We start from the raw sequence: 115,343 nt of genomic DNA on the forward strand, positions 1-115,343 counted from the left end.
GCACCTCCTGACCATGATTGATACCTGTAAACCATGTCCCCGGTCTCAAACGTAAAGGATGTACCCGGTCTTTACCCCGCCCAGCCCTCTCCCGGAGGGAGAGGGAGCCGACCGAGTTGTCTGACGTGATTCATCGACCTGAAAGTTCGAGTCGATTATGGATTCGGTACAGCACGTTCAGGTCGGCGTAATTTTCGAGCATCCCACGATCGGCTCCCTCTCCCTCCGGGAGAGGGCTGGGGTGAGGGCATGGCCTCACCGCGTATGAGCCTGCTCCACCAACCACCCCATCAACTCCTGCAATTTCGCCGACGGCTCCGACGCCGGCGCGACGATGTAATAGCCCAGTCCCGTCTTCACCTTCAGATCGAACGGCATCACCAGTCGCCCGGCGTTCAAGTCGTCGCCGATCAGTGACCAGTCGCCGATCGCCACACCCGTCCCATGGGACGCCATCGACATCGCCTGATCCAGCGTCTCGAAATGCTGACCGCTGGCGATATTGCTCAGGTGCAGTTCGGCGGCGTTGAGCCAGAGTGTCCAGTCGTCATCGGTGTGGGTCGGATGCAGCAGCAAGTGGTGTTGCAGATCCGCCGGTGAGTAGAGGGCTGGTCCACTGTTGAGCAGCGTTGGCGAACAGACTGGCGTCAGTTGTTCATCGAACAGATGCAGGGTTGCGGGTGAGTCGTTTGGCGCGGTGCCGTAGATAACCGCCGCGTCGAACTGCTCGCGATGAAAATCCACCCCGTGCTGCAACGAGGCCGTGAGCTTCACCGGCACGTCCGGACGCTCGCGCTGCCATTGCAGCAGGCGCGGCAACAACCAGCGCATCACGCAGCTCGGCGCCTTGAGTTGCAGGGTTTCGCGTTTGGCGCCGATCTGCTCCACCGAATCGCCGATCAGGCTGAACACCTGCTGCACCCGTGGCAGCCATTCGCGACCTTCGGCCGTCAGCTCCAGGCCCCGGGCCAGGCGAATGAACAGCTCATAACCCAGATGTTCCTCCAGCCCGGCGATCTGCCGGCTCACCGCACCCTGGGTGATGTGCAACTGCTCGGCGGCCCGGGTGAAGTTGCAGCACTGCGCGGTGATCAGAAACGTGTGCAGGGCGGGCAGGGGAGGCAGTCGTTTCATGTGGATCCAAGGTATGACGTGAGGACATGGCTAGTATGAGCTTTTATCGATTGTTGCGGCTACGGGTCGCCCGTTTCAATGAGGCCAATCACCGGTTCCTTTAAAGCCCGGTGCCTCAACGAACAAGAAGGGCAAAGACATGGCGACGTGTGGCGAAGTACTGGTCAAGTTACTCGAAGATTATGGGGTCGAGCAGGTGTTCGGCATTCCCGGTGTGCATACCGTGGAGCTGTATCGCGGGCTGGCCCGTTCGAGCATCAACCACGTCACCCCGCGCCACGAGCAGGGCGCCGGCTTCATGGCCGACGGCTACGCCCGCACCAGTGGCAAACCAGGTGTGTGCTTCATCATCACAGGTCCAGGCATGACCAACATCACCACCGCCATGGGCCAGGCTTACGCCGATTCGATCCCGATGCTGGTGATCTCCAGCGTGCAGTCGCGCAGTCAACTGGGCGGCGGACGCGGCAAGCTGCATGAACTGCCGAACCAGAGCGCACTGGTCGGCGGCGTGGCGGCGTTCTCCCACACGCTGATGTCGGCGTCCGAATTGCCGGGCGTGCTGGCCCGTGCTTTCGCGCTGTTCCAGGCCGGGCGTCCGCGTCCGGTGCACATTGAGATTCCACTGGACGTGCTGGTCGAAGAAGCCGACGAACTGCTGACCAGCGTGCCGGTCAACATCGACCGCGCCGGTGCTGCGCCGGCCGCCGTGAGCCGCATGACTGAACTGCTGGCCGGCGCCCAGCGTCCGCTGATCCTCGCCGGTGGCGGCGCCATCGATGCCGCTGCCGAACTCACCGAACTGGCCGAACTGCTCGACGCACCGGTGGCCCTTACCATCAACGCCAAAGGTATGTTGCCGTCCAGCCATCCGCTGTTGATCGGTTCGACCCAGAGCCTGGTGGCGACCCGTGCTTTGGTGGCCGATGCCGACGTGGTCCTGGCGATTGGCACCGAACTGGCGGAAACCGACTACGACGTGACCTTCGCCGGCGGTTTCGAAATCCCCGGCAAGTTGCTGCGCGTCGATATCGATCCGGACCAGACCGTGCGCAATTACCCGCCGCACGTGGCGCTGGTGGCCGACTCGCGCAACGCTGCACAAGCGCTGCTCAGTGCGCTGTCGCACAAACCGCTGGCCGAGCGCCGCAACGATTGGGGCCAGGTACGCGCCGCGCGTCTGCGTGAAGACCTGGCCGCGACCTGGGACGCGCCGACTCTGGCCCAGACCCGTTTCCTCGAAACCGTGCTGCACGAATTGCCGAACGCGGTGTTCGTCGGCGACTCCACGCAACCGGTGTACACCGGCAACCTCACCTTCAACCCGGAGCGCCCGCGCCGCTGGTTCAACTCGTCCACCGGTTACGGCACTCTCGGTTACGCCTTGCCGGCGGCGATTGGCGCATGGCTCGGCGGTAACCTCGAACACGGCGCGCGTCCGCCGGTGGTGTGCCTGATCGGCGATGGCGGTCTGCAATTCACCCTGCCGGAACTGGCCAGCGCCGTGGAAGCGCGCACGCCGGTGATCATCCTGCTGTGGAATAACCAGGGTTACGAAGAGATCAAGAAATACATGGTCAACCGTGCCATCGAGCCGGTGGGCGTGGACATCTATACCCCGGACTTCATCGGGGTGGCCAAGGCCCTGGGTTGCGCGGCCGAGGCGATCAGCTCCGCCGAACACCTGCGCAGTGCATTGCGCGCCGCCACCGATCGTCAGGGCCCGACCCTGATCGAGATCGACCAGACCCAATGGATGAAGGCGGTGGCCCAATGATGAATTTCCCGACCACACTCGACGGCCTGTACATCAACGGCCAATGGTCCGCCGGGCGCGAACACCTGCGCGTGATCAACCCGGCCACCGAAGCGCTGCTGACCACGGTCAACGGCGGTGACGAACGCGCCGTCAATCAAGCGGTAACGGCGGCGACCGACGCCTTCAAGGGCTGGTCGAAAACCACCGGTGCCGAGCGCGGCGCGATCCTGCGCAACATCGCCAATGGCGTGCGCAACGGCCGCGAACATCTGATGAAGTTGCAGTCGAGCAACAACGGCAAACCGCAGTTCGAAGCGGGCATCGATGTCGATGACGTGATCGCCACCTTCGAGTACTACGCCGAACTCGCCGAAGGCCTCGATGCGAAACAGGACAGCAACGTGCCGCTGCCCAGCGACGACTTCAGCGCACGTCTGCGCCGCGAGCCGTGCGGTGTCGTCGGGCTGATCGTGCCGTGGAATTTCCCGATGGTCACCACCGCGTGGAAACTCGCCCCGGCCCTGGCCGCCGGTTGCTGCGTGGTGCTCAAGCCGTCTGAAGTCACGCCGCTGCCGGAACTGGAGCTGGCGACCATCATCGCCGAATCCGGTTTGCCCAAAGGCGTGTTCAACCTGGTGTGCGGCACCGGTCTGGCAGTCGGCGCGCCGCTGTCGGCGGACCCGCGCATCGCCAAGATTTCCTTCACCGGCAGCAACGCCGTCGGTGTGCAGGTGATGCAGCGCGCCGCTGAAACCGTGAAGGGCGTGAGCCTGGAACTGGGCGGCAAATCCTCGCTGCTGATTCTTGAGGATGCCGACCTGGAACTGGCGGTGGAGCTAGCCTGCGGTGGCGGTTTCTTCAACGCCGGGCAGATGTGCTCGGCCACCAGCCGGGTGCTGGTCGCCGATGAACTGGCCGACGAATTCCTGATTCGTCTGAAGGCCCGCGCGGAAAAAATCCGTGTCGCCGATCCGTTCGATCCTGACGTCGAGATGGGCGCACTGGTCAATCAGGCGCAATACCAGCGAGTGCTCGGTCATATTGACCGTGGCCTCAGCGCCGGGGCCAAGCTGATCTGTGGCGGCAATCGTCCCGCCGATCTGCCGCGCGGCTATTTCTTGCAGCCGACAATCTTCACCGAAGTGCCCCTCGACAGTGCGCTGTGGTGCGAAGAGATTTTCGGCCCGGTGATCTGCGTGCGCAGTTTCGCTACGGAAGCCGAGGCGATTGCCTTGGCCAACGACAGCCAGTTCGGTCTGGTGGCCAGCGTGGTCACGCGCAATGCCGAGACCGCGGATCGGGTCGCCAACGCCTTGCAGGCGGGGCTGGTGTGGCTCAACGCGCCGCAGGTGATCTTCCCGCAGACCGCGTGGGGCGGCTACAAACAGAGCAGCCTCGGCCGCGAATTGGGGCCGTGGGGCCTGGCGGCATTTCAGGAAATCAAGCACGTGATCCGCGCGCTCTGAATGCCCGAAAAAGGTCAGCGCATGCCTCGCAACGAGGCATGCGCCGGCGTCATGGCTCCAATGAGTTTTTATCGATAGTCAGGTGTTTTGCACGACCTCAGGATGAACCCGCAGACCACGCTCAAGCCCTTTGAAACCGGGCGCTTGAGCAATCTCGGTCAAGCAGATGCAAGGGTTGCGATCAATCTCATACTTACAAGAATAATGGGAGTCCCAAATGGGCGAGCACGATCTGAACAGGCGTCAATTCATCAAAACCGTCGGCGTGGCTTCGGTGGCTGCGGCGGCCATGAGCATGCCCTTCATCCGGGCCAGTGCCAGCGACACCCGCTTCGCCGGCAAGACCCTGCGCCTGTTGACCTGGTCCGATGACACGGGCCTGGCCGCGCTGCGCAATATCGCCGCAACGTTCGAAGCCAAGACTGGCGCCAAAGTGATTGCCGACCGCACCGGCAGCACCTCGGAAATGGTCGCCAAACTCAAGGCCGGCGGTGACCGTCCGCAGTACGACATCATCACTCTGGCTGGCGTTGGCGCCGAAGGTCTGGCCGCTGCCGGGCTGCTGGAAAAACCCGATCTCAACCGCATTCCCAATCTGGTCGACGTCCCGGAAAAATACCGCACCGGCGCCAACGGTCACGGCATCGGTTACCTTTTGTGGTGCAACAGTCTGGTCTACAGCACCCGCACCCAGAGCACCGCGCCGGACAGCTACGCCGCGCTGTGGGACGGCGATCTGGCGCCGAACATTTTCCTGCCGCCGCCGAACTGGACCGAGGCCATGGACCTGATCATCATCGCCGCCAAACTGGCCGGTGGTGACGAGCACAACATCGAGCCAGGGTTCAAGAAACTCGCCGAGCTGAAAGACCGCGTGGTGACCCTTGGCGAAAACCCCAACCAGATTGCCGAGCTGTTTCGCACCGGTTCCCTGGATATGGGCGGCCTCTACGCCCCGGCGTTTTTCCCCAAGCAGATCCGCGACCCGAACTATGGCCTCGGTGCCACGTTCGGCATGAAGGAAGGTTTCTACACCGACCTGATGCTTTCGGTGATGCCGAAGAACCGTCCGGGCGACACCGACCTGGCCTACGCCTTCATCGACCACTCCCTCGACCCGCTGGTGCAGGGCAAGATGGCCGAAGACATCTTCAACGGCCCGGTCAACGCCAAGGCGATCATCTCCGCCGACGCGCGCAAGAGCCCGTTCATCCTCACGCCGGAGCAGATCGCGGAGAAGGCGATCATGCACGACAACGCCTTCCTGGCGACCGTGCATGACCAGTGGATTCGTCGCTACACGGAAATCTTTTCTTCCTGATCGAGTGACGTACTCAGGCTCTCAAGCACCGAAAGTTCTTGTGGGAGCGAGCCTGCTCGCGATAGCAATCTGTCAGCCGACGTTGTTGGTGAATGTCAGTCCGCATCGCGAGCAGGCTCGCTCCCACAGAGGGCCAGGTGAGCTTGAAGCCGTTGTTTTTCCATTGACGAGATCATTGCTATGGAACATCAATCCCTGACCCAACCGGTCGGCACGGGTGACGTGCGCCCGGCGCGCGGTGTTTCGCCGACGGCGCGGGCGTGGTTTTTCCTCACGCCGTCGATGCTGTTTCTCGGCGTGCTGATTGCCGCCAGCCTGCTGGTGCTGCGCATGAGCGTCGGCACCAAGGGCGCGGAGTGGTCGGGCTTCAGCCTGGCCAGTTACGCGCAGTTGCTCGAACCCTACTACCTCAAATCTTTGCTGCTGACCTTGCGTCTGGCGCTGATCAGCGCGGTGATCGCGGTGGTGCTGGCGATCCCGGTGGCGTACACCATGTCGCGTCTGACCTCGCCGTTCGTGCGGCGGATCTTTCTGGCGGCGGTGCTGTTGCCGCTGCTGGTCAACCTATTGCTGCAAAGCTACGGCTGGCTGGTGATCCTCGGCCCCGGCGGCATGCTCAACCAGACCTTGATGGGCCTCGGTCTGATCAAGCGCCCGATCATGTTGCTGTACAACCAGAACGGCGTGTTGATGGGCCTGGTGCAGACCGCGTTTCCGCTGGCCGTGCTGCCGATTGCCAGCGCCATGCGCGGCGTCGCCCGCAGCTACGAAGAGGCTGCCGCGACGCTGGGCGCCAGTCGTTTTCAGGTGTTCCGTCAGGTGGTGCTGCCGATGAGCCTGCCGGGGATCATCACCGGCGCGACCCTGGTGTTCGCCTACAACGCCAGCAGCTTCGTGGTGCCGCTGTTGCTCGGCGGTCGGCGAGTGCCAATGCTCGCGGTGATGGTGCATGACCAGATCGCCCCGCTGATGAACTGGCCTGCCGCGTCCGCCGCCGGGGTGGTGCTGATCGTCACCACGCTCGCCATCATGACCTTGTCCGAATACATCACCGGCCGCCGTCGCCGTCTGCTGGAGGCTTCGCAATGAGTGCCCTGTTCAAGAAGCGTCAGTCGCTGTTGCCGGGCGACACCGGCAAGTTTGCCGGCATCCTCTCCGGGATCATTCTGCTGCTGGCCGTGTTGCCGATCCTGACCATGATCGTGATGTCGTTCAGCGGTGCGTCGAACCTCGACTTCCCGCCGAGCAGCTACAGCCTGCAGTGGTACAAGGCGGCGTGGCACACCTTCGTCTCGCCCGATGCCAGCGATGTTTTGAGCCTCGGCCAGGCCATGGGCACCAGTTTGCTGGTGGCGTGCCTGACGATGATTTTCGCCACGCTGATCGCGGTGCCGGCGGCCTACGCGCTGACCCGTTGCGAGTTCCGTGGCAAGGGTGTGGCGCTGCAACTGATGTCGCTTCCGCTGGTGTTCCCGATGGTGGTGCTGGGGTTGGCCTTGCTGCTGGTATTCGACAGCCTGCCGTTCCACATGACCACCTCGCGACTGGTGATTGCCCACGTGATTCTGGCGCTGCCGTTCGTGGTGAAGAACTGCACGGCGGCCATGCTCTCCATCGGCAGCGAAGTCGAAGAAGCCGCGCAGATGCTTGGCGCGTCGCCATTGAGGGCCATCGTCGATGTGGTGGTGCCGTTGATGAAGTCGGGGATTCTGGCGGGGATGCTGCTGGCGTTCATCGTCTCGTTCAACGAATTCACCGTGACCTATTTCCTCTACACCATCGACGTCATGACCGTGCCGATCTGGATGTACAGCCGCACCGTGTCATCGCTCGACCCTACCGTGTTCTCGTTTGCCGTGCTGATCGTGCTGATCGACTTCGTCCTGATCTGGGCGCTGGAGAAGCTGGTCGGTGAGGGCGGCGTTTCCTTTTGATTTCTTGAGGTGATTTTATGTCTGGTCTGATTCTGGAAAACGTCGAGAAACACTACGGCTCGGCCTGCGCGGTAAAAGACGTCAACCTGCATTTGCCCGAGGGCAAACTGGTGTGCTTCCTCGGTCCGTCGGGTTGCGGCAAGACCACGTTGCTGCGGATGATCGCCGGGCTGGAAACCCTCACCGGCGGCGAGATCCGCCTGGACGGCGAGGACATCGGCCACACCCCGGCGCACCTGCGCAACTTCGGCATGGTGTTTCAGTCGCTGGCGCTGTTCCCGCACATGACCGTGGGCGAAAACATCGCCTATCCGCTGAAACTGCGCGGCGTCAGCAAGGCCGATCAACAGGCACGGGTGGTGGAGTTGCTGGAACTGATCCAGCTGCAACCGATGATCGATCGCCCGGTGGCCAAGCTCTCCGGCGGCCAGCGTCAGCGAGTGGCGATTGCCCGGGCGATTGCCTCGCACCCGAAAATCCTGTTGCTCGACGAACCGCTGTCGGCGTTGGATGCCAAGTTGCGCGAGTCGATGCAGGTGGAAATCCGCCAGCTGCAACAACGCCTGAACATCACCACGATCATGGTCACTCACGATCAACGCGAGGCCATGACCATGGCCGATATCGTGGTGGTGCTGGGCGAGCATCGGGTGCAGCAGGTGGGTACGCCGATTGAAATCTACCGGCATCCGGCCAACGAATTCGTCGCGGACTTTATCGGCTCGGGGAATATTTTCCCGGCCACCGCGCTGGGCGATGGCAAGGTCGTGCTGCCGGGTGGCGATGCCCTGCAAGTGCCAATCTGCAGCAGCATCGTGGTCGGGCAGAAAGTGAAAATGCTGATCCGCCCCGAAGACCTGCAACTGTCGGCGCCGCAGGCCACGGCGGGCAATCGCCTGCTGGGCAAGGTGACGTTCGTGCGGGATATTGGCGCGACCATCGAGACTACGGTGGAATGTTCCGGGGTGACCTTCACGGCGCTGAGTACGCCGTGTCAGGGGATTGGGTTGGGGATCGGGCATCCGGTGTCGGTGACGTTGCCCAGTGAGGCGTGTCGGGTGCTCGGCGCTTGATTACGCTTCTGCTCGAAATCGCTCCCTCACCCCAGCCCTCTCCCGGAGGGAGAGGGAGCCGACCGAGTTGTCTGGCGCTATCCATCGACCTGAGAGAACGAGTCGATTATGGATTCAAAACCAGTCGGTCAACTTGATTCTGGATTCCAAGCCAATCGTTGAACTTGATTCTGGATTCAAAGCCGATCGTTCAAGTCGGTGAACCTCGTCAAGATCCCCCAATCGGTTCCCTCTCCCTCCGGGCGGTCCGACGTTTCGGGAGGGCTAGGGTGAGGGGGAGCTTTTGAATTCACACCGAAAGCCGCAACCGCGCCAGATCCCTCAACGGCGGCGCCCCAAACAGCCGGCTGTACTCGCGACTGAACTGCGAAGGGCTTTCATACCCCACCCGATACCCGGCCGCCGACGCTTCCAGCCCCTCAGCCAGCATCAAACGCCGCGCCTCTTGCAGGCGCAGCTGCTTCTGATACTGCAACGGACTCATCGCCGTCATCGCCTTGAAGCGGTGATGCAAGGTCGAGACGCTGAGGTTCACTTCCTTCGCCAGGTCATCAATGCGCAGCGGCTGTTCGAAGTTGCCGTTGAGCCATTTGATCGCCTGGCTGATGCGGTGGCTCTGGCTGTTGGCGATAGCGATTTCGTACAGCCGATGCCCCTGCGGGCTGCGCAGCAGGCGATAGAGAATTTCCCGGCGGATCAGCGGCGCGAGCATGGCGATGTCTTTAGGTGCGTCGAGCAGGCGGGCCAGACGCAGCACCGCATCGAGCATGGCGCTGTCGATTTTCTCCACATACAGACCACGCCCGGTCGGCCGGGTCGGTACGCCCATCGGACCGGCGTCGGCGATCAGCGCGGTGATTTCCGCAGGATCAATGTCCAGGCGCACGGCGAGGATCGGCTCCTCCGGCGAGACATTCACCACCCGTCCACTCAACGGCATCGAGACCGACACCACCAGATAATTGAGCGGGTCGTAATTGAAGAACTCATCCGCCAGCCGTACCTCTTTGCGCCCCTGGGCCATGATGCACAGCGCCGGTTGCGCAAGCACCGGGGCGAAGTCATGGGACTGGGTGTGGCGCGACATGAACAGCGAACCGACGGCAGTGGCATAACTGCCATCTTCGGACGTGTTGCGGCGGATGATCGCCGCCAGTTCCGCGCGCTGCTTTTCCATGTCGGCATCGGGTGGCGCTTGAAAACGATCGAATGACGTCACGTGCGGCATCCTCGGCAAAGTCGGTGGAGTGGAGCAGAGCATAAGTTTGTGCAAGCCAGGGCGGTAGACACATCCTGCGAAATGCTTGCCTGATCCTGCATTGGGTTGTTGGCCCATCCAGCCATAGCAGGACGCAGGTGGTCAGAGTTGCCCGAAATCGGTGTGACAGGACGGTGACAGGAATTTACGACTTGTTACAGGTCTGCAAGACAGTCTCGCAGGATTGTGCAACGCGACGGCAGGAATCGACTAACGGCGAACGGGGAGCGGCCCTTAACCTTGAATCCTGTCGCAGCCCGTCCCCGGCTGCCACGCGACTCCCTGGGAGGGTTGAACATGTCCAAGCAGATTCCCGTCAGTCATATGGCCTTCGTTCGAGCGCGTGCCGGACGTTCGGCGGAACTCGGCATGCGCCTGAGCGCCCTGATCGAACCGTCCCGCGCCGCCCCCGGCTGCCTGAGCTTTGCCTTGCAGCATTCGCAGTGTGATCCCGAGTTGTGGCTGGTCTCCGGTTTCTGGAGCAACCAGCAGTCGATGACCGCGTACTTCAGCAGCCCGTCGATGGAAGTCTTTGCCGAGCTGGTGCAGGACCTGGTGGTCAACAGCCTGGATTTCCACACGTTCAAGGAAGTCTCGGCCGCACAGGCCGTAGGGCAATGCACTGCGCCGGTACACAAACTTGCCGGTTGAATGTTTAATGTCCGGCTTATCCGACTGAGCCAGGACCTGCGATATGGCACGTAAAGAGTTCGAACACTTCGAAGCGGTTTCCGCTGTAGTCCCCGTCGAGTTGGGCGGCAACAAGGGTTATCACGCGGCGATCGCCGTCAAGGCCCTGGTCGACGGCGGCGCGCCGCGCTTTCACAAACTGCTGAGCGATCAGGTTTTCCCCGGCGCCATCGCGGCCGATGAAGCCGCGATCAATGAGCTGGACAAGCTCAAGGGCGTCACCGACGACGCCGAGCTGATCTGGTAAACGCTTACTTCGTCGCCCCCGGGCGCCACATCTTGAACAACGCCTCCGGCCCCAGCTGGAAGTAGTCCGCCGGCCCGCCGCCCCGCAGTATCGGTTCGGCGGCGGCGGTGTCGTAGATCCCGTCCTTCAACAGCCACTTGGCGATATGCACGGCGACCACTTCGCCGAGCACCAGCCAGCTCGGCACGGTCTCGCCGTCGGCGCGCTGCAGCTGAATGATCTGGGTGACCTTGCATTCGAAGGACACCGGGCTTTCGCCTACGCGCGGCACGGCAATCACCTTCGACGCCACCGGTGTCAGCCCCGCCAGTTCGAACTCATTGACCTGCGGCCCGACCATCGCGCAGCTCTGGTTCATCTGCTCGGCCAGCGGGCGGGTGGCGAGGTTCCAGACGAATTCGCCGGTCTGTTCGATGTTGTTCAGGCTGTCTTTGCGACCGACGCTGGAGAACCCGATGATCGGCGGAATGTAGTTGAACGCGTTGAAAAAGCTGTAGGGCGCCAGGTTCAGCCGACCCTCGGCATCCTGCGAAGAAATCCAGCCGATGGGACGCGGGCCGACGATGGCGTTGAACGGGTCGTGGGGCAGGCCGTGGCCGTTGGCCGGTTCGTAGAAATGGATGTCATCGGGCATGGCGGGTGGTCCTGGAAACGGCTGTCAGAGAGCGGCCATAGTGCAAGGACGGGCGGCTGATTTCCAGCCCTCCAGACATGACTAAGCCCGGCCGAAGCCGGGCTGTGGTGTGTGTATTTGATGATCAGCTGATGGCTGCGGCAGTGCCGGTTTTATCGAAACCGTCGGCAGCGATGGCGTTGGCAGTACCGGTTTTATCGAAACCGTCTGCGGCGATAGCGTTGGCAGTGCCGGTCTTGTCGAAACCATCCGCAGCAACGGCTTTGCCGACGTTGGTCTTGTCGAAGCCGTCAGCAGCGTAGGTGCCGGTGTGGCTGGTTTCGATGGCGGCGCTGGCGCCGGAAATGAAGTCGGCGGATTTGGTTTTGTCCGAGCCATCGGCGGCGAAGGTGTTGGCGGCCAGTACGGACAGGGTCAGGGCGAGGATCAGTTTGGTTTTCATGGTCGTTGTCTCCGGGTTCGTTGGCGATGTGTTTCGCATGGGGTTCATGCTACGCCAACTAAATTGATTAAAAAGCGCAAAATAATGCTAAAAATAATCGATTAAATTGATATTAAGGGCGACGCATTCAATTCGCTTTCGTCGTCGCAGCGAGCGTCGCGCAGTTAATCGATCAGGTAGGTGCAGGATGCGGCGGGGGCATTAACCGGTGATTAATCGCCGCTTTTCGTTTGTGTGACAGATTTTTCATGGATTCCCGACCGGTTTTTCACCCGCGCAACGCCAGTCTGCCCACGGCCATAAAGCCAAAAACCGGCCGTCACACACTGGAGCGTTGCCTGCGATGAACAAACTGCCTCAAATCACCCTGGCCTTCTGGGTCATGAAAATCTGCGCGACGACCCTGGGGGAAACCGCGGGGGATTTGCTGTCGATGACCCTCAATGTCGGTTACGCCATCAGCTCGCTGATCCTGATCAGCGTGTTTGTCCTGACGCTGATCGCGCAACTGATGTCCAAGACCTACAAACCGCTGCTGTACTGGATCGTGATCCTGTCGACCAGCACCGCCGGCACCACCATGTCGGACTTCATGGACCGTACGCTGGAACTGGGTTACGCCACAGGTTCCATGATCCTGATCGCGATCCTGCTGGCGATTTTCGCGGCGTGGCGCCTGAGTGGCGACTCGCTCAACGTCACCAAGGTGCAGAGCTTTCGCGGCGAGATGTTCTACTGGATGGCGATTCTGTTCTCCAACACCCTGGGCACCGCGCTCGGCGATTACCTGGCGGACGACTCGGGTCTGGGCTTTGCCGGTGGCGCGCTGTTGATCGGCTCGGCGATTGGCGTAGTCGTGCTGCTCAAGTACTTCACGAAGATTTCGACGGTGGCGCTGTTCTGGGTGGCGTTCGTGCTGACCCGGCCCTTCGGCGCGACCTTGGGCGACCTGATGACCAAGTCCCATGAGAAGGGTGGGCTGGACTTTGGCACCATCGGTTCGTCGGCGGTGCTGGGGGGGATTCTGCTGGTGATGATTGTCGGCGCGTCTTTTGCGCAGAAACGTTATGGAAAACCGGCGATTGCCGAGTCAGCATGAGACCGAGGTGACTCCAATCGCGAGCAGGCTCGCTCCCACATTGGATCTGTTGGAGCGAGCTTGCTCGCGATGGGGCCAGAACAGCCACCGTTGCGGTGGCTGCAGAAACCCGATCAGTCAGTGACGATGCGCGAGTGTTTCTGGGTGTCTTTCATGGTGATGTACACCAGCAGGGACACCGCGATGCACGCAGTCACGTACCAGTAGTAACCGGTTTCCATGCCGATGCTCTTGAACCACAGCGCGATGTATTCGGCGGTGCCGCCGAAGATCGACACGGTCAGCGCGTACGGCAGGCCGACGCCCAGGGCGCGGATTTCGGTCGGGAACAGCTCGGCTTTCACCACAGCGTTGATCGAGGTGTAGCCGCTGACGATGATCAGCGCCGCCATGATCAGGAAGAACGCGCCCCACCAGGTCTGGATGGTGTGCAGGGTCATCAGGATCGGCACGGTGAAGATCGTCCCGAGCACGCCGAAGGCGATCAGGATCGGGCGACGACCGATTTTATCGGACAGGCCGCCGATGATCGGTTGCAGGCACATGAACAGGAACAGCGTGGCCGCCGAAATGGTGGTGGAGTCGGAGATGCTCATGCCGACGGTATTCACCAGGTATTTCTGCATGTAGGTGGTGTAGGTGTAGAACGCCAGCGTACCGCCCATGGTCAGGCCGACCACGGTGAGCAGTTCCTTCGGATGACGCAGCAAGGTGCGCATGGCGCTTTCCCTGGACTTTTCCTTCTTGGTGAACGACTCGGTTTCTTCCATGCCGCGACGCAGGTACAGCGCGACGATTGCACACAGCGCGCCGATGGCGAACGGAATACGCCAGCCCCACGCGTACAGCTCTTCGGTGGTCAGGAACTGTTGCAGCACGATCAGCACGCCCAGCGCGATGAGCTGGCCGGAAATCAGGGTCACGTACTGGAAGCTGGAGAAGAAGCCGCGACGATCCCTGGTCGCCATCTCCGACAGGTAGGTCGCCGAGGTGCCGTATTCGCCACCGACCGACAGGCCTTGCAGCAGACGGGCGAACACCAGCAGGATCGGCGCGCCGACACCGATGGTTTCATAACCCGGGCTCAGGGCGATGATCAGCGAGCCGAAGCACATCAGGTAAACCGAGGCCATCAGGGCTTTTTTGCGTCCGACCTTGTCGGCGTACAGGCCCATCAGCCAGCCACCGATCGGGCGCATCAGGAAGCCCACGGCGAAGATCGCGGCGGTGTTGAGCAGTTGGGCGGTGGTGTCGCCTTTGGGGAAGAAGGCTTTGGCGAAGTACAGCGAGAAGGCGGCATAGACGTACCAGTCGTACCACTCGACCATGTTGCCGACGGAACCGCTGAAGATCGACTTGATGCGACTGGCGGTGGTTCGTTCTTTGGCCGGCACGGCAGCCGACCCAAGGGGCAGGGTGTTGGAGTTATCCATTGAAGGATCCTTCATTTAATTGTTGTTGTGGAGCGCGTTGAAACGCAGCCTGCGAGGGCTAAAGCAGGAGCTGTGCCAACGGGGAGAGGGCCGGTTTAGAGGGGGGAGGTGGATTTTTTGAGCGGAAATCCGCTCATTGTCGGTGGCGATTGAGCAGAAAGTTGCCGAGATTGCTGGCTTCGGCAACTCCTCGCATGATGAACATGGCTCAGTTGAAACCGCGTTGAGTCCGGGCGTGAAGATTCCTCAAGTTTGAAATGGTTGCGTTTGTCGCATCCGCCACGCTTTGGTAAGTATCCCCCGGTGCGTTCCCGAAGAATTTGCTGAGCATTCGATAGGTATGAATCGAGTCGCGGTTGGCGGTATCGAACGCCGTGTTCACTTCAGCCAATCCTCTTTCCAATACATCAATCAAAGCGGGTATGTACTGATTAAGCAGTTCGATTTTCTCTTGCAGCGCAGGAGTCATTCCGTCCTTGGCTCTTTCGATCTCGTACATGATTTCGACGGCGCCGACCAGGGTGGTCATAACGGCACCGATCTCCCCGGATAGCGGAGACTCATGGGCCTTCATTGCAATGGATATGAGCGGAGACGAGACTTCCTTGGTTGCCTTGAGCACGTTGAGTTCGGTGGGAGCCATGACGCCCTCAAACGTTTTCTTGTATTTCATGTGAGCGTAGCCTGACAGCGAGACGGTTTTGTATTCGCCTTTGCGCACAATGCTTTCCGGATTCAGTTTTCTGGATTTGAGTATGACTGACGTCGATAGGCCCTGCTGTTCCGCAACATAGTCGAATGCCAGACCGGTCGTCGTCTTGGCTAACATCCCAAGAACGATGGCGAACGCGGTACCGACGGGGCCCGCGACCGCGCCCAATGCACCTGCCACTGCGCCTACGCCGATCCCGACCACGTAACTGGTCACTTGTTTTACGACGAAGGTGCCGGTGCGCTTGACGGCGTTACCGGTCAGCGCATTTTGCGACTGGAGATTGTCGAGTTGTGATTCAACGGCGCGGATCCGCAGGTCGGTGACCTCGAGAATTTTCATATGCCGGACAACCGCGTGTGAAAGCGCCTTGTTGGCTGAGAGGGCCTGTTGAGCCGCAGCGCTTTGCGCTTTCCTTGCATCGCGTTCTTGCGGCGTTTCGTGGAACAGGGAACGTCCCTGTCCATCGTTATCGATAAAACGGATGGGATTGTTGCCTGTGAATCCGTAAAGATTCGGCCCGTCGACCACCCCCGCCGGATCGCTGCTTATCCAGCGTTGCAGCCAAGGCGCGTAGTACCGCGCGCCATAGTAATACAGGCCGCTTTCATCCATTTCCTTGCCTGAATAGCGAACGAACTTGTAGGCCAGTTCGATTACCGAGCGTGCGGCCATCCATGCCGTTTCGCCAAACGAGTAAAAGCCTTCGTTGCTGATCAATTGCGCCAGGTGATCGAGCTCCATCAGGCACGAACCCAGGTGATCATCCAGCGTGAAGCGCAATTGATCCGGATCGACACCGGCGGGTGCGCGCGCGACCCAGTGCAGGCACCGTACAGTGCCGATACCGATGTTCAGGGTGATGACATTGAGTTCTTCGCCATTGTCTTTGCACCGGACTTCCAGCCCCGGCAGGTAGTAAACATCGTGGTAGTGGCTGTTCGAGGCCGAGTAGGTCGCGTGGCGTTTGTAAACTCGCGAACCCTGACTGTAGCGATAGAACTCAGTGTCGTCGGGAGCCGAATCGCGATGTACCAGAGTGACGCACTCCAGTTGGTCGAAGGAATCCCATTGAAGGGGATTACCAGGTTGCAGGGCCAAGAGATTGCCATGACGGTCGAAGAGCGTGCCAAAATCGGGGGCAGGGTCGCCGCAGGCCCGGCGTACTCCCCGGTTGCTGCCGGGATCGATGGACATTTCGCGGGTATGGTTGTGGCCATCACGCACATGCCGGATCCGGTACAGATTGTCACCGGAGTCATAGGAATAGGTTTGAATGTAGTTACGCCGGTCTTTGGGATCGGTGGGGTGCGGTCGCCCCGGGTTGTCTTGAGGCGCCGCGTCATCGTAACCGCTGGCGCTGCGCAGTCTGTTCAGAGAGTCGTACTTGAATTCGCGCTGACCATCGACTCGTTGATTGGCGAAGTAATGTGGCGTGAACACATGATCGAGAATCCGGGTGATGTTACCCACCCGGTCATATTCATATCCGAAATCCTGCAGTGGCGGCAGCGCATTCACCCGAGCCGATTGACGCAGCAGACGCAGGCTGGCCGGATCATAAAACCAGCGTCGAGTCACGCCGTTGCCCGCCAATTGTTCAATGATGTGCCCGGCCGCGTCATATTTCGCATCCTGCAGGACTGCCTGCCAGCGAGTCTGTCCTTTGATCTGCAGCTGTACGTGATTGATCTGTCCAGCGATGTCGTAATTGAACAGTTGGCAGTGTCCGCCGCCGTCGGTCTGCTCCAGCACGCTGCCGTCTGGACTGTGGAGACGGCTGCTGGTGAACACCTTGCCATCAAAGTAAGTGCGGGTTTCGCGCAGTGATGTACCCAGCGTCGAGTAACTGTCGAAAATCAAATGCCCTGACGAATCCTTCCGTTGGATCAACTGGCCACGCAGGTTGAAACCTGTGTCGGCCGATGCGTCTGCGTAGACGCAGGTCTCAATATCGGGTTGGGTGTTATGCGCCACGGCCACCAGGCGAAGTTGATCGTCATAGGTACTTTGCCAGTGACTGCCGCGCTCGTCCCACTGCTGCAAGGGTTCACCCCCCGGACCTGGCAGACTCAGTCGCCAACCGGCGTCCACACTGTCGACTTTCAACGGCTCTGCGGCCAGATTGAGAACACTTGAGATATTGGCAAGGGCAAGACGCGGGTCACGCTGCTGCACCCTCTGGCCGGCCGCGTTATGTTGCTGTCGCGTGATCAGGGGCGTTACAGATTCATCGGCAACCGTACGCAGGTACGCGACCTGACGAATCACAAGGCCACGGCTGTCGTGGACAGACAGCGAGGGTGTGCACCAATGGGGGGAAGTATTCATGCCCTTGTGCCTCTCCCGCACGGCAGGACGTAGAGGCCTCAGTTTAGGCGTTACGCAGTACCGCGTAACCTGACAGATCTGACAGTGGAGCGCCCTTTAGACTTTGTGTTTCATTACGGCACAAACATCTCGCGGGTCAGCCCATGGCGCTGCATCTTTTCATTGAAGGTGCGACGCGGCAGTTGCAGTTCTTCCAGTACGGCTTTCACATCCCCCTTGTGCCGGGTCATTGCAGCCCGCAGGCACTGCGCTTCAAATGCCTCTTGCTGCGCCGCCAGCGATTGGCCGGGATCTATGCCCTGCACCGGTTCATCCAGCCCCAACACCTGCCGTTCGGCCACGTTCGCCAACTCGCGAACATTACCCGGCCAGTCATGGCTGAGCAGGTGGCTCAACTGCGCACCACTGAGCGGCGGGAACGTCCGGCCCAAACGCTGGGCGGCGCTCTGGGCGAAGGATTCGAACAACAGCGGGATGTCTTCACGACGATCACGCAATGGCGGCAGGCGCAATTCGGCGACGTTCAGGCGATACGCCAGATCCTCGCGAAAACGCCCGGCCCGCGCTTCGTCCAGCAAATCGGGTTTGGTCGCGGCGACGATCCGCAAGTCCACGCGAATGCTCTGGTTTGACCCCAGCCGTTCCAGTTTCTGTTCCTGCAACACCCGCAGCAGTTTCACCTGCTGGGCCAGCGGCATGCTTTCGATTTCATCAAGAAACAGCGTGCCGCCATCGGCGTATTCCAGCTTGCCGATGCGCTTGCCGGACGCCCCGGTGAACGCGCCGCTCTCGTGCCCGAACAACTCGGCTTCGAACAGTTGCTCGGGGATCGCCGCGCAGTTCAGGGCCACAAACGGCTTGTCGGCACGCGGGCCGAAGTCGTGCAGGCAGCGGGCAACCAGTTCCTTGCCGCTGCCGGTTTCGCCACGGATCAGCACATTGACCGGCAGCGTCGCCAGATCGAGTACCTGTCGGCGCAAGGTCTGCAAACCACGGGACACGCCGAGCAGCGTCGCGTCGAGTTTGGCGCGGTTGTCGGCCTGCTCGTGCAGGGCGCGGTTTTCCAGCACCAGCCGGCGCTTGTCCAGCGCCCGGCGCAGGCTGCCGAGCAGGGTCTCGGGGCTGAAGGGTTTTTCCAGAAAATCGTAAGCGCCGTCGCGCATGGCTTCGACCGCCATCGGCACATCGCCGTGGCCAGTCAGCAGAATCACCGGCAAATCGGGATCCCGGCGCTGCACTTCGGCCAGCAGTTCAAGACCGCTGAGGCCCGGCATGCGCACATCGCTGAGGATCACCCCGGCAAAGTGCCTGGGCAGCGCCGCCAGGCATTCCTCGGCACGGCTGAACAGCTGCACCTCGAACCCGGACAGGCTCAGCCATTGTTCGACGGCATTGCGAATGCTGCTTTCGTCATCGACCACCATCACCGCGTTGAGCATCAGATGTGCGCCTCCAGATCGATCGGCAGGGTCAGGCTGAACACCGCGCCGTTGTCGCCATTCTCGGCGCACAGGCGCCCGCCGGATTCATGGACGATGGCGAACGATACTGCCAGCCCCAGACCCAGCCCGTCACCCACAGGTTTAGTGGTGAAGAACGGATCGAACACCTGACCCAGATGTTCTTCGGCGATGCCGCCGCCATTGTCGATAACGCTAAGGCGCCACAGTTGCTCGTCGGTTTCCAGGCGGATTTCCAGACGCTTGCAGGGCTTGCCCTGCATGGCATCGAGGGCATTGCGCAACAGGTTGATCAGCACCTGCTCCAGACGGATCGCATCGCCGCGCACCCAGGCCGGACGGGTCAGGTGCAGCACCAGACTGACCTGTTCATCACGCAGGCGCGCATCGAGCAATTGCAGGGCCTGATCGACCACCGTCGCCAGGTCCAGCCGTTCGCGCAAGCCGCTGGGGCTCTTGCGGGCGAAGGTTTTCAGGTGGCCGGTGAGGGCGGCCATGCGTGTGAGCATTTCATCCACCGGTTTGAGCGCCTTGTAGGCGTCATCGACCCGACCGTGATCGAGCAGCAGTCTCAGCGTTGCAAGCTGCATGCGCTGGGCGGTCAGCGGCTGATTGATTTCGTGGGCCAGCGCGGCGGACATCTGTCCCAGTGCCGCGAGTTTGGCCGACTGCACCAGACCGTCCTGCGCCGTGCGCAAATCCCGGGTGCGTTCCTCGACCAGTTGCTCAAGCTCTTCGCGGCTACGCTGGCGCATCTTCGCCAGACGCCAGCGCTGGTTGAGGAACAGCAACAGGAACACCAGCGCCAGCCATACCCCGGCAGCGGCGAGCCCGGCATTGCGCTGATCTTCAAAGGACAATTGCGGGCGGCGCAGCAGATGCAGGGTCCAGCCTTCGGCGGTCAGCGGCAGCGATTCCCACAGGTAATCCGCCGTGCCTTGCGGGCCTTCGACGCGGCGCAGATCACTGTTGTCATCGAAGCTGCGCAGCGCCAGATGCGTCAGTGGCACCAGCGACTGTTTGTCGTATTGGCGGGTGGCCTTGATCTCGCGGTAATCGGCCGGGCTCAGCGGGTGCAGCAGGCGATAGCGCCAGCCGGGCTGGTTGGCGATGAAGATGATCCCGCGCGCATCGCTGACCAGCAGGGTGTCACTGCCCTGGCTCCATTCGCGTTCGAGTTCGGGGAATTCGAGCTTGACCACCATCGCCCCGAGGAACTCGTCGTTATCGCCGAGCACCGCGCTGGACAGGAAGTAACCAGGAATGCCGCTGGTCACGCCGACCGCGTAGAAACGCCCGGTGCCCTGGGTGCGGGTCTGGCTGAAATAGGGGCGAAAGCCATAGTTGTGACCGACGTAACTGCTGGGCAGGCGCCAGTTGCTGGCGGCCACCGCGAGGCCGGTGCGGTCGAGCAGTTCAAGGGTCGAGGACTGTGCGGCGCCGTTGATCTTTTCCAGCTTCAGATTGAGTGCCGTTTGCTGTTCGGCGCTCACGGGACCGGCCAGCGCCGCACGCAGCTGCGGGTCCAGCGCCAGCACGGCGGGCAGGGCGCGGTAGCGGTCGATCAGGGTGTGCAGCGAGTTGGCATACAGCGCCAGTTGCTGATTGGCCCGGGCCGCGTCTTCTTCCAGCGCCTGGCGCTCGGCGTGGCGGATCGCAAGCGTTGCAGCAAGGGCGGCACCGGCGATGATCAGCAGGGTGTACAACGACAGACGCAAGGTACGGGAAGTCGGCAGCATGCTGAGAAAACTGAGGGTGAAATGGGGTTGGCACCATACCACGAGGCGTCGTTCCACTGTGTCCTACACCGCGGTAATCCTCGCGGATCTGGAGTGCAGCACCGCCCGCAGATCCTTGAGTTCACCAATGCGTTTTTCAGTCTTCTGTCTGATGCGCTCCAGCGAGCGTCCCAGCAACTGTGTTTCTCCTGCCAGAGTTGCTCGTTCGATCAATCGTTGTGAGCCAACCTGCAGCAAATCCATCAGTCCAGTGATGTCTGAATCCAGAGCATCTTCTTGTTCTTGCGTAAGGTTTTGGCCAATGGCTTTGACCTCTTTAAGAATATCTTGTGTCCCTGGAATCGCCTTTATGCCCGGCCCTACATACGGGACCTTGCCCCCCAAGGCCCACCCAATGTCCTTTCCGGGTCTCGATATCCGGTGCCCCGTTCTGTTCAACGGTCAACGGGCGCAAATGATTGTCGTAGGTCGTGAGCCAGTGATTGCCCCGTGCATTCCAGCGCTGAAGTTCCTCTCCCGATTGACCCGGCAGTACCACGCTCATGCCGGCATCGACACTCTTGACCTTGAGTGGCTGGCCACTCAACGCAAAAACGGTCACCTGACTGGCAATGGACAGGCGCGGATCCTGCTTCTCGAGCAGATGCCCGGCTGTGTCGTGGCGCAGGCGGGTGATGAGTGTTTCCACAGGGGCATCGGCGATAGCGCGCAGATAAGCAACCTGGCGAACGGGCAAGCCTCTGCTGTCAGTCGCTATCACCGAAGGGGTGTGTCGATGGGCTTGGGTGTCCTTCATCGCCACTTGCCCATAGGTTTACCCTTGCGTGCCCGGTCTGATCACCTGCCGGTTGTTATTTGTTCTGCTGTTTGTGTGCAGTTTGCCTTCCATAGGTCCTGAGCATTTGTTTTCTGTCATCGATAACGTACAAGGCTCTTTCAGTGAGTGCGTGCAGATTCTCGCGTCGGACAGACCTGGCTTTTTGAGTGCCGACTCTCCCTTGTGCCAGGTCGAGTACAAAATCGAGATCCGAGTTGTAGAACTCGTTGACCCCAAGCTCGCTGAAGGCTGTCTGGCCGGCGTTGGATACGCCGAGAATGTTTTCACGCAATGCGTCGAGCGCATTCAGCTCGGCTTCGATTTCCTGTGAAAACATGCCTTCTTCGGCCCTGCTCCCCTGTTCTGCCACTTTACCAAGCTCTATAAGTTCTCCTAATCCGTAGAGTTGTGATCCCCCGGTGGCGGAGATGGCATTGACCGAGGCTTCGATGGCGTCCTTTGGCTCAAAGGATCTGATGTCCATGAACGCATCGAGGGGACCACTTTCTAATCCTCTCGCCTGGTTCGAGATTGCATCAGCGGATATATCGGTTTTGCGGGGTATCAAAGGGTTGGAAACGTCCTGGAAGGCTGAAAAAGCCAAATCGACCACTTTAGCGGAGTGTTCAGCAGTGAAGTTGCCAATGGTCAGCCCCTTGACTTCACTCACCATTGACGAAAAAGGATCTCCTCCTGCTAATTTTTCCACTGCACTAAAAAGATCGTTTGTGGAGAACCAACTGGCAACGACTTTGGCGACTTGTACGAGAAATTTTGCAACTATGACGGTACGCAACCGTCTCCGACTCGAAAGGTTGTCAATCTGTCGTTCGAGGATATCCATTTCACTGTTGGCAACACTCAGGAATTTCATCGAGTAGGCAGCTTGAGCTTTCAGCTCTGCCCGCGTCCTGGTCTGTCCGCCAGTGTCGACGTACGTCATCGGGTTGTTCCCGACAAACGCATACCGGTTCAGCCCGTCCTCATCACCCACCGGGTCAGAGCTGGCCCAGCGTCCCAGCCAAGGCGCGTAATACCGCGCTCCATAATAATAAAGCCCGCTGCAATCCATCTCCTTGCCCGAGTAGCGGATGAACTTGTAATCCGCCTCCACGAGTTTGTCTGCGACCATCCACGCGGTTCCGCCCAATGCAAAATAGCCTTCCTGGTTGATTAGCCGCGCCTGTTGATCGAGCTTGGTCACGCTTGAACCCAGATGATCCGTCAGGGAATAACGCATCTGATCCGCATCGATGCCGGGCGGTTTGCCAGCGACCCAATGCAGGCAGGTCACTTCGCCGACGCCCGTGCTTACAGAAATCCGGTGCAGTTCTTCACCCGAACTCTTGCTTCGGATTTCCAGATTGTCCACATAGTGCACCTCCTCGACATGGCTGACCTTGCGGGTGTGGGTCTCGTATCGTTTGTAGACCCTGGTGCCCTGGCTGTATTGATACATTTCCTGGTCAGGCGGACCGCTGGCATGTTTCGCCAGGGTCAGTGACGCCAGTTGATTGCGGCTGTTCCACTGCATGGGCTGACCCCGCTGCAGGGCGAGCAGATTGCCGGCGGGGTCGAACCATTCGGGAAAGATCGGTTCCGGATCGCCCGTTTTCCAGCGCACACCGCGGTTGCTGTCCGGGTCGATGAACATCTCGAAGGTATGGGTACTGCCGTCGCGGACATGGGTGAGCAGGGTGAGGTTTTTGCCTTTGTCGTATTCGAAGGTCTCGACATAGTTGCGCCGGTCCCGTGGGTCGGTTGGCTGAGGCCGGCCCGGGTTGTCCCTGGGCGGGGCGTCGCTGTACCCGGTGGCGCGGATCAGCTGATAAGTCGTGTCATAGTCAAACGTGCGCTGGCCGTCGACCCGCTGGTTGCGGAAAAACGTCGGTGTATAGGTGTGGTCAACAATGCGGGTGGTGTTGCCCACCCGGTCGTATTCATACCCGAAATCCTGAATCGCCGGCTCTGAAGCCTTTTGCGCGTACTGTCGCAGCAGGCGTCCGTCGGCGTCCCGGTAACACCAGCGGTTGGTCACGTCGTTGCCGAGCCGTTGTCTGGTGATCTGGCCGGCGGCGTTGTAATCCGCACCTTTCAAAACCGGCTTGAAAGCTTGTCCGTTGAGTTGCAGTTGTACCTGGACGAGTTGCCCGTCGATGCCGTAGGTCGACTGTTGTAGGTGCCCGCCGGCGTCAGTGGTTTGCAACAGTGCGCCGACGGCGCTGAAGACCCGACGGCTGGTGCAGGTTTTGCCGTCCTTGAAGGTGCGGGTTTCTTCCAGCGTCTGCCCGTGCATGCCGAAGCTGTCGAGGTCGAGCGTGCCCGATGGATCGCTCAGTGCCGTCATTTGCCCGCGCAGATTGAGCGTCGGGTCGGCCGATGCGTCGAGGTAGCGAAAGGTTTCAAAGTTCGCTGCACCGTTTTCTGTGACGGCCAGCAGACGCAGTAGTGGGTCGTAGGTCATTTCCCGGTGATTGTCGTTGGCATCCCAATGGTGCAGAAGTTGACCGCCGGGACCTGGCAGCACAGTGTCGTTGCCAGCGTCGACGTTATGAGTTTTGACCGCCATGCCGTCCAGCCTGTGAACCATGGTGCTATTGGGCGTGGGTAGACGCGGATCGCGCAGCGCAACCAGTCGGCCGGCAACGTCATAGTGCTGTCGGGCAATGAGCGCCTGCACATCCTCGCCGGCAACCCTGCGCAGGTAGTCGACCTGTCTGATGGCCTCGCCGCGCGGGCCGATGACGGCCAGCGATGGCGTGTGCCAATGCACACTGGCGTTCATGGCTTGACCTTCTTCGCCGGTGTGTCGTCGGTGTCGTTGAAGTCATAGCTGAGCTTGAACCATGGGTGCAGGATATCGAACGCCAGATGGCCGAGGGCATTGATGGTCTTGATCGGCCGCCCCAGTGCGTCGTAGAACATCCGGTCGTGGTAGCCGTGCTCACGCATCGCGCTGTCATTGATGTAGCGATGGGTGTTGAGGAAATAGGGGCGGTAAACGCGGATGGTTTCGCCTTTGTGGTTGTATTCCACGCGCCCGCTGACTCGCCAGCGCGGATCTGCCGGTGCCGTGCGCGGCTGGCCACGATCCAGCGCAAGGTTGTTTTCGGCCGTGGCCACATAGGCATCGCCCGGCGGGACGAGTTGTTTGCTTTGCAATTCGCGGCCGAAGCCGTCGATGTAAGCGATGACCATCTGAATCAATTGCAGCGGGTCGGTGTGGTAGCGGTCGGCAACCAGATTGAGACTGTGCACCGGTTGCCGCTTGGCCGTGCGGATGATCTCGAACAGTGTCTGTTCGCTGGCTGTGCACTTTTCCCGCTGGTTCAGCCAGCGCAGGGCCGAGGCGCGAATATGGCCGTCGGGCAGGATCAGCCCTTTGGCGATCCATTCGTTTCTTTTGAGCGGCAGCGTTCCGGGCGGTAGCAATGGCATCCAGCTGTGCAGTTCCGTACGCACCACACTGGCGGCGGATGCCAGCACTTCTTTTGGATGGGCGAGGGCGTACTCGGCGCTCAGATCTGTCTGCTCGGGGTACTCCGCCAATGGTTGGAAGCCAGCCGGTTTGCCTTCTTCCGTACCATGAAAACTGTGCGCCATGGGCTGGCCGCCTGGCTCGTAAAGCACTTCATGGATGTTGTCGTTGGCGTCCGTGATGCTCAGGGGCTGGAGCGTGTGAAGGTCATGACTGATTGTCGTCGTGCAGCCATCCGGCAGGGTAATGGCAATGGTCAGCAGGTGGTTTTCGTCCCGGGTGATGTGCGTCACGCCATGGCTGGCGGTCTGTTGCACATCGGTGACGTGGTAAAAACCGTTGGCGCCGGTGTAGGTGAAAAATCCGCTGTCGGCTGACCACAGGTTTTCCAGGTCGTCCTCTACCGGGTCATCGGGGAAAAACACATTCATGGGCCTGTATCCGATCGTCTGCAATTCTGTGCGAATGGCAAATGGCGGCGGGATGTTGTCGTATGCCGACAATGCCTTCTTGTCGAATACGGCCTGTTCCGTCGGCCCGGCCAGCGGCGGGAAATGGAGCTTGCCGCCGGCCTCCAGATACGTTTGCTGCGAGAGCGAAGTCAGTTCACGGGCGGCTGTCCACTGGGCGCTGTCCATATGTCGCGTGAAGCTTTCAAAACTGATGTCCTCGGGGCGCAGTCCGCTCGGCAGCGTACCCTTGGGCAGCTTCAGCGCGTTGCTGCGCTGACGCCAGGGCAAGCCGAGCAGGCGATGGCCGTCTTCAGTCAAATGCTTGAACCCGGCACGGCTTTCCGTCAGATAGAAACACTGCTGTTGCTCATCGTGGCTATCCATCCAGGCTTGCCGTTGATCCTCCTGGTCGAAGGGCGGTTCGTCGGTCTCGGTGCGGCGACGCGCGCAGGCGACAGTGAAACCGTGAGTCAACAGGCCGTACTCGTCCCACTCTATATTGACCACATGCTGGCAGAGCGGGTCGTCCATGACGCGCTCGTATTGATGGCTACGGGTTTCCTGTTCAAGCACCAGCAGGCTCGAAGGTTTGTCCAGGACTTGCCGGACCCGATAGCGATGTTCGGTCAGGGAAAACAACCGCGTGGGCTCGGGGTCGTCAGCCTGGGACACTTCGCTGCGCAGTAGTCGGCCGCTGAGGGCATAGGCAACTTCATTTTCGTCGACCGGGTAGGGCTTGCGGGTCACCTCAGTGCCTTCGACGGCGTCGAAACGCGAATACACGGTGGCACCCAAGGGAGTGGCTTGCGGATCCAGCTCACAGATGTTCCTGAGGGGCAGATCGATGTATTGGCCGGTATGAAACCACTGCGTCACGCGCATCGGCGCCGTGTGGCCGCTCTCGGCCTTGCCCGGTTCCAGTTCGCTGTCGATCTGACAGACCCGGCCGAAGCCGCGAAATTCACGTTCCCTACCGTCGTAGTAACCCTCGAAATACTCGAATTGCTGACTCAGCTGATTGCCGGTGATTTCGTCCAGTTGTTGCAAGCAGCGGAGCACCGTCTGCGGAAACGGCAACCGGCACACCGGACGTCTGCGCGCCATCAACTCCAGGCGTTTCTCGTCCAGCCAGAATTGCGCACTGCTGCGATGTTGCAGCGTAGCGCTGTAGCCCATGTTGTTGTTGCAACCGGTGAGCAGGTATGGCCTTGCATTGACGAAGTGATACACCCAGTGCTGCGGTTTCATGTGCGGCTTGGTAAACAGCAGGCTGGCGCAGCCAATGCCTTGCAGATCGGCGAAGGTCACCTGGCAGAGGTTGTCGTAGCGCACGCCCCTGGGCCACTGGACGACTTCCGGGACTTGCGCAAAGGCGTTGCCACCGTAATTCCAGTAGATCTCGAAGTGATCGGAACAGAGCTTGATCAACGCGGGCGCGCCGGAACCGTCGAGATCGGCGAAACGAATGTGATCGGCATTGAAGTGCTTGTATTCGAAAGGCAGAGCGCTGATCTCGACACCCTTGCCGAATCTGCCATGACCCAGATTGGCCCACGCTTCGATCTTGTCATGGCGAACCCTGCACAGTCCCGAGCGGTCGCTGGCGTGCAGGTTGGCGAACATCACCAGTTCGGTGAGGGCTGGGCCGAACAGCGGCAAGCAATCCGGGGTCGGGGTATGCGGTACATCCTTGCCGGGCGCGAATCCTTTTTCCCGCACATTGGCGTACACCCGTACGCTGTTCGGGCCGATCAGCGCAATGTCGTCCAGACCGGCGCCGCTCAAGTCGCCCATCTGGGCCAGTTGATGGAAATATTCCACGGGGAACTGGCTGAACGGTTTGAACAATGACCAGCTGCCATCCGGGTCGAGCGCGTAATACCCACTGCCACCGGGCTGGGCAACGATCCAGTCCAGACGGCCGTCACCGGTGAGATCGGTAAGAATCTGCACCACCTGTTTGCTGCTGTCGGCATTCGGGATCAGCGGCAGCAGGGTCCAGGGGCCGTAGACGATTTCGTCTGTGCCGGGCATGCCGCGCAAGGGGTCGCGGTAGTACCAGCCACCGTCGTACCGGCAGAGAAAACCGGGCAGGCCTTCGCCGTAAAGATCGACGCAATGGTAAGGCTGACCGTCATTGAGGCCTGGCATCGTGTCGAGTGCCAGAAAGGCCTGGGGAAATGGATTGGGCTTGAACAGTTCATAGAAGTACTCCAGCGGGGGAAAGTGTTTGATATGCCCCTGCGCGTCGTAATTCATGTAGTGCGCGGCGCTCAGGTGGTTATAGAGCAGCGCCGTGGCCTGGTGCTCCAGCAACAGGCGATTGACCAGCACCTTCTCCGGGCCCGTGTTGTTGAACAACAGGAACTGCCTGCACAACCGTCGGCTACCGACCTCGAAGCCATAGCGATGCATGCGAAAAGGGTCTGAGCGCAGTGGCCAGGCGTGTTCGTCCGGTGCCTTGAACGGCGGAACCGCATCGAGCCCGGTGTCACGTTCTCCGTAGTCCACGATCAGCCGGAACAGCCACTCCAGATCCTGCGGTTGCGCGTGGTCCAGGCACAGCAGGTCGGCACTGGCGGTCTTGTTGCAGTAGCAGACCTGCCGCAGATAGCGCTGGGCCCGATAATCAAAGCGTGGGTCAACTTCGTTGTCGTCGCGCTTGTACTCGAAAAAGATGTTTTCTCCCACCGCATTGCGGATTTCCACCAGCAGCCACGCGGCGATGTGGCCCGGGATTTCAGGATCGCAGATGCACGAATCCGGCGTGATGCCATAGCACTGTTGCGAGCCGTCGGCACGCGCGATTATCCAGAAGGGGTTGCCATCGTCAGGTGTCCAGAGTTCGTAGCGGTCGAACGTACTTTGCAGGCGAGGAATGTAGCGAACCACCGAAAACTCTCTGGCCCGCCTCCCGATACCGAGGGTGCGTCGGGTCGACAGGATCTTGTCGTCAGCCGTCAGTTCGGGTCGCAGATCCGTGCCGTCGGCCTGCATGATGTCGGCGTCTTCATATTTCGGTACGCCTTTGCTGGTCTTGCGCGAGATGGCCGCCAGCGGCAGATCCCAGCCGAGGCCGCACGTCCCGTTGCCCGCATTGCCGTCGTAGACCAGTTGCAACTCGGGATTGAGGCTGCGCGCGTCCAGGGTCGGCAACGGCAGCGTGTAAGACCGTTGCCCGGTGACACCGATCTCCCCCCAACTGCGTCCGTTGGTGGCAATGGACGCAGTCCTGGCGATGGAGGGAGGAGTGACGAGCGCATCTGCATCCGGGACCATGGCAGCGCAACCTGTAAACGTCGAGGTTCCACGCTAACAGAGGGCATCGGGCGTGACACCTGTCAGATCTGACAGGTGCCGACTGACGGCAGGCAAAAAAAACGGGCGGTCATTGCTGACCGCCCGTTTTTTCCGAAGCCGATGAAGCGCTTACTGCACTTCAACCGCCAGGCTTTCGCTGATCTTCTGTTGCCAGATCGCAGGACCGGTGATGTGTACCGACTCACCTTTGCTGTCCACCGCAACGGTGACCGGCATGTCCTTGACCTCGAACTCGTAGATCGCTTCCATGCCCAGCTCGGCGAACGCCAGAACCCTGGACTTCTTGATCGCCTGCGCCACCAGGTAAGCGGCACCGCCGACGGCCATCAGGTACACGGCCTTGTTGTCCTTGATCGCGTCGATCGCGGTCGGGCCGCGCTCGGACTTGCCTATCATGCCCAGCAGACCGGTTTGCTCGAGGATCTGACGGGTGAACTTGTCCATCCGCGTGGCGGTGGTCGGGCCAGCCGGGCCAACCACTTCGTCACCGACCGGATCAACCGGGCCGACGTAGTAGATGAAGCGACCTTTCAGATCAACCGGCAGGGTTTCGCCCTTGTTCAGCATCTCGACCATGCGCTTGTGCGCGGCGTCGCGACCGGTGAGCATCTTGCCGTTGAGCAGGACGGTTTCGCCCGGCTTCCAGCTCTGCACGTCTTCCGGGGTCAGAGTGTCGAGGTTGACGCGACGGGCCGAAGGGCCGGCTTCCCAGACGATTTCCGGGTAGGCGTCCAGCGGTGGCGCCTCCAGCGAAGCAGGGCCGGAACCGTCGAGCACGAAGTGCGCGTGACGGGTGGCGGCGCAGTTCGGGATCATGCACACCGGCAAGGAAGCGGCGTGAGTCGGGTAGTCCATGATCTTCACGTCGAGCACGGTGGTCAGGCCACCGAGGCCCTGGGCGCCGATGCCCAGCTGGTTGACCTTCTCGAACAGCTCCAGACGCATTTCTTCGATGCGGTTCTGTGGGCCACGGGCCTTGAGCTCGTGAATGTCGATGGATTCCATCAACACTTCTTTTGCCATGACGGCGGCTTTCTCGGCGGTACCGCCGATGCCGATGCCCAGCATGCCCGGTGGGCACCAGCCGGCGCCCATGGTCGGAACGGTCTTGAGTACCCAGTCGACGATCGAGTCGGACGGGTTGAGCATGGCCATTTTCGACTTGTTCTCGGAACCGCCACCCTTGGCCGCCACGTCCACTTCCACGGTGTTACCCGGAACGATGGAGTAGTGGATGACTGCCGGGGTGTTGTCCTTGGTGTTTTTACGCGCACCGGCCGGGTCGGCCAGGATCGAAGCACGCAGGACGTTTTCCGGCAGGTTGTAGGCGCGGCGCACGCCTTCGTTGATCATGTCGTCCAGGCTCATGGTCGCGCCATCCCAGCGCACGTCCATGCCCACCCGCACGAACACGGTCACGATGCCGGTGTCCTGGCAGATCGGCCGGTGGCCGGTGGCGCACATGCGCGAGTTGATCAGGATCTGCGCCATCGAGTCACGGGCCGCTGGCGATTCTTCGCGCAGGTAGGCTTCGTGCATCGCCTGGATGAAGTCCACGGGGTGGTAATAGGAAATGAACTGCAGGGCGTCGGCAACGCTCTGAATCAGGTCGTCTTGCTTGATCACGGTCATGAGTCGCGCTCCTCTAAAAGACGGGAACATTCAATAAGGTGCCTGCGGCTTGGGTGCATCGGTCGGTCGCAGACACCTTTCAAGGCACGCCGGGGCTGCTGGCGCGACGCTAAAAAGGCGCGGCAGTATACCGCGCCTCGGTGGCGGGCACATCTGCCGGGAGTCATTCGTTGGTCGCATGGCTGCAGGTTTTTGACGCCAAATACCCGGCCCGAAAATCAATGGTCATTTATCGCCTGCGCCACTAAAGTGGCAGCCGGTCTGTAGGGTAGGACACTCGGTCAGCCTCTTATCGCACGGTGAGTCAACGATTGACCCATAACGCCATTCAACGTCTTTTGCTCAAACGCTTCGCCCTCGCTGCAGCCACCTACGGATTGGCTTTGCTGCTGCTGTGGCTGGCGTATTTCACCGGTCACTACAACGATTCACTGGCCGGCGTCGCCGTCGGCAGTGCCCTGGTGGTGATCAGTCAGGCGGTCCTGTTCGCCCTGTTCTTTACCGGCTGCAATTTGCGCTTTTCCGACCCTAGCCTGACCGAAGCCCAAGTGCTGCTGGGCCTTGGCTGGCAGACGTGGCTGATTGCTCATCTGGAGGAGGCCCGGGGCGAGTTTCTCGTTTTCTATGTGCTGGTCCTGCTGTTCGGCCTGTTCCATCTGTCACAGCGGGCGTTCGTACGCTGCGCGATGCTGGTGTTCTTCAGCTTCTGCGCCATCACGCTGTGGGACGGTTACCACTTCCGTCTGCACGATCCGGCGCTTTCCGCGTTGCAGGTCTGCATCCTGCTGATCGTGCTGGCCTGGCTGGTGATCTATGCGCGTTTCGTCCAGACCTCGCGCCAACGCATGCGTCAGCGCCGGTTCGCCCTGCAGGCGCATCAGGACACCCTGCGCGGGATGATGCGCCAACTCGAAGACCTTGTTGCCACCGACGAGCTGACCGGGCTGTTCAACCGCCGGCATTTCCTGCGCCTGGCCACCCGCGAGTTGAATGCGATGGAGCCCGACGTGGTGCACGGTCTGGCGCTGATCGACCTCGACCACTTCAAGCGCATCAACGATATCCATGGCCACGCTGCCGGCGACCAGGTGTTGCAGGCGTTCGCCGGGGTAGCCGGGGCCTGCCTGCGCGACGGCGATGTGCTGGCGCGTTATGGTGGTGAAGAATTCGTGGTGCTGCTGCCCGATTGCAAAGCTGAAAGCCTGACTGCCTGTTGCGAACGCCTGCGCATCGCCTTCACCGACGTTGAACTGGTGGGCCTGAATGTGAAAAACCTGAGCCTGTCCGCCGGCATGACCTTGCTGGAACTGGGCGACGATCTGGACGACGCCTTGCAGCGTGCCGATCAGGCGCTGTACCGGGCCAAGCGTGACGGGCGTAACCGTTGCGCGGCGGCATGGGAGAACGTCGATGCCTGAACTGCGAGTGGGTGAACGACAGTGGTCGGTGGCGTCGGGCAGCAACCTGCTCGATGCCCTCAATCAGAACGGTGTGGCGGTGCCTTATAGCTGCCGCGCCGGCAGTTGCCATGCGTGTCTGGTGCAATGCGTGCAGGGCTTGCCTACTGACAGTCGCCCGGATGCCCTGAGCGCCGAGCAACGTGATCAGGGTTGGCGGCTGGCCTGTCAGTGTCAGGTGATCGAAGACTTGCAGGTGCATACTTTCGATCCCGTCACTGATGGTCGCCCGGCCACGGTCGAGGCGCTGGACTGGCTCGGCGACAGCGTGTTGCGTTTGCGCCTGATAACCCAGCGACCGTTGCGCTACAGCGCCGGTCAGCATCTGGTGCTGTGGGCGGGCCACATTGCGCGGCCGTATTCGCTGGCGAGCCTGCCGGCAGAAGACCGTTTTCTTGAATTCCATCTCGATTGCCGCCAGCCCGGTGAATTCAGCGATGCCGCGCGACGCTTGCAGATCGGCGATCCGATCCGCCTCGGCGAACTGCGCGGCGGCGCGCTGCATTACGACCCGGACTGGCACGACCGGCCGCTGTGGCTGCTGGCCGCCGGCACCGGGCTCGGCCCGTTGTTCGGCGTGTTGCGTGAGGCCTTGCGCCAGGATCACCGGGGCGCCATCCGCGTCATTCACCTGGCCCATGATGCCGCCGGGCATTACCTGGCCAAACCCCTTGAGGCACTGGCCGCGCAGCGGGAAAACCTCAGCGTCGAACTGTGGACGGCGGCCGAGTTGCCGGGCGCTTTGGCGCAACTGCGCCTTGTTTCCCGGCAAACCCTGGCCTTAGTCTGCGGCTCGACGGCCAGCGTCGACGCGTTTGCCAAGCGTCTGTTCCTGGCCGGACTGCCGCGCAATCAACTGCTGGCCGATGTCTTCCTGAGCCGTGGTTGAGCGCTGATTCTTCAGACGCGAGACACACCATGACCGACGCCATCCTGCTGCACCGCGAACGCGGTTTGCTGACCCTGCGCCTCAACCGCCCGGACAAGAAAAACGCCCTGACCCGGGCCATGTACAGCCAGTTGGCCGAGGCGCTCAAGCAAGCCAATCACGATCCCGAAATCAACGCCGTGCTGATCACCGGCAGCGCCGAGTGCTTCACCGCCGGCAACGACATCGCCGACTTCATCCAGCAACCACCGAGCGACCTCGACAGCCCGGTGTTTCACTTCATGCTTAACTTGCTTGAATGCCGTAAACCGGTGATCGCCGCCGTGGCCGGGGCGGCGGTGGGGATCGGCACGACGCTGTTGCTGCATTGTGATCTGGTGTACGTGGCGCGGGATGCACGGTTACGCATGCCGTTCGTCAATCTAGGATTGTGCCCCGAGTTTGGCTCCAGCCTGATCCTGCCGCGCTTGCTCGGGCAGGCCAAAGCCTCGGAGTTGCTGCTGCTCGGTGAAGGCTTCACGGGTGAGCAAGCCGCGCAATGGGGGATCGCCACCGAGGCGCTGGGCAGCGGCGAAGCCGCATTGACCAAGGCGCGGGAGATGGCGCTGCGGTTTGACGAGTTGCCGGCTGAAGCGGTGCGCATCAGCAAACAGTTGATGCGCGCGCCGGATCGCGAGTTGATTCGCAAGGTGATCGAGGAAGAGGGCGCACTGTTCACCCAGCGGCTGCGCTCGCCGGAGGCGCTGGCGGCGTTGACCGGGTTCATCAAACGGCATTGAGATATCCGCCGACCGCTTCGCGCATCGATCGCCCCCGCACTCCGCGCATCGACCGCGGCCACACTGCGCGCACGGACCGCCGCCGCACTCCGCGCACCGATCGTTCCCACGCTCCGCGTGGGAATGCAGCCCGGGACGCTCCGCGTCCCATGCCGAAGCGGACGCGGAGCGCCCATTGAGGCATTCCCACGCAGAGCGTGGGAACGATCAACGTAGTAACGATCAACACTCCTGAAATGAAAAAGCCCCGCCATTCAAATGGCGGGGCTTTTCGTTTTCAGCAGCCGGTCACTCAGACCTGCGGATCGCCCACGTGCAGGATCTTCATGCCGTTGGTGCCGCCGGTGGTGTGGTAGCTGTCGCCCTTGGTCAGGATGACCCAGTCGCCTTTCTCCACTACGCCGCGCTTGACCAGTTCGTCGATGGCTTTCTGGCTGACTTCGTTCGGTGCCAGCGAAGCCGGGTCGAACGGTACGGTGTACACGCCACGGAACATTGCCGCGCGAGCCTGGGCTTCTCGGTGCGGGGTGAAGCAGTAGATCGGCACCGAGGAGCGGATACGCGACATGATCAGCGGGGTGTAGCCGCTTTCGGTCAGTGCGATGATCGCCTTGACGCCCGGGAAGTGGTTGGCGGTGTACATGGTCGCCAGTGCGATGCTTTCGTCGCAGCGCTCGAATTCCTTGCCGATACGGTGGCTGGAGGTCTTGCTGGTCGGGTGCTTTTCAGCGCCGACACAGATGCGCGCCATCGCCTGCACGGCTTCCAGCGGATAAGCGCCGGCAGCGGACTCGGCAGACAGCATCACGGCGTCGGTGTAGTCGAGCACGGCGTTGGCCACGTCGGACACTTCGGCGCGGGTCGGCATCGGGTTCTGGATCATCGACTCCATCATCTGGGTCGCCACGATCACCGCCTTGTTGTGGCGGCGTGCGTGCAGAATGATTTTCTTCTGGATGCCCACCAGCTCGGCGTCGCCGATTTCCACACCGAGGTCACCACGGGCAACCATCACCGCGTCGGAAGCCTTGATCAGACCGTCGAGGGTTTCGTCGTCGGCCACGGCTTCGGCGCGTTCGATCTTCGCCACCAGCCAGGCGGTGCCGCCGGCTTCGTCGCGCAGTTGACGGGCGTAGTTCATGTCGGCGGCGTCACGCGGGAAGGACACGGCGAGGTAGTCGACTTCCATTTCAGCGGCGAGCTTGATGTCGGCCTTGTCTTTTTCAGTCAGGGCCGGCGCGGTCAGGCCGCCACCGCGACGGTTGATGCCTTTGTGGTCGGACAGCGGGCCGCCGATGGTCACGACGCAGTTAAGCTCGGTCGCGGTGGCGGTTTCAACGCGCATCACCACGCGGCCGTCGTCGAGCAGCAGCTCGTCGCCCACGCCGCAGTCCTTGACCAGGTCCGGGTAGTCGATGCCGACCACTTGCTGGTTGCCTTCGGTCAGCGGATGGCTGGTGGAGAAGGTGAACTGGTCACCGATCTTCAGCTCGATGCGCTTGTTGGCGAATTTGGCGATACGGATTTTCGGGCCTTGCAGGTCACCCAGCAGGGCGACGAAGCGACCGTGCTTGGCCGCGAGGTCACGCACCAGCTTCGCGCGAGCCTTGTGCTCGTCGGGGGTGCCGTGGGAGAAGTTCAGACGGGCGACGTCCAGGCCAGCCAGAATCAGCTGTTCGAGAACTTCCGGCGAGTTACTGGCCGGGCCAAGGGTAGCGACGATTTTGGTACGACGGACGGACATGCAAAGACTCCTCAGGTTCAAGCGCCAGCGAAGGCTACTATGCTCGAAGGGTGTAGTCATTGTTCGTTTGCACTACTTAATACTTTCTTTATTGAACACGGCAACTTTGGGACAAACGCGCCTGAAGATTTCCGACCAGGGGTCGATACAGAGCACAAGACAGGAGAACCCCCATGCGATTCGTGCCCATTGCCGCCCTTGCCCTCAGCGTCCTCGCCGCTTCGGGCTGCACCCGTTGGTCGATGAACCATCATTTGAACAACGCCTACAGCGCCTATGACCGGGGCAATTGCGAGCAGGTGATGCTTGAACTGTCCAAGGTCGAACGCGCCAGCCGCGCCCGCCCTTATGTGTGGCCGGAAGTGTCGATGATGCGCGGCCAGTGCCTCGAACGGCAGAAAATGTTCGTCGATGCGGCGCAGACCTATCAGTTCATCATCGCCTCGTACCCCAACAGCGAATACGCCTACCGCGCCCGCGCGCGTCTGGAAACCCTGCAGAGCTTGGGTCACTACCCGACGCGCAGCGCTGCCGCCGTGGTACGTCCAACCCGGTTCTGATGGCGGTTGCCATACAAAAGCTGGCTGCTTGTATAGGGTGAGCTATAGTCGAATGACACCGGTGCAGATCGATATCTGTACCGGCGCAACACCTGCGACTGGCATGAGATGCGCGTAGCGAGCGCCACACCGGGTGCGGGGAGAGCGAACCTGACGCACAGGTCCGTTCCGAAGCGAGAGTGCGGCTCTGTAATGGAGCCTTGCATGGCGAATTGCTTATGTTTACCGACCGTCGAATCGAACGGCATCAGCTGCCGTATTTTCTGCGAGTATTCAACAGCGTCACCGACAAACCCATCGGCTTTCTGGGCAACGTGTCCGAAGACGGTTTGATGCTCATCAGCCAGTTGCCGATGATGATCGGTGCCGAGTTCAACCTGCGCCTGAAAATTCCCTTGGGCGAGGGCTGTCAGCAGGTCATCGACCTCACCGCGTGCTGCCTGTGGTGCCACGAAGACGCGACCCCCCGACACTACGACGCCGGCTTCAGCCTGTACCGGACGCCGCCCGAGTATGGGCAACTGGTCGAGGCGTTGAAGCAGTACTTCAGCTTTCAGCCGTTGCCGGCCTCGGCTTGAAAACCAAAAGGGCCACAACCTGCCGAAGGTTGTGGCCCTTTTTCTTACTCGTTTATCGCAATCGCCCGTTCGTTATCCAGTGTCTTCTCCACCAGCAACAACCCCAATTCACTCAACTGATAGATCGCCATCGCCAGATGCCGCGGCTTGTCGTCCAGGCTGTCGGCCAGATCCAGCAACAGAATGCTGACCGAGGAAAAGGTTTCGTAGGTCTGGATGGCGATGGCTTCCGGGTTGATGTCCGGATCGACTTTGAACATCTGCATGCCACGATCCACGGAGTTGCGTGATTTTTCAGCTTTGGGGTTGAGGTAAAAGTCGAGGGCCCGATGGGCCGCGTCGTGGAGTTTTTTTGAATCGACGGAGGCGTAGGGGGAGACCGGATCGGTTTGATCAGTCTTGTCAGTTGGATCGATATCCGAAGGCGGATTTGGTGTAGCTTTGAACATACCTAACTTCCTAATAAGTTGGGCTGTTACCGCTTCGCGACTAAACGAGGGGGTGGCAGCTGTAAGCAGGTTAGTCGACCGGGGAAGTAGGCTTTTCCGGCGTGCCCGGGGGCACCCTGCTCACAGCCACCATCGAGTGCAGGGATAGGGAATACCCGACTGGACGATGCGTTTGCAAACCTATCTTACCTCGGGCGACTAAACCCGGCCGCTGATTGGCAGCGACGGGGATCAAGTTACGGGGCAACGCCAAGGTGCACAAGCCGGCGGATTCGCGCTTACATGTAGGCAAAAGCGTCACGTGTTGTAGCCTCAATTCCACCGTTTTTTTGTTGTCCACAAAAAGTGAGAGAACAACAGTTTTGCATCTCTTTTGAAGGTTTTTACACGTGGGGCAGAGCTAGTGTAGTCGTAGGCAAAGGGAGTTTTCTTGAGAACCGAGCTGTAAGAAAACCCCCAGTTAATTATTGGTTCTAGAGGACACGAACCGTAGAAGAAATACATCGAAAGATCTTGGAGACATAGGCGAAAGTCCGAAAGCTTTAGCTGGGACGTTTTCCTTTCAGCTTGGCCAAACCTTGATTGATGAAGCCAGCGTTTTCTCCGATTGTAAAAAGTGCTTCTCGGACGTTGTTTCCGGTATCCACCATTCCCTGTGCTTCGACCAGGAGTACTAATTCCATTAGAGCGGCTTCCAAGCCGAGTTGATTCTGATACATCCTTTCCAACACGTCTGATAGAGAGTATTGAACGGCCATTCTTAGGCTCCTTTTTGCAAAAAAACAAGCATAGCAGTGGCATCTGCGAGTGTTAGTTGGCTAGCGATTTCTACTCGACTGGTGAGATGCATCAGCTTGTGATGCTCCTCGGGTGAACTGAGCCAGCTTATTGTTTAGAGCTTTTGATTTTTCGTAGTTTTAATCTGGCCTTCCCGTGTGAATTTCACAATGTGTTAGCAGAGTGCTCCAGATTTTTTCCAGCTCAGATACCGCGAAATTACGTCTGTACTCAATTCACTTGGGGGGGCATCTATCACTTGCACTCCTTGGGCACTCAATTTTTCATGGAGCACCGATCGGGCGTTCAGGTAATCCACTGTTGCGCAGTATTCAAGCGCTTGCTCAATCGTTTGCACCTGCGAATGCCGTCTATCTTCAAGCGTGCTTTCACGCAGGCTGGCCACGAGTACTTGATGCTGTTGGCTTAATTGTCTGACGGCGTTCAGCAATTCCTCATCATCCTTATCCCGCACATTCGTCACCAACACCACCAGCGCCCGACGCTTCTGCCTCGCCAGCAACTGATTTACCGCCGCCGGATAATCCGCCGAACGCCGCGTGCTATCCAGGTCATAAACACCGTTGAGCAACACCTTGAGCTGCCCCGCACCTTTGACCGGTGCAATGAACCGCGGCTGATCGCTGGCGAAGGTGGACAAGCCCACCGCATCCCCCTGTCGCAAGGCCACATAACTCAACAGCAGACACGCATTCAGTGCATGGTCGAAGTGCGACAGCTCCCCATCCTGACTGCGCATCTGTCGCCCGCAATCGAGCATGAAAATGATCTGTTGATCGCGCTCGTCTTCGTACTCCCGGGCAATCGGTGTGCGGTGGCGGGCGGTGGCTTTCCAGTCGATCTGACGCAGGCTGTCGCCTTCGCGAAATTCCCTGAGCTGATGGAATTCCATTCCCAGGCCACGACGCTGGCGCTGACGCACGCCGAGCTGGCTGAGCCAGTTGTCGACCGCCAGCAACTGGCCGCCGTAGAGGCGGGCGAAGTCGGGGTAGACGCGGGTGTGGTCGGTGATGGTCAGCAGGCGTTTGCCGGACCACAGGCCGAAGGGGCTCGGCAGGTTGAGTTCGCAGGTTTCGAAGGTGTAGTGGCCGCGTTTGAGCGGGCGCAGGCGATAGCCGATCAGGCTGCGCTGGCCGGGTTGCAGCTCGGTGGAGAGCGGCAGGTTTTCGTAGCCGAGGCTGTCGGGTACGTGGTCGAAGATTTGAATGGCCAGTGGCTGGTCGAGCTCGTGTTCGACTTCCAGCCGGATATCGCTCCAGCGACCGAGGGCCAGGCTGCCGGGCACCTGTCGTTGCACGCGGGGCGAGGGCAGACGCTTGAGACGCAGCGCGTCCAGCAGGCTCAGCGCAAACAGCGCCAGCAACAAACCCCAGTTGATCGACAACAGGCTCGATGGCACTTCCACATCCAGCGCCTGCAACGCGCCCAGCACAATGCCGATGGCCAGCAGGATCGCCAGCCAGATCAACAGCAGGCGCGAGGGTTTCACAGGCGCGGCGCCGGGATCTGGTCAAGCAGTTGCTGAAGGACTTGATCGACTTGCAGGCCTTCGATGTCCAGCTCTGGCGCGAGGCGTACCCGGTGACGCAACACCGCCAGTGCGCAACTCTTGATGTCGTCGGGAATCACGAATTCACCACCGCGCAGCAAGGCCCGGGCGCGGGCGCAACGGACCAGTGCAATGGAGGCGCGTGGCCCGGCGCCTAGGCTCAGCCCCGGCCAGGTGCGGGTGCTGCGCGCCAGACGCACGGCGTAATCGAGCACCTGATCGTCCAGCGGCAAATCGCTGGCGATGCGTTGCAGGGCTTGCACGTCCTTGGCCTGCAACACCGTGCGCAGCGGTTGCACGTCGAGCATGTCGGCACGGGTCGAGCGGCTGACCTGCCGCACCATGTCCAGCTCCTGATCGGCGTCGGGGTAATCCATGCGCACCTTGAGCATGAAGCGATCGAGCTCGGCTTCGGGCAGCGGATAGGTGCCTTCCTGTTCGATCGGGTTCTGCGTGGCGAGCACCATGAATGGCTGGGCAATCGGCAGCGCGCGCCCTTCGAGGGTGACCTGACGTTCCTGCATCGCTTCGAGCAGGGCGGCTTGCGTCTTGGCCGGGGCGCGGTTGATCTCGTCGGCCAGCAGCAGGTTGGTGAACAGCGGGCCCTTGCGCAGTTTGAACTGCTCGGTTTGCAGGTCGTAGACCGCGTGGCCGGTGACGTCGCTGGGCATCAGGTCCGGGGTGAACTGAATGCGCGCGAACTCGCCGCCGAAGCATTTTGCCAGGGCGCGTACCAACAGGGTCTTGCCGAGGCCGGGAACGCCTTCGAGCAGCACGTGGCCGCCGGCGATCAGCGCGGTCAGCACATCGTCGATCACCGGGTTCTGGCCGATCAGCGCTTTCTGCAATTCGCCGCGCACGGCCTGGGCCAACTGGCTGGCGCGCTGGCGTTGCTGGGCCACGTGGCTGGGCGAACCGGGTTCGATGTGTTCGGTCATAGCGTGTTCCTCAAGGCTTGCAGTTGGGCGACCTGACGGCAGAATTCGGCGCTGGACAGGCGCCGCTTCGGTGCCGGGCTCAGGGCCTGGCTGATGGCACGGGTCGGTTGGCGGGTCAGGCGCGACAGCACCAGCCATTGTTCGGCGACATTCAGTTGGTCGAAACCGGGATGTCGATGACGGGCGCGGCGCAGAACGTCCTGCTGCAACGCTTGCAGCAAGGTCTGCTGGCCGTTGTGACGCAGGATGAAATCGGCACTGGCGCGCAGGTGTTCCATCAACTGTCGACGACCACTCGGTGCCGGCGCCTGCACCGGGCCGTGACGCACGCCGACATGCCACAGCCACAGACCGATCAAGGCAATCAGGGCCACGATGGCTTGCGGAAAATACCGCCAGAGCAGGGCCGGCAGACTGTCGTGCTCGGTGTTGAACAGCAGGGTCACAGCGGTATCGGCGCTCAAATACCAGAGCAGCCAGGCATTGTCGTGTTGCGCAATGGCCGGGGTTTTCCACAGATCGGCATCGGTGACCACGGTGATCGTGCCGAGGCCGAAAGCCAGTTGCATCATGTGCGTGGCTTTCGCGCTATTGGCCCAGGCCTGGGCGAGGTTTTTCGGGTCCTCGAGATGGAAGGCGGTGTCGAATCCGGCGTAGGCGGGTGCGTCCTCGTCTTCCAGATAGAGTTTGGTCAGATTCGGGTAGGGGTCTTCGGCGTCATCCGGTGGCGGATCCTTGAGATCCTTGCTGAAGAGTTGATGCAGTTGCACGCGGTCGAGCAGCAGGTCGTTGCTCTGGCCGGTCTTTTCATCCCAGATCGATTCGGCGACGAACACCAGCCGTCCGCCGGCCCGGGCCCAGTTCAAAACCTGATCGACCTGACGCGGGGTCATTTTCGAGCGGTCGTTGAACATCAGCAGCGTGTGCTGGCGCGGATCAATGTCGGGCAACACGGCGAGGCTTTCGGCATGACTGACGTCGATCCCGCGCTCGCGCAGAAACATCTCCGCTGCCAGATAAGGATTGGCTTGCGCAGCGGGGGACGGGCCGTGATCGACTTCGGCCTGGTACGGCGTGGCCTTGAGGTACAGATAAATGCCCAGCGCACCGAGCAGGGCGACGATCAACGCGCCGCCCAAAAGCCAGAGTGCGCGCCGGTTCAACGGGCAACTCCGTGGCCGAACAGGGACCGCCAGCCATCACACAATTCCTGTTGCAGATGCGCCGCCGGCACGCGGTTCCCGTAGGCCATGTTCTGCCAGTGACCGGTGAGGTGACGGCTATAAGTGAGCAGATCCGGGCGCTGCAACTGTTCGATCCGGGCCAGCACTTCGTTTTCGGTGTCGGCGGGTTTCAAGGTCAGGTTGAAGTCGTGCAATAGATGACTGAGCAATGCCCGGTACAGCAGACCCAGTGCCACGCGCGGCTCGGTTTGCCAGAGCTGTTCCGCGTGGCTGGCGATGTCATCTGGCAGGCTTTCCTTTTGCAGGTCCAGACCGAAGGCCTGTTGCGGCAAGGGTCTTTTGTTCGGTTCGGGCAAGCGCGGACGACGGCCGACGAACGTTTGCAGAAGATCTCGATAACGCCAGACCAGCCAGCCGAGCCCGGCGATCACCGCGCCCCACAGCACGACTTCGATCGCCTTGGCCAGGCCGTCGAGGTGTCGGCCGTCCAGCCAGCCAAGCAGGGTTTTCAACCATTGCGGTGCCTCGCCTTCCCTGGTTTTTTCGGCAGCAGCGGGATCTTCGCCGAAGCGATAACGGGTGACGGTTTCCTTGTTCTTGAACGGCGGTTGTTCGAGCAAGGCCCTGATGCTGTCGCGTGATGCCTCGCTGGTCAGTGGCTGGTTCAACAGCCGCGGTGCATCCGGAGCTGTGGCAGGCTCGGCAGCCCAGGCTGAGGGCAACCCCGGCAACAGCAGACACACCGCCAGCAGCAAGCCGATTGCGCTGCTGTTCAAACGCTGGCGCAAGCGGCGGAACACCAGTTCGATGTCCCACGCTTCGAGGACGGTGCGGCGGTTCAGATACAAGCTGAATCCGCAGGCGACATACACCGGCTCCCAGATCACCAGAATCAGCGCATAGAACGCATTGGTCAGATGCTCCAGCCAGCGCCATTCGTAGTCGGCCGCGAAGATCAGGCTTTGCCAGTCCCAATCGGTTTCGACCTGTTGCGGCAGCAGCAGGTAGAACAACACCATCAGGCCGATCCACAGCGCCGTTTCCAGATGCACACCGATGATCGTCAGCCATTGCGCGGCGCCGGCATTGCGTTGCAGCAGCACCTGTAAACGCTGTTGGCGAGCGGTGCCGTCGAGGCCTTCGAGTTGCAGCACGGGCAGCAGGAAGCTGCGGCTCAGGCTGAAGCGACGCCAGGTCAGGCTGGCGAGCAGTTGCGGCTTGAGCAGGCGCGGCCATTGGCGCAAGGCCTGTTTCAAGGTGGGTGTTTCGCCGAACAGTGCCTTGGACAGGATGTACAGCGGCAAACGCTCGTACGCCGGTTTCAGCCACCAGAAGATGAACACGGCAAGTGACGGTGAATCCCACAGCAACAGGCTGAGTATTGCGAACAGCGGCAGGGTGACGAGGGCCCAACTGGTCATCAGCAGGCGCCGGTGCTGCTGGCTCATGAGCACGCCCAGGTCCATGGCTTCCCAGGTGGTGCGCGGACGGATCGCCACGGTGGCGTCACTCAGGCGCATGGCGGGTCCTTCCGGCGAACAGCAGATAGATCGCCACGCCGAGCCAGAGCCCGGCGCCGACCAGGTATTTGGTCTGCGGCGAAACCCCGGTGCGCGACGACCAGTAGGCTTCGATAAACGCGGCGATCAACAGAAACAGCATCACGCCGCAGATCAGCCGGATGCTCTGGCGCGCCGCAATCTGCAGGGCCTCGATTCGTGTCAGGCGTCCCGGCGCGATTAACGCCCAACCCAGTTTTAATCCTGCCGCGCCGGCCAGAGCAATGGCGCTGAGTTCGAACGCACCGTGCCCGATCACGAATGACCAGAAGGTCCGGCCGAAGCCGATTTCACTTAGGTGCCCGGCCACCGCGCCGATGATCAACCCGTTGTAGAGCAGGAAAAACGCACTGCCCACTCCCAGCAGCAAACCGCTGGCGAAGGTCTGAAAGGCGATGCCGATGTTGTGCATGATGTAGTAGCCGAACATCACCCAGTCTTCGCTCGCCGCGCGTTCGGCCGAACGCCCGAGATGGCCGGCGGCGGGGTCGTACATGCTCTGCATCTCGCGCACCTGCTCGGCCGGGATCAGGTTGTAGATCAATTCGGGACTCAGATACACCAGCACCCCGAAACCGATCAGGCTGCCGAAGAACAGCAGGGCGGCGGCCAGCACGAAGCGCCATTCGGCGCGCACCAATTGTGGAAAACCGGCCAGGATGAAACCCAGCACGTTAGCGCCGAGCTGGCTGCGATGACGGTAGAGCTGTTGATGGCCGCGCAGTACTTGCTGTTGCAGGGAGTCGACGAGAAAACTGCTGTAGCCACGGTCCTGCGCCAGGGCCAGATGCTGGCAGAGTCGCCGATAAGCCTTGGGAAATTCTGCCACCTGCGAAGTGTCCTTGCCGCGTTCAAGTCGTTCGAGGGCGAGGCTGAAACGCTCCCATTCGGTCTTGTGGCGGGATTCGAAAAGGCTTTGCTTCATGTCGGCCCCAACAGGCCGCGAGCGATGCCGTTGAGTTCACCGACTGCTTTCGGCGCACTGATGTGCAGCGGCTGGGCCAGCAAGGCAGCGAGTTCGTTGACCCGCGCCGTCGACAGTTCGCCCTGGCGCTCGGCGAAGGCGAGCAGGGCGCGTTGTTCAGTCAGGGTCAGCGGGATCGGCGAACGACGGGGTTCGGCATCGGGCAAGTGCGGACGCTTGAGAGGGCGTTCGCTGTAGATCACCAGCGTGCCGGCCGCGATGTCGCCGAGGCGTTTGAAGGTCGGGTGTTGCAGGCAACTGATCGCACCGAGGAAATAGCCGAACGGCATCAGGTCGACAAAACGCAGCAGGTTGCGCAGCAGGGAAGCCGACCAGCCGACCGGCGTGCCATCATCGTGCACCACTCGCAAGCCCATCCATTGCTTGCCCGGCGAACGGCCCTGACGCAGCACTTCGAACAACACCATGTACCACCAGCTCACCACGAACAGCAGCAGTGAGCCCAGGCCGATGCCAAGCTTGCCGAGCAGCGCCAGCAACATGAGCAGCAGGCTCAGGATCAGCCCGCGCAACCCCAGATCAATGGTGAACGCCACGGCGCGCACCATCAGGCCGGCGGGACGCAGCGGCAGGTCGATGCCTTCCGGCGTTTCGACCTGGTGCCGCGTGTCCAGTGGCGGGGCCAGCGGTGCTTTCCTTGGCGGTGCTGTGGTCTCGAGCATGGGCTACCTGATGTTGCCGGATCGGGATGCAAGTGCGTCCGATGCTAGCAGCCTCTCGGGGGGAAACGACATAACTATGTCATACACATCCTTCAACCAAAGGTGACTGAATGATGCGGTGCTGGCCGCGACGGCGGTCGAACGCCTAGACTTTGCCGATCTTCAGTTCAGGAACCGCCCGTGACTTCCATCTTCTGGTACGACTACGAAACCACCGGCATCAATCCCCGATGCGACCGCCCGTTGCAGGTGGCCGGGATCCGCACCGACCATGAACTCAACGAAATCGATGCGCCGGTCAATCTCTACTGCCAGCCCAGCGAAGACATCTTGCCGCACCCGGCGGCGTGTGCGATCACCGGGATCACGCCGAGCCGCCTCGCCGAGCAAGGCTTGAGCGAAGCCGACTTTATGACCCGGGTCCACGCCCAACTCGCGGCTCCCGGCACTTGCGGCGCGGGGTACAACACCCTGCGCTTCGACGACGAAATGACCCGCTACAGCCTGTACCGCAACTTTTTCGATCCCTACGCCCGTGAATGGCAGGGCGGCAACAGTCGCTGGGACTTGATCGATGTGGTGCGCGCCGCCTACGCATTGCGCCCCGATGGCCTGGTCTGGCCGACCGATGATGAAGGCCGGGTGACGCTCAAGCTCGAACGCCTGACCGCCGCCAATGGCATCGATCACGGCAATGCTCACGAAGCCTTGTCGGATGTTCGCGCCACGATTGCCCTGGCCCGGTTGATCCGCGAGAAGCAGCCGAGGCTGTATGACTGGCTGTTCCAGTTGCGCAGCAAACAGAAGGTCATGGACCAGATTCGTCTGTTGCAGCCGATAGTGCACATTTCCGGCCGCTTCTCGGCCGCGCGCAGTTATATCGGCGTGGTGCTGCCGCTGGCCTGGCACCCACGCAACAAGAACGCGTTGATCGTTTGTGATCTGCACCTGGATCCGCAGGGGCTGCTCGACCTGGATGCCGAAACTTTGCGTCAGCGCCTGTATACCCGGCGTGACGACCTGGCCGAAGGCGAGTTGCCGGTGCCGCTCAAACTCATTCACATCAACAAGTGCCCGGTGGTGGCGCCGTTGGCGGTGCTGCGTGCTGAAGATCAACAGCGTCTGGGTCTGGACATGGCGTTGTATCAGGCACGTGCCTTGCGACTAAGTGACGCACAACAAGTTTGGAAAGATAAAGTCTCGGCGATTTATGCCAGCGAAGATTTCACCTCGAGTGAAGATCCCGAACAACAGTTGTACAACGGATTTATCGGTGATCGCGATCGTCGTTTATGTGAGCAAGTGAGGGCGACCGATCCTGCTCAATTGGCGCGAGAGCAATGGCCGTTCGATGACGAACGTTTGCCTGAATTGTTGTTTCGATATCGAGCACGTAACTTTCCCGATACGTTGAATTTCGAAGAGCAAGAGCGCTGGAAAATCTTTTGTCGGCAACGCCTGTCCGAGCCGGAGTGGGGGGCGCCTAATACCTTGCAATCTTTTGCCGAGGCCATGGAGCAATGGCGGGTTAATGCTGCGCCGATGCAGGCCGAGGTGCTGGTTGAATGGCAGAACTATGTCCAGGCATTGCGCAAACGTTTGAATCTTTGAAATCGAACATGTCCGGCGCTTGAATGTCGGGCATAAAAAAACGCCAGCGTTCGCTGGCGTTTTTTGTATCACAGAAGCGCTCTGCGACAAGGGTTGCGGCTTAGCCCAGCAGGGTAGCCCAGCCTTCAACCACGTCACCGCCCCACTTGGCTTTCCACTCTTTCAGAGTTTTGTGGTTGCCACCTTTGGTTTCGATGACTTCGCCGTTGTGCGGGTTCTTGTATTGCTTAACTTTGCGAGCACGCTTGGTGCCGGTAGTTTTGGCTGCGCCGCCACGTGGAGCCTTGGTTTTGGACTCTGGATCCAGCAGCGCGATGATGTCGCGCAGGGATTTGGAATATTCGCCCATCAGTGTGCGCAGTTTGCCTTCGAATTCCAGCTCGGCTTGCAGTTTGTCGTCTTGCGACAGGTTCTTCAAACGGGCTTGCAGCTCTTTGATAGCTTCTTCGGTGGCACGATATTCGTTGATCAAGGACATGATTACTACCTTATGTGGGAGTGCGCGATGGCAGGGGACAGTGCGGCAATAATAGTCAGGCTGTTTCATCAAGTAAACATTTAACCGGGGTTTTTATTTGAATTAGTTACGTTGAAAAGCCCTGAATTGAATGTTCAGTTAAATATTGTGATGGAGTCTTCACAGATATTCACACAGCTCTGTTCAAGCATGGCTATTGCAACGCCATCATTCTGGCGTTTACGCGCGTCAAAAAAGCTGCGACGGGCTGCGGTGAGGCTCCGTGGGTCATCAATACTGCAGTTTTCCCGCGCAGTCGCTAGAATGGCCGCCTTTGCGAAGTTCTGGAGTTTCCCCCTCATGCGCACTTTTCGGTTGGTGATTTCTTGCCCGGACCGCGTTGGCATCGTTGCCAAAGTCAGTAACTTTCTGGCGGCCCACAATGGCTGGATCACTGAAGCGAGCCACCACTCGGATAACCAGGTCGGCTGGTTCTTCATGCGTCACGAAATCCGTGCCGATTCCCTGCCTTTCGGTATCGAGGTGTTGCGCGAGAAGTTTGCACCGATCGCCGAAGAGTTCTCGATGGACTGGCGCATCACCGACACCGAGCAGAAAAAACGCGTGGTGCTGATGGCCAGCCGCGAATCCCACTGCCTGGCTGATCTGCTGCACCGCTGGCACAGCGACGAGCTGGATTGCGAGATCTCCTGCGTGATTTCCAACCACGACGACCTGCGCAGCATGGTCGAGTGGCATGGCATTCCTTATTACCACGTGCCGGTCAATCCGCAGGACAAGCAACCGGCCTTCGATGAAGTGTCGCGTCTGGTCAAGCAGCACGACGCCGAAGTGGTGGTGCTGGCGCGCTACATGCAGATCCTGCCGCCGGACATGTGCCGAGAATACGCGCACAAGGTCATCAACATTCACCACAGCTTCCTGCCGTCGTTCGTCGGTGCCAAGCCGTACCATCAGGCTTCGATGCGCGGCGTGAAGCTGATCGGTGCGACCTGCCACTACGTGACCGAAGAGCTGGATGCCGGCCCGATCATCGAGCAGGACGTGGTGCGTGTCAGCCACAGCGACAGTATCGAAGACATGGTGCGTTTCGGCCGTGACGTCGAGAAGATGGTGCTGGCCCGTGGCCTGCGTTATCACCTGGAAGACCGCGTGCTGGTGCACGGCAACAAGACCGTGGTGTTCTGATTCAGGTTCGCTCCCACGCAGAGCGTGGGAGCGATCCATGTACCGTGAGGAATGACCGATGAGCGATCCACTGGACAAAGCCACTTCCAAGGCACCCGCCACCCTGGGCGAAGGCTGCCTGAGTCGTTATGACCCGGATGACCTGAGCCCGGAGGACGGCACGGAGTTTCCCGGTGCTGCCGAACTGTGGGAACAGCTCAAGGACGAAGAGGATGACCTCAAGAAGCCTGTCTGACGCTCAGCAGCTTTTTCAGCAACGGCCGGCCCAGCATCAATAGAAACACCGGGCCACCCACCAGCAGATAGAAGTAATACGTCACCACCCGCCAGATCAGGATCGCCGCCGCCGCGGTGGACTTGCCGACCATCGGCGCCAGCAGCGCCGCCGAGGTCAATTCCGCTGCACCGGCACCGCCCGGCAACAGGCTGAATTGCCCCGCTCCCAGCGAAAGCATCTGGATCAGAAAGGTCCAGGCCCACTGCACATCCGTCCCCAGCCCGCGCAACGCCAGATACAGCACGCTGTATCGCAGCGACCAATGCACGCAGGTCAGGACGAACACCTTGATCAATGTCGCCCAGGGCAACTTCAGCGCATCGGTGAAAGCTGCCAGAAAGTGCAGTAACTGCCGCGCCCAGCGCCGTCGAGTTCGCGGTTCGATGTTCATCCCGGCCAGCAGTCGTCCGCTCAAGCGGATCAAACGGCGGTGATAGCGCGCGACCAATATGCAGCTCAGCAAGCCCCCGGACAATGACACGGCGCTGACAATCAGCAGCCATTCCATACGATCGCTCAGATGCTGGAACAGCGCGTAGATCAGAATTCCGCTCAGGGCGCAGAGAAAAAACAGCAGATCGCTCAACTGATCCATCGCAAACACGGCGCTGCCCCGGGCCGGGCGCACGCCGCTGCGCGCCAGTAGCGCCATGATCGTCAACGGCCCTCCGCTGCCGCCGGGCGTGGCGCACCAGGCGAATTCGGCCGCCATCACCACCCCGAGGCTTTTCACGGGCGTGACCCGGTCTCGCTGATCGCCGAGCAGCAGCCGCAGGCGCAGGGTGTTGATGCCCCAGCACAGCAGCACCATGGCGAACATGATCAACAGCCAATTCAGCGGGAAAGCCTGCAGGCGCTCCCAGGTCTCGCCGCCGCCGAGCAGGACAGGAACCGCCACGGCCACCAGCAGGCCGATCAGCAGCAGAATGCCGCGACTCAAGCGGCACGCTCGGCTTGAGTGCGCTGGCGTGTCAGCCAGTCGATTTTGGTCATGGGCACGCGTCCGTCCGCCAGCAGTCGTTCAAGGGTGCGCCACCAGTAATCCCGGGAAAAGCGGTGACGCATGTCCACCGGGTGCAAGCCTAGACGAATCACCGGCGCCTGACGCCAGCGCTGCTCTCGCTGTTCGCTGACGATCTTCGACACCCCGCGACGCCAGGCACTGCGCGCGCTCCATACCAGTCCGGGGGCCTCGACCGCCGCGAAATCCGGCAAGTGATAAAGATGCTGCGGATCGCTGGTGTAGCGCAGCGGCAATTCGCGCAGTGCCTGACGGGTGCCGGCGCTCATCAACCAGGCCGGGGCCACGAAACCGTGGAGTGGCCAGCCGTGGCGTCGAAACAGATCGATGCCCGGGCGCAGGCGGGCGAGGGCGGCTTCACGGGACAACTGATAGAACTCGCCTTCATGGGTGTAGACCCGGCGCATGAACCAGTCGCGAGCAGTACGCGGGCCGGGCTCGGTGTCCTCATGAAAGTGGCCGTGCAGCGCCAGTTCATCGCCGCGGGCGACACGCTCGTCGAGCATGCGACAGAACTCCGGGTGGGCCTCAAGGGCATCGTGGCGATGGAAGTCCGGGACCACCAGCCACGTCATCGGGACATTGCCCAACCGGTCAACGGCTTCGACAAACTCTCGATAATCGGCCCACGTGGAGGGTGCCACGTCATGCAGCACCAGCATTACCGCCGGGCGCTCGTGAGATTCAGCCATTGGCCACCCGAGGAACCGAATCGCCAAGAACCGCGTGGTAATGGCTCAGCAGGCTGTCGACCACCGTGTCCCAGGCGTAATGCCGTTCGACATGTTGGCGTGCCTGTCGACCGATTACGTCAGTCCCGCGACTGAACAGTTCGCGCACGGCATTGGCCATGGCTTGCGCATTGTTCGGCGCGCAGAGCAGGCCGCAGGATTCGCTGACGATTTCTTCGAACGCCCCGGCCGCCACCGCCACCACCGGAATGCCACAAGCCATGGCCTCCAGGATCACCAGGCCGAAGGTTTCCTGATCGCCGGCATGGATCAGCGCGTCGGCACTGGCCATCAACCGCGCGACCTGTACGGCAGGGCAGAACCGGTCGATCACGCTGACGTTGTCCGGGACGGACGCCGGCATCGACGAGCCGACCAGCAACAAGTGATAACGCGGCCCCAGGCGTTTCATGCAATCGAGCAGCACCGGCAGGTTTTTCTCCTTGGAACCGCGACCGGCAAAGATCAGCAGGCGCGTGTCCTCGGCGATCCCCAGCTCGGCGCGTAATCCAGCGTCGCGGGCATCCGGGTGGAAGGTCTGAAGGTCAACGCCCAGTGGCTGCACATATACGTTGCGTACCCCAAGCCTGCTGAGCTTGTCGGCCATGACCTGGCTGGGTGCCAGCACCCGGTCGAAATTGCCGTACAACTTGCGCACATACGCATCGACATTTGGCGTGACCCAATGGCCCATGCGGTTGCCCACCAGCAGCGGCAGGTCCGAGTGGTAGAAACCGATCACCGGCACATCCAGTTGTCGCCGTGCATCGAGCGCGGCCCAGGCGGTGAGGTACGGGTCGCCGACTTCGATCAGATCGGGTTGCAGATCCTGCAGGACGTTTCGCCAAGGGGCCAGGCGCAGGGGGAAACGATAGCCCTTGCCGAAGGGCAGGGCAGGGGCGGGAACCGTATAAACGCCGTCAGACTCACCAAAATCCGCCCCGGGGATCAGCAGGCTGTGGCGGATGCCGGGCTTGACCCCCAGCCGACGGTGCTTGGCATCCAGATAGGTGCGCACGCCGCCGCTGGCCGGGGCGTAGAACATGGTGATGTCAGCGATATGCACGGTGAACGTCCCTCCGCAGTGATCTCCCTTGGTTGACCTTTATCAAGAATAGATGTTCGGTCGGGGTTTCGCGGTGGGGGGGGCGGCAGGGGGATTTGTGCTGGGGTTGAGGGCGTCAGGCCCTCACCCTAACCCTCTCCCAGGGGGAGAGGGGACTGACCGAGGTGTTTGGTCGTGATACATCGACCTGAAAGTTTCGCGCCGAGCTCAGGACCTGAAAACCCTGAAGATCTGCTCCCTTTCCCCCTCGCCCCCTTGGGGGAGAGGGTTGGGGGTGAGGGGGTAGGCTTTTGATCTTGATCTTAGATCCGGAAACTACCCACCAACTGCTTCAGTCTCGAAGCCTGCTGCTCCAGATCCGAGCAGGCACGCAACGTCGCCTGCAAGTTCTCGACACCTTCCTGGTTCAGCGTATTGATCTCGGTGATATCCACGTTGATCGACTCGACCACGGCAGTCTGTTCCTCGGTCGCGGTCGCCACCGACTGGTTCATCCCGTCGATTTCACCAATGCGCTGGGTCACGCTGTTCAGGCGCTCGCCCGCGAGGTTGGCGATGTCCACGCTGTCCTGGCTGTGTCGCTGGCTGTCGCTCATGGTGCTGACGGATTCGCGGGCGCCGACTTGCAGCTCCTCGATCATGGTCTGTACCTGTTGCGCCGATTCCTGGGTGCGGTGGGCGAGATTGCGCACCTCGTCCGCCACCACCGCAAATCCGCGACCGGCTTCCCCGGCACGCGCTGCTTCGATGGCCGCGTTGAGCGCCAGCAGGTTGGTCTGCTGGGAAATGCTGGTGATCACTTCCAGGATCTGGCCGATGTTCACGGTCTTGCTGTTCAGCGATTCGATATTGCTGCTGGATGCGCTGAGCATGCTCGACAGTTGATTCATCGCCTTGATGCTGCGCTCCACCACTTGCTGGCCGTCTTCAGCCAGGCCACGGGCGTCGCTGGCCTGGGTCGAGGCTTGTGCGGCGTTGCGGGCGATTTCCTGGGCGGCGGCACCGAGCTGGTTGATCGCCGCAGCCACGCTGTTGGTACGCGAGGCTTGCTGGTCGGAGTTGTACATCGACGAGTTCGAGGCGGCGACTACCCGCAGGGCGACTTCGTTGACCTGGCCGGTGGCCGACGACACTTCGCGGATCGAGCCGTGGATACGTTCGACGAAACGGTTGAACGCCGTGCCGAGCACGCCGAATTCGTCCTGGTTCTGGATGGTCAGGCGCTTGGTCAGGTCGCCTTCGCCGTCGGCGATGTCTTCCATGGCGCGGGTCATGACATGCAGCGGCTGGATCAGAATGCGGATCAGCATTCCGAGCAGGGCGATGATGATCGCCACCGCAATCACGGTGGCGATCACCGCCGAGGTGCGGAATTCGCTGAGCATCGAGAAGGCTTTGTCTTTGTCCACCGACAGGCCGATGTACCAGTTCACCGACGGCAGGCCTTTGATCGGGGTGAAGTTGACGATGCGGGTCTTGCCGTCGACGGTGACTTCAGTGAAGTCGCTGCTGATGCGCGGGGTGTCCTGCGGATAGGCTTCCTTCAAGGACTTCATCACCAGGGCCTTGTCCGGGTGCACCAGGATCTTGCCGTCGGCGCTGACCAGGAACGCGTAGCCCATGCCGGAGAAGTCCCGGGCGCTGAGGGTGTTGATCAGGGTTTGCAGGCTCAGATCGCCGCCCACCACGCCCACGCTCTGGCCGGCCTTTTTCGCGGCGGTGGCGATGGAAATGATGGTCTGGCCGGTGGCGGCGTCGATGTACGGTTCGGTCAGGGTCGAGGTGCTGCTGCTTTCCGCACCTTTATACCAAGGGCGAACGCGCGGATCGAAACCGTCCGGCATCTTCGCATCCGGGCGGATGGTGAAGTGCCCGGTGGCGTCGCCGAGGTAGGACGCCATGAAGGTCGACGTCAGGGCTTTCTGTTCCAGCAGGCTGGCGACGGCGGCAGGCTCGGGGTTGATCGCAATGTTCTGTGCCGCGTTCTCGATCAGCAGGATGCGCCCGCTGAGCCAGGTCTGAATGTTGTCGGCTGTGACCTCGCCCATCTCGTTGAGGTAATTGTCCAGGTCCTCGCGGATCGCATTGCGTTGCAACCAGTCGTTGTACAGCGTGAACGAGGCGAAGGCGGCAATGACGATGAGGGCGGCGGCAAGCAAAATTTTATGGCTGAAACGCAGATTTTTGTTCATGGCTTGGGGTTCCGCTAAGGTCTTATTATTCAGGGCGTGCTTCTATAGATGCTCGCTAGGTGGGCTTGATGAGTACAAGCAGGTATTTCCGCTTCTCCTTAGGGAAATCTCCGATGCGGATGTCAGTCGCATCTGTCACCTTTAGCTATCGGCCATGCTCGACAAAGATTAACCATTGGGTGACCAAATGCCTGACTCCTTGCAACTCGTAATCGGCGCCGACCTCGCCGGGCAACCGATCGCCCAGGCCATGCGCCTGGCCAACCGTCACGGGCTGGTGGCCGGGGCCACCGGTACCGGCAAGACCGTCACCTTGCAGCGTCTGGCCGAGGCGTTCAGCGACGCCGGCGTCGCGGTGTTCGCCGCCGACGTCAAGGGCGACCTGTGCGGCCTCGGTGCTGCCGGCAATCCCCAGGGCAAGATAGCCGAGCGCATCGCCGGCATGCCGTGGCTCAATCACAAGCCTCAGGCGTATCCCGTGACCTTGTGGGACATTCACGGTCAGTCCGGTCATCCGTTGCGCACCACGCTGAGCGAAATGGGCCCGCTGCTGATCGGCGCCCTGCTGGAGCTGACCGACAGCCAGCAGTCGGCACTGTATGCAGCGTTCAAGGTGGCGGATCGCGAAGGCCTGTTGCTGCTGGATCTTAAAGACCTGAAAGCGCTGCTCAATCACCTCAAGGACAATCCGCAGCTGCTGGGCGAAGACGCGGCGCTGTTCACCACCGGCTCCAGCCAGGCGCTGTTGCGGCGTCTGGCCACGCTGGAGCAGCAGGGCGCCGAGGCGTTGTTCGGCGAGCCGGCGCTGCAACTGGAGGACATTCTGCAGCCGACCGCTGACGGTCGCGGGCGCATCCATTTGCTCGACGCCAGTCGTCTGGTGCATGAAGCGCCGAAGGTCTACGCGACCTTCCTGCTGTGGCTGCTGGCCGAGCTGTTCGAGCAATTACCGGAACGCGGCGATGCCGATAAACCGTTGCTGGCATTGTTTTTCGATGAGGCGCATTTGTTGTTTGGCGACACGCCCAAGGCTTTGCAAGAGCGCTTGGAGCAAGTGGTGCGGCTGATCCGTTCCAAAGGCGTGGGCGTGTATTTCGTCACCCAGTCGCCGGGCGATCTGCCGGACGACGTGCTGGCGCAACTGGGGCTGCGGATCCAGCACGGCCTGCGCGCGTTCACCGCCAAGGAACAGAAATCCCTGCGGGCGGTAGCGGATGGCTTCCGGCCGAATCCGGCGTTCGACACGTTATCGGTGCTCACCGAACTCGGGATCGGCGAGGCTTTGGTCGGCACGCTGCAAGAGAAGGGCACGCCGGAAATGGTGCAGCGGGTGCTGGTGGCACCGCCGCAATCACGAATCGGGCCGTTGACCGAGACCGAACGTACGGTGTTGATTGCCGGTTCGCCGTTCAAGGGGCGTTATGACAAGCCGATCGACCGGGAGTCGGCCTATGAAATTCTGATGGGCCGCAAGGGGCTGGGACCGGAGGCGGAAGCGGCGCCGAGCAAACCGGCGATTGAGGAGCCGAGCCTGGCGGACAAGGCCGGAGAGTTCCTCGGGACGGCGGCGGGGCAGGCGCTCAAGTCTGCGATGCGCCAGGCGGCGAATTCGCTGGGTAAACAGTTGGTGCGCGGTCTGATGGGGTCATTGCTCGGGGGCAGCAAACGCCGCTAATCAACCAAGGCTCAGGGTTTAGGTTTGGCGTGGGCGGCCAGTCGTTCCAGTGCCGCTCGCAGATTCGGATCGCTGATCCCGTCGGCGGTAGCCTGGATGGTCGCCGCCGCATCCGTCGACAGGTCGATCGTCGGCCCGTTCGCCTCGCGCTGGAGGGTCGGTGGCCGCACGGCGAATTTGATCCGTGTCAGATTGGCGAACTCATCGAACATCTGCAGTTGCCGTTGCAGGCGTTTCTGCTGATAGCGCAGGCGCGTAGCCCAATGGCCGTCGGTGACGATCAGCAGCAGCTCGCCTTCGCGCCACTTGGCCACGTGGCAGTGCGCGCGGGCGGCAGGTTGCAGCTGGCTTTCGAGCAGACGTTGCAGATGGGCCAGACGCTGGGCATGACCGAGGATGGCTTTCAACGGCCTGGCTTCGCGTAGCAGAACGGCGGGCGCTCTGGCTGTGAGAGGGCGAAATGCCATGATCTAGGACCTGAAGTGACAGAGGCGCCATGGTAGCAGATGGCACCCATTTCACTCGCCCATTGCTTTTGTCCCTGCTTTGCCCATTAAATCAACGACTAACTTCTTCGCTGTACGGCTTGAAGTTGAGCAAAACGCCCCTATTTTAAGTGAGCCCCGTCAAAGCGCAGTGCCAGCATCGTGGAATATCCCCACTTTCCTCACCACCGTTTCCGGGTAGAATGCTCGTTCGCATGCGGCCATGAGGGCTGCACGGGCGACTCACGGGGCCGCCCTCCATCCCTTTAGTGTGGAAGATCCTGCCGATATGTTTGCGCCTTTGTTAAAGAAACTTTTTGGAAGCAAGAACGAGCGTGAAATCAAACGCATGCTCAAGACGGTGCAGCTCGTCAATGCCTTCGAAGAGAAGATGGTCGCCCTCTCGGACGATCAACTGCGCGCCAAGACCGCAGAGTTCAAGGACCGCATTGCCAAGGGGGAGACCCTCGACAAGCTGTTGCCCGAAGCCTTCGCGGTCGCCCGTGAAGCCGGCAAGCGTGTCATGGGCATGCGCCACTTTGACGTCCAGCTGATCGGTGGCATGACCCTGCACGAAGGCAAGATCGCCGAAATGCGCACCGGTGAGGGCAAGACGCTGGTGGGTACTCTGGGCGTTTACCTCAACGCGCTGTCCGGCAAGGGCGTGCACGTTGTGACCGTGAACGATTACCTGGCCCGCCGCGACGCCAACTGGATGCGTCCGCTGTATGAATTCCTCGGTCTGAGCGTCGGCATCGTGACGCCGTTCCAGCCGCCGGAAGAGAAGCGCGCCGCCTACGCCGCCGACATCACCTACGGCACCAACAACGAATTCGGGTTCGACTACCTGCGCGACAACATGGCGTTCAGCATGGAAGAGAAATTCCAGCGCGAACTCAACTTTGCCGTGATCGACGAAGTCGACTCCATCCTCATTGACGAAGCGCGTACCCCGCTGATCATTTCCGGTCAGGCCGAGGACAGCTCCAAGCTGTACATCGAGATCAACAAGCTGATCCCGAAACTCAAGCTGCACGTCGAAGAAGTCGAAGGCGAAGTCACCCAGGAAGGCCATTTCACCGTCGACGAGAAGACCCGTCAGGTCGAACTCAACGAAGCCGGTCACCAGTTCATCGAAGAGCAACTCGCCAGTGTTGGCCTGCTGGCTGAAGGCGAGAGCCTGTACTCGGCGCATAATCTGGGTCTGCTGACTCACGTTTACGCCGGCCTGCGTGCGCACAAGCTGTTCAACCGCAATGTCGAATACATCGTGCAAGACGGCCAGGTCGTGCTGGTCGACGAGCACACCGGTCGCACCATGCCGGGTCGTCGTCTGTCCGAAGGCTTGCACCAGGCCATCGAAGCCAAGGAAAACCTGAATATCCAGGCCGAAAGCCAGACTCTGGCATCGACCACGTTCCAGAACTACTTCCGTCTATACACCAAGCTGTCCGGCATGACCGGTACCGCTGATACCGAAGCATTCGAATTCCACCAGATCTATGGTCTGGACGTTATGGTCATTCCGCCGAACAAACCGTTGGCCCGTAAGGACTACAACGACCTGGTGTTCCTGACCGCCGAAGAGAAATATGCGGCGATCGTCAACGACATCAAGGAAAGCATGGCTGCCGGTCGTCCGGTGCTGGTGGGTACTGCGACCATCGAAACCTCCGAGCACATGTCCGCATTGCTCGTGAAGGAAGGCATCGAACACAAGGTTCTGAACGCCAAGTTCCACGAAAAAGAAGCTGAAATCATCGCGCAGGCCGGTCGTCCGGGCGCACTGACCATCGCTACCAACATGGCCGGTCGTGGTACCGACATCCTGTTGGGCGGCAACTGGGAAGTTGAAGTCGCGTCGCTGGAAAACCCGACCCCTGAACAGATCGCCCAGATCAAGGCCGACTGGCAGAAGCGTCACCAGCAAGTGCTGGAGTCCGGCGGTCTGCAGGTGATCGCTTCCGAGCGTCACGAATCCCGTCGTATCGACAACCAGCTGCGTGGCCGTGCCGGCCGTCAGGGTGACGCCGGTTCCAGCCGCTTCTACCTGTCGCTGGAAGACAGCCTGATGCGTATCTTCGCCTCCGACCGGGTGAAGAACTTCATGAAAGCCCTGGGCATGCAGCCTGGCGAAGCGATCGAACACCGCATGGTGACCAACGCCATCGAGAAGGCACAGCGCAAGGTTGAAGGCCGCAACTTCGACATTCGCAAGCAACTGCTCGAGTTCGACGACGTCAACAACGAACAGCGTAAAGTGATCTATCACATGCGTAACACGTTGCTGGCTGCGGACAACATCGGCGAAACCATCGCTGACTTCCGCCAGGACGTGCTGAACGCCACCGTCAGCGCGCACATTCCGCCGCAATCGCTGCCAGAGCAGTGGGACGTGGCCGGTCTGGAAGCGTCGATCGCCAGCGACTTCGGCGTGAAACTGCCGATCCAGCAATGGCTCGACGAAGACGATCACCTGTACGAAGAAACCCTGCGCGAAAAGCTGATGAACGAGCTGATCGCCGCGTACAACGAAAAAGAAGACCAGGCTGGCGCCGAAGCCCTGCGCTCGTTCGAGAAGCAGATCGTGCTGCGCGTTCTGGACGACCTGTGGAAAGACCACCTGTCGACCATGGATCACCTGCGTCACGGTATCCACCTGCGTGGTTATGCGCAGAAAAACCCCAAACAGGAATACAAGCGCGAGTCCTTCACGCTGTTCTCCGAGCTGCTGGATTCGATCAAGCGCGACTCGATCCGTGTGCTGTCGCACGTTCAGGTTCGCCGCGAAGATCCGGCCGAGGAAGAGCAACGCCTGCGTCAGGAAGCCGAAGCACTGGCCGCCCGCATGCAGTTCGAACACGCTGAAGCGCCAGGTCTGGATCAACCGGAAGCACTGGTCGGTGAAGAGGTCGATGTGGCCCTCGCCACCGCCCCGGTGCGCAACGAGCAGAAGCTGGGCCGCAACGAACTGTGCTACTGCGGTTCGGGCAAGAAATTCAAGCATTGCCACGGGCAGATCCAGTAAAACCCGTTTCAATCGCTGAAATACCCGCGCCGCGACCGGCACCAGCCGTCGCGGCGTTTTGCCATTTACACCACCGTCACTACGCTTGGCGGTGCTGACATCATTGAGTAAGGAGCGCATTCATGGCTGTTGGTCTTGGTCCTTTGCCAACGTTGCACCCGGTTGCCGGTTTTGAACTCGGTATCGCTTCGGCCGGCATCAAGCGCCCGGGGCGCAAGGATGTCGTCGTGATGCGTTGCGCCGAAGGTTCCACCGTGGCGGGCGTGTTTACGTTGAACGCTTTCTGTGCAGCGCCGGTGATCCTGGCCAAGAAACGCGTGCAGAACGCTGTGCGCTACCTGTTGACCAACACCGGCAATGCCAACGCCGGCACCGGCGAACCGGGCCTGGCTGCTGCCGAGCGCACCACCGCCAAACTGGCTGAATTGACCGGCGTGGATGCCAGCCAGATCCTGCCGTATTCCACTGGCGTGATCGGCGAGCCGCTGCCGGTCGAGAAGATCGAAGGCGCCCTGCAGGCCGCGCTGGACGACCTGTCGGAAAACAACTGGGAAGCCGCCGCCACCGGCATCATGACCACCGACACGCTGCCAAAAGGCGCCAGCCGCCAGTTCCAGCATGACGGCGTGACCATCACCGTCACCGGCATCAGCAAGGGCGCGGGCATGATCCGTCCGAACATGGCGACCATGCTCGGTTACATCGCCACCGACGCCAAAGTCTCCCGCGACGTGCTGCACAACCTGATCCTGGACGGCGCCAACAAGTCGTTCAACCGCATCACCATCGACGGCGACACCTCGACCAACGATTGCTGCATGCTGATCGCCACCGGCAAGGCTGCGCTGCCGGAAATCACCCGTGCCGAAGGCGAGCTGTTCACCAAGCTGAAACAGGCCGTGTTCGAGGTGTGCATGGACGTGGCCCAGGCCATCGTGCGTGACGGCGAAGGCGCGACCAAGTTCGTGACCGTTGAAGTCAACGGCGGCGGCAATCACCAGGAATGCCTGGACGTCGGCTACACCGTGGCCCACTCGCCGCTGATCAAGACGGCACTGTTTGCGTCCGACCCGAACTGGGGCCGAATCCTCGCTGCCGTTGGTCGGGCCGGCGTGCCGGATCTGGATGTGAGCAAGATCGACGTATTCCTTGGCGAGGTGTGCATCGCCAGCCGTGGCGCCCGCGCCGCGACTTACACCGAAGCCCAGGGCTCGGCGGTGATGCAACAGGAAGAAATCACCATCCGTATCGAACTGGGGCGCGGCGATTGCAGCGAAACCATCTGGACCACCGACCTGTCCCACGAGTACGTGAAGATCAACGCCGAATACCGCACCTGATCCCTGCCGAAGAAGGAGGTCTGCGGACCTCCTTTTCTTCTGTCCCATGAAAGGACCCGAACATGAGCCTTCACCTGATCATCGGCGACAAACTGCTTTCCTCCTGGTCCCTGCGCGCGGCACTGGCGCTTGAACTGACCGGCGCGCCCTACACCGAAGAACTGGTCAAACTCGGCAAGCCCGACACCCGCGAGCGGTTGCTTACCCATTCGCCGACCGCCAAGGTGCCGCTGCTGAAAACCGCCCGCGGCACCATTGCCGATTCGCTGGCGATTGCCGAATACCTGGCCGAACAGTTTCCTTCCGAGCAACTCTGGCCGACCGATATCTTCGCCCGAGCCCAGGCGCGATCCGCCTGCGCGCAGATGCACAGCGGCTTTTTCGCCATGCGCAACCACATGCCGTTCAACCTGAGCCACGACGCACCGCTCAATCCGGTGCCGCCGGAAGTGAAGGTCGATGTCGAGCGCATGCTCGCGCTGTGGGCCGAATGCCGTGCTGTCGCGACCGAACCGGGGCCTTACCTGTTTGGTCGGGTGTCGCTGGCCGATGCGTTCTTCGCCCCGATTGCCGTGCGTCTGCGCACCTATCAGGTCAAGCTGCCGGCCGACGATCAAGCCTATGTTGAAACCGTCTACCAATGGCCAGCCTTCAAGGCCTGGCAAAAGGCCGGACTGGAGGAATTGCAGTCGTGAAACGTGTACACGTCGCCGCCGCCGTCATTCGTGATGGCAGCGGCAAGATTCTGATCGCCCGGCGTGCCGATACCCAGCATCAGGGTGGCCTGTGGGAGTTTCCCGGTGGCAAGGTCGAAGCCGACGAGTCGGTGCAAACCGCGCTGGCCCGCGAGCTGCAAGAAGAGTTGGGCATTGTCGTTGGTGCCGCTCGGCCGCTGATCAAGGTGCGTCATGACTACCCGGACAAGCAGGTGTTGCTGGATGTCTGGGAAGTGTCGAGCTTCACCGGCGAACCTCATGGTGTCGAAGGCCAGCCTTTGGCCTGGGTTTCCGCCAGAGCGCTGACGGATTACGAATTCCCGGCGGCCAACCAGCCGATCGTCGCGGCTGCGCGTCTGCCCGCTGAATACCTGATCACCCCGGAAGACCTGGAAACCCCGGCCTTGCTGCGCGGTATCCAGAAGGCGATTGCCGGCGGTATCAAGCTGATCCAGCTGCGTGCGCCCAATGGTTATGACCCGAAGTACCGCGATCTGGCGGTGGATGCGGTCGGCCTGTGCGCCGGCAAGGCGCAGTTGATGATCAAGGGCCCGTTCGAGTGGCTGGGCGATTTCCCGGCCGCCGGCTGGCACATCACCTCGGCACAGTTGCGCAAGTATGCGGCTGCGGGGCGTCCGCTGCCGGCGGAGCGCTGGTTGGCGGCGTCCTGCCACAACGCGGAAGAACTGGCACTGGCCGAGCAGATGGGTGTGGATTTCGTCACCCTGTCGCCGGTGCAACCGACCCTGACTCACCCGGATGCGCAGCCGTTGGGCTGGGAGCAGGCGTCGACGCTGATCGAAAGTTTCAGCAAGCCGGTGTTTCTGCTGGGCGGAGTCGGACCGGCGGAGCGTGAAAAAGCGTGGAATGCCGGGGCTCAGGGTGTGGCGGGGATTCGGGCGTTCTGGCCTGAGGCCTGATTCTTTATTGAGGCTGATGTCCCTTCGCCAGCAAGCCCGCTCCCACGGTTGATTGCATTGCCGCAGGAGGAACTCGATCAACTGTGGGAGCGGGCTTGCTCCGGGCGGCGTTCCGACGAAGACGTCCTGACAGTCGCTACTGATCTGAAGGTTTCGCCGCCGGCTGCCACAGGATTTCTGCAACACCCTGGCGCCGCGCAATCAACCTCGCCGCCACAAACAACAGATCCGAAAAGCGATTGATATACGCCAGGCCAACCCCGGCCAACGGTTCGATCGCATTCAAATGCTGGCAACGCCGCTCGGCACTGCGCGCCAGGCTGCGACAGACATGGGCCTGGGCAATCAGCATCGAACCGCCCGGCAGAATGAAATTCTCCAGCGGCCCCAATTCTTCATTCCAGACATCAATAGCGGCTTCCAGCCGTTCGATTTCTGCTGTGTTCAATGCCTGATACTCCGGCATCGCCAGTTCACCGCCAAGGTCGAACAAACGGTGCTGGCAGGGCACCAACACATCGATCAACTCATTCAGCCCTGGGCAGGTTTCGCGCTCGGCGATCAATCCGGCCAGCAGCACGCCGACCTGACTGTTCAGCGTATCGACCTCGCCAATGGCCTCGATGCGCGGGTGATCCTTGGGTACCCGGCGGCCGTCGCCCAGTCCGGTTTCGCCCTTGTCGCCAGTGCGGGTGTAGATTTTCGACAAGCGAAAGCCCATGGTTTACCTCGGTAGTTGATTGGTTTCGGCGGCGATGGGCGCCGGTTGCGCCAGCGGCAGACGCAGGGTGAAGCAGGTGCCTTGCCCTGGCGCCGACTGCACTTCCATCTGCCCTTTGTGGTTGTTGGTGATGATGAAGTACGACACCGACAGCCCGAGGCCCGTGCCCTGGCCGATTTCCTTGGTGGTGAAGAACGGCTCGAAGGTGCGCTTGCGCACGTTCTCGCTCATGCCGATGCCGTTGTCCTCGACCTGAATCTCGGCCCATGGCGGATTGAGCCGGGTGCGCAGGGTGATTCGCCCTGGCTCGCTGTCATCTTCGCGCTGGTGGATCGCCTGCGCGGCGTTTTTCAGCAGGTTCAGCAGCACCTGTTCGAGTTCGTTGGCAGTGCCGGGCACCGGGCCCAGCGCCGGGTCGAACTGGCGAATGATCGCCTGCCCCTTGAAGTCGAAGCCGATGGCCAGGTCAAAGTCGTTACCGGCGATCTCCACGGCTTGATCGATCAGCGCCGGCAGGTCGCACGGCGCCATCTGGCGGTTGCTGCGGCGACTGAAACTGAGCATGTGCGTGACAATTTTCGCCGCCCGCGCGCCGGCCTGCTGGATGCCGTCGAGCAGTTGCGGGACTTCCCGGCCTTGCAGGTAGCGGTTCACGGTATCGAGTTCGATGCCCAGTTGCTCGGCCTGCTCGAGGTTCTTCGGTAGGTCTGGCGACAGGCGTCGGCGGATGTTCTGCACGTTGTGCAGGATCGCCCCCAGCGGGTTGTTGATTTCGTGGGCCATGCCGGCGGCGAGGCCGCCGACCGACAGCATTTTCTCCGACTGCACCATCATTTCTTCCAGTGACAGGCGCTGGGTGATGTCGTCGATGCGGATCACCACGCCGCGCCCGGCGCCGCCCATCAACGGATAGAAGGTCAGGGCGTAGTGCTTGGGCTCGTCGTCCTTGAACCACGTCACCCGCTCGATTTTCGCCACCGTGTGCTGTTCGACGGTCTGCTTGAGTTGCGGGAGGAACGGCTTGAGCGGCTCGAACGCGAGGAAGATCGGCTGGTTCAGCGCTTCGTCCAGCCGGGTACCGGAAAGGGCGCTGGCCTCCTGGTTCCATTGCGTGACATAGAGCTGTTCGTCGAGGGCGATCAGCGCCGAGGGCATGGAGTCGATGATGCTGTTGAGGTAGTTCTGGAACCCGGTGAGTTTCTTCTCGATCTTGCTGCGCACCTGGACTTCCAGCTCCAGCTTGCGGTTGGTGTGGCGGGTTTCTTCTGCCAGACCCTGGGCCTGATCGTAGGCCGCCTGGGAGTCGTCGCGGGCGCGCTTGAGTTGCTGCTCCCGGGCCTCGATACGCGAAAGCATGGTGTTGAACGCTTCAGCCAGACTGCCGATTTCGTCATGGTTGCCCCGGGAGGCACGCAGGGCGTAGTTCTCTTCGCGGGTGACCTGGCGGGACAGTTCTTCGAGCTGATGGATCGGCCGGGTGATCAGGCGTTTGATTTGCCGGGCGATAACCAGCCACAGCAGCACACTGAAAATCAGAATCCCCAGACTCGCCGTGAGCGTGCCGGTGTAGAACGCCACCGGCAGCTCGCTGCTGGCCACCAGTAACAGATGGCCTGGCGCAGTGCCGGGGCGGGGCAGGGTGATGAGTTGGTTGCTGCGAAACTCGGTCAGTTGCCAGGCTTCGATGTGCCGGTAGCGTTCCGGCAGGTTGAGTTTGTCGCCGTGCTGCAACTGCGCCAGGCGTTCACCTTTGCCGTCGTACAGAGCCGCGGCACGCAGCGGGGAATAGCTGTCGAGCTCCTTGAGCAAACGCTCGGCGCTTTGTGGCGACTGCAAGGCGTCGGCCACCAGGCTCGGGTTCGACACCAGCCGGCCGATGGTCTGCAACGCCTGGGGCGCCATGCTTTCCTGGGAAATGTAATAGGCGGCGCTGATAAAGGTCAGGTTGGCGACCAGCAACACAGTGGTCAACAGCACCAGCAGAGCGGCCAGCAGTTTCTGGCCGACCGGCAGGTTTTCAAGACGCTGGCGCAATGGCATCAGGTTTATCGCAGCAAAGGAACAAGTGGCCAGCGTAGCCGCTGCTCAGTCGACGGGCAATCCGAGACTGTGCAGATGAGCGCTCAGGCGCTCCTGCAATTGCTTGAGATGAGGCAGGTTCAACTGATGACGCTCTGCAACCTTGCAGGCGTGGCCGAGCAGATAACTGATCTCGGTGCGGCGTTTACTGGCCACGTCCTGATACATGGACGAGAAATTCGCCGCCGTGGCCTGGATCACCCGTTCGACTTCCTGTTGCAGGTTGTCCGCCGCGGTCGGTTGCCCGCAGCGTTCGAGCAGTTCGGTCAGTTCGCCGCACAGGGTGGCGACCTCGCAGTGATGTTGCTGCAAGCCGCCGTTGCGGCAGTCGTGCAGCACCGTCAGCGGATTGATTGCACAGTTGAGTGCCAGCTTGCGCCACAGACGGGTGAGGATGTCGGCGCTCCATTCATGGGGGATTTTCGCCGCCTCGAGATCGTCCAGCCAGATCGGTGCTACCGGATGACCGGCGTCCCCTAGCCAGGTGTAGCCATGGCCTGCGAACACCACGCGCCAGTCGCCGTCGCGAAAAGCGCCTTCGGTGCTGGAGGCGCTGATACAGCGGGCCTGCGGGACTCGCGCGGCCACGGCTTCCTGGCTACCGAGGCCGTTCTGCAAGAGGATCAGTTCGGCGTCCGGTGCCAGGCGATGGGCAAGCCCGGCTACGGCCTTTTCGGCGTCGTAGGCCTTGCAGGCCACCAGCAGGCGGCGGATCGGTTCGGGGCTGTCCGGGGTTTCGCCAGGGATGGCGTAGCTGCTGGCCACGCCTTGCTCGACGAGGGTCAGGCCGCCCGCCGTCGCATAGTCGTGCAAGCGGTCAATGTCGCGCAGGATCAACCGAACCGGCAGGCCGGCCCGGGCCAGGCGTGTGGCCCAGAGCGTGCCGAGACTTCCGGCGCCGAGGACGTGCCAGGGGGTGGACATCAGTTTTTCACTCGGTAAGGTACTGGCATGCAAGGCTCGCCGTGTCGGTGGGAAAAGACCCGTTATAATGAGCCCGATTTTAACCGCAAGCCAAGCGCGCCGCGTCCCGTACGAGCGCGCCTTTTTATTGGAGAACTTACATGCCGTCGTTCGACGTGGTATCCGAACTGGACAAACACGAACTCACCAACGCGGTCGAGAACGCCGTGAAGGAACTCGATCGTCGTTATGACCTGAAAGGCAAGGGCAGCTTCGAATACAAGGAAAAGGACTTGACCGTCCACCTGACCGCTGAAGCCGATTTCCAGCTGGAAGCGATGATTGAGATCCTCAAGCTGGCCCTGGTCAAGCGCAAGATCGACGTGCAGTGCCTGGAAGTCAAAGACTCCTTCGCTTCGGGCAAGCTGATGAAGCAGGACGCCGTCCTCAAGGAAGGCATCGACAAGGAACTGGCGAAGAAAATCGTCGGCCACATCAAGGAAGCCAAGCTCAAGGTGCAGGCCGCCATTCAGGGCGAGCAGGTGCGTGTGACCGGCAAGAAGCGTGACGACCTGCAGGAAGCCATCGCGGCCCTGCGTGCCAAGGAATTTGGCATGCCACTGCAGTTCAACAACTTCCGCGACTAAGCTTTTCGGTCGGGAACCTCTCGGCGTTTAATGCGTCCGAGGCCCAAGCAACGGCAGAAACGATTGAGCCCTGTTCGGTTCGGTCTTTCTGCCGCTGGTTTTTTACAGCCCGGGAAGCCGGCAATCAGGAGAGAAAAGATGGATTTGAATGCTGAGGTGGACAACCTGGTCAAGGCATCCCAGGCGTGGATTCCGATGATCATGGAATACGGCAGCCGTGTGCTGCTGGCGGTGATCACCCTGGCCATCGGCTGGTGGCTGATCAACAAGGTCACGCAAAAGCTCGGCGGCCTGCTGGCCCTGCGCAATGCCGACCTCGCGCTGCAAGGTTTCATCAGCAGCCTGGCCAACATCATTCTCAAGGTGCTGCTGATCGTCAGCGTGGCGTCGATGATCGGCGTCGAGACTACCTCGTTCGTCGCGGCAATCGGTGCGGCCGGCCTGGCCATCGGTCTGGCGTTGCAGGGCAGCCTGGCGAACTTCGCCGGCGGCGTGCTAATTCTGCTGTTCCGTCCGTTCCGCATCGGTGACTGGATCGAAGCTCAGGGTGTGGCGGGTACCGTCGACAGCATCCAGATTTTCCACACCGTGCTGCGCACTGGCGACAACAAGACCATCATTGTCCCGAACGGAAACCTGTCGAACGGCATCATCACCAACACCAACCGTCAGCCGACCCGCAAGGTTGTGTTCGACGTAGGTGTGGATTACGAAGCCGATCTGCAAAAGGCCCGTCAGGTGCTGCTGGATCTGGCCAAGGATGAGCGCGTTCTGCAGGATCCGGCACCTCAGGCCGTTATTTCGACACTGGGTGACAGTTCGATCACTGTTTCCCTGCGCGTTTGGGTTAAAACTGCGGATTACTGGGATGTGATGTTCATGTTTAACGAACAGTCGCGTGATCGTTTAAAGACTGCAGGCATTGATATTCCTTTTCCACAACGAGTGATTCGTGTGGTTCAGGAATCGGCAGTGTAATGATAGGTTGCTAATTAATTGCCTGACTTATCGGTCAGGCATCTATTACAAGTGACAGGCAATAAAAAAGGCCCATCCGAAGATGGGCCTTTTTGTTTTGTTACCGCAACTAACTCGGTGCGATTACAAAATCGACAGCGGGTAGTCGACGATCAGACGGAACTCTTTGGTATCGCCTTCGCCTTCGTCGGCGTTAGCGAAGTGCCAGGCTTGACGAATACGGAAGGACAGGTCTTTGGCCGGGCCAGACTGAACTACGTATTTGGCTTCGAAGTTGGTTTCGTTGTGTTTGCCATCTTCGCCATACAGACCAGCGTAGGCGCTGCCTGCTGGAGTGTGGGTGCCGTCGATGTCCCAGCCTTTAACGTAGCGGGTCATGAAGCTCAGACCTGGAACGCCGTACTCGGCCATCTTGATGTCGTAACGGATCTGGGCAGACTTCTCGCCCGGGGCGTTGAAGTCAGAGTACTGGATGGAGTTGGCGAGGAAGATCGAGTCGCCGCCACGGTTGTTCTTGCCCACGCCGATGTAGTCGAACGGAGTGTCGCCGTTGACCTTCTGGAAGGCCAGGGTGATGGTGTGCGCTTTCAGGAACGAGAGAGCGGTGGCCAGGGAGAACGCGGTGTTGCTGATGTCACCGGCTTTCGCGCTACCGGTGTCGGTGGTGCGATAGATGTTGAAGTCGGTGTTCAGCGAGGTGTCACCACCGAACGGAGTGGTGAGGTTCACGTTGGCGTAGTACTGGTTCCAGATGTCTTCCAGTTTGGCGCCGTAGAGCGATGCGCTCAGGTTTTCGGTGATGCCGTACTTGCCACCGAAGTAGTCGATGGTGTTGGCTTCAACGCCGGCGTAGGTCGCGTACAGACCGCCTTCACGGGAGTTGCGGTCCTGGCTGGTTGCCGAGTAGAAGTGACCGGCTTCGAGGTCAAGGTCTTTGATCTCGCTGCTCTGCAGTTGGAAACCGCTGGCAGTTTGCGGAAGGATACGGGAGCCGCCGACAGCGAACACCGGAGCGGTGCTAGGCTGCATGTCACCGATTTTCAGCTCGGTTTTCGATACGCGGAACTTGATGGCAGCGCCGGCTTTGCCTTGGCTGTCGTCAGGGTCGCGGGAACCGTTTGCATTGAATTCGTTGCTGCGGCTCATGTTGCCGGAGCCGCTGGTGCCGGCGCCGCCGTCCAGTTTGATGGCCAGGTAGCCGAACGCATCAACGCCGACGCCAACAGTACCTTGGGTGTAACCGGAGCTGAAGTTGCCCCAGATACCCTGGGTCCAGTCTTTAACGTCACGGGCACCGTCTTTGTTGTCACGGTTGAAGTAATAGTTGCGAATCAGCAAGTCAGCTTTCGCGTCTTCAACGAAGCCTTTCGCTTCAGCCTGGTCACTTACAAACGGGGCGGCCGTAGCCATTTGAGTACTGGCTGCTGCAGCAACTGCCAGTGCGATCATGCTCCACTTCATCACGCGCATCGTGATTTGCTCCTTTGGTTTTAGAAGAGTACTGCCGTCCCACCTGTTTTATTATCTGGGCGGCTCTTTCTTTTTGTGTCGGCGCAAACTTATATCACGCCGACCATGTTGGCGATACTTGCGAATCCAACCTTTCAGCTTCTTTACGAGCGTGTCGCAAACGGCTTGGTAGATGTCGCAAATTTACAGTCCAAATGCAATGGGACTGACAACTTCAGCGCTGTTTTACAGAGCTTGAGCATCGGTAAAAAAGAGTCCCTTGGCAAAACGCTTGAATCTCCATCGGGCAACCCTGCCACTGTTTTTATGGGGCTCAAGGCATCCACTTCTTGTGGTGCGCTTATAGTCCATATGGGTATGAATGCAACAAGCGTGCACAAACCGCTGAATTGTTCCGGTTTTTTTCAAGGTGCTCGTCTGATGCTGTAAAAACCTCATAAAACCGGGGGCTTCGAGGGCCTTTCGAACAGGCTTGACGCCATCCTTCGCATGGTGTTGCTCCCTGAAAGTCGCAGCGCGACAACCAAAAACGTTACCGGTTCACCCCGTCAGTGAGTATTCGGCGGATGCCCGACGCACTGAGCGTAGACGTGCTGTGCGGTTTTGGTGCAAAAAATTTCAATGGCTGTACTGAATTCATACAGTTGAGCGGTTGAAGGGCCGTAAACGCCACGATATGACCCGGTCCTTGCGCCGTGTTCATTGGCAGGTTCCGTACTGGTGCGCTCGTGCTGCAAATGGCTCATTCCGGGGCGCTGGAAATCCTTGCAGTAGCGCATTCGCCGTGAAGGACTCCACAATCGCAGGTATGCTGCCGTCCAGTCGTTTGGCGCGCTGCTTTCGCAGTGGGGCGCTAAGCTGAAAACAGGTCAACCGCCGGGAGTGCGCGCAGTGTTTGCTTTAGATTCACGACTTCAACAGGACACCCTGACCATCGGCGATTTCCCGCTCTGCCGACTGCTGTTGTCCAACGATGCCAACTACCCGTGGTTCATCCTGGTGCCACGCCGCGACGATATCAGCGAGTTGTTTCAGTTGGATGTCGCCGACCAGCAGCGCTTGTGGCAGGAAACCACAGCCCTGGCCGAGGTACTCAAGGACTCCTTCGACGCCGACAAGATGAATGTCGCGACCCTGGGTAATGTTGTCAGCCAACTGCATATGCATGTCATCGTGCGTAAACGGGACGATGCCGCCTGGCCGGCGCCGGTCTGGGGTAAGCACCCCGCCAAGCCTTACAATGCCGAGCAAGTGGCCGCGATCCGCGAGCGCCTGCGTCTGGTGCTGGACGACGATTTCACCTTTCTGGAGGGCTGAGTCATGAGCCTCGAACAACGTGTTACCGAGCTGGAAAGCCGCCTGGCGTTTCAGGACGACACCATTCAGGCATTGAACGATGTGCTGGTGGAGCAGCAGCGGGTGGTTGAGCGTCTGCAATTGCAGATGGCAGCTGTACTCAAGCGTCAGGAAGAGATGGTCGGCCAGATCGGATCCTTTGAGGAAGATGCGCCGCCGCCACACTATTGAGAGGTGTGCGGGCATGCTCCCGTGAACAAAAAAAACCGCGAACAGCCAGGCTGTTCGCGGTTTTTTATTGCCGGGAGGCGTGAATCAGCGACGCGGCAGGGCGGCGATCACGTCTTCGGCCTGCAGGCCCTTGTCACGGTTCATCACCGAGAACTCCACGCGCTGGCCTTCGACCAGAACGCGGTGGCCTTCGCCACGGATGGCGCGAAAGTGCACGAAAATATCATCGCCGGAATCCCGGGAGATAAAGCCGAAGCCCTTGGAGGTGTTGAACCACTTGACGGTGCCGGTATCGCGGTTGCTCATGTCGTAGCTTTGCGTAGCGGCGGCCGGTGAGGATTTATAAAAGCTGACGGCCAGGTGCAGGACCACGGCAATCAGTGCAATCACCAGGCTGAACAGTACGGCTGGCTGGCCGGCGATGACAGGCATCGGCGCGATCAGGGTCAGGGTTTGCAGGACGACGGTCAGGACCAGCAAGGCGCTGACCAGGTTTTGCAGATGCTGGCGCGGACCTTTGTTCCAGCAAGGGATGACTGGCGCAAGGATCAGGTTCAGCAGGCCGAAAAAGGCCAGGTAAAGTGCATCGGGTTGTTGCAGGTAAGGTACCGCTTCGGACTTCAGGCTAGGTATGAAGGACAGCAGCAAGGCTGCTGCGCCCATTAGCAGGTGGACGATTTTCAACATTTTTATTGACTCACGTTATGACGGCTCACAAGGAAGAGCTGAAGGCGCACGGTTCGCTTCGGAACAATAAAGAGGCGTTGGACACGTACCCGGCATCAGCCTATGCGCAGGCCCGGAAAACGGGGCGTAGCGACACACTGCCTATTTAACAGCAAAGCCTGCGGGTACTCAAATTACGCCGGCCAGCGGCAGGCGTCGGACGATTTGTCGCGTCTATCGGGGTCATGCGGGGGCTGCGGGGCGGGGGTGGCCTTGCTACAGTGCAGCGGCACCTGTTGGATGAATTCAATCGCCTTTAGGGGGTAAACATGGCAATCGATATCGGTATCAGTGAAGAAGACCGCAAATCCATCGTCGAAGGGCTCTCGCGCCTTCTGTCGGACACCTACGTGCTGTATCTGAAGACCCACAACTTCCACTGGAACGTCACCGGGCCGATGTTCCGGACCCTGCATCTGATGTTCGAGGAGCAATACAACGAACTGGCCCTGGCGGTGGATTCGATTGCCGAACGTATCAGGGCCCTGGGTTTTCCCGCCCCGGGCGCGTACGCGACCTATGCGCGGCTGTCTTCCATTAAAGAGGAAGAGGGGGTGCCGAGTGCCGAGGACATGATCAAACAATTGGTCGAGGGTCAGGAGGCAGTCACTCGCACTGCGCGGGGGATATTCCCCCTGCTGGATAAAGTCAGCGATGAGCCGACCGCCGACCTGCTGACTCAGCGTATGCAGGTTCACGAGAAAACCGCGTGGATGTTGCGCGCACTGCTCGAGGCCTGACGGCGGAAGGCGCACGGACTCACTTCATTCGTTCGCTGTTCTCTTTTTTGCCCGGAAAAGTCATTCGCGAATGTAGGAAGCAAGGAAGACGCCCCACCGCTCCATGATCCTCCGTATCGCGTTGGCTTATCCTACGCGGATGGTCAAAAAGTCATCTGGATCTGCCTTTGCGCCTGCGCTTTTAATGAGGTCACAGGATGTTGCCTTGAAAACAAGCGCAGAAATGGCAAAGGAGTGTCAACGATATGGAAGGTGGAGACAGGCGAATAGAGATCGCTGGCGGTTCGCAGCAAGAGAAAATCGTGGAGCCCTTTCTCGGCGGATTCGACATGGAGTTGATCCGGCCGTCGTCCCGATCGGTACGTTTGAACGGGTTCGCGACCTGCATGCGGCTGGAGCAGGTTTACTGGAACATTCTGGGCCGGATGGCCGAGGACAATTGCTGTTCGGTCGGCACGCTGTTGTCCCGCGTTGATCGTGAAGTGCACCTGCGCCATGGCGGGGTGAAAAACTTCAGCGGTCTGGTGCGGGTGGTGTGTGTGGTGCACGGCCTGCGGGATTCTCCCGGGATCAATAACGGGGGGTGTCACTGACGAGACGGCCTGTGCAGTCTTCCGGCTGCACAGGCCGCATTTAATGGCTATAATCCCGCCCTTTCGCCGCACAGCCCTGCGCGTGCTGGCAATCTGATTGCCGAGACAACCCCATGCCGATGTACGATTACCAATGTGCTTCCTGTGGTCATCAGTTGGAAGCCATTCAAAAGATCAGCGACGCACCACTGGTCGATTGCCCTGCCTGCCAGGCGCCGGAACTCAAGAAGCAGCTGTCCATGCCGGGCTTTCGCCTCAGCGGCAGTGGCTGGTACGAAACCGATTTCAAGACCGGCGCGAAGAAGAACCTGGCCGGTGGCGACAAATCTGACTAGGGTTCAGACCCAGGTCGAACGACACGCGCGAGTTTCCACAAGTTGCACAGTGCTTGAGTGCAGCGGAATCTCCACCGAATTTCGAATTACGAGAAGCGAACCACTACCATGATGCGCAGCCATTATTGCGGCCAACTGAACGAAAGCCTGGAAGGCCAGGAAATTACCCTTTGCGGATGGGTTCACCGTCGTCGCGACCACGGCGGGGTGATTTTCCTCGATATCCGTGATCGTGACGGTCTGGCCCAGGTAGTGTTCGATCCGGATCGCGCCGAGAGCTTCGCCGCCGCCGATCGCGTGCGCAGCGAATACGTCGTGAAGATCACCGGCAAGGTGCGTCTGCGTCCGGCCGGTGCCACCAACGCCAACATGGCGTCGGGCATGATCGAAGTGCTGGGCTACGAGCTGGAAGTGCTGAACGAGTCGGAAACCCCGCCGTTCCCGCTGAACGAGTTCTCCGACGTCGGCGAAGAAACCCGTCTGCGTTATCGCTTCCTGGACCTGCGTCGTCCGGAAATGGCCGAGAAGCTGCGTCTGCGTTCGCGCATGACCACCAGCATCCGTCGCTACCTCGACGAAAACGGCTTCCTCGACGTCGAAACGCCGATCCTGACCCGTGCCACGCCAGAAGGCGCGCGCGACTACCTCGTACCGAGCCGTACCCACGCCGGTTCGTTCTTCGCGTTGCCGCAATCGCCGCAGCTGTTCAAGCAACTGCTGATGGTCGCCGGCTTCGACCGTTACTACCAGATCGCCAAATGCTTCCGCGACGAAGACCTGCGTGCCGACCGTCAGCCTGAGTTCACTCAGATCGACATCGAAACCAGCTTCCTCGACGAAAAAGACATCATGGGCCTGACCGAAGGCATGATCCGCAACCTGTTCAAGGAAGTGCTGGGTCTGGAATTCGGCGAATTCCCGCACATGACGTTCGAAGAAGCCATGCGCCGTTACGGTTCCGACAAGCCGGACCTGCGTAACCCGCTGGAGCTGGTCGACGTGGCCGATCAACTGAAAGAAGTGGATTTCAAGGTCTTCAGCGGCCCTGCCAACGATCCGAAATGCCGTATCGCCGCACTGCGCGTTCCAGGCGGGGCGAGCATGCCGCGCAAGCAGATCGACGACTACACCAAGTTCGTCGGCATCTATGGTGCCAAGGGCCTGGCGTACATCAAGGTCAACGAGCGTGCTGCCGGTGTTGACGGTCTGCAATCGCCGATCGTGAAAAACATCCCGGAAGCCAACTTGAACGTGATCCTCGATCGCGTCGGTGCAGTCGACGGCGATATCGTGTTCTTCGGCGCCGACAAGGCCAAGATCGTCAGCGAAGCCCTGGGCGCGCTGCGTATCAAGCTCGGTCACGACCTCAAGTTGCTGACCTGCGAGTGGGCACCGATGTGGGTCGTCGACTTCCCGATGTTCGAAGAGAACGATGACGGAAGCTTCTCGGCGCTGCACCACCCGTTCACCGCGCCGAAGTGCTCGCCGGAAGAGCTGGAAGCCAACCCGGCGGGCGCTCTGTCCCGTGCCTACGACATGGTGCTGAACGGCACCGAGCTGGGTGGCGGTTCGATCCGTATCCACCGCAAGGAGATGCAACAGGCGGTGTTCCGTCTGCTGGGCATCAACGAAGCGGAACAGGAAGAGAAGTTCGGCTTCCTGCTCGACGCCCTGAAATACGGCGCGCCGCCGCACGGTGGTCTGGCCTTCGGTCTGGACCGTCTGGTAATGCTGATGACTGGCGCCCAGTCGATCCGTGAAGTGATCGCCTTCCCGAAAACCCAGAGTGCTGCCGACGTGATGACGCAGGCGCCGGGTGTAGTGGATGCCAAGGCATTGCGCGAATTGCACATTCGTTTGCGCGAAACGCCAAAGGCCGAGTAAGACGGGCCTGAAGGCGCATCTTCGGATGCGCCTTTTTTCTTTCTGCAGTGATTGAAAACAAGATTTTTTTGCTGGCCGATGCGAATGCATGGCGGGCATTGTTCAAGAGAATTCGGAGCGAGTTATGGCAGGTCATTCCAAGTGGGCGAACATCAAGCACCGCAAAGAACGCCAGGATGCCAAGAGAGGCAAGATTTTCACCAAGTGGATCCGCGAACTGACCGTGGCGGCCCGTCAGGGCGGCGGTGATCCGGGCTCCAATCCGCGTCTGCGTCTGGCGCTGGACAAGGCGCTGGGCGCCAACATGAGCCGGGACATCATCGACCGTGCCGTGGCCCGTGGCGCCGGCGCGACCGAGGCCGACAACGTTGAAGAACTGACCTACGAAGGTTACGGCCCGGGTGGCGTGGCGGTGATGGTCGAGTGCATGACCGACAACCGCAACCGTACCGCAGCGGCAGTGCGCCACGCGTTCAGCAAGTGTGGCGGCAACCTCGGTACCGACGGTTCGGTGGCGTATCTGTTCGAACGCAAGGGCCAGATCAGCTTTGCACCGGGTGTCGACGAAGACGCACTGACAGAAGCGGCACTTGAAGCCGATGCCGACGACGTGGTCAGCCACGAAGACGGCTCTATCGACGTGTTCACCTCGTTCACCAGTTTCTACGCAGTGCGCAATGCCCTGGAAGCTGCTGGCTTCAAGGGTGATGACGCGGAAATCGTCATGCAGCCGACCACCAGCGCCGAACTGGACCTGGAGGGCGCCGAGAAGGTGCTCAAGCTCATCGATATGCTTGAGGATCTGGATGACGTGCAAAACGTCTATTCCAATGCGGACATTCCGGAAGACGTGGCCGCTCAGTTAGGCTAAGAGCGGCTAGGCTTCACGGTGGGAGCGGGCTTGCTCGCGAAGGCGGGGTGTCTCCAGCATTGATGCTTGCTGATACGCCGCCTTCGCGAGCAAGCCCGCTCCCGCATTGGTTATTTGATGTTTTGATTTTTGTGTTTTTACCGAACCCGCAGGCGTTATGACTTTAATTCTAGGTATCGACCCCGGCTCGCGTATCACCGGTTACGGGATTGTTCGCGATACCGGACGCGGCGGCTGCATCTACGTGGCATCGGGCTGCATTCGTACCGGCGCTGGCGAGTTGCATGAACGTCTGCAGATCGTTTATCGCGGCGTGCGCGAAATCATCCAGACCTACGGTCCGGTCACCATGGGCATCGAAAAGGTGTTCATGGCGAAAAACGCCGATTCGGCGCTGAAGCTCGGGCAGGCCCGGGGGGCCGCTATCGTTGCCGGCGCCGAAGAATGCCTGGAAATCGCCGAGTACACGGCCACCCAGGTCAAGCAGGCCGTGGTCGGCACGGGTGCCGCTAATAAAGAGCAGGTGCAGATGATGGTCATGCACATGCTCAAGCTGACCAGCAAACCGCAAATCGATGCATCGGATGCCCTGGCCATTGCCATTTGTCATGCCCACACACGCTCCAGTCTGTTACCGCACGGCTTGGGAACGGCACGCAGTCGTGGCGGGCGCCTGCGTCTCTGATAGCATCAGCATCAATTTTCCTGAAAGCGGATTTTTGCGCCTGGGTCGTCGGCCCGAAATCCGCCTTTCGACAGTCGCCAGCCCACGGCTGGCCAACGCTCAAGGATCTGAAACGTGATTGGACGCTTGCGCGGCACTCTGGCTGAGAAACAGCCGCCGCACCTGATTCTGGATGTAAACGGCCTCGGGTATGAGCTGGAAGTGCCCATGACCACCCTTTATCGTCTGCCGTCGGTCGGTGAACCGCTGACCTTGCACACCCATTTGGTCGTACGCGAAGACGCGCAGTTACTCTATGGTTTTGCCGGCAAGCGTGAGCGAGACTTTTTTCGCGAGTTGATCCGCCTCAATGGTGTGGGGCCGAAACTGGCCCTGGCCTTGATGTCGAGTCTGGAAGTCGACGAACTGATCCGTTGCGTGCAGTCCCAGGACACCTCGGCGCTGACCAAGGTGCCGGGCGTGGGCAAGAAAACCGCCGAGCGTCTGCTGGTCGAACTCAAGGATCGCTTCAAGGCCTGGGAAACCTCGCCGGCCATGTTCGCCCTGGTGCCGAACCAGCCGGACGGCCCGGCGCCGGTCAATACCGCCGAGAACGATGCGGTCAGCGCGCTGATTTCCCTAGGCTACAAGCCGCAGGAAGCGAGCAAGGCGATTTCCGCGATCAAAGAGAAAGGCCTGAGCAGCGAAGACATGATTCGACGCGCCCTGAAGGGAATGATTTAAGTGATTGAAGCTGATCGTCTGATCGCCGCCACGCACAGTTCGCGTGAGCGCGAAGAAGTCCAGGATCGGGCGATACGTCCCGTCAGCCTGGCCGAGTACATCGGCCAGCCGACCGTTCGCGAGCAGATGGAACTGTTTATCCAGGCCGCCCGTGGCCGTAGCGAATCCCTCGATCACACCCTGATCTTCGGTCCGCCGGGGCTGGGTAAAACCACGCTGGCCAACATCATCGCTCAGGAAATGGGCGTGTCGATCAAGAGCACTTCCGGTCCGGTGCTGGAGCGTCCGGGGGATCTGGCGGCGCTGTTGACCAATCTTGAGCCGCACGACGTGCTGTTCATCGATGAAATCCATCGTCTGTCGCCGATCGTCGAAGAAGTACTGTACCCGGCCATGGAAGATTTCCAGCTCGACATCATGATCGGTGAAGGGCCGGCGGCGCGTTCGATCAAACTCGATCTGCCACCGTTCACCCTGGTCGGTGCAACCACGCGGGCGGGCATGCTGACCAACCCTTTGCGTGACCGTTTCGGTATCGTCCAGCGCCTCGAGTTCTACAGCACCGCTGACCTGGCGACGATTGTCAGCCGTTCGGCGAATATCCTCGGTTTGCCGCTGGATCCGGAAGGATCTTTCGAGATTGCCCGCCGCGCCCGTGGCACGCCGCGGATCGCCAACCGTCTGCTGCGCCGGGTGCGGGATTTCGCCGAAGTCCGGGCCAAGGGCCACATCACCAAGTCCGTCGCGGATCTGGCGCTGAACCTGCTGGACGTCGACGAGCATGGTTTCGATCATCAGGACCGGCGTCTGCTGTTGACCATGATCGAGAAGTTTGACGGCGGCCCGGTGGGCATCGACAGTCTGGCGGCGGCGATCAGCGAAGAGCGCCACACCATTGAAGACGTGCTCGAGCCGTACCTGATTCAGCAGGGCTACATCATGCGTACGCCGCGGGGCAGGGTGGTGACCCGCCACGCGTACCTGCATTTTGGTTTAAACATTCCGACACGAATGGGCGAAATGCCCGTGGTAGACGAGTTTCTCGATGCCGTGGACGATTGATACACATTTATTGTCGATTTATTCAGCGTTTGTACTGTCACAGGACGGTACTTTTGCGGTAAAGCCTTCCAACAATGAAAAACAGTTGCCTGGCTGGATTGGCAACCCGAGGAGTAAGCACTAGAGTATGCGCGCGCAAAACGGGCTTGAGCCGTTCGCACATCGTTGTCGCGTTTATTACGAGGACACCGATGCGGGCGGCATCGTGTATTACGTTAATTACCTCAAGTTTATGGAACGGGCTCGAACCGAACGGCTCCGGGAGCTGGGCTTTGCTCAGTCGGCGCTGGCCGGGGAGGACCTGTTGTTCGTCGTGCATTCCAGCGAAGCGCGTTATCACGCGCCGGCGCGACTGGACGACGAGCTTCTGGTAAGCGCTGATGTAATCGAATTGAACCGTGCCAGCCTGCGCTTCCGACAGCAGGTCAGGCGGGCAACGGATAATGTGCTGCTCTGCGAAGGGCAGTTTCTGGTGGCCTGTGTGCGCACTAACAGTTTGAAACCCCGGGCCCTTCCCGAAGACCTGCGTGCGGCCTTTGCCGACGCGGTCGGCACGGGTACACACTCAAAGCAGGAGATAAAGCGTGGAAGCTAACGTCGTCGACCATTCCTCCATGTGGAGCCTGGTCAGCAATGCCAGCATCGTGGTGCAGTTGGTAATGTTGACTCTGGTGGCCGCATCGGTGACCTCATGGATCATGATCTTTCAGCGCAGCAATCTGATACGCGCCGGTCGACGTGCCCTCGAGAGCTTCGAGGAGCGCTTCTGGTCGGGTATCGACCTGTCCAAACTCTACCGTCAGGCCGGCAGCAACCCGGATCCGGATTCGGGTGTCGAGCAGATCTTCCGTGCCGGCTTCAAGGAGTTCTCCCGTCTGCGTCAGCAGCCAGGCGTCGATCCTGAAGCGGTGATGGAAGGCGTGGCCCGTGCCATGCGCGTCGCCATCTCCCGCGAAGAAGAAAAGCTCGAGCAGAGCCTGCCGTTCCTCGCCACCGTCGGTTCGGTCAGCCCGTACATCGGTCTGTTCGGTACCGTGTGGGGGATCATGAACTCCTTCCGTGGTCTGGCCAGCGCCCAGCAGGCCACTCTGGCCACCGTCGCACCCGGCATCGCCGAAGCCCTGATCGCCACCGCGATCGGTCTGTTCGCCGCGATCCCGGCCGTTATCGCTTACAACCGTTTCTCTGCCCGCAGCGAAACCTTGCTGAGCCGCTACTACACCTTCGCCGATGAGTTCCAGGCGATCCTGCACCGCAAAGTGCACACCAGCGAAGAATAAGCAGGTATTTCCCGATGGCTTTAATCACTCGAGCCCGACACAAGCGCAAGCCGGTCGCCGAGATGAACGTAGTGCCTTACATCGACGTGATGCTGGTGCTGCTGGTCATCTTCATGGTGACTGCGCCGATGCTCAATCAGGGCGTGAAAGTGGATCTGCCCAAGGTTTCCAGCGAAGCCTTGCCGCAGGACAACAACACCCAGGTGCTGACCATTTCGATCAAGTCGGACAAGACCTATTACTGGAACCTTGGCAGCGAAGTCGACACCGAGAAGCAGCAGGACCGGGCTATGACCCTGCCACAGATGACCGACGCGGTGACCAAGATCATTCGCGCCGGCACTGAAGGTGGCAAGCGTACCCAGGTCTTTATCCGTGGCGACAAGTCCGTCGATTATGGTTCCGTCATGGGCGCCATGGGCGGGTTGCAGAAAGCCGGGGTCGGTAACGTTGGCTTGATCACCGAGGCGCCCTGATGCAGCAACAGCGAGAGCCGTCCGCCTCGGAAAGCTACTTCTGGCCTAGTGTCTGGGCGATTGGCTTGCACGTGCTGGTGTTCGGCATGCTGTTTGTCAGTTTCGCCCTGACCCCGGAGCTGCCGCCAGCCAAGCCGATTGTTCAGGCGACCCTGTACCAGCTGAAATCGAAAAGTCAGGCAACCACCCAGACCAATCAGAAGATTGCGGGTGAGGCGAAGAAATCCGCCGCGCGCCAGACCGAAGTCGAGCAGATGGAGCAGAAAAAGGTCGAGCAGGAAGCGGTGAAGGCTGCGGAACAAAAGAAAGAAGAAGCGGCTCAAAAGGCCGAGGAAGCCAAGAAGGCCGATGAGGCGAAGAAAGCGGACGAGGCGAAGAAGGCTGATGAAGCCAAGAAAGCCGACGACGCCAAGAAAGCCGCCGAAGCCAAAAAGGCAGAAGAGAAACAATTGGCTGATATAGCCAAGAAGAAAGCCGAAGAAGAAGCCAAAAAGGCTGCTGAAGAAGAGGCCAAGAAAGCGGCCGCTGAAGAAGCCAAGAAGAAGATCGTCGAAGACGCGAAAAAGAAAGCCGCCGAAGACGCCAAGAAGAAAGCTGAAGCTGAAGAGGCGAAGAAGAAAGTCGCCGAAGACGCGAAGAAGAAAGCTGCTGCCGATGCTGCGAAGAAGAAAGCGCAGGAAGCGGCACGTAAATCCGCCGAAGACAAAAAGGCTCAGGCCCTGGCAGATTTGCTTTCCGACACGCCGCAGCGCCAGCAGGCCTTGGCCGATGAGCAGGGCGACGAAGTCGCGGGCAGTTTCGATGACCTGATTCGTGCGCGGGCAGCAGAAGGCTGGGCGCGTCCACCTTCAGCACGCAAAGGCATGACGGTTGTGCTGCAGATCGGCATGTTGCCGGACGGTACGGTGACCTCGGTCAGCGTGGCCAAGTCCAGTGGCGACGGTCCGTTCGATGCGTCGGCAGTGGCAGCGGTCAAGAATATTGGACGTTTGACGGAAATGCAGGGAATGAAGCCGAGCGATTTCGCTCCGTATCGTTCATTCAAGATGACATTCACACCTGAGGATCTAGCCTTGTGAGAAACCTTCTTCGAGGAATGCTGGTCGTGATCTGCTGCATGGCAGGGATCGCGATGGCCGATGAAAAGAACATTCTGGTCACCAGCGGCAGCGATCGGGCGACTCCGATCGCCGTCGTACCGTTCGGTTTCCAGGGCGGTGCCGTCCTGCCGGATGATATGGCTGAAATCATTGGTAACGATTTGCGCAACTCGGGCTATTACTCGCCGATTCCAAAGCAAAACATGATCAGCCAGCCAAGCCAGCCAAGCGAAATCATCTTCCGTGACTGGAAGGCGGTGGGCGCGCAATACATGATGGTCGGCAGCATCGTGCCGGCCGGTGGCCGTCTGCAGGTGCAGTGGGCTTTGTTCAACGTCGCCACCGAACAGAAAGTGGCTGACGGCAGTGTGTCCGGTACCACCGAACAGCTGCGCGACATGGCGCACTACATCTCCGATCAGTCGTTCGAAAAACTGACCGGTATCAAAGGTGCATTCTCGACTCGCCTGCTGTACGTCACGGCCGAGCGTTTCTCCGAGAAGAACACCCGTTACACCCTGCAGCGTTCGGACTATGACGGCGCCCGTGCCGTGACCCTGCTGCAATCGCGTGAGCCGATCCTGTCGCCGCGTTTTGCACCGGACGGCAAGCGTATCGCCTATGTGTCGTTCGAGCAGAAGCGTCCGCGCATCTTCATGCAGAACATCGACACCGGTCGCCGCGAGCAGATCACCAACTTCGAAGGCTTGAACGGCGCGCCAGCCTGGTCGCCGGATGGCAATCGCCTGGCGTTCGTGCTGTCGAAAGACGGTAACCCGGACATCTACGTGATGAACCTCGGTTCGCGTCAGATCACCCGCGTAACCGCAGGTCCTGGCATCAATACCGAACCGTACTGGGGCAAGGATGGTTCGACCATCTACTTCACCTCCGACCGTGGCGGCAAACCGCAGATCTACAAGACCAGTGCTGGCGGTGGCGGTGCCGAGCGTGTGACGTTCGTGGGCAACTACAACGCCAACCCCAAGCTTTCGGCGGATGAAAAGACCCTGGTGATGATCCATCGTCAGGACGGTTTCACCAATTTCAAAGTGGCGGCTCAGGATTTGCAGCGCGGAAGTGTAAAAATCCTCACTGATAGCACTCTGGACGAGTCGCCTACTGTTGCGCCCAACGGCACCATGGTAATCTACGCCACCCGCCAGCAGGGCCGGGGAGTCTTGATGCTCGTGTCCATTAATGGACGCGTGAGGCTCCCGCTTCCTACCGCTCAAGGCGAAGTCAGAGAACCGTCCTGGTCCCCTTACCTGAACTGACGCGGCGCTTTACGTTTTACTTAACACACTGGGGTTCATTAGGAGTTTCACGATGGAAATGCTGAAGTTTGGTAAATTTGCTGCGCTGGCTCTGGCCATGGCTGTAGCTGTAGGTTGCTCGTCCAAAGGCGGCGACAACGCCGGTGAAGGCGCTGTTGATCCAAACGCTGGTTACGGCGCAAACACTGGTGCAGTTGACGGTTCCCTGAGCGAAGAAGCTGCTCTGCGCGCAATCACCACCTTCTACTTCGAATACGACAGCTCGGACCTGAAGCCAGAAGCCATGCGCGCTCTGGACGTTCACGCCAAAGACCTGAAAGCAAACGGCGCTCGCGTTGTTCTGGAAGGCAACACCGACGAACGTGGTACTCGTGAGTACAACATGGCACTGGGCGAGCGTCGTGCGAAAGCCGTTCAGCGCTACCTGGTACTGCAAGGTGTTTCCCCAGCTCAGCTGGAACTGGTTTCCTACGGCGAAGAGCGTCCAGTTGCTACCGGCAACGACGAGCAGTCCTGGGCTCAAAACCGTCGCGTCGAACTGCGTAAGTAATTCGATATGCGAACGTGCCGTCGTGCTGTAACTGTTCTGGCTCTCAGCCTCGCGCCGCTTGCGGCGTGGGCTGCGGTTCCTGTGGTCGATGACAACTCCGGTTATAACAATAGCGGGAGCAGTTATCCGCCTGCAGGTTACGGTACGAACGGCGCCTATGCCGGGGGAGCGGCTTCGGCCCCTGCCTCGGCACAAGGCATGCTGTTCAACCAACTGCAACAAATGCAGGATCAGATATCTCGCCAGCAAGGCGTGATCGAAGAACTGCAGAATCAGGTTGCGCGCATGAAACAGGAATCCCTGGAGCGATACCAGGATCTTGATCGGCGCATAGGATCCGGCGTTGCACCAGCCGCGACTCCCGAGAATTCTTCTGCCGGTGGCGATGCAAGTGCTGCTGCCGGTGCTGCTGCTGGAGCCGGCGCCGCTGCTGCCGCCCAGGCACCTGCCGCAGGTAGCGAACCGGCTGATCCGGCCAAGGAAAAGCTGTATTACGACGCAGCTTTCGACCTGATCAAAGCCAAGGATTTCGACAAGGCCAGCCAGGCGTTTGCCGCATTCCTGCGTAAATACCCGAACAGCCAATACGCGGGCAACGCCCAGTACTGGCTGGGTGAAGTGAACTTGGCCAAAGGCGATCTGCAAGGTGCAGGTCAGGCTTTTGCCAAGGTTTCGCAGCTGTATCCCAAGCACGCCAAAGTGCCGGATTCGCTGTACAAGCTGGCTGACGTAGAGCGCCGCCTCGGTCATACCGACAAGGTCAAAGGCATTCTGCAGCAGGTGGTGGCCCAGTATCCGGGTACGTCCGCCGCTCAGTTGGCCCAGCGCGATCTGCAACGCATGTAACAGCGTTGACCCGTTTGGAAGAAACCCGCGCTTGTCGCGGGTTTTTTCGTTAGAATTCACGCCCTTTTATGAAACACGCTTCTGGTGATCTACGCGTTGGCGGGGTTGCCAGAGGTGCCTGACGGAGGCGGACAGCCTGTTTAGCTGTTACGCCCGTGGCGACTATGCAAGACACATTGAGAATTACCGAAGTTTTCTACTCGTTGCAGGGGGAAACGCGGACTGCCGGGTTGCCCACTGTTTTTGTGCGCCTGACCGGTTGCCCATTGCGTTGCCAATACTGCGACAGCGCCTACGCTTTCAGCGGTGGCACGGTCCGTGCCCTCGACGACATCCTCGAGCAAGTGGCCGGCTTTCGCCCGCGCTACGTCTGCGTCACTGGCGGTGAGCCGTTGGCACAGCCCAATGCAATCCCTTTGCTCAAGCAATTGTGCGATGCCGGCTATGAAGTCTCGATTGAAACCAGTGGCGCCCTCGACATCTCGGCGGTCGATCCACGGGTCAGTCGGGTGGTCGACCTGAAGACGCCAGACTCCAAAGAAGCCCATCGTAACCGTTACGAGAACATCGAACTGCTGACGCCCAACGATCAGGTGAAGTTTGTCATCTGCTCGAGGGAGGACTATGACTGGGCGGTATCGAAGCTGATCCAGTACGGTCTTGAGCGACGTGCGGGTGAAGTGCTGTTTTCCCCAAGTCACCACGACCTGAATGCTCGGGATCTGGCGGACTGGATCGTGGCGGATAACCTGCCAGTGCGCCTGCAACTGCAGCTGCATAAATATCTATGGAATGATGAGCCGGGGCGCTGAGATGACTGAACAACTGAACACTAGCGAAAAACGTGCGGTAATCCTGCTGTCGGGTGGCCTGGACTCGGCCACTGTCGTGGCCATGGCCCGCTCTGAAGGCTACGCCTGCTACACCATGAGTTTCGATTACGGTCAGCGTTCCCACGCCGAACTGCATGCCGCCGCTCGCGTTGCCCGCGACCTGGGCGTGGTCGAGCACAAGGTAATCGGCCTTAACCTGAACGGCATGGGCGGTTCGGCCCTGACCGATACCAGCATCGATATCCCGGAAGAATTGGGTGAAGGCATCCCGGTGACTTACGTGCCGGCGCGCAACACGGTTTTCCTGTCGCTGGCCCTGGGCTGGGCTGAAGTGCTCGGCGCCCGCGACATCTTTATCGGCGTCAACGCGGTGGACTACTCCGGTTACCCGGATTGCCGTCCCGAGTTCATCGAGTCGTTCGAGCGCATGGCCAATCTGGCAACCAAGGCTGGCGTCGAAGGCAATGGTTTCCGCATCCAGGCACCGCTGCAGAACCTGAGCAAGGCGCAGATCGTCCAGGCGGGGGTGAAGCTTGGAGTAGATTACGGGCTGACCGTTTCCTGCTATCAGGCGGACGATGATGGCCGCGCTTGCGGCAAATGCGACAGCTGCCGACTGCGTGCAGAAGGCTTCGCGGCGGCCGGAATCAGCGACCCGACACCTTATTTTTGATTTTTTTCAAATTAGGTGTTGAATAGTCCTTAAAAATCAGTATTATACGCGCCACCACACAGCGGGTCGTTAGCTCAGTTGGTAGAGCAGTTGGCTTTTAACCAATTGGTCGTAGGTTCGAATCCCACACGACCCACCATATTTGGCGGTTTAGAAAATCCGGAAGGCCCACGAAAGTGAGGATTTCCGGGTTTTTTTTTGCCTGCGATTCGGGCATTCCTCCCTTCGTTTCTTCCCTCCGTGACACAGGTCAGAATCATCTTTTGTATCAACGGGATATTCTGTAGCCTTGCGCAGCTTCATTGCTGTCCGTGCCTGATAATACTCACTTTCCCGGCGGTACCCTCAAGCGGTCCGGAGCCGGGTGTATACTCGACTTTCGCGCGAATGCGCCTGCAGGTCTTGCGAACATGACGCAGATTTCCGAACGCCTTCTGGTACAAGCCCACCTCGACGCCAAGCAGCCCAAGCCGCTGACAGCCGAGGAAGAAGCTTATTACCGTTCCGCCATCGCCGCCGAGCTCAAGGCTCAGGACGCGGTGCTGGTTGCCCACTTTTATTGCGATCCGATCATCCAGGCCCTCGCCGAAGAAACCGGCGGTTGTGTTTCCGACTCCCTGGAAATGGCTCGCTTCGGCAACGCCCATCCGGCCAAGACCGTGGTGGTTGCCGGCGTGAAATTCATGGGCGAGACCGCGAAGATTCTCAACCCTGAAAAACGTGTGTTGATGCCGACCCTGGAAGCCACCTGCTCGCTGGATCTGGGTTGCCCGGTGGATGAATTCTCGGCGTTCTGCGATCAGCATCCTGAACGCACCGTGGTTGTGTATGCCAACACCTCGGCCGCCGTCAAAGCCCGGGCTGACTGGGTCGTGACCTCCAGCTGCGCGCTGGAAATCGTCGAAAGCCTGATGGACAACGGCGAAACCATTATCTGGGGTCCAGACAAGCACCTGGGCACCTACATCCAGCGTCAGACCGGCGCCGACATGCTGCTCTGGGATGGTGCATGCATCGTCCACGAAGAGTTCAAGTCCAAGCAGCTGGAAGACATGAAAGCGCTGTACCCGGACGCCGCCATTCTGGTGCATCCGGAGTCGCCGACCTCGGTGATCGAGTTGGCGGACGCCGTCGGCTCTACCAGTCAGCTGATTGCCGCCGCTCAATCGCTGCCGAACAAGACCCTGATCGTGGCCACTGATCGCGGCATCTTTTACAAGATGCAGCAGCTGTGCCCGGACAAGGTCTTCATCGAGGCGCCAACCGCCGGTAACGGCGCGGCATGCCGCAGTTGCGCACATTGCCCGTGGATGGCCATGAACACCCTTGAACGCACGCTGAAGTGCCTGAAGGAGGGCTCGAACGAGATCTTCGTCGACCCGGCCCTGATCCCGCAGGCGATTCGTCCGCTGAAACGCATGCTCGATTTCACTCAGGCAGCACGGATGAAGCTGGCCGGCAACGCCTGACCTTGCGACGCAAACAAAAACGCCCCGATTGGATCGGGGCGTTTTTGCATCTGGAGGATTATTTGGCTTTCTTTGGAATTCGCACAAGCTGCGTGTCGGAGTAGATGTCATGCCAAGCGCGCTTCTGCTTATCGAGCAGCGACCAGAAGAACCCCAGGCCCAGGCACAGCCACGACGCAATCGACACCATGAACCGCAGCAACGCCTGCCACAGGCTGATCGCAGTGCCATCGGCGTTCTGCACGCGAATGCCCCACACTTGCATGCCCAGGGTCTGACCGGCGTGGGTCCAGAATTTAGCGAAAAACCCAAACAACACCAGTAGCAGTACGGTTGAGTACAGTGGATCGCCATCCAGCTGCCCGGCATCGGTCATGACGCGCAGGCGCTCTTCGCCGATGATTGCCGCCTGGATCAGCTTGTAAACAAAACCGGTCACGATCAGCAGAGCGGTGCACAGCAAAAAGTCATAGAACATCGCTGCCAGACGACGACCCAGGCCGACGGCGGGGAAATCGCCCTGGGGGGTGAGCAGGTGTTTCGACATGGCAGCCTCTGGACGGAAAGTGAAGCGCCATTTTACGGATTTGCGCCCACAAAAAAGCCCCTGATATCAATATCAGGGGCTTTTTCGTAACAGGAGATCAGCCTTCGGCTTGTACTTCGTCAGCCTGCATGCCTTTCTGGCCCTGCACAGCAACGAAGGTCACTTTCTGGCCTTCTTTCAGGCTTTTGAAGCCGTTGCCCTGAATGGCGCGGAAATGCACGAACAGATCCGGACCGCTTTCTGGAGTGATAAAACCAAAACCTTTCTCGTCGTTAAACCACTTGACGGTACCGCTCTGACGTGTGGACATTTCTTATTTCCTTTGACGCAAAAATTGATGACAGTCTCCTTCTCATGAAAGAGTACTGGGGCTGGTTGCAGGAGAGTAAGAAGACGTCGAACGGGATGTAGCTAACTTGTAGGCTACTGCCCAGGTCACGATTCCAAGCTGACCCATGCAAACACAGTGGACAAACTCTACGCCAACTACGGGAGAAAAAACAAGCCCCGCGAAGGCCCCGGTTTTCCTGCGCTTGCTGGCACTTAGTCGATTCACTAGTCCGGCTTATACGATTAGCTTGTTCAATTGTTTTCGAACGTTATAAGCCAAGTTCAAATTCGAATCGTATGTAAGTGGAGTGCACTGTTTTATGGCGATTGCGTTACACATTAGTGCACGCATAACGCAATCGCGTTACTTATAGAAACAGTCAATCAACCGCGATAGTAGCGTTGTGGAACAAATGGCATTTTGCTTACAAGCAATGGCACCTTTTTCCCACGAACAATTGCCCAAACGGCCGTATCGAGTGCGACGTAGGCGCTGTCCAGGTAACCCATGGCCAACGGGCCGCCCAGGGTCGGGCCGAACCCGCCGCTGCACACGCTACCGACGATTTCGCCAGCGTCGTTGACGATCTCTGCACCTTCACGGACCGGCGTACGCTCTTGCGGCAGCAGGCCGACGCGTTTGCGCTGAACGCCGTTTTGCTGTTGAGCGAAGACTTGCTCCGCACCCGGGAAACCACCGGCGCGCGCACCATCGGCACGCCGAGGTTTGGAGATTGCCCACAGCAGGCTGGCTTCGATCGGCGTGGTCTCGGTGTTCATGTCGTGGCCGTACAGGCACAGGCCGGCTTCCAGGCGCAGCGAGTCACGGGCGCCAAGGCCGATGGCGGCGACTTCCGGTTCGGCCAGCAGGGCGCGGGCGAGTTTTTCCGCATCGGCTGCCGGAACCGAGATTTCGAAACCGTCTTCACCGGTGTAGCCCGAGCGGCTGACAAAGCAGTCAACGCCCAGCAGCTTCACGCGGGTGAATTGCATGAAAGTCATTTTCGCCACTTCCGGCGCCAGGCGTGCCAGCACGGTCACGGCAGCCGGGCCTTGCAGGGCAAGCAGGGCGCGTTCTTCGAACAGCTGTTCAATCTTGCATTGATCGCCGATGTGTTTTTGCAGATGGGCCAGGTCCTGGTCCTTGCATGCGGCGTTGACCACCAGGAACAGCTCGTCATTGCCGAGGTTGGCGACCATCAGGTCATCGAGGATGCCGCCGGTTTCGTTGGTGAACATTGCGTAGCGCTGCATGCCCACCGGCAGGTCGATGATGTCTACCGGCACCAGGGTTTCCAGGGCTTTGGCGGCATTGGCGCCGGTCAGGCGGATCTGGCCCATGTGCGAGACATCAAACAGCCCGGCCTGCTCACGGGTGTGCTGGTGTTCCTTCATCACGCCCAGCGGGTATTGCACCGGCATGTCGTAGCCGGCGAACGGCACCATGCGGGCGCCGAGTTCGAGGTGCAGAGCGTGCAGCGGGGTTTTCGACAGTTGTTCGGTGGACATGCGTGACTCCTTGATTCACACCAACCCTCTCCCGGAGGGAGAGGGGGCCAGTTTTGTGTTCTCTCCCAAAGGGAGAGCGAGTTTATGGCGCGATCAGCACTCGATAATGTTGACCGCCAGACCGCCACGGGCGGTCTCCTTGTATTTGCTTTTCATGTCGGCGCCGGTCTGGCGCATGGTGCGGATGACCTTGTCGAGGGAGACGAAGTGCTGCCCGTCTCCGCGCATGGCCATGCGCACGGCGTTGATCGCCTTGACCGAGCCCATGGCGTTGCGCTCGATGCACGGCACTTGCACCAGCCCGCCGATCGGATCGCAGGTCAGGCCGAGGTTGTGTTCCATGCCGATTTCAGCGGCGTTTTCCACTTGCTGAACGCTGCCGCCGAGGACTTCGCACAACGCACCAGCTGCCATCGAACAGGCCACGCCGACCTCGCCCTGACAGCCGACTTCGGCGCCGGAAATCGAGGCGTTTTCCTTGTACAGGATGCCGATGGCCGCCGCAGTCAGCAGAAAACGCACCACGCCGTCATCGTTCGCGCCGGGAATAAAGCGCATGTAGTAATGCAGCACCGCAGGGATGATGCCCGCTGCGCCATTGGTCGGTGCCGTGACCACGCGCCCGCCGTTGGCGTTTTCTTCGTTGACGGCCAGCGCGTAGAGGTTGACCCAGTCCAGCACCGACAGCGGATCGCGCAGCGACGATTCCGGGTTCTTGCACAGCTGCCGGTGCAACGCCGCCGCCCGCCGCTTGACCTTCAGGCCTCCCGGCAGGATGCCTTCGTTGCGACAGCCGGCGGCCACGCAGTCCTGCATCACTTGCCAGATTCTCAGCAGGCCGGCGCGGGTTTCCGCTTCCGGGCGCCAGGCGCTTTCGTTGGTCAGCATCACCTGACTGATCGACAGACCGTAGGTGGTGCAGTGGCCAAGCAAGTCCTTGGCGCTCTTGAACGGGAAGGTTAGCGGGGTGGCGTCTTCGACGATACGGTCGGCGCCAGCCGCATCTTCGTCGACCACGAAACCACCGCCGACCGAGTAGTACTCGCGGCTGCGGATCTGCAATCCCGCCGCATCGAAGGCACGGAAGATCATGCCGTTGGGGTGATAGGCCAACGGTTTGCGGATCATTGCCAGGTGTTCTTTCTCGTTGAACGCAATGCTGTGTTCGCCAAGCAGGTTCAAACGCCCGCTGCCACGAATCTCCGAGAGACGGGCGGCGACGGTTTCGGTATTCACGGTGTCCGGGTGTTCACCTTCCAGGCCCAGCAACACAGCCTTGTCGCTGCCGTGACCTTTGCCGGTGGCGCCGAGGGATCCGTACAACTCGACCCTGACGCTGGTGGTGGCGGACAACAGGTTTTCCCGACGCAGGCCTTCGACGAAGCGCGCAGCTGCGCGCATCGGGCCGACGGTGTGGGAGCTGGAGGGGCCGATGCCAATCTTGAACAGGTCGAACACGCTTAACGACATGAGTTGTTCTCCGGTTTCTTGTTATAGGAATTGGCGGGATATCAGGCTTGATGCATTTCCTTTTGGGAGCGGGCTTGCTCGCGAATGCGGTGAATCAGTCGCCATCAATGTTGCCTGACACACCGCATTCGCGAGCAAGCCCGCTCCCACAGGGGGATCTGTGGTGTTGCTGAAATCGGGGCAGGTCAACCTGCCCCTCATTCGTTTAAGCGTAGCTTTCGATCGACGGGCAGGCGCAGACCAGGTTGCGGTCGCCGAACACGTTGTCGACGCGACCGACCGGCGGCCAGTACTTGCCTTCGATCAACGACGCCACCGGGTACACCGCTTGCTCGCGGCTGTACGGGTGAGTCCACTCGCCAACCAGTTCCGCTGCGGTGTGCGGAGCGTTCTTCAGCGGGTTGTCGTCCTTGTCCAGCGTGCCGTTTTCCACCGCGCGGATTTCTTCGCGAATGCGGATCATGGCGTCGCAGAAGCGGTCCAGCTCTTCTTTGGATTCGCTTTCGGTCGGCTCGATCATCAGCGTGCCGGCCACCGGGAACGACATGGTCGGGGCGTGGAAGCCGAAGTCGATCAGGCGCTTGGCGACGTCATCGACGCTGATGCCGCTGCTGTCTTTCAGCGGGCGCAGATCCAGAATGCACTCGTGCGCCACCAGACCGTTGCTGCCGGTGTACAGCACTGGGTAGTGCTCTTCCAGGCGACGGGAAATGTAGTTGGCGTTGAGGATCGCCAGCTGCGAAGCGCGCTTCAGGCCTGCGCCACCCATCATGCGAATGTACATCCAGGTGATCGGCAGAATGCTCGCGCTGCCGAACGGTGCTGCGCAGACCGCGCCTTCCTTGCGCTCCATGTGGCCGTGGCCCGGCAGGAACGGAGTCAGGTGCGATTTCACGCCGATCGGGCCGACGCCCGGGCCGCCACCGCCGTGCGGAATGCAGAAGGTCTTGTGCAGGTTCAGGTGCGACACGTCGCCGCCGAACTTGCCCGGTGCGCAGAGGCCGACCATCGCGTTCATGTTGGCGCCGTCGATGTACACCTGGCCGCCGTTGTCATGAATGATGCCGCAGATCTCGCGGATGCCTTCTTCGAACACGCCGTGGGTCGATGGGTAGGTGATCATCAGCGCCGCGAGGTGTTCGCGGTGCTCGATGGCCTTGGCGCGCAGGTCTTCGATGTCCACGTTGCCACGGGCGTCGCACGCGGTCACGACCACACGCATGCCGGCCATGTTGGCGGTCGCCGGGTTGGTGCCGTGGGCGGACGACGGGATCAGGCAGATGTCGCGACGGTCTTCGCCACGGCTCTGGTGATAGGCGCGAATCGCCAGCAGACCGGCGTACTCACCCTGGGAACCAGCGTTCGGTTGCAGCGAGATCGAGTCGTAACCGGTGGCGGCGCAGAGCATCGCTTCCAGCTCGTCGGTCAGTTGCTGGTAACCGGCGCTTTGCTCGGCCGGGGCGAACGGGTGCAGGGCGCCGAATTCAGCCCAGGTCACCGGGATCATTTCGCTGGCGGCGTTGAGTTTCATGGTGCACGAGCCCAGCGGGATCATGGTGCGATCCAGTGCCAGGTCCTTGTCCGCCAGTTTGCGCAGGTAGCGCATCAGCTCGGTTTCCGAGTGATAACGGTTGAACACCGGGTGGCTGAGGATCGGCGACTGACGCACCAATGCGGCTGGAATGGTGCTTTGCGCGGAAGCGGCGAGAGCAGCGAACTCCGGCAGGGTCTTGCCGTCGGCGAACAGGCCCCACAGGGTTTCGATGTCGGCCTGGGTGGTGGTTTCGTCGACCGACAGGCCCAGACGCTGGGCATCGATCACGCGCAGGTTGATCTGTTGGGCGCGAGCCTTGTCATGCAGCGCGGCGGTTTGTGCGCCGGTGGCCAGGGTCAGGGTGTCGAAGAAGCTGGTTTGCTCGACGTTCACGCCCAGTGCGCTCAGGCCCTTGGCCAGAATCGCGGTCAGGTGATGCACACGGTTGGCGATCCGGGTCAGGCCTTTCGGGCCGTGATACACGGCGTACATGCTGGCGATGTTGGCCAGCAGCACTTGCGCGGTGCAGATGTTCGACGTGGCTTTCTCGCGGCGGATGTGTTGCTCGCGGGTCTGCATCGCCAGACGCAGGGCCGGCTTACCGAAGCGGTCAACCGACACACCGACCAGGCGGCCCGGCATGTCGCGCTTGAACGCATCTTTGGTGGAGAAGTAAGCCGCGTGCGGGCCACCGAAGCCCAGCGGCACGCCGAAGCGTTGCGCGCTACCGATGGCCACGTCGGCACCGAATTCGCCCGGCGGGGTCAGCAGTGTCAGGGCCAGCAGGTCAGCGGCTACCGCGACCAGTGCGTTGGCGGCGTGGAAGCGTTCGGTCAGTTCGCAGTAGTCGAACACATCACCATTGCTGGCCGGGTATTGCAGCAGCGCGCCGAAGAACGGCGTCACGTCGGTCAGCTCACGCTCATCGCCCACGACTACGTCGATGCCCAGAGGCTCGGCACGGGTGCGCAGCACGTCGAGGGTTTGCGGATGGCTGTGGATCGAGGCGAAGAACTGGTGGCTGCCCTTGTTCTTGCTCAGGCGTTTGCAGAAGGTCATGGCTTCGGCAGCGGCGGTGGCTTCGTCGAGCAGGGAGGCGTTGGCGATCGGCAGGCCGGTAAGGTCGCTGATCAGGGTCTGGAAGTTCAGCAGCGCTTCGAGACGGCCCTGGGAAATCTCCGGCTGGTACGGGGTGTAGGCGGTGTACCAGGCCGGGTTTTCCAGCAGGTTGCGCAGGATCGGCGATGGCGTGTGGCAGTTGTAGTAACCCTGGCCGATGTAGGTCTTGAACAGCTGGTTCTTGCCGGCGATGCCTTTGATCATTGCCAGGGCATCGGCTTCGCTCAGGCCGTCGTCGAGGCCGAGCACGCTGGTGCCCTTGATGCTTTCCGGGATGACGCTGGCGCTCAGGGCTTCGAGCGAGTCGAAGCCGAGGCTGTTGAGCATGGCTTGCTCGTCACCGGCGCGCGGGCCGATGTGACGGGCGATGAATTCGTTGGCGGTGCCGAGATTTACTTGGGTCATGTCAGGTTCCTCAGGCTTCGGCTTGGGCTTTGATCAGACGGTCGTAGGCGTCCTGATCCAGCAGCTTGGCGACGGCCGAAGCGTCGGCCGGCTTGAAGCGGAAGAACCAGCCTTCGCCCAGCGGATCTTCGTTGACCAGCTCAGGGCTGTCTTCCAGGGCCGGGTTGGTGGCCAGGACTTCACCGTCCAGCGGCATGTAAACGCCGCTGGCGGCTTTTACCGATTCCACGGTGGCGGCTTCGGCGCCTTTGTCGTACGCCTGCAATTCAGGCAGTTGCACGAACACCACGTCGCCCAGGGCGTTCTGCGCGAAAGCGGTGATGCCAACGGTGACAGAACCATCGGCTTCGGCGCGCAGCCATTCGTGATCTTCAGTAAAACGCAACTCGCTCATGGAATCTCCTAGGGGCCAGACTCGTCTGGTGGACGCGGTGGAATACTCGGGCGGCAATGCCCTGATTTTATGAGAGGTTACTTAGCAAGAACGCGGCCAATGTATAAATATCTTTATAAATCAACGGCTTGATTGCTTTGCTGGCAGGCGCGAATACATTGGCTGTAGCGAAATCGCTACAGCGTGAGACGAAGAAAAAAGCTGAATCGGATCAAAGCCTTGCACAGCGGCGATCGGAGGAGGGTGTAGCGATATCGTTCCGCTGTAGCGCTTTCAGTACAGATGGAGGTCGTTTTTAGCGTAGATCTAGAGGCTGCTTCTTCTTGTGGGAGCTGGCTTGTCGGAACGCCGCATCGCAGCGATAGCGGCGGGCCAGTCACCTCCATTGTTGGCAGTGCCGCCGTCATCGCTGGCAAGCCAGCTCCCACAGGTTTTTTTGTCGTTGCTAAGACTTGTTGGGGATGCCGTACTTGCGCAGCCGATGGGCAATTGCGGTGTGCGAGGTCTGCAGGCGGCTGGCCAGTTGGCGAGTCGAGGGGTAGCTGACGTAGAGTTTTTCCAGCAGCGATTTCTCGAAGGCTTCGACCGCTTCTTCCAGGCTGTCGACGTCGGTGTCGGTCTGGCGCGCCACCGAGGTGCCGGCGATGTCGAGGTCGCCGATGTCCACCAGGCTGCTTTCGCAGATCGCGGCGGCGCGGAAGATCACGTTCTGCAATTGCCGCACGTTGCCCGGCCAGCGGTTGCCGAGCAGCGCCGGGTAAGTGCCCGGGGCGAGGCGGCAGACCGGGCGCTGGATCTGCGCGCAGGCCTGCTGCATGAAATAGCGCGCCAGCAGCAGAATGTCCTGACCGCGTTCGCGCAGCGGCGGCACTTCAACGTTGAGCACGTTGAGGCGGTAGAACAGGTCTTCGCGGAACAGGCCTTCGCTGACCATTTTTTCCAGGTCGCGGTGGGTGGCGCTGAGGATCCGCACGTTGACCTTCACCTCACGATCGCCACCGACCCGACGGAAGCTGCCGTCATTGAGGAATCGCAGCAGTTTGGCCTGCAAGTACGGCGACATCTCGCCGATTTCGTCGAGGAACACCGTGCCCTGGTTGGCCAGCTCCATCAGTCCCGGTTTGCCGCCGCGCTGTGCGCCGGTGAAGGCACCGGGGGCGTAGCCGAACAGTTCGCTTTCGGCGAGGTTCTCCGGCAAGGCCGCGCAGTTCAGTGCGAGGAAGGGCGCGTTGTGCCGGGCGCTGATGGCGTGACAGGCGCGGGCCACCAGTTCCTTGCCGGTGCCGGTTTCGCCCTGGATCAGCAGCGGCGCGTCGAGGGCCGCCACCCGTTGGGCGCGGGCCTTGAGGGTGCGGATTGGCGGCGATTCACCGAGCAGCGCATCGAAACCTTCGGCATGGTCGTGATGCAGCGCCGACAGTTGTTCGCCGATGCGGTTGGGTTGATACAGCGTGAGCAGGGCGCCGGCGTCGGTGATCGGCGTGGCGTCGAGCAACAGGGTCTGGCCATTGACGGTGATTTCTCGCAGCGGCAGGCGGAAGCCTTGTTCGAGCAGGGTTTCGAGCAGACCCGGATCGTTGAACAGTTCCGAAACGCTTTCGCCCGCCGGCTCGCGACCGTACAGGGCGATCAGCGCCGGGTTGGCCAGCAGCACCTTGCCGGCGCTGTCCAGCGCCAGCACCGGGTCGGTCATCGCCGCGAGCAACGCGTCGAGCTGCAAGTGCCGACGTTGGCCGGGCAGGATGTCGACCACGGTCACTGCTTCTACACCACGCACGCGAAACAGCGCATCTTTGAGTTCTTCGAGCACTTGCGGGCTCAGGGTCGGGGCGTCGATGTAGACGTTGGGCGGGATCATCTCCACCGCATCCAGATTGAGATTGCGCCCGCCGAGGATAGCCAGGACTTCCTGGGTGATGCCGACGCGGTCGATGAAGCTGACGTGGATACGCATGGGGCGGTTCTGGGTTCTGGAGTGCGGAGGGGGGCAAGTATGCCTTGATGGGGGACTGGGGTGAAATCTTGAGATCGGCGTCGTACTTGAAATCCACCCCTCACCCCAGCCCTCTCCCCAGAGGGGCGAGGGGGAAAGGGAGCAGATTGGGGGCTTTTCAAAACTTGAGTTCGGCTCGCTAATTCAGGTCGGTGTACCTTGAGCGAGCAACTCGGTCAGTCCCCTCTCCCTCCGGGAGAGGGTTAGGGTGAGGGGGCTTTTGGGTTACTCGAAATGCTCGGGATTGACCGGATCCCCGGACTGCATATTCAGCTGCTTGCGGATGTCCTCAAACATCAGGTCGTAATGCTTGTGCACCGAGCCGATCTGGCTGTGGCTCTTGGGAATGCCGTACTTTTCGGCAATCTGCGTCACGTTGCGAGCGAAGTTGTAGGCTTCCTCCTTGGGCAGAAAGAACGGTTCGTTGACCTCTTTGCCCTGCATGCTGCCATGCAGGGTGAACTGTATCCCCTTGCCTTTCTGAGGGTCGGTGAACACTTCATAGTCGAGGTGCACGTTGTAATTGACGTCGTCGTCAGTCAACGCGTGCCGCTCGATATGCAAATGACCGGGTTCGAACTGGGCCATGGGTTTCTCCTTTCAAGGCATGGGAGAAGGGCAGACCTGAGGTCTGCCCCCGGAGTTTCTTTTTATCGGTAGGTGATGCCCGGCGCTGCCGTGCTGACCCGCGTACCGGCGGTGCCCTGGACGATGGCTTCGATGTCCGAGAGCGAACCGATCACCGCGACCTTGCCAGTATGGCGCGCGAATTCACAGGCTGCCTGCACCTTCGGCCCCATGGAGCCGGCGGCGAAGCCCAGGCGTTCGAGTTCGTCCGGGTGGGCCTGGGCGATGGCTTTCTCGGTGGGCTTTTTGAAGTCGACGTACGCCGCGTTGACGTCGGTGGCGATCACCAGCAAGTCCGCCTCCAGCTGTTCGGCCAGCAGCGCCGAGCACAGGTCCTTGTCGATCACCGCTTCAATGCCTTTGAGATTGCGCTTCTCGTCGTACATGGTCGGAATCCCGCCACCGCCGGCGCAGATCACGATGCTGCCCTTGTCCAGCAGCCACTTGATCGGGCGGATTTCAAAGATGCGTTTGGGCCGGGGGCTGGCGACCACACGGCGGAACTTGTCGCCGTCCGGGGCGATGGCCCAGCCTTTTTCGGCGGCGAGTTTTTCTGCTTCGGCTTTCTCGTAGACCGGGCCGATCGGTTTGGTCGGGTTCTTGAAGGCCGGGTCGTTGGCATCGACTTCGACCTGGGTGAGCAGGGTGGCGAACGGGACTTCGAAGTCCAGCAGGTTGCCCAGTTCCTGTTCGATGATGTAGCCGATCATGCCTTCGGTTTCGGCACCGAGCACGTCCAGCGGGTAAGGGGTGACGGAGGTGTAGGCCGCTGCCTGCAACGACAGCAGGCCGACTTGCGGGCCATTGCCGTGGGCGATGACCAGTTGGTTGCCGGGATGGATCTTGGCGATTTGCTCGGTGGCGATGCGGATGTTGGCGCGCTGGTTGTCAGCGGTCATCGGCTCGCCACGGCGGAGCAGGGCGTTACCGCCCAAGGCTACGACGATACGCATGGTGCTTGTCCTTCTTGTACAGAGGAATGGCAAACGACTCGTTTCCATGTTGAAACCAGGATCCCTTGTGGGAGCGGGCTTGCTCGCGAAGGCGTCAGATCAGTAGACATCACTGTTGAATGACACTCCGCTTTCGCGAGCAAGCCCGCTGCCACATGGGGAGGCGGTTCCCTCAGTGGGTTACAGATCAGCCAAAGTCGACACCAGAATCGCCTTGATGGTGTGCATGCGGTTTTCCGCTTGCTCGAAGGCGATGCAGGCTGGCGACTCGAACACGTCGTCGGTCACTTCGATGCCGTTTTTCAGGTGCGGATACTGTTCGGCGATCTGTTTGCCGACCTTGGTATCGCTGTTGTGGAACGCCGGCAGGCAGTGCATGAACTTGGTGCGCGGGTTGCCGGTGGCTTTCATCAGCTCGGCGTTGACCTGGTACGGCAGCAGTTGCTGGATACGCTCGGCCCAGGCTTCCACCGGCTCGCCCATCGATACCCAGACGTCGGTGTGGATGAAGTCCACGCCCTTGACCGCAGCTTTCGGGTCTTCGGTCAGGGTGATGCGCGCGCCGCTTTCCTCTGCGTATTTTTTGCAGCGATCCACCAGGTCGTCGTGGGGCCACAGGGCTTTCGGCGCACAGATGCGCACGTCCATGCCCAGTTTTGCGCCGATCAGCAGCAGCGAGTTGCCCATGTTGTTGCGCGCGTCGCCCAGGTAGGCGTAGCTGATCTCGTGGATCGGCTTGTCGGCGTGCTCACGCATGGTCAGCACGTCGGCGATCATCTGGGTCGGGTGATATTCATCGGTCAGGCCGTTGAACACCGGCACGCCGGCGAACTTGGCCAGCTCTTCGACGATTTCCTGCTTGAAGCCACGGTACTCGATGGCGTCGTACATGCGCCCCAGCACGCGGGCTGTGTCCTTCATGCTTTCCTTGTGGCCGATCTGCGAGGAATTCGGATCGATGTAGGTGACGTTGGCGCCCTGGTCATAAGCGGCGACTTCGAACGCGCAACGGGTGCGGGTCGAGGTTTTTTCGAAGATCAGGGCGATGTTGTTGCCCTTCAGGTGTTGCTGCTCGGTGCCGGTGTATTTGGCGCGCTTGAGGTCGCGGGACAGGTCGAGCAGGTAGCGCAGTTCACGTGGGGTGTGGTGTTCCAGGCTGAGCAGGTTACGGTTGTGAATGTTGAACGCCATGATGATTCTCCTTGGATTCGGTAATCGGCCCGGCCGCTACGGGATAGGTGCGGCCGGGGAGATGGTCGTTTAGTAATCGATAGGGTCGCGGATGATCGGGCAAGTCATGCAGTGGCCGCCGCCGCGGCCACGACCGAGTTCGCCGGCGCTGATGGTGATGACCTCCACGCCCGCCTTGCGCAGCAGGGTGTTGGTGTAGGTGTTGCGGTCGTAGCCGATGACCACGCCCGGTTCCACGGCCACCACGTTGTTGCCGTCATCCCATTGCTCGCGTTCGGCGGCGAAGCTGTTGCCGCCGGTTTCGACGACGCGCAGTTTCGGCAGGTTGAGGGCTTTGGCCACGACGTCGAGGAACGTGCCTTCTTCGCGACGGATGTCGATGCCGCCCTGTTTGCTTTCGTCAGGGCGCAGGGTGAAGGCGACGATCTGGTTGACCACTTCCGGGAAGATCGTGACCAGGTCGCGGTCGCAGAAGCTGAACACGGTATCCAGGTGCATCGCTGCACGGGACTTCGGCAGGCCGGCAACGATGACTTTTTCCACGGCCTTGTTCTTGAACAGGTTCAGTGCCAGTTGGCCGATGGCCTGACGGGATGAACGCTCGCCCATACCGATCAGCACCACGCCGTTGCCGATCGGCATCACGTCGCCGCCTTCGAGGGTCGAGCTGCCGTGATCCTTGTCCGGATCGCCGTACCAGATTTCGAAATCGGCGTTGGTGAATTGCGGATGGAATTTGTAGATGGCGGTGGTCAGCAGGGTTTCCTGACGGCGCGCCGGCCAGTACATCGGGTTCAGCGTCACGCCACCGTAAATCCAGCAGGTGGTGTCGCGGGTGAACTGAGTGTTCGGCAGCGGCGGCAGAATGAAGCTGGAGTGGCCGAGGAAGTCGCGGAACATCTGGATGGTCTTGCCACCGAAGCTGTCCGGCAGGTCATCGGCGGACACGCCGCCAATCAGGAATTCGGCGATGTGTCGCGGCTCCAGGCTTTTCAGCCAGGATTTGACTTCGTTGATCAGGCCCAGGCCCACCGAATCGACAGTGACCTTGCGTTCGAGGATCCAGTCCAGCGCTTCAGGGATGGCGACGATGTCGGTCAGCAGGTTGTGCATTTCCAGCACGTCGATCCCGCGCTCACGCATCTTGGTCACGAAGTCGAAGTGGTCGCGCTTGGCCTGGGCGACCCACAGCACGTCGTCGAACAGCAGTTCATCGCAGTTGTTCGGGGTCAGCCGCTGATGGGCCAGACCTGGGGAGCAAACCATGACTTTGCGCAGTTTGCCGGCTTCGGAATGGACGCCGTACTTAACTTTTTCCGTGGTCATTTCAGTGATCCTCCAGAGTGAAAACGTTGGGCAATTACAGAGTCAGGAAGCCGTCATACAGTCCGTAGGCTGCCACCAGGGCGCCCACGACCACTGCGGCGAAAATCAGCTTCTCGACGTTGGTGAAAACCGGTTGTTTGAGTTCGAGCTTGGCCTTGGCGAACAGGATCGCGCCGGGGGCATAGAGCAGGGCCGACAGCAGCAGGTACTTCACGCCACCGGCGTAGAGCAGCCACACCGCATAGATCAGGGCTATGCCGCCGATGATCAGGTCCTTGCGCCGTTCGGCCGCGAAGCCTTCGTAGCTTTCGCCGCGCACCGCCAGCAGCAGGGCGTAGGCCGCCGACCACAGGTACGGCACCAGAATCATCGATGTGGCGAGGTAGATCAGCGACAGGTAAGTGCTGGCCGAGAACAGGGTGATGATCAGGAACAGCTGCACCATCGCGTTGGTCAGCCACAGGGCGTTGACCGGCACGTGGTTGGCGTTTTCCTTGCGCAGGAACTCCGGCATGGTGTGGTCCTTGGCAGCGGCGAACATGATCTCCGCACACAGCAGCACCCACGACAACAACGCCCCCAGCAGCGAAATGATCAGACCGACGCTGATCAGCACCGCGCCCCAGTGACCGACCACATGCTCCAGCACGGCGGCCATCGACGGGTTCTGCAGTTTGGCCAGTTCCGGCTGGGTCATGATGCCCAGCGACAACACGTTCACCAGCACCAGGAACAGCAGCACGGTGATGAAACCGATCACGGTCGCCTTGCCGACGTCCGAACGTTTTTCCGCCCGGGCCGAGAAGATGCTCGCGCCTTCGATGCCGATGAACACCCACACGGTGACCAGCATCATGTTGCGCACCTGGTTCATCACGCTGCCCAGATCCGGGTTTTTCACGCCCCAGATGTCAGCGGTGAAGATGTCCAGTTTGAAGGCGAAGATCGCGATCAGCACGAACAGCAGCAGCGGCACGACCTTGGCGACGGTGGTCACCAGGTTGATGAACGCCGCCTCCTTGATCCCGCGCAGCACCAGAAAGTGCACGCCCCACAACAGCACAGAGGCGCCGATCACAGCAGCAACGGTGTTGCCTTCCCCAAAAACCGGAAAGAAATACCCGAGGGTGCTGAACAGCAGAACGAAGTAACCGACGTTGCCCAGCCAGGCACTGATCCAATAACCCCAGGCCGAGGAAAAACCCATGTAATCGCCGAAACCGGCCTTGGCGTAGGCGTAGACACCGCCGTCCAGGTCAGGCTTGCGATTGGCGAGGGTTTGAAAGACGAAAGCGAGGGTGAGCATGCCGACAGCGGTGATGGCCCAGCCAATCAGAACCGCGCCGACGTCGGCACTGGCGGCCATGTTTTGTGGCAAAGAGAATATCCCGCCACCGATCATTGAGCCGACTACCAATGCAACCAGTGCACCTAGTCGTAGTTTTCCGGGAGCTTCAGACATTGCATGACTCCATTGCAGGAGAGAAGAGTTCACAGCGTAGTTCTGTTAGCTATTCAAACAGCTGACTTAGATCAGTGCATGTTCACATTCCATTGTTAATGAATGACTTATGAAACGTCTGATGGCATAAGGCTTCTGCCTGTGAGGCCTGTCCTAGAGGCTTTCGGCATATGTAGTTGGGAACTTTTCCTATTACTTTCGAGTTATCACGCTAGTCCGTTTTCAAGGTTTGGCAAATTTTTCACCTCTGTTTTCAGTACAGAATCGAATTATCAGGATTCGCACACAAAACTGCCTATCCGTGCTAGGCATTAGTGCCATCCGCTATATATAAAAGGCGTTGATTGGCGTTATTCAATAAACGTACTTACGCTCTAACCGTTTGGTTAATACCGGTTACATCACCATGGGCGGCCAATGCCGACCTCGGGAACCTGGAGACGCTGGAATGTCGCAACCGACGCAAAAGCTGCGCCTTGGCGCACTGATCGCCCTGGTGGTGGGTTCGATGATTGGCGGGGGGATATTTTCCCTGCCGCAGAACATGGCAGCCCGGGCCGATGCCGGCGCCATCCTGATCGGCTGGGGCATCACGGCGATCGGCATGCTCACCCTGGCCTTCGTGTTCCAGACCCTGGCCAATCGCAAACCGGAACTGGACTCCGGCGTGTATGCCTACGCCAAGGCCGGGTTCGGCGACTACATGGGCTTTTCTTCGGCGTGGGGTTACTGGATCAGTGCCTGGCTGGGCAACGTCGGGTATTTCGTGTTGCTGTTCAGCACCCTCGGTTACTTCTTTCCGGTGTTCGGCCAGGGCAACACGCCGATCGCCATCGGTTGCGCCTCGGTTTTGCTGTGGGCCGTGCATTTTCTGGTGATGCGCGGGATCAAGGAGGCGGCGCTGATCAATCAGTTGACCACCGTGGCCAAGATCATTCCGTTGATCATGTTCGTGGTCATTGCCGCCGTGGCGTTCAAGGCCGAGATTTTTACCCGCGACATCTGGGGCCGCAGCAACCCGAATTTCGGCGGCGTGATGGATCAGGTGCGCAACATGATGCTGGTCACCGTGTTCGTGTTCATCGGTATCGAAGGCGCCAGCGTTTACTCGGCCCGGGCGGAGAAGCGCACGGATGTGGGCCGCGCCACGGTGATTGGTTTTATCGGTGTGCTGGCGCTGCTGGTGCTGGTCAATGTGTTGTCGCTGGGGATCATGAGCCAGCCGGAACTGGCGACCTTGCAGAACCCGTCACTGGCCGCTGTGCTGGAACACATCGTCGGGCCATGGGGCGCGTTGCTGATCAGCGTGGGCCTGGCCATTTCGTTGCTCGGTGCGTTGCTGTCGTGGGCGCTGTTGTGCGCGGAGATCCTGTTCGCCACCGCCAAGGACAACACGATGCCGGCGTTCCTGAAAAAGGAAAACGCCAACCATGTGCCGGTCAACGCGTTGTGGCTGACCAACGTGATGATCCAGATTTTCCTGCTGATCACGCTGTTTTCCGCCGGCACCTATACCAGTCTGATTTACCTCGCCTCGTCGATGATTCTGGTGCCGTACCTGTGGTCGGCAGCCTATGCGGTGCTGTTGAGCGGGCGGGGAGAAACCTATGAACATGCCTCTGCCGAACGCACCAAGGATCTGCTGATCGGCGGCATCGCGCTGTGTTACGCGGTGTGGCTGTTGTATGCCGGCGGGGTGAAATACCTGCTGTTGTCGGCGCTGTTGTATGCGCCGGGGGTGATCCTGTTCGCCAAGGCCAAGCATGAGCAGGGCGAGCCGTTGTTCACCACGCTCGAGAAGGGGATTTTCACCTGCGTGATCGCCGGGGCCGGGCTTGCGGCGTTTGGGTTGTACAGCGGCGTGTTGTCTCTGTGAGGTTACGGCTCGACTATCAGGGATCTTGCGACTGGCCGGCGATGCTCGGGTTTCTGGCAGCGCGGGCGGTGGCGGGGATGGAGACGGTGGTCGATGGCGTGTATTCGCGCAGCATCGGGTTGAACGGGTTTCACGGCACGGTTTCGGTCTGGCCCGGTGACGCTGATGCGCTGGAGGTGGAGCTGGATTTCCCGGATCCGTCGGCGGTTCCCGAGATTGTTGTGCGCTTGCGACGGATGTTTGATCTGGATGCGGATCTACCCAGGATGCAGCGGCATCTGGCGGTAGATCCGCTGCTGGCGCGGCTGATCGCCGAGCGGCCGGGGTTGCGGGTGCCGGGGGCGTGGGATGGTCTGGAACTGGCGTTTCGGGCGGTACTGGGGCAACAGATCACCGTGGTCGCGGCGATTCGGCTTGCGGGAAAACTGGTGGCGCAGTATGGCGAGCCTTTGCGTTCTGCAGTGCCCGGCCTGACTCATGTCTTTCCTCAGGCAAAGGTTTTGGCGAACGCTGATCTGGCGGCGCTGGGCATGCCGAAAAGTCGCGGGCGCACCTTGTCCGGGGTGGCGCAGGCGTCGCTGGAGGATCCGCTGCTGTTTGCCTCCGGGACGGCGCGGTTGCTGGCGCTGCAAGGGATTGGCGACTGGACGGCGCAGTACATTGCCCTGCGGCAGTTGCGGGACATGGACGGGTTTCCGACCGGGGATGTGGGGTTGCTGCGGGCGCTGGAAGTGCTGGAAGGCGTGCGGATGACGGCGCGGGAGTTGTCTGTTCGGGCAGAGGCCTGGCGGCCGTTTCGGGGGTATGCGGCGCAGGTGTTGTGGGCGTCTTTGAGCCGATTCGATTGAGATTGTGGTGTACGGCTTGAGATCGCGGCCCTCACCCTAACCCTCTCCCGGAGGGAGAGGGGACTGAACGCGGGATATTCAGAAAATACACCGACTTGAACGTTATGCACCGAATCCAAAATCGACTCGATCTCTCAGGTCGATGCATGGCGCCAGACAACTCGGTCGGCTCCCTCTCCCCCCGGGAGAGGGCTGGGGTGAGGGCAGCGATCTCAAACCATGCACAAATCTCAAAACCACTGCGGACGATGCGACCCCAACTCAGTCGCCGGCAAAGCCCACTGCAACGGCGCTCCAGCAATACGCAGCGGCGTTTGAAGCCGACGTGCCGGCCCCCATGGCGTGTGTTCCATCTGCAAGCTCTGGTCCTTTGCCTCCTCCGGACGCAACGCTTCGTCCGTCCCGGGCCCATGCTCAACCAACAGCTTCGCCGTCCGCGCCAGCGACAACCGCGCCGATCCACCTCGACCACTGCGTAACCGTTCAGCCAGCAACCGAATCACACTCGCCGCCATCAGATACCCCGTCGCATGATCCAGCGCCTGCACCGGCAGCGGTGTCGGTTTGTCCGCCTGCTTCCAGCGCTGCCCGGCCTCGGCGATTCCGCTGCTCATCTGCACCAGGCTGTCGAAGCCACGACGGTTTTGCCACGGGCCGCTCCAGCCGTAGGCGTTGAGGCAAACGTCGATCAGCCCCGGCGCGAGTTGCCGGCGACGTTCAACGCCGAAGCCGAGATGTTCAAGGGCGTCGGCGCGATAGCCGTGCAACAGAATGTCGGCATCCTTGAGCAGACTTTCGAACACTGCGCGATCTGCCGGCTCATGCAGATCCAGCCGCGCACAACGTTTGCCGAGGGTCACTTCCGGCACCACACCGGGTTCGTTCCAGGTCGGCGGATCGATGCGCAGCACATTGGCGCCCAGCCCCGCGAGGAAGCGGCTGGCGGTCGGGCCGGCCAGTACGCGGGTCAGATCAAGCACCTTGAGCCCCGCCAATGGCCGCGCCACCGAGCCTTGCCAGGGTCGACGGTCCACTTCCTTCCCATCACTGAAATGCACCAAGGGCTCGGCATTCACCGCCAACCCTTGGGGATGTTTTTGCCACTGTTCCCAACTGCGCATTTCAGCCGCACAACCCTTGGCCTCGACCACCGCTTGCTCCAGATCGGCACTGGCCCATTGCGCGACTTTTGCTGCCATGGCCGCGCGGTCGGCACAGGCGCCGAGCACGCTTTCAGCGGCGGCGCGGTGATGCGGGGCGTTGGTGTGCAGGCGGATCCAGCCGTCTCGGGTTGCGTAGTCGCCGGCCACCGGATCCCACAGCGGCGGCACTTCCCAGCCGATCGGCCGCAGCGAGGTGGCGAACCAGAAAGAGGCGAGGCGGCGGTCGACTTCAACTTTGGGCAAGTGGCCGGTTTGCTGCTGAAGGAGTTCGGCGACCGCTTGCCCGGCAGCAGCAATGCTTGCGCAGGCCAGGTCGGTGACGGCAAACGCCGAGGGCAGGGCGCCCTCGCCGGTGAACGGAATCGGCATGCGGGACAAGCCGAGCGCGGCTTGAATGGACGTGAGCAGATCAGTCATCGAAGGCCCTCCGGAAGAGGGCCTGATCATAGTGCAAAAGAATATCGAGTTAGATGAAAACCCTAATCTCCCTAGTCAACACAAATCCCTGTGGGAGCTTGCCTGCAAGCGATAGCGGAGTGTCTGCCGATAGATGTATCGACTGATCCACCGCCATCGCTTGCAGGCAAGCTCCCACAGGGGTTCAGGGCGACTGCGATTACACGCGGAACTGATCCATCAATTTCATCTGCTGGCTGGCTAGGGCATTGAGCTGGCTGCTGATCGCCGCCGATTCGGTGGCCTGTTCGGTCAGGGTTTCGGTGACGGTGCGGATCGCCGAGACGTTGCGGTTGACCTCTTCGGCCACGGCGCTCTGCTGTTCGGCGGCGCTGGCGATTTGCAGGTTCATGTCGCTGATCACAGTGACCGCGTCGCTGATCTTGCCCAAGGCGTCCACGGCCTGGCGGATCTGACCGGCGTTGTTGTGGGCCTGGGTCTGGCTCGAGTGCATGGTCGCGACCACGCCACGGGTGCCGGTCTGGATGCGTTCGATGACCACGCGGATTTCTTCCACCGAATCCTGCGTGCGCTTGGCCAGGTTGCGGACCTCATCGGCCACCACCGCAAAACCACGACCGCTTTCACCGGCACGGGCCGCTTCGATCGCGGCGTTCAGCGCCAGCAGGTTGGTCTGCTCGGCAATGCTGCGGATCACCTCCAGCACCGAACCGATCTGCTCGCTGTTCACCGCCAGCTCTTCGACCTCGGTCACCGCTTTGCTGACTTCATCGGCCAGTTGATTGATGTCACGGGTGCTGCGCTCGATGATCGACATGCCGTCCTTGGCCGACTGATCGGCGCCTTTCGCCGCGTTGGCCGCATTCGAGGCGCTGTTGGCCACGTCGTGGGCAGTGGCGCTCATTTCGTTGGAGGCGGTGGCCACCTGATCGATCTCGCGGAATTGCACCTGCATGCCTTCACTGGTCTGGCGGGCGATTTCCGACGATTGATCGGCGGTGCCACGGGCCTCGGTGATGCTCTGTTTGATCTGGGCGATGGTCGGTTGCAGCTTGTCGAGGAAGCGGTTGAACCAGTTCACCAGTTCGCCCAGTTCATCCTGCTTGGTGTAGTTCAGGCGCTGGGTCAGGTCGCCTTCGCCGCTGGCGATGTTCTTCAGCATCTCGGCGACGCTGTTGATCGGACGGGTCACGCCGGAGGCGGTGAGCCAGATCAGCAGCAGACCGATCACGCCGGCGATCACTGCAACTGCGAGGGCGGTAATCGTGCCGGTTTGCTGCGCATCGTCGAGAACGGCTTGCAGCTTGACCGAGTCGGCCAGCAGCACTTGTTTCGGCAGGTCGATGACCACACCCCAGGCCTTGGAGTCGGCAATCGGGTTGACCGGATACACGGCGCGGATCAGGTCGCCCCGTTCGAGAATCTTCGGTATGCCGGCACTCAGCAGTTGCAGCACGTCCTTGCCCTCGACGCCGAGGGTGTCGCCGATGCTTTTGCCGACCTTGCCGGCATCCGCGCTGTAGGCACCGAGCACGCCGCTGCCGGAGACGATCAGCATGTGCCCGGCGCTGTTAAACAGGTCACGCTGAGAGTCCACGGCCGCCGCTTGCAGGGCATCGAGGGCGATGTCGACACCGACCACGCCGATGGCCTTGCCGTCCACCAGCAGGGGCACGGAAATGGTGGTCATGAGCATTTCCTTGCCGCCCACGGTGTCGGCGTAAGGGTCGAGCAGGCAGGTGCGTTTGTTGTCGCGAGGGCAGGTGTACCAGCTGTTGTAAGGTGTGCCGCTGACGCTGAGGGTGGTCTTGTTCATGTCGTCTTCGACCATGATCGTGTTCAACGACGGACCCGCAGCACGGCTCCAGTAACTGGCGAAACGTCCCGCCTCGTTGGACTGACGCGCGGCATCGTTGGCGAATTCGCTGTCCTTGCCGTCCAGTCCGTTGGGCTCGAACGCCAGCCAGATGCCAAGCACCTTGCTGTTGCGCTCGAAGGCGGTTTTCAGGCTCTGGTTCAACTCTTCACGCAGGGCGCCGGCGTCCAGCGAACGCTTGGCGGCCATCACTCGCATGTCCTTGATCTGGTCCGCCAGGGCGGTGATCACCAACAGACTTTCGCCGAAGGTTTTCTGCACCCGCACCGCTTGCTCGGCAGCCTTGGCCTGCAGCAGGTCCTGCACGCTGGCGGTGAGCATCTTGCTGCTGGAAGCACTGACCAGTTCGTCGTTCTGGTTGGTCTGGTAAATGTTGATGCCAACGATCAGCGCCACCACACCGAGCAGGCACAGGCCGGAGAGCAGGACGATTTTCAGGCGGATGGACAGGGAGTCGAACATGGGACGTTCTCGCGAATGGATGAGCTGTTGGCTGAGGGGCAGGAAGGTGCCCGGTTCGCCAAATCCATTCAGCGCCATTCAATGCTCATCGGCGCGAGGCGCAGAGGCATGAATTACCAGCCGACGAGCGGTCGCGGCTAAACGTTTGCGCGGGTAAATACCCTGAAAACAAGGGAAAAATCAGGAAATCTTCGGCAACGCTTCCGGTCGCGACCAGATCCACAAGTTGCCCAGGGTCATCCCGGCAATCGCCAGATAGATTGGCCAGCCGTGATCGAGCATCACCAGCATCAGCGTGGCGCACAGCAGCATGCTGACCGTGGCGCTGACCTTGGCCTTGCGGGCGATGATCTTGCCGTTGCGCCAGTTGCTCAGGATCGGCCCGAACAGTCGATGGCTTTCCAGCCAGGCACTCAGGCGCGGCGAACTGCGGGTCGCGGCCCAGGCGGCGAGCAGGATGAACTCGGTGGTCGGCAGGCCGGGCACGACGATGGCGATCAGGCCGATGCCGAGGCTGACATAGGCGAGCAGACCGAACAGCAGGCGGGCGAGTCGGGAGGCGGCGGGTTGGGGCATGGGCTCGAAGTGCGTGAGGCGAAACGGGGATTCTACAGACTTGCTCGGTTCCCATGTGGGAGCGAGCCTGCTCGCGATGGCGGTATATCAGTCGACATCTGAATTGAATGTCAGGCCGCAATCGCTAGCAGGCTAGCTCCCACAATGGGCAGTCGGTGTGGCTTCAGGCCGGCTCGGCTTCTGTGGCGTAAGCCTGTTCCAGCAGCACGGTGAAGCGGTTGAACGCATCAATCGCGCCTTGCTCCACTTCCGCTTCTTCTTCAGCACTGAATTGCAGCGAATCGAGGGTACGCACGAAGCTTTTCCAGCCTTCTGCACGACCGCCTTCAGGTTCGCCCAGGTGACGGGCGCCGAAGGTTTCGCTCAGGTCCAGCGCGACAGCGCGTTTGATCAGGAACGCGGCGCCGAGCTTGGAGCCCTCGGAGACGAAGATCCAGCCCAGGGCGCGGGCCTTGCTCGGATTCTTCACGGCGCCGGCGACCGGCGCAGGCACTTCGGTGTCGAGGTCGGCGAGGTCGGCCTTGGCCGCTTCGGCGCGGCAGCGGGCCGGCAGGTCAGGGACGATGGCGGTCAGTTCGGCATCGTTGTACAGCGACACCAGTTCCGACTGGAACAGGTACTGCGCGACCACGAAACGGGCGAAATTGGCGCGGTTCTCGAACGGCGCATGGGCCTTGACCAGGGCATCGAGCTTGCTGTGCGGCTCGTGGGTAATCTGGTTCAGGCGTTGCGAACGCAGGGCTTTTTCCGGGGTGCTCATGAGATGTCCTTGAAAAGAGGAGGCGCTTGATAACGAGACGTACGGGCAAGCGCCGGACAGTAAAAAAACCTCACGGCGCGGCCATGCACACGCGCCGTGAGGTCATCCGGATCAGATATCCCAGACCAGGTTGATCGCGAAGTTGCGGCCCGGCTGCGTCAGGCGATCTAGGTTGGCCGGTTGCGTCACCGAGGCTTCGCCGACGCTGTCGTAACCGCGCACGTCATCCCACAGCCAGTACTTCTTGTCGGTCAGGTTGTAGATGCCGCCGCTGACGGTGACGTCGTCGGTGACCTTGTAATAACCGGCCAGATCGAGAATGCCGAAGCCCGGGGTCTTGAACTGACTGCTGACGCCATCCGGCGACTTGAAGTTGCTGTCGTCAACGCGGTCCTTTTTCTTGACCACGGTCCAGCTCAGCAGGCCGCCGTAGTTGTCCTGGTCGTAACCGAGGCCGAACACGCCGGTCAGCGGATTGACGCTGTTGAGCGGCTCGCCGTTGTCGTTGTTGCGTCCGTAGGCGTAGGCAATCGAGCCTTGGGTGTACAGGCCTTGCGGCGCGCCGAAGGAATCGAGATTCAGGCGACCTTTGACTTCGGCACCCTTGATGGTGGCGTGCTTGATGTTGCTCGACTGGAAGGTCAACTCGTCGTAGCCAGGGGTGACAGCGTCTTCGTTGATGAAGTCGCGGTACTTGTTATAGAACACCGCCACGTCGAACGAGCCTTGCTCGAAGTTGCCGCGCAGGCCGGTTTCATAGCTTTTGCTTTTTTCCGGTTCCAGGTCCGGGTTCGGCGCCACGTTGTAGCCGGTGGTGCTGTTCTCGAAGCGGCCGTACAGAGCTTTCGCGGTCGGTGTGCGGAAGCCTTCGGCGTACTGGCCGTACCAGGTGTAGTTCTCGGTCAGGGCGTAGGTCAGGCCGAATTTCGGCGAGACTTTGTGCCAGGTCTTGTTCGAATCACTGACCGTGCCATTGCCGTCGGCGGCCACGGTGTTGAGGAATTCCTGGGTGATGTGCGGCTTGAGCTGGGTGTAGTCGTAGCGCAGGCCCGGCAGGAAGGTCCAGTTGTTCCAGCTGATCTGATCCTGTGCGAACAGGCTGTAGGTGTTGATGGTCGGGTCCGGGAAGTCGCTGGATTTTTTCAGCACGTCAGCCGCGCTGGTGGCGCCGATGGCGGTGCAGCCGCGACCGACCGCCAGGCACTTGCCGTCGCCGCTGCGCGAGCCAGTGACTTTCTGCTGCTTGATGGTGGTGCCGTAAGTCAGCACATGATCGGTGTCACCGATGGCGAATGCCTTGTCCAGTTGCGCGTCGAAGACCCACTGTTTCTCTTCGTAAATCGTGTCGCGGGTGCGCAGCACTTTGCGGGTGATCGGGTAGTAGAACTCGTCGGTGCTCTGATCGGTCTTGGCGGTCTGGTGGTTGAGGCTCCACTTCACGTTGTCCGCCAGCAGGCTGTTCAACTCGAAGCTGTGCTCCAGGCCGAAACGCTCGCGGGTGATGGTGTCGTTGCCGGTGCGCCATTGGTACATGCCCCCGGGCAGCACGCTGTCCGGGATCGTCGGGGCACCGTTGAAGTACGGGCCGCCGTAAGCACTTTTCTGATCGGTGTCGCGATCATCCTTGTACTTTTCGTAGGTCAGGCCCAGGCGCGAACCTTCGTTGTAGTTCCAGCCGATCTTGGCCAGCACGTTGGTGGCTTTCACGTCTTCCGGGTTGGCGGCGGTGCGCTCCAGGCCCGTGCCGTTGTTGCTGCCGTAGGAGTCGGTTTCATGACCGTCGCGCTGGCTGTAGTGCAGCAAGCCGTCGAACTGGTCGGCGCGACCGGCGACGGTGGCGGATTTCAGCCAGCTCTCGTCGGCGGAGCTGTAGCCGGTTTTCAGGCGGGCACCGACATCTTTGCCGGGCTTGATGATGTCGTCCGGGTCGAGGGTGTAGTAGCTCACGGCGCCGCCGATGGCGTTGCTGCCGTACAGCACTGAGGCCGGGCCACGGAGGATTTCGACGCGTTTGACGATTTCCGGGTCAACGTAGTTGCGCTGGGTCTTGGCGTACGGGCCATTGAAGAAACCGTCCGGCACTTCGACGCCGTCGACCTGAGTCAGGATGCGATCACCGTCGATGCCACGAATGTTGTAGCCGCTGATCCCGCCACGCTGGCCGGCGCCGCCGACGGAGACGCCCGGCTCGTAGCGCACCAGATCCTTGATGGTGTTGACGTTGTTGCGGTCCAGATCCTCGCGGGTCTGCACGCTGACGGTGGCCGGCACGCTGTTAATCGACTGTTCCTGACGGGTGGCGCTGATGGTCACCTGATCGAGGTTGAGTGCGCCGCTGCTGGCGCGTTTTTCCAGCACGACGTTGTTGTTGCTCAATTTACGGAAGCTCAGGTTGGTCCCCACCAACAGGCGCTCCAGGGCTTTTTCCGGTGGCAGCGAACCGCGCACACCCGGCGACGACACATCCTGACCCAATTGCGCCGGCAAACCGACCTGCCAGCCCGTGACGGCGGTAAACGCATTGAGCGCCGACACCAGCGGCTGCTGGCCGATGGCGAACGAGTAGTCGCCCATGTTGCGCGTCGGCTGTTCGGTGGCGGCCATCAGCGGCGCGGTGCCGGCCATCAGGATGGCGGCGGTCAGCAGCGACAGCACGCGGGAAGGGGAAGAAGTCTGGCGGGTAAGGCGTGAGGACATCGATAGCGCTCCGTGTCGCACGAATCTTTATAGGTGCTGATTGATCTCGAGAGATGCGAATCAATTGCATTGGCTATAACGAGACGAACGAGCTTTGGCTATCGAGTAAAAATAATTCTCATTTAGTTCAAGATCACCAGCGCCGGGAATTCCCGGAGCTTGGCCGAGGTGATGTGAGCAAGCGAGCGCACCACGTCCAGCGGCTGGTCGAGACGGTAATTGCCGGTGACGGCGACGTCGGCCAACTGTTCGTTGGTGTTGATGATGAAGCCCGGATAGTAACGGCGCAGTTCGGCCAGCACCTGGTTCAGCGGGCAGTTTTCGAAGATCAGCCGGCCCTGCACCCACGCCAGATCGGTGGCGGCGTCGACCTTGGCCGGACGGTCGAAACCGTTGGGACCTATGCGGATGCTTTCCCCGGCGGACAACCGAACCCGCGCATCATCGCGGGTCGCACGCAGATCGACATCGCCGCGCTGCACCCGCACCTGCGCCACGCCGTCCAGATAACGCACGGCAAACGCGGTGTCGCGTACGCTGGCTTTCACGGGCCCGGCGTCGATTTCCAGTGGCTGGCTGCGGCTGGCCGGGATCTCGAAAAACGCTTCGCCCTGATACAGCCGCGCGACTCGCTGCTGATCGTTGATCGTGCTGGAGAACGCGGAATTGGTGTTGAGCAGGACTTTCGAACCGTCCTCGAGCTGCAGGCGCTGACGCTCGCCGACCACGGTCAGGTGATCGGCCTGCAGACGCATCGGCAGGTTGCTGAAACTGAACAGCCCGAGCAGCAGAACGGCGGCGGTGGCCAGCGGCTTCCAGTGCGGGCGCAAACGAGTGAGGACGGTGACTTTCTTCGGTTTGGCCGCGAGGTTCTGTGCGCACTGGGCGATCTGCGGGCCGTCCCAGATTGCCTGGGCCTTGGCGAACGCCTCGGCATTCAACGGGTCGGCCGCCAGCCAGGCATGAAATTGCCGGGTCTGCTCCTCGTCCGGACTGCCGAGCACGATGAGCCAGTCCAGAGCCTGGTCCATTGCGCTTGCAGCGTCCTGCGCCGATGAAGGCGAAGGGGAGCGGTGGATGTCCGTCACGGTGTTTCCTCGGCAGTGTCTGTGCACGGCTGTTTTTTTAGTGAAGCGTAAAAGTCGGGCAAGGGTAACAAAGCCCGATGATCAGTGCAGTCGATCCTGAGGTTTACAGAAAAGCCCTACGGCATCAGTCGTTGTTCAAGCGTTCGGCGACACCGATGCAGATGGTCATGATCAGTTTGAGTTCTTTCTGCACCGTGCTGAGAGAGACGCTCAGTTCTTCGGCGATTTCCTGATAGCTGTGCCCGTGCAGGCGGCTGAGGATGAAGATTTGCTGTTGGCGGGGGCTGAGTTCACCGAGGCTCACGTTCAGGCGCTCCAGCAATTGTTCGGCGTGAGCGGCGTCTTCGGCACTGCTGGCGGGGGCGGCGACGCTGTGCACCACGTCTTGCGGCACGTCGTCGACCATGGTGCGCGAATGAATCTTGCGCGCACGCAAATGGTCCAGCGCCAGGTTGCGCGCGGTCTGGAAGACAAAGGGTTCAAGGTGATCGATGGCCCGTTCGCTCAGCGCCCGGGTGACGCGCAGGTAGGTTTCCTGCAACAGGTCTTCGGCGGTGCTGTGGTTGTTGACCATCCGTTCCAGAGTCCGCAGCAGCGATGTGCGCTGGGCGAGGAACACGTGATTGAAGTGTGATTGACTCACGGGAAGACCTGATCCATTTCGAGCGAATGATAATGCTTATCATCCGCCCGAGTGGTCAAGTGTTGATTTCAGATTGAAATCAAACCTGTGGGGGCAGGCGTTTATTCCGCGTTGCACAGCGCCAGACAGTTATCGAGCATCCGGTTGGAGAAGCCCCACTCGTTGTCATACCAGGCCAGCACTTTCAGCAGTTTGCCGGTGGATTTGGTGTGGTTGGCGTCGAAGATCGACGACAGCGGGTTGTGGTTGAAGTCGCTCGATACCAGCGGCAGGGTGTTGTAGCCGAGGATCTTCGAATGCTGGCTCGCGGCTTTCATCAGTGCATTGACTTCATCGGCCGAGGCTTCGCGCTTCAACTGCACGGTCAGGTCAACCAGCGACACATTGATCACCGGCACGCGCACGGCCATGCCGGTCAGTTTGCCAGCCAGTTCCGGCAGCACCAGACCCACGGCTTCGGCAGCACCGGTCTTGCTCGGGATCATGTTCTGGGTGGCGGAGCGGGCGCGGTACGGGTCGGTGTGGTAAACGTCGGTCAGGTTCTGGTCGTTGGTGTAAGCGTGAATCGTGGTCATCAGACCGCTTTCGATGCCCAGTTCGCGGTGCAGCACCTGGGCCACCGGGGCCAGGCAGTTGGTGGTGCACGAGGCGTTGGAAATGATCTGGTGCGACTGGCGCAGAATGTCGTGGTTCACGCCATAAACGACGGTGGCATCGGCGCCCTTGGCCGGGGCCGAGATAATCACTTTGCGTGCGCCGGCGGTAATATGCGCAGCGGCTTTGGCGCGGTCGGTGAACAGACCGGTGCATTCGAACACCACATCAATCTTTTCCGCGGCCCAGGGCAGGTCGGCCGGGTTGCGAATGGCGCTGACCGAAATGCGGTCGCCGTTGACGGTCAGGCTCTCGTTGTCATGAGCCACTTCGGCGTCGAATGTGCCATGAACGGTGTCGTATTTGAGCAGATGCGCATTGATCGCGCTGTCGCCCAGATCGTTGATGGCGACGATCTGCAAATCCTGACGATAGCCTTGGGTATACAGTGCGCGCAGGACATTACGGCCGATGCGGCCAAAACCATTGATTGCGATTCGAAGAGTCATTGAACAGCGCCGCCGTCGTTTTGTTGTTGGAATTACAAGATTATTCGCATAAAAATAGAAAACAAGCCTTTTTAGTGGCAATATTTTGTTTTATCTACAACGAGTGACCTGAATCAACTGGTCCGAATGATCAACAAAACCGTTCGTCATCCCACGCGAACGGGCTTTTGATCAGCATAGACAATCAGGTCGCCACATCCGTTAGCCTGGAGTTCTACACATGCATCCCCGCGTTCTTGAGGTCACCGAACGGCTTATCGCCCGCAGCCGCGCCACGCGTCAGGCTTACCTTGCACTGATTCGCGGCGCCGCCACCGACGGGCCGATGCGCGGCAAGCTGCAATGCGCCAACTTCGCCCACGGCGTGGCCGGGTGTGGCAGCGAAGACAAGCACAGCCTGCGGATGATGAACTCGGCGAACATCGCAATTGTTTCGTCATATAACGACATGCTCTCGGCGCATCAGCCGTACGAAGTCTTCCCGGAACAGATCAAGAACGCCCTGCGCGAAATCGGCTCGGTTGGCCAGTTCGCCGGCGGTACGCCTGCGATGTGCGACGGCGTGACCCAAGGCGAGCCGGGCATGGAGCTGAGCCTGCCGAGCCGCGAAGTGATCGCGATGTCGACGGCGGTGGCGCTGTCGCACAACATGTTCGACGGCGCGCTGATGCTCGGCATCTGCGACAAGATCGTGCCGGGCCTGATGATGGGCTCCCTGCGTTTCGGTCACCTGCCGACGATTTTCGTACCGGGCGGGCCGATGGTCTCGGGGATTTCCAACAAGGAAAAAGCCGACGTGCGGCAGAAGTACGCCGAAGGCAAGGCGACCCGCGAAGAGCTGCTGGAATCGGAAATGAAGTCCTACCACAGCCCGGGCACCTGCACCTTCTACGGCACCGCCAACACCAACCAGTTGCTGATGGAAGTCATGGGCCTGCACTTGCCGGGCGCATCGTTCGTCAACCCGAACACGCCGCTTCGTGAGGCCCTGACTCGCGAAGCCGCGCATCAGGTCACGCGCCTGACCAAACAGAATGGCAACTTCCTGCCGATCGGCGAAATCGTCGACGAGAAGGCGCTGGTCAACTCGATCGTCGCGCTGCACGCCACCGGCGGCTCGACCAACCACACCCTGCACATGCCGGCCATCGCCATGGCGGCAGGCATTCAACTGACCTGGCAGGACATGGCCGACCTCTCCGAAGTCGTGCCGACCCTGAGCCACGTCTATCCGA

The 115,343-nt window shown here is 60.6% G+C and carries 100 protein-coding genes, 1 tRNA gene and 2 pseudogenes (1 of these 103 running past the window's edge); 49 read left to right on the forward strand and 54 right to left on the reverse strand.

Annotation, left to right across the window (positions count from 1 at the left end; translation table 11 throughout):
* Positions 1–255 precede the first annotated feature (255 nt).
* Entirely contained in the window at positions 256–1,134 is an 879-nt protein-coding gene (locus tag ACKUG4_RS13105) for a LysR substrate-binding domain-containing protein (RefSeq protein WP_445434158.1), read from the reverse strand.
* Between the two features lie 139 nt (positions 1,135–1,273).
* On the opposite strand from ACKUG4_RS13105, the gene ACKUG4_RS13110 reads away from it, so the two are divergent.
* The 6 genes from ACKUG4_RS13110 (at position 1,274) to ACKUG4_RS13135 (ending at position 8,687) form a co-directional block, all read left to right on the forward strand.
* Positions 1,274–2,911 (forward strand): 5-guanidino-2-oxopentanoate decarboxylase, encoded by a 1,638-nt coding sequence (locus ACKUG4_RS13110; protein ID WP_445434159.1) that lies wholly within the window; start codon positions 1,274–1,276, stop codon positions 2,909–2,911.
* Positions 2,911–4,359: an aldehyde dehydrogenase family protein gene (locus tag ACKUG4_RS13115; RefSeq protein ID WP_445434160.1), complete on the forward strand. Its 1,449-nt coding sequence runs from the start codon at positions 2,911–2,913 to the stop codon at positions 4,357–4,359. The genes ACKUG4_RS13110 and ACKUG4_RS13115 overlap by 1 nt, the downstream gene beginning before the upstream one ends.
* Before the next feature lie 217 nt (positions 4,360–4,576).
* Positions 4,577–5,680, forward strand: coding sequence for an extracellular solute-binding protein (locus tag ACKUG4_RS13120; RefSeq protein WP_445434161.1), 1,104 nt, complete (start codon positions 4,577–4,579; stop codon positions 5,678–5,680).
* A 180-nt stretch (positions 5,681–5,860) separates the two neighbouring features.
* Complete coding sequence (locus tag ACKUG4_RS13125) at positions 5,861–6,769, forward strand: ABC transporter permease (protein WP_039765919.1); 909 nt, start codon at positions 5,861–5,863, stop codon at positions 6,767–6,769.
* The gene (locus ACKUG4_RS13130) at positions 6,766–7,614 is read left to right on the forward strand and encodes an ABC transporter permease (protein ID WP_221398011.1); all 849 of its coding nucleotides are present in this window, start codon (positions 6,766–6,768) and stop codon (positions 7,612–7,614) included. The genes ACKUG4_RS13125 and ACKUG4_RS13130 overlap by 4 nt, the downstream gene beginning before the upstream one ends.
* Positions 7,615–7,631: 17 nt before the next feature.
* Complete coding sequence (locus ACKUG4_RS13135) at positions 7,632–8,687, forward strand: ABC transporter ATP-binding protein (RefSeq protein WP_085709574.1); 1,056 nt, start codon at positions 7,632–7,634, stop codon at positions 8,685–8,687.
* Between the two features lie 289 nt (positions 8,688–8,976).
* Here ACKUG4_RS13135 and ACKUG4_RS13140 read toward each other — a convergent pair whose 3' ends face one another.
* Positions 8,977–9,906, reverse strand: a complete 930-nt coding sequence (locus ACKUG4_RS13140; RefSeq protein WP_039765922.1) for an AraC family transcriptional regulator — start codon at positions 9,904–9,906, stop codon at positions 8,977–8,979.
* Between the two features lie 336 nt (positions 9,907–10,242).
* Between ACKUG4_RS13140 and ACKUG4_RS13145 the strand changes: the two genes are divergently transcribed.
* The gene (locus ACKUG4_RS13145) at positions 10,243–10,596 is read left to right on the forward strand and encodes a putative quinol monooxygenase (protein ID WP_064599069.1); all 354 of its coding nucleotides are present in this window, start codon (positions 10,243–10,245) and stop codon (positions 10,594–10,596) included.
* Positions 10,597–10,639: 43 nt separating this feature from the next.
* Positions 10,640–10,882 (forward strand): hypothetical protein, encoded by a 243-nt coding sequence (locus ACKUG4_RS13150; protein ID WP_445434162.1) that lies wholly within the window; start codon positions 10,640–10,642, stop codon positions 10,880–10,882.
* A 4-nt stretch (positions 10,883–10,886) separates the two neighbouring features.
* Here ACKUG4_RS13150 and ACKUG4_RS13155 read toward each other — a convergent pair whose 3' ends face one another.
* Positions 10,887–11,516 carry a flavin reductase family protein gene (locus ACKUG4_RS13155; protein WP_039765924.1) on the reverse strand — a complete coding sequence of 210 codons (630 nt, stop codon included), beginning with the start codon at positions 11,514–11,516 and terminating at the stop codon, positions 10,887–10,889.
* A gap of 124 nt (positions 11,517–11,640) precedes the next feature.
* Complete coding sequence (locus ACKUG4_RS13160; RefSeq protein ID WP_085610837.1) at positions 11,641–11,958, reverse strand: hypothetical protein; 318 nt, start codon at positions 11,956–11,958, stop codon at positions 11,641–11,643.
* A 343-nt stretch (positions 11,959–12,301) separates the two neighbouring features.
* Here ACKUG4_RS13160 and ACKUG4_RS13165 point away from each other — a divergent pair, with 343 nt between their 5' ends.
* On the forward strand, positions 12,302–13,057 hold the full coding sequence (locus ACKUG4_RS13165; protein ID WP_236190337.1) for a COG4705 family protein: 756 nt from the start codon (positions 12,302–12,304) through the stop codon (positions 13,055–13,057).
* Between the two features lie 113 nt (positions 13,058–13,170).
* Here the strand turns inward: ACKUG4_RS13165 and ACKUG4_RS13170 are convergent, their stop codons facing one another.
* From ACKUG4_RS13170 to ACKUG4_RS13205, 8 genes are all read right to left on the reverse strand, one after another.
* Positions 13,171–14,490 carry an MFS transporter gene (locus ACKUG4_RS13170; protein WP_445434163.1) on the reverse strand — a complete coding sequence of 440 codons (1,320 nt, stop codon included), beginning with the start codon at positions 14,488–14,490 and terminating at the stop codon, positions 13,171–13,173.
* Positions 14,491–14,698: 208 nt separating this feature from the next.
* Positions 14,699–17,533, reverse strand: coding sequence for an RHS repeat-associated core domain-containing protein (locus ACKUG4_RS13175; RefSeq protein ID WP_445434164.1), 2,835 nt, complete (start codon positions 17,531–17,533; stop codon positions 14,699–14,701).
* 113 nt (positions 17,534–17,646) lie between these two features.
* Entirely contained in the window at positions 17,647–18,972 is a 1,326-nt protein-coding gene (gene mifR / locus ACKUG4_RS13180) for a two-component system response regulator MifR (protein ID WP_085647280.1), read from the reverse strand.
* The gene (gene mifS / locus ACKUG4_RS13185) at positions 18,972–20,732 is read right to left on the reverse strand and encodes a two-component system sensor histidine kinase MifS (protein WP_085647281.1); all 1,761 of its coding nucleotides are present in this window, start codon (positions 20,730–20,732) and stop codon (positions 18,972–18,974) included. Before mifS ends, mifR begins: the two co-directional genes overlap by 1 nt.
* A 316-nt stretch (positions 20,733–21,048) precedes the next feature.
* A complete protein-coding gene (locus ACKUG4_RS13190; RefSeq protein ID WP_445434165.1) occupies positions 21,049–21,528 on the reverse strand; it encodes a hypothetical protein in 480 nt (159 codons plus the stop codon).
* A 55-nt stretch (positions 21,529–21,583) separates the two neighbouring features.
* Complete coding sequence (locus ACKUG4_RS13195) at positions 21,584–24,334, reverse strand: RHS repeat-associated core domain-containing protein (protein ID WP_445434166.1); 2,751 nt, start codon at positions 24,332–24,334, stop codon at positions 21,584–21,586.
* Positions 24,331–28,758 carry a SpvB/TcaC N-terminal domain-containing protein gene (locus ACKUG4_RS13200; RefSeq protein WP_445434167.1) on the reverse strand — a complete coding sequence of 1,476 codons (4,428 nt, stop codon included), beginning with the start codon at positions 28,756–28,758 and terminating at the stop codon, positions 24,331–24,333. The genes ACKUG4_RS13195 and ACKUG4_RS13200 overlap by 4 nt, the downstream gene beginning before the upstream one ends.
* 150 nt (positions 28,759–28,908) lie before the next feature.
* Complete coding sequence (locus ACKUG4_RS13205; RefSeq protein WP_064599048.1) at positions 28,909–30,432, reverse strand: fumarate hydratase; 1,524 nt, start codon at positions 30,430–30,432, stop codon at positions 28,909–28,911.
* Positions 30,433–30,743: 311 nt separating this feature from the next.
* Between ACKUG4_RS13205 and ACKUG4_RS13210 the strand changes: the two genes are divergently transcribed.
* The 3 genes from ACKUG4_RS13210 to ACKUG4_RS13220 are packed head-to-tail and all read left to right on the forward strand — an operon-like array spanning position 30,744 to position 33,557.
* On the forward strand, positions 30,744–31,850 hold the full coding sequence (locus ACKUG4_RS13210; protein WP_445434168.1) for a GGDEF domain-containing protein: 1,107 nt from the start codon (positions 30,744–30,746) through the stop codon (positions 31,848–31,850).
* Positions 31,843–32,778 carry an iron-sulfur-binding ferredoxin reductase gene (locus ACKUG4_RS13215; protein WP_445434169.1) on the forward strand — a complete coding sequence of 312 codons (936 nt, stop codon included), beginning with the start codon at positions 31,843–31,845 and terminating at the stop codon, positions 32,776–32,778. Before ACKUG4_RS13210 ends, ACKUG4_RS13215 begins: the two co-directional genes overlap by 8 nt.
* A gap of 29 nt (positions 32,779–32,807) precedes the next feature.
* Positions 32,808–33,557, forward strand: coding sequence for an enoyl-CoA hydratase-related protein (locus ACKUG4_RS13220; RefSeq protein WP_064599042.1), 750 nt, complete (start codon positions 32,808–32,810; stop codon positions 33,555–33,557).
* 292 nt (positions 33,558–33,849) lie between these two features.
* On the opposite strand, the gene pyk is transcribed toward ACKUG4_RS13220, so the two are convergent.
* On the reverse strand, positions 33,850–35,301 hold the full coding sequence (gene pyk / locus ACKUG4_RS13225) for a pyruvate kinase (RefSeq protein WP_007951250.1): 1,452 nt from the start codon (positions 35,299–35,301) through the stop codon (positions 33,850–33,852).
* A gap of 173 nt (positions 35,302–35,474) precedes the next feature.
* On the opposite strand from pyk, the gene ACKUG4_RS13230 reads away from it, so the two are divergent.
* Positions 35,475–35,861: a tetratricopeptide repeat protein gene (locus tag ACKUG4_RS13230; protein WP_011335675.1), complete on the forward strand. Its 387-nt coding sequence runs from the start codon at positions 35,475–35,477 to the stop codon at positions 35,859–35,861.
* A gap of 218 nt (positions 35,862–36,079) precedes the next feature.
* Entirely contained in the window at positions 36,080–36,439 is a 360-nt protein-coding gene (locus ACKUG4_RS13235; protein WP_007951248.1) for a PilZ domain-containing protein, read from the forward strand.
* A 44-nt stretch (positions 36,440–36,483) separates the two neighbouring features.
* On the opposite strand, the gene ACKUG4_RS13240 is transcribed toward ACKUG4_RS13235, so the two are convergent.
* The 8 genes from ACKUG4_RS13240 to ACKUG4_RS13275 all read right to left on the reverse strand — a co-directional run bounded on the left by ACKUG4_RS13240 (position 36,484) and on the right by ACKUG4_RS13275 (position 44,563).
* Positions 36,484–36,888: a DUF6124 family protein gene (locus tag ACKUG4_RS13240; RefSeq protein ID WP_011335674.1), complete on the reverse strand. Its 405-nt coding sequence runs from the start codon at positions 36,886–36,888 to the stop codon at positions 36,484–36,486.
* Positions 36,889–37,430: 542 nt separating this feature from the next.
* The gene (locus tag ACKUG4_RS13245) at positions 37,431–37,646 is read right to left on the reverse strand and encodes a hypothetical protein (protein ID WP_041475416.1); all 216 of its coding nucleotides are present in this window, start codon (positions 37,644–37,646) and stop codon (positions 37,431–37,433) included.
* Positions 37,647–37,840: 194 nt separating this feature from the next.
* Positions 37,841–39,175, reverse strand: coding sequence for a DUF58 domain-containing protein (locus ACKUG4_RS13250; protein WP_064599036.1), 1,335 nt, complete (start codon positions 39,173–39,175; stop codon positions 37,841–37,843).
* A complete protein-coding gene (locus tag ACKUG4_RS13255) occupies positions 39,172–40,173 on the reverse strand; it encodes an AAA family ATPase (protein ID WP_445434170.1) in 1,002 nt (333 codons plus the stop codon). The genes ACKUG4_RS13250 and ACKUG4_RS13255 overlap by 4 nt, the downstream gene beginning before the upstream one ends.
* Complete coding sequence (locus tag ACKUG4_RS13260; RefSeq protein ID WP_445434171.1) at positions 40,170–41,336, reverse strand: DUF4350 domain-containing protein; 1,167 nt, start codon at positions 41,334–41,336, stop codon at positions 40,170–40,172. The genes ACKUG4_RS13255 and ACKUG4_RS13260 overlap by 4 nt, the downstream gene beginning before the upstream one ends.
* Positions 41,333–42,877, reverse strand: coding sequence for a DUF4129 domain-containing protein (locus ACKUG4_RS13265; RefSeq protein ID WP_445434172.1), 1,545 nt, complete (start codon positions 42,875–42,877; stop codon positions 41,333–41,335). The genes ACKUG4_RS13260 and ACKUG4_RS13265 overlap by 4 nt, the downstream gene beginning before the upstream one ends.
* Positions 42,864–43,841, reverse strand: a complete 978-nt coding sequence (locus ACKUG4_RS13270; protein ID WP_445434173.1) for a stage II sporulation protein M — start codon at positions 43,839–43,841, stop codon at positions 42,864–42,866. The genes ACKUG4_RS13265 and ACKUG4_RS13270 overlap by 14 nt, the downstream gene beginning before the upstream one ends.
* A complete protein-coding gene (locus tag ACKUG4_RS13275) occupies positions 43,838–44,563 on the reverse strand; it encodes an RDD family protein (protein WP_445434174.1) in 726 nt (241 codons plus the stop codon). The genes ACKUG4_RS13270 and ACKUG4_RS13275 overlap by 4 nt, the downstream gene beginning before the upstream one ends.
* Before the next feature lie 180 nt (positions 44,564–44,743).
* On the opposite strand from ACKUG4_RS13275, the gene sbcB reads away from it, so the two are divergent.
* Positions 44,744–46,174, forward strand: coding sequence for an exodeoxyribonuclease I (gene sbcB / locus ACKUG4_RS13280; protein ID WP_445434175.1), 1,431 nt, complete (start codon positions 44,744–44,746; stop codon positions 46,172–46,174).
* A 100-nt stretch (positions 46,175–46,274) separates the two neighbouring features.
* Here sbcB and mvaT read toward each other — a convergent pair whose 3' ends face one another.
* Complete coding sequence (mvaT, locus tag ACKUG4_RS13285; RefSeq protein ID WP_007951234.1) at positions 46,275–46,652, reverse strand: histone-like nucleoid-structuring protein MvaT; 378 nt, start codon at positions 46,650–46,652, stop codon at positions 46,275–46,277.
* Positions 46,653–46,991: 339 nt separating this feature from the next.
* Between mvaT and purU the strand changes: the two genes are divergently transcribed.
* Positions 46,992–47,840 (forward strand): formyltetrahydrofolate deformylase, encoded by an 849-nt coding sequence (gene purU, locus ACKUG4_RS13290; protein WP_011335666.1) that lies wholly within the window; start codon positions 46,992–46,994, stop codon positions 47,838–47,840.
* Positions 47,841–47,898: 58 nt separating this feature from the next.
* Positions 47,899–48,075: a hypothetical protein gene (locus ACKUG4_RS13295; protein WP_007951232.1), complete on the forward strand. Its 177-nt coding sequence runs from the start codon at positions 47,899–47,901 to the stop codon at positions 48,073–48,075.
* Here ACKUG4_RS13295 and gpgF read toward each other — a convergent pair.
* From gpgF to ACKUG4_RS13320, 5 genes and pseudogenes are all read right to left on the reverse strand, one after another.
* Positions 48,059–49,057 (reverse strand): glucosaminyl phosphatidylglycerol flippase, encoded by a 999-nt coding sequence (gpgF, locus tag ACKUG4_RS13300; RefSeq protein ID WP_236190296.1) that lies wholly within the window; start codon positions 49,055–49,057, stop codon positions 48,059–48,061. The two genes, ACKUG4_RS13295 and gpgF, sit on opposite strands and share 17 nt — an antisense overlap.
* Complete coding sequence (gpgD, locus tag ACKUG4_RS13305; protein WP_445434176.1) at positions 49,054–49,830, reverse strand: N-acetylglucosaminyl phosphatidylglycerol deacetylase; 777 nt, start codon at positions 49,828–49,830, stop codon at positions 49,054–49,056. Before gpgD ends, gpgF begins: the two co-directional genes overlap by 4 nt.
* Positions 49,823–50,935, reverse strand: coding sequence for an N-acetylglucosaminyl phosphatidylglycerol synthase (gpgS, locus tag ACKUG4_RS13310; protein ID WP_445434177.1), 1,113 nt, complete (start codon positions 50,933–50,935; stop codon positions 49,823–49,825). Before gpgS ends, gpgD begins: the two co-directional genes overlap by 8 nt.
* A gap of 302 nt (positions 50,936–51,237) precedes the next feature.
* A complete protein-coding gene (locus tag ACKUG4_RS13315; RefSeq protein ID WP_371855245.1) occupies positions 51,238–52,002 on the reverse strand; it encodes a methyl-accepting chemotaxis protein in 765 nt (254 codons plus the stop codon).
* A gap of 93 nt (positions 52,003–52,095) precedes the next feature.
* Positions 52,096–53,127: pseudogene (locus ACKUG4_RS13320) on the reverse strand (HAMP domain-containing protein); the annotation flags it as partial.
* Between the two features lie 187 nt (positions 53,128–53,314).
* Here ACKUG4_RS13320 and ACKUG4_RS13325 point away from each other — a divergent pair.
* On the forward strand, positions 53,315–54,802 hold the full coding sequence (locus tag ACKUG4_RS13325) for a helicase HerA-like domain-containing protein (RefSeq protein WP_445434178.1): 1,488 nt from the start codon (positions 53,315–53,317) through the stop codon (positions 54,800–54,802).
* 11 nt (positions 54,803–54,813) lie between these two features.
* Here ACKUG4_RS13325 and ACKUG4_RS13330 read toward each other — a convergent pair whose 3' ends face one another.
* The gene (locus tag ACKUG4_RS13330) at positions 54,814–55,269 is read right to left on the reverse strand and encodes a DUF721 domain-containing protein (RefSeq protein ID WP_085610816.1); all 456 of its coding nucleotides are present in this window, start codon (positions 55,267–55,269) and stop codon (positions 54,814–54,816) included.
* Positions 55,270–55,576: 307 nt separating this feature from the next.
* Between ACKUG4_RS13330 and secA the strand changes: the two genes are divergently transcribed.
* The 4 genes from secA (at position 55,577) to ACKUG4_RS13350 (ending at position 61,291) form a co-directional block, all read left to right on the forward strand.
* On the forward strand, positions 55,577–58,315 hold the full coding sequence (gene secA / locus ACKUG4_RS13335) for a preprotein translocase subunit SecA (RefSeq protein ID WP_064599018.1): 2,739 nt from the start codon (positions 55,577–55,579) through the stop codon (positions 58,313–58,315).
* A gap of 122 nt (positions 58,316–58,437) precedes the next feature.
* The gene (argJ, locus tag ACKUG4_RS13340) at positions 58,438–59,655 is read left to right on the forward strand and encodes a bifunctional glutamate N-acetyltransferase/amino-acid acetyltransferase ArgJ (protein WP_039765981.1); all 1,218 of its coding nucleotides are present in this window, start codon (positions 58,438–58,440) and stop codon (positions 59,653–59,655) included.
* A 62-nt stretch (positions 59,656–59,717) separates the two neighbouring features.
* Entirely contained in the window at positions 59,718–60,350 is a 633-nt protein-coding gene (locus tag ACKUG4_RS13345) for a glutathione S-transferase family protein (protein ID WP_221397998.1), read from the forward strand.
* A complete protein-coding gene (locus tag ACKUG4_RS13350; protein WP_445434179.1) occupies positions 60,347–61,291 on the forward strand; it encodes a Nudix family hydrolase in 945 nt (314 codons plus the stop codon). Before ACKUG4_RS13345 ends, ACKUG4_RS13350 begins: the two co-directional genes overlap by 4 nt.
* A 136-nt stretch (positions 61,292–61,427) precedes the next feature.
* On the opposite strand, the gene ACKUG4_RS13355 is transcribed toward ACKUG4_RS13350, so the two are convergent.
* From ACKUG4_RS13355 to ACKUG4_RS13365, 3 genes are read right to left on the reverse strand one after another with little or no spacing between them, the layout of a single operon-like run.
* Positions 61,428–62,012 (reverse strand): cob(I)yrinic acid a,c-diamide adenosyltransferase, encoded by a 585-nt coding sequence (locus ACKUG4_RS13355; protein ID WP_064599015.1) that lies wholly within the window; start codon positions 62,010–62,012, stop codon positions 61,428–61,430.
* 3 nt (positions 62,013–62,015) lie between these two features.
* A complete protein-coding gene (locus ACKUG4_RS13360; protein ID WP_039765991.1) occupies positions 62,016–64,052 on the reverse strand; it encodes a sensor histidine kinase in 2,037 nt (678 codons plus the stop codon).
* 45 nt (positions 64,053–64,097) lie between these two features.
* Positions 64,098–65,015, reverse strand: a complete 918-nt coding sequence (locus tag ACKUG4_RS13365) for a putative 2-dehydropantoate 2-reductase (RefSeq protein ID WP_236190290.1) — start codon at positions 65,013–65,015, stop codon at positions 64,098–64,100.
* A gap of 140 nt (positions 65,016–65,155) precedes the next feature.
* Here ACKUG4_RS13365 and ACKUG4_RS13370 point away from each other — a divergent pair, with 140 nt between their 5' ends.
* Both ACKUG4_RS13370 and ACKUG4_RS13375 read left to right on the forward strand, forming a co-directional pair.
* Positions 65,156–65,641, forward strand: a complete 486-nt coding sequence (locus ACKUG4_RS13370) for a YajQ family cyclic di-GMP-binding protein (RefSeq protein ID WP_011335651.1) — start codon at positions 65,156–65,158, stop codon at positions 65,639–65,641.
* Positions 65,642–65,779: 138 nt separating this feature from the next.
* Positions 65,780–66,619 carry a mechanosensitive ion channel family protein gene (locus ACKUG4_RS13375; RefSeq protein WP_064599011.1) on the forward strand — a complete coding sequence of 280 codons (840 nt, stop codon included), beginning with the start codon at positions 65,780–65,782 and terminating at the stop codon, positions 66,617–66,619.
* 123 nt (positions 66,620–66,742) lie between these two features.
* Here ACKUG4_RS13375 and ACKUG4_RS13380 read toward each other — a convergent pair whose 3' ends face one another.
* Positions 66,743–68,089 carry an OprD family porin gene (locus ACKUG4_RS13380; protein WP_064599009.1) on the reverse strand — a complete coding sequence of 449 codons (1,347 nt, stop codon included), beginning with the start codon at positions 68,087–68,089 and terminating at the stop codon, positions 66,743–66,745.
* A 75-nt stretch (positions 68,090–68,164) separates the two neighbouring features.
* Here ACKUG4_RS13380 and ACKUG4_RS13385 point away from each other — a divergent pair, with 75 nt between their 5' ends.
* The 3 genes from ACKUG4_RS13385 (at position 68,165) to ACKUG4_RS13395 (ending at position 69,616) form a co-directional block, all read left to right on the forward strand.
* Positions 68,165–68,518 (forward strand): hypothetical protein, encoded by a 354-nt coding sequence (locus tag ACKUG4_RS13385; protein WP_143492867.1) that lies wholly within the window; start codon positions 68,165–68,167, stop codon positions 68,516–68,518.
* Positions 68,519–68,980: 462 nt separating this feature from the next.
* Entirely contained in the window at positions 68,981–69,406 is a 426-nt protein-coding gene (locus ACKUG4_RS13390) for an HIT family protein (RefSeq protein WP_236190284.1), read from the forward strand.
* Between the two features lie 3 nt (positions 69,407–69,409).
* Positions 69,410–69,616, forward strand: a complete 207-nt coding sequence (locus ACKUG4_RS13395; protein ID WP_039766003.1) for a SlyX family protein — start codon at positions 69,410–69,412, stop codon at positions 69,614–69,616.
* Between the two features lie 84 nt (positions 69,617–69,700).
* On the opposite strand, the gene ACKUG4_RS13400 is transcribed toward ACKUG4_RS13395, so the two are convergent.
* Complete coding sequence (locus ACKUG4_RS13400; protein WP_445434180.1) at positions 69,701–70,303, reverse strand: cold shock domain-containing protein membrane protein; 603 nt, start codon at positions 70,301–70,303, stop codon at positions 69,701–69,703.
* A 308-nt stretch (positions 70,304–70,611) separates the two neighbouring features.
* Here ACKUG4_RS13400 and ACKUG4_RS13405 point away from each other — a divergent pair, with 308 nt between their 5' ends.
* The 19 genes from ACKUG4_RS13405 (at position 70,612) to nadA (ending at position 85,739) form a co-directional block, all read left to right on the forward strand.
* Complete coding sequence (locus tag ACKUG4_RS13405) at positions 70,612–71,082, forward strand: Dps family protein (protein ID WP_007951212.1); 471 nt, start codon at positions 70,612–70,614, stop codon at positions 71,080–71,082.
* A 245-nt stretch (positions 71,083–71,327) separates the two neighbouring features.
* Positions 71,328–71,675, forward strand: coding sequence for a ribbon-helix-helix domain-containing protein (locus ACKUG4_RS13410; protein ID WP_085610809.1), 348 nt, complete (start codon positions 71,328–71,330; stop codon positions 71,673–71,675).
* Between the two features lie 113 nt (positions 71,676–71,788).
* The gene (locus ACKUG4_RS13415; RefSeq protein WP_007951210.1) at positions 71,789–72,010 is read left to right on the forward strand and encodes an FmdB family zinc ribbon protein; all 222 of its coding nucleotides are present in this window, start codon (positions 71,789–71,791) and stop codon (positions 72,008–72,010) included.
* A 108-nt stretch (positions 72,011–72,118) separates the two neighbouring features.
* The gene (gene aspS, locus ACKUG4_RS13420) at positions 72,119–73,894 is read left to right on the forward strand and encodes an aspartate--tRNA ligase (RefSeq protein WP_064599001.1); all 1,776 of its coding nucleotides are present in this window, start codon (positions 72,119–72,121) and stop codon (positions 73,892–73,894) included.
* 124 nt (positions 73,895–74,018) lie between these two features.
* Complete coding sequence (locus ACKUG4_RS13425; RefSeq protein ID WP_003227527.1) at positions 74,019–74,765, forward strand: YebC/PmpR family DNA-binding transcriptional regulator; 747 nt, start codon at positions 74,019–74,021, stop codon at positions 74,763–74,765.
* 157 nt (positions 74,766–74,922) lie between these two features.
* The gene (gene ruvC / locus ACKUG4_RS13430; RefSeq protein ID WP_007962095.1) at positions 74,923–75,450 is read left to right on the forward strand and encodes a crossover junction endodeoxyribonuclease RuvC; all 528 of its coding nucleotides are present in this window, start codon (positions 74,923–74,925) and stop codon (positions 75,448–75,450) included.
* A gap of 114 nt (positions 75,451–75,564) precedes the next feature.
* A complete protein-coding gene (gene ruvA / locus ACKUG4_RS13435; protein WP_007951205.1) occupies positions 75,565–76,173 on the forward strand; it encodes a Holliday junction branch migration protein RuvA in 609 nt (202 codons plus the stop codon).
* Entirely contained in the window at positions 76,174–77,235 is a 1,062-nt protein-coding gene (ruvB, locus tag ACKUG4_RS13440; RefSeq protein ID WP_445434181.1) for a Holliday junction branch migration DNA helicase RuvB, read from the forward strand.
* 127 nt (positions 77,236–77,362) lie between these two features.
* Complete coding sequence (ybgC, locus tag ACKUG4_RS13445; protein WP_007951203.1) at positions 77,363–77,830, forward strand: tol-pal system-associated acyl-CoA thioesterase; 468 nt, start codon at positions 77,363–77,365, stop codon at positions 77,828–77,830.
* Positions 77,820–78,515 (forward strand): protein TolQ, encoded by a 696-nt coding sequence (gene tolQ / locus ACKUG4_RS13450; RefSeq protein WP_039766018.1) that lies wholly within the window; start codon positions 77,820–77,822, stop codon positions 78,513–78,515. The genes ybgC and tolQ overlap by 11 nt, the downstream gene beginning before the upstream one ends.
* 23 nt (positions 78,516–78,538) lie before the next feature.
* Complete coding sequence (gene tolR / locus ACKUG4_RS13455; protein ID WP_162130475.1) at positions 78,539–78,991, forward strand: protein TolR; 453 nt, start codon at positions 78,539–78,541, stop codon at positions 78,989–78,991.
* Entirely contained in the window at positions 78,991–80,070 is a 1,080-nt protein-coding gene (gene tolA, locus ACKUG4_RS13460; RefSeq protein ID WP_064383749.1) for a cell envelope integrity protein TolA, read from the forward strand. The genes tolR and tolA overlap by 1 nt, the downstream gene beginning before the upstream one ends.
* A 17-nt stretch (positions 80,071–80,087) precedes the next feature.
* Complete coding sequence (tolB, locus tag ACKUG4_RS13465; protein WP_166742344.1) at positions 80,088–81,368, forward strand: Tol-Pal system beta propeller repeat protein TolB; 1,281 nt, start codon at positions 80,088–80,090, stop codon at positions 81,366–81,368.
* 52 nt (positions 81,369–81,420) lie between these two features.
* Positions 81,421–81,918 carry a peptidoglycan-associated lipoprotein Pal gene (gene pal, locus ACKUG4_RS13470; RefSeq protein ID WP_003178634.1) on the forward strand — a complete coding sequence of 166 codons (498 nt, stop codon included), beginning with the start codon at positions 81,421–81,423 and terminating at the stop codon, positions 81,916–81,918.
* A gap of 6 nt (positions 81,919–81,924) precedes the next feature.
* Positions 81,925–82,764, forward strand: coding sequence for a tol-pal system protein YbgF (gene ybgF, locus ACKUG4_RS13475; RefSeq protein WP_221397995.1), 840 nt, complete (start codon positions 81,925–81,927; stop codon positions 82,762–82,764).
* Between the two features lie 164 nt (positions 82,765–82,928).
* Positions 82,929–83,576, forward strand: a complete 648-nt coding sequence (queE, locus tag ACKUG4_RS13480; protein WP_445434182.1) for a 7-carboxy-7-deazaguanine synthase QueE — start codon at positions 82,929–82,931, stop codon at positions 83,574–83,576.
* Position 83,577: 1 nt separating this feature from the next.
* The gene (queC, locus tag ACKUG4_RS13485; RefSeq protein WP_445434183.1) at positions 83,578–84,270 is read left to right on the forward strand and encodes a 7-cyano-7-deazaguanine synthase QueC; all 693 of its coding nucleotides are present in this window, start codon (positions 83,578–83,580) and stop codon (positions 84,268–84,270) included.
* 63 nt (positions 84,271–84,333) lie between these two features.
* Positions 84,334–84,409, forward strand: a tRNA-Lys gene (locus ACKUG4_RS13490).
* Positions 84,410–84,680: 271 nt separating this feature from the next.
* A complete protein-coding gene (nadA, locus tag ACKUG4_RS13495; protein WP_039766022.1) occupies positions 84,681–85,739 on the forward strand; it encodes a quinolinate synthase NadA in 1,059 nt (352 codons plus the stop codon).
* A gap of 58 nt (positions 85,740–85,797) precedes the next feature.
* Here the strand turns inward: nadA and ACKUG4_RS13500 are convergent, their stop codons facing one another.
* The 12 genes from ACKUG4_RS13500 to arcD (ACKUG4_RS13555) all read right to left on the reverse strand — a co-directional run bounded on the left by ACKUG4_RS13500 (position 85,798) and on the right by arcD (ACKUG4_RS13555) (position 100,599).
* The gene (locus ACKUG4_RS13500; protein WP_064598987.1) at positions 85,798–86,286 is read right to left on the reverse strand and encodes an RDD family protein; all 489 of its coding nucleotides are present in this window, start codon (positions 86,284–86,286) and stop codon (positions 85,798–85,800) included.
* A gap of 97 nt (positions 86,287–86,383) precedes the next feature.
* Positions 86,384–86,596, reverse strand: a complete 213-nt coding sequence (locus ACKUG4_RS13505) for a cold-shock protein (protein ID WP_003237709.1) — start codon at positions 86,594–86,596, stop codon at positions 86,384–86,386.
* Between the two features lie 404 nt (positions 86,597–87,000).
* Positions 87,001–88,125, reverse strand: coding sequence for a glycine cleavage system aminomethyltransferase GcvT (gene gcvT / locus ACKUG4_RS13510; RefSeq protein ID WP_085647307.1), 1,125 nt, complete (start codon positions 88,123–88,125; stop codon positions 87,001–87,003).
* Positions 88,126–88,218: 93 nt separating this feature from the next.
* Positions 88,219–89,595 carry an L-serine ammonia-lyase gene (locus ACKUG4_RS13515; RefSeq protein WP_445434184.1) on the reverse strand — a complete coding sequence of 459 codons (1,377 nt, stop codon included), beginning with the start codon at positions 89,593–89,595 and terminating at the stop codon, positions 88,219–88,221.
* Between the two features lie 205 nt (positions 89,596–89,800).
* Complete coding sequence (gcvP, locus tag ACKUG4_RS13520) at positions 89,801–92,653, reverse strand: aminomethyl-transferring glycine dehydrogenase (protein WP_445434185.1); 2,853 nt, start codon at positions 92,651–92,653, stop codon at positions 89,801–89,803.
* Between the two features lie 10 nt (positions 92,654–92,663).
* Positions 92,664–93,047, reverse strand: coding sequence for a glycine cleavage system protein GcvH (gene gcvH, locus ACKUG4_RS13525; RefSeq protein ID WP_074688335.1), 384 nt, complete (start codon positions 93,045–93,047; stop codon positions 92,664–92,666).
* Between the two features lie 445 nt (positions 93,048–93,492).
* Positions 93,493–95,001: a transcriptional regulator GcsR gene (gene gcsR / locus ACKUG4_RS13530; RefSeq protein WP_445434186.1), complete on the reverse strand. Its 1,509-nt coding sequence runs from the start codon at positions 94,999–95,001 to the stop codon at positions 93,493–93,495.
* A 264-nt stretch (positions 95,002–95,265) separates the two neighbouring features.
* A complete protein-coding gene (locus tag ACKUG4_RS13535; RefSeq protein WP_039766036.1) occupies positions 95,266–95,628 on the reverse strand; it encodes a DUF5064 family protein in 363 nt (120 codons plus the stop codon).
* Positions 95,629–95,690: 62 nt separating this feature from the next.
* Entirely contained in the window at positions 95,691–96,620 is a 930-nt protein-coding gene (gene arcC / locus ACKUG4_RS13540) for a carbamate kinase (RefSeq protein ID WP_064598976.1), read from the reverse strand.
* 180 nt (positions 96,621–96,800) lie between these two features.
* Positions 96,801–97,811, reverse strand: coding sequence for an ornithine carbamoyltransferase (locus ACKUG4_RS13545; RefSeq protein ID WP_011335626.1), 1,011 nt, complete (start codon positions 97,809–97,811; stop codon positions 96,801–96,803).
* Between the two features lie 69 nt (positions 97,812–97,880).
* Positions 97,881–99,137: an arginine deiminase gene (gene arcA / locus ACKUG4_RS13550; RefSeq protein WP_445434187.1), complete on the reverse strand. Its 1,257-nt coding sequence runs from the start codon at positions 99,135–99,137 to the stop codon at positions 97,881–97,883.
* Positions 99,138–99,171: 34 nt separating this feature from the next.
* A complete protein-coding gene (arcD, locus tag ACKUG4_RS13555) occupies positions 99,172–100,599 on the reverse strand; it encodes an arginine-ornithine antiporter (protein ID WP_039766045.1) in 1,428 nt (475 codons plus the stop codon).
* 448 nt (positions 100,600–101,047) lie between these two features.
* On the opposite strand from arcD (ACKUG4_RS13555), the gene arcD (ACKUG4_RS13560) reads away from it, so the two are divergent.
* Positions 101,048–102,475 carry an arginine-ornithine antiporter gene (gene arcD / locus ACKUG4_RS13560; RefSeq protein WP_445434188.1) on the forward strand — a complete coding sequence of 476 codons (1,428 nt, stop codon included), beginning with the start codon at positions 101,048–101,050 and terminating at the stop codon, positions 102,473–102,475.
* Entirely contained in the window at positions 102,472–103,323 is an 852-nt protein-coding gene (locus tag ACKUG4_RS13565) for a DNA-3-methyladenine glycosylase family protein (protein WP_445434189.1), read from the forward strand. Before arcD (ACKUG4_RS13560) ends, ACKUG4_RS13565 begins: the two co-directional genes overlap by 4 nt.
* Positions 103,324–103,553: 230 nt before the next feature.
* Here the strand turns inward: ACKUG4_RS13565 and ACKUG4_RS13570 are convergent, their stop codons facing one another.
* From ACKUG4_RS13570 to gap, 9 genes and pseudogenes are all read right to left on the reverse strand, one after another.
* Positions 103,554–104,903 (reverse strand): CoA transferase, encoded by a 1,350-nt coding sequence (locus ACKUG4_RS13570; protein WP_445434190.1) that lies wholly within the window; start codon positions 104,901–104,903, stop codon positions 103,554–103,556.
* Between the two features lie 199 nt (positions 104,904–105,102).
* Complete coding sequence (locus tag ACKUG4_RS13575; protein WP_371320921.1) at positions 105,103–105,858, reverse strand: methyl-accepting chemotaxis protein; 756 nt, start codon at positions 105,856–105,858, stop codon at positions 105,103–105,105.
* A gap of 102 nt (positions 105,859–105,960) precedes the next feature.
* Positions 105,961–107,319 (reverse strand): annotated as a pseudogene (locus ACKUG4_RS13580) (methyl-accepting chemotaxis protein); the annotation flags it as partial.
* Between the two features lie 102 nt (positions 107,320–107,421).
* Complete coding sequence (locus tag ACKUG4_RS13585; protein ID WP_445434191.1) at positions 107,422–107,817, reverse strand: YbaN family protein; 396 nt, start codon at positions 107,815–107,817, stop codon at positions 107,422–107,424.
* Positions 107,818–107,980: 163 nt separating this feature from the next.
* Positions 107,981–108,577 (reverse strand): biliverdin-producing heme oxygenase, encoded by a 597-nt coding sequence (locus ACKUG4_RS13590; RefSeq protein ID WP_445434192.1) that lies wholly within the window; start codon positions 108,575–108,577, stop codon positions 107,981–107,983.
* Between the two features lie 111 nt (positions 108,578–108,688).
* Complete coding sequence (locus tag ACKUG4_RS13595; RefSeq protein ID WP_445434193.1) at positions 108,689–111,274, reverse strand: TonB-dependent receptor; 2,586 nt, start codon at positions 111,272–111,274, stop codon at positions 108,689–108,691.
* Positions 111,275–111,396: 122 nt separating this feature from the next.
* Complete coding sequence (locus tag ACKUG4_RS13600) at positions 111,397–112,362, reverse strand: FecR family protein (protein ID WP_445434194.1); 966 nt, start codon at positions 112,360–112,362, stop codon at positions 111,397–111,399.
* 124 nt (positions 112,363–112,486) lie between these two features.
* A complete protein-coding gene (locus ACKUG4_RS13605; protein ID WP_064598955.1) occupies positions 112,487–113,005 on the reverse strand; it encodes an RNA polymerase sigma factor in 519 nt (172 codons plus the stop codon).
* A gap of 101 nt (positions 113,006–113,106) precedes the next feature.
* Entirely contained in the window at positions 113,107–114,108 is a 1,002-nt protein-coding gene (gene gap / locus ACKUG4_RS13610) for a type I glyceraldehyde-3-phosphate dehydrogenase (protein WP_064598953.1), read from the reverse strand.
* Positions 114,109–114,328: 220 nt separating this feature from the next.
* On the opposite strand from gap, the gene edd reads away from it, so the two are divergent.
* Positions 114,329–115,343, forward strand: partial view of a phosphogluconate dehydratase gene (gene edd / locus ACKUG4_RS13615; protein WP_064598951.1) — the 5' portion only. It continues 812 nt past the right edge of the window; the window shows 1,015 of its 1,827 coding nt (coding positions 1–1,015); its start codon is at positions 114,329–114,331; the stop codon falls past the right edge of the window.

This window comes from Candidatus Pseudomonas auctus (assembly GCF_048654275.1).
GTDB lineage: Bacteria > Pseudomonadota > Gammaproteobacteria > Pseudomonadales > Pseudomonadaceae > Aquipseudomonas > Aquipseudomonas pharyngis.

Coding starts and splice junctions, on each gene's coding strand:
- ACKUG4_RS13105 (WP_445434158.1), bottom strand. CDS start 1,134: ATGAAACGACTGCCTCCCCTGCCCGCCCTGCACACGTTTCTGATCACC.
- ACKUG4_RS13110 (WP_445434159.1), top strand. CDS start 1,274: ATGGCGACGTGTGGCGAAGTACTGGTCAAGTTACTCGAAGATTATGGG.
- ACKUG4_RS13115 (WP_445434160.1), top strand. CDS start 2,911: ATGAATTTCCCGACCACACTCGACGGCCTGTACATCAACGGCCAATGG.
- ACKUG4_RS13120 (WP_445434161.1), top strand. CDS start 4,577: ATGGGCGAGCACGATCTGAACAGGCGTCAATTCATCAAAACCGTCGGC.
- ACKUG4_RS13125 (WP_039765919.1), top strand. CDS start 5,861: ATGGAACATCAATCCCTGACCCAACCGGTCGGCACGGGTGACGTGCGC.
- ACKUG4_RS13130 (WP_221398011.1), top strand. CDS start 6,766: ATGAGTGCCCTGTTCAAGAAGCGTCAGTCGCTGTTGCCGGGCGACACC.
- ACKUG4_RS13135 (WP_085709574.1), top strand. CDS start 7,632: ATGTCTGGTCTGATTCTGGAAAACGTCGAGAAACACTACGGCTCGGCC.
- ACKUG4_RS13145 (WP_064599069.1), top strand. CDS start 10,243: ATGTCCAAGCAGATTCCCGTCAGTCATATGGCCTTCGTTCGAGCGCGT.
- ACKUG4_RS13150 (WP_445434162.1), top strand. CDS start 10,640: ATGGCACGTAAAGAGTTCGAACACTTCGAAGCGGTTTCCGCTGTAGTC.
- ACKUG4_RS13155 (WP_039765924.1), bottom strand. CDS start 11,516: ATGCCCGATGACATCCATTTCTACGAACCGGCCAACGGCCACGGCCTG.
- ACKUG4_RS13160 (WP_085610837.1), bottom strand. CDS start 11,958: ATGAAAACCAAACTGATCCTCGCCCTGACCCTGTCCGTACTGGCCGCC.
- ACKUG4_RS13165 (WP_236190337.1), top strand. CDS start 12,302: ATGAACAAACTGCCTCAAATCACCCTGGCCTTCTGGGTCATGAAAATC.
- ACKUG4_RS13170 (WP_445434163.1), bottom strand. CDS start 14,490: ATGGATAACTCCAACACCCTGCCCCTTGGGTCGGCTGCCGTGCCGGCC.
- ACKUG4_RS13175 (WP_445434164.1), bottom strand. CDS start 17,533: ATGAATACTTCCCCCCATTGGTGCACACCCTCGCTGTCTGTCCACGAC.
- mifR (WP_085647280.1), bottom strand. CDS start 18,972: ATGCTCAACGCGGTGATGGTGGTCGATGACGAAAGCAGCATTCGCAAT.
- mifS (WP_085647281.1), bottom strand. CDS start 20,732: ATGCTGCCGACTTCCCGTACCTTGCGTCTGTCGTTGTACACCCTGCTG.
- ACKUG4_RS13190 (WP_445434165.1), bottom strand. CDS start 21,528: ATGAAGGACACCCAAGCCCATCGACACACCCCTTCGGTGATAGCGACT.
- ACKUG4_RS13195 (WP_445434166.1), bottom strand. CDS start 24,334: ATGAACGCCAGTGTGCATTGGCACACGCCATCGCTGGCCGTCATCGGC.
- ACKUG4_RS13200 (WP_445434167.1), bottom strand. CDS start 28,758: ATGGTCCCGGATGCAGATGCGCTCGTCACTCCTCCCTCCATCGCCAGG.
- ACKUG4_RS13205 (WP_064599048.1), bottom strand. CDS start 30,432: ATGACCGTGATCAAGCAAGACGACCTGATTCAGAGCGTTGCCGACGCC.
- ACKUG4_RS13215 (WP_445434169.1), top strand. CDS start 31,843: ATGCCTGAACTGCGAGTGGGTGAACGACAGTGGTCGGTGGCGTCGGGC.
- ACKUG4_RS13220 (WP_064599042.1), top strand. CDS start 32,808: ATGACCGACGCCATCCTGCTGCACCGCGAACGCGGTTTGCTGACCCTG.
- pyk (WP_007951250.1), bottom strand. CDS start 35,301: ATGTCCGTCCGTCGTACCAAAATCGTCGCTACCCTTGGCCCGGCCAGT.
- ACKUG4_RS13230 (WP_011335675.1), top strand. CDS start 35,475: ATGCGATTCGTGCCCATTGCCGCCCTTGCCCTCAGCGTCCTCGCCGCT.
- ACKUG4_RS13235 (WP_007951248.1), top strand. CDS start 36,080: ATGTTTACCGACCGTCGAATCGAACGGCATCAGCTGCCGTATTTTCTG.
- ACKUG4_RS13240 (WP_011335674.1), bottom strand. CDS start 36,888: ATGTTCAAAGCTACACCAAATCCGCCTTCGGATATCGATCCAACTGAC.
- ACKUG4_RS13245 (WP_041475416.1), bottom strand. CDS start 37,646: ATGGCCGTTCAATACTCTCTATCAGACGTGTTGGAAAGGATGTATCAG.
- ACKUG4_RS13255 (WP_445434170.1), bottom strand. CDS start 40,173: ATGACCGAACACATCGAACCCGGTTCGCCCAGCCACGTGGCCCAGCAA.
- ACKUG4_RS13265 (WP_445434172.1), bottom strand. CDS start 42,877: ATGCGCCTGAGTGACGCCACCGTGGCGATCCGTCCGCGCACCACCTGG.
- ACKUG4_RS13270 (WP_445434173.1), bottom strand. CDS start 43,841: ATGAAGCAAAGCCTTTTCGAATCCCGCCACAAGACCGAATGGGAGCGT.
- ACKUG4_RS13275 (WP_445434174.1), bottom strand. CDS start 44,563: ATGCTCGAGACCACAGCACCGCCAAGGAAAGCACCGCTGGCCCCGCCA.
- mvaT (WP_007951234.1), bottom strand. CDS start 46,652: ATGTCCTTGATCAACGAATATCGTGCCACCGAAGAAGCTATCAAAGAG.
- purU (WP_011335666.1), top strand. CDS start 46,992: ATGCGCACTTTTCGGTTGGTGATTTCTTGCCCGGACCGCGTTGGCATC.
- ACKUG4_RS13295 (WP_007951232.1), top strand. CDS start 47,899: ATGAGCGATCCACTGGACAAAGCCACTTCCAAGGCACCCGCCACCCTG.
- gpgD (WP_445434176.1), bottom strand. CDS start 49,830: ATGGCTGAATCTCACGAGCGCCCGGCGGTAATGCTGGTGCTGCATGAC.
- ACKUG4_RS13315 (WP_371855245.1), bottom strand. CDS start 52,002: ATGTACAACTCCGACCAGCAAGCCTCGCGTACCAACAGCGTGGCTGCG.
- ACKUG4_RS13325 (WP_445434178.1), top strand. CDS start 53,315: ATGCCTGACTCCTTGCAACTCGTAATCGGCGCCGACCTCGCCGGGCAA.
- ACKUG4_RS13330 (WP_085610816.1), bottom strand. CDS start 55,269: ATGGCATTTCGCCCTCTCACAGCCAGAGCGCCCGCCGTTCTGCTACGC.
- secA (WP_064599018.1), top strand. CDS start 55,577: ATGTTTGCGCCTTTGTTAAAGAAACTTTTTGGAAGCAAGAACGAGCGT.
- argJ (WP_039765981.1), top strand. CDS start 58,438: ATGGCTGTTGGTCTTGGTCCTTTGCCAACGTTGCACCCGGTTGCCGGT.
- ACKUG4_RS13345 (WP_221397998.1), top strand. CDS start 59,718: ATGAGCCTTCACCTGATCATCGGCGACAAACTGCTTTCCTCCTGGTCC.
- ACKUG4_RS13355 (WP_064599015.1), bottom strand. CDS start 62,012: ATGGGCTTTCGCTTGTCGAAAATCTACACCCGCACTGGCGACAAGGGC.
- ACKUG4_RS13360 (WP_039765991.1), bottom strand. CDS start 64,052: ATGCCATTGCGCCAGCGTCTTGAAAACCTGCCGGTCGGCCAGAAACTG.
- ACKUG4_RS13365 (WP_236190290.1), bottom strand. CDS start 65,015: ATGTCCACCCCCTGGCACGTCCTCGGCGCCGGAAGTCTCGGCACGCTC.
- ACKUG4_RS13370 (WP_011335651.1), top strand. CDS start 65,156: ATGCCGTCGTTCGACGTGGTATCCGAACTGGACAAACACGAACTCACC.
- ACKUG4_RS13375 (WP_064599011.1), top strand. CDS start 65,780: ATGGATTTGAATGCTGAGGTGGACAACCTGGTCAAGGCATCCCAGGCG.
- ACKUG4_RS13380 (WP_064599009.1), bottom strand. CDS start 68,089: ATGCGCGTGATGAAGTGGAGCATGATCGCACTGGCAGTTGCTGCAGCA.
- ACKUG4_RS13395 (WP_039766003.1), top strand. CDS start 69,410: ATGAGCCTCGAACAACGTGTTACCGAGCTGGAAAGCCGCCTGGCGTTT.
- ACKUG4_RS13400 (WP_445434180.1), bottom strand. CDS start 70,303: ATGTTGAAAATCGTCCACCTGCTAATGGGCGCAGCAGCCTTGCTGCTG.
- ACKUG4_RS13405 (WP_007951212.1), top strand. CDS start 70,612: ATGGCAATCGATATCGGTATCAGTGAAGAAGACCGCAAATCCATCGTC.
- ACKUG4_RS13410 (WP_085610809.1), top strand. CDS start 71,328: ATGGAAGGTGGAGACAGGCGAATAGAGATCGCTGGCGGTTCGCAGCAA.
- ACKUG4_RS13415 (WP_007951210.1), top strand. CDS start 71,789: ATGCCGATGTACGATTACCAATGTGCTTCCTGTGGTCATCAGTTGGAA.
- aspS (WP_064599001.1), top strand. CDS start 72,119: ATGATGCGCAGCCATTATTGCGGCCAACTGAACGAAAGCCTGGAAGGC.
- ACKUG4_RS13425 (WP_003227527.1), top strand. CDS start 74,019: ATGGCAGGTCATTCCAAGTGGGCGAACATCAAGCACCGCAAAGAACGC.
- ruvC (WP_007962095.1), top strand. CDS start 74,923: ATGACTTTAATTCTAGGTATCGACCCCGGCTCGCGTATCACCGGTTAC.
- ybgC (WP_007951203.1), top strand. CDS start 77,363: ATGCGCGCGCAAAACGGGCTTGAGCCGTTCGCACATCGTTGTCGCGTT.
- tolA (WP_064383749.1), top strand. CDS start 78,991: ATGCAGCAACAGCGAGAGCCGTCCGCCTCGGAAAGCTACTTCTGGCCT.
- tolB (WP_166742344.1), top strand. CDS start 80,088: ATGCTGGTCGTGATCTGCTGCATGGCAGGGATCGCGATGGCCGATGAA.
- pal (WP_003178634.1), top strand. CDS start 81,421: ATGGAAATGCTGAAGTTTGGTAAATTTGCTGCGCTGGCTCTGGCCATG.
- ybgF (WP_221397995.1), top strand. CDS start 81,925: ATGCGAACGTGCCGTCGTGCTGTAACTGTTCTGGCTCTCAGCCTCGCG.
- queE (WP_445434182.1), top strand. CDS start 82,929: ATGCAAGACACATTGAGAATTACCGAAGTTTTCTACTCGTTGCAGGGG.
- queC (WP_445434183.1), top strand. CDS start 83,578: ATGACTGAACAACTGAACACTAGCGAAAAACGTGCGGTAATCCTGCTG.
- nadA (WP_039766022.1), top strand. CDS start 84,681: ATGACGCAGATTTCCGAACGCCTTCTGGTACAAGCCCACCTCGACGCC.
- ACKUG4_RS13500 (WP_064598987.1), bottom strand. CDS start 86,286: ATGTCGAAACACCTGCTCACCCCCCAGGGCGATTTCCCCGCCGTCGGC.
- ACKUG4_RS13505 (WP_003237709.1), bottom strand. CDS start 86,596: ATGTCCACACGTCAGAGCGGTACCGTCAAGTGGTTTAACGACGAGAAA.
- gcvT (WP_085647307.1), bottom strand. CDS start 88,125: ATGTCCACCGAACAACTGTCGAAAACCCCGCTGCACGCTCTGCACCTC.
- ACKUG4_RS13515 (WP_445434184.1), bottom strand. CDS start 89,595: ATGTCGTTAAGCGTGTTCGACCTGTTCAAGATTGGCATCGGCCCCTCC.
- gcvP (WP_445434185.1), bottom strand. CDS start 92,653: ATGACCCAAGTAAATCTCGGCACCGCCAACGAATTCATCGCCCGTCAC.
- gcvH (WP_074688335.1), bottom strand. CDS start 93,047: ATGAGCGAGTTGCGTTTTACTGAAGATCACGAATGGCTGCGCGCCGAA.
- gcsR (WP_445434186.1), bottom strand. CDS start 95,001: ATGCGTATCCACGTCAGCTTCATCGACCGCGTCGGCATCACCCAGGAA.
- ACKUG4_RS13535 (WP_039766036.1), bottom strand. CDS start 95,628: ATGGCCCAGTTCGAACCCGGTCATTTGCATATCGAGCGGCACGCGTTG.
- arcC (WP_064598976.1), bottom strand. CDS start 96,620: ATGCGTATCGTCGTAGCCTTGGGCGGTAACGCCCTGCTCCGCCGTGGC.
- ACKUG4_RS13545 (WP_011335626.1), bottom strand. CDS start 97,811: ATGGCGTTCAACATTCACAACCGTAACCTGCTCAGCCTGGAACACCAC.
- arcA (WP_445434187.1), bottom strand. CDS start 99,137: ATGACCACGGAAAAAGTTAAGTACGGCGTCCATTCCGAAGCCGGCAAA.
- arcD (WP_039766045.1), bottom strand. CDS start 100,599: ATGTCTGAAGCTCCCGGAAAACTACGACTAGGTGCACTGGTTGCATTG.
- arcD (WP_445434188.1), top strand. CDS start 101,048: ATGTCGCAACCGACGCAAAAGCTGCGCCTTGGCGCACTGATCGCCCTG.
- ACKUG4_RS13570 (WP_445434190.1), bottom strand. CDS start 104,903: ATGACTGATCTGCTCACGTCCATTCAAGCCGCGCTCGGCTTGTCCCGC.
- ACKUG4_RS13575 (WP_371320921.1), bottom strand. CDS start 105,858: ATGCAGGTGCAATTCCGCGAGATCGATCAGGTGGCCACCGCCTCCAAC.
- ACKUG4_RS13585 (WP_445434191.1), bottom strand. CDS start 107,817: ATGCCCCAACCCGCCGCCTCCCGACTCGCCCGCCTGCTGTTCGGTCTG.
- ACKUG4_RS13590 (WP_445434192.1), bottom strand. CDS start 108,577: ATGAGCACCCCGGAAAAAGCCCTGCGTTCGCAACGCCTGAACCAGATT.
- ACKUG4_RS13595 (WP_445434193.1), bottom strand. CDS start 111,274: ATGTCCTCACGCCTTACCCGCCAGACTTCTTCCCCTTCCCGCGTGCTG.
- gap (WP_064598953.1), bottom strand. CDS start 114,108: ATGACTCTTCGAATCGCAATCAATGGTTTTGGCCGCATCGGCCGTAAT.